Here is a 110,961-nt window from a genome sequence, read left to right as displayed (position 1 = left end):
AGCGGGAATCAAACCGTTGCGGCGAAGTTCACGGGAGGACCCCTTACCTACCCGTTCGCGCGCCTCGGCCTTGAGCTCGTATGATGCGTGGCTCATGGCATATCCTTTCGAGGTTGTCTGGAGAGTTTTTCCCGGCGAGGTCGCCGCGTCAAACCGAAGGGCATCGTCCGATGCGCTTCATCCGCGTTGCCTCCAAGGGTGTCTGCGCGGACGGGCGGGCTATAATACAAAGGCGCCGGAAGCGCAAGTATTGCGGTCGCTTAACAATACCGAGCTTGACTTCTCTTCTACCTTATCCAAATTCACGCCTCGGTCAACGAGGGAAGGGGCCTCAGGAAATGCGTCGGATATGGATTGCAGCGAGCGTAGCGGCAGTGTCTTTTGTGCAGCCGCTTGCAGCAGCAGAAATCAACGATCAGGGTGCTCGCAAACTTCGCGACGACCTCAGCCATTATTTGCCCGAGGAGGTGCGGAACGGCGGGTTTCTGACAGTTATCCCTTCCGGAGAGCGCTACGAAATCAAATACGATTTCGCCAAGCTTCTCGGCGATATCGGGAGTGGAGACTTTTCCATATCCGGCCTGACACCTTTCTCCGTTTTTGCGGCGCCGGTGAACGGCGGGCTGTGGAAGCTCAACAGCGACAGCGACCTGAACGTCTCCATTCAGGGCAAGATGCCGGACGGCAAGTCCACCGATCTCACCTATTCGGTGACCGATGCGGTCTTTTCGGGCATTTTCGATCCCGCGATCAGCTATCTTCGTTCGGGCGAGATGACATCCGGGCCGATCCGTATCGTATCCAAGACCGGAGCCGAAGAGCTTGAGGCGAGCTTTGCCGCCATGAATTATTCCCTCACGTCGACCGGGGCTGCGATAGCTGGCGCCACCGATTTCCGGGGCAAGGGGGCATTTTCGAGATTCTACGAGCGGGTTACCACCGCCGAGAACCCGCCAATACAGATCCGTGCCGAGAGCCTCGACTTCGACGTTGGTGTCGAGGGCGTCGTGCCGGAAAAGATCCGAAATCTCGTTTCGTTCGGGCTTGAACTCGTCAAGAATGAAAAACCCTCGCAGGCCGAGCTCGCTGAGCTGAAGAAACTGATCCGTGGCGCGATGCCCTTCTTCAGTTCGCTGTCGGAAAAAATCACCTTCAACCGTTTCGTGGTGGCCAGCCAGATCGGCGATTTCGAACTGGGTAAACTGGATTATACGCTTGCCATGACGGAACCTTCCGAGGCGACGCGAATCGGCTTCGGCATTGGGGTGGAGAACATTTCCGCTCCGCCCGGCCTCATCCCAGAGCTTTATGCGCAGTTGGTGCCTGAAATTGCCGAGATACAGATGGGAATCACCGATCTCAACTTCACCCGCTTTGTCGACACCCTTATGGAAATCGACCTCTCGACCTCCGGCCCCTTGCCCGAGGCGCAAAGCGCACGTCTTGGCGAAGCCTTCCTTCCGGACGGCCAGATCAAGATCGACTTTCCGAAGGTCGTTGCGAAATCCCCACTCTATGACGTCGAGGCTTCCGGAGCGATGAGCGGTTACCCGGACCAGAAGGATCGCTACACGCTCGAGACTTCGATTTTTGCCCGGGACGTGGATAAGCTCATCCAGTACTTCCAACAGGCCGCCAAGGCTGACCCGCAATTCAACCAGGTCTCTTTCGCGGTGATGATGGCAAAGGGAATGGCAAAGACCGAGGCCGACGGTCGCCTGCGCTGGGACATCAAATTCGAAGATGGCAAAAGCCTCACCGTCAACGGGCAGGTACTCCAGTAGGCGGGCTTGGTAGCGCTTGCTAACCTGAGGCTGCGGGTCAGCGGCGAGGCTCGCCGCCTGGTGCATAGATCGTTTTCTGCTCGAAGCGGAACTTGTGTCCGCACTGGCCGCAACGCAGCATGTATTTGCGAGGGTCGGTCGACGGGAATTCGGTGAAGAAGCCGCGCGGTAGTTCGTCGATCCGGAAGTCGCGATTGTTCTGCCGCTTGTCGTCGGTCTCGGATACCTCGGCAAAGCCGGTATTCCCACATTGGGAACATTCGAGTTTTCGGGAATAGCGGTCGCGTGCTGCCATGCGGAATCTCCTGCGTCTGGTCCTTACCTAGTCAAAGCAGCCCGGCAAAGCAAAACACCAGGACGGTTGCCCTGGTGTTTTGCAAGGAAACCTCGTCGTGCCCGCCGGCTCAGCGACGGCATTCTCCCGGCGTGACCGATCGGAAGCCGGCATTCGAGGCCTCGCAGGCATTAGGGAAGGTTTGCCGGGTTGGGCCAAGCTGCCCGCAGACGGGCCGGTATTCCCGGGTGCAGGCGCCGCCTTGATCGGGGCGCTCGGGCCTATCCCAATCCGGACGAGACGGCCTGTCCCAATCGGGCCTGCCGGGACGATCGTCCCAGTCGGGCCGGTCCGGGCGACGCGAGCACTCGCCGGTGCCGACGATCCGAAAGCCGCGCTCGCGCGCCTGGCAGGCATTGCCGAAGGTTTCCAGTCGCCCGCCGCGCTCGCCGCAGACCGGCCGATATTCCATCGTGCACATCTGCGGCCGCGGTTCGGGCCAGGGGCGTGGAGGCGGATTATAACCGCCCGGACCAGGCCCGTCTTCGACACAGCTCGAAAGCACGGGAAGAAGAAGGGCAAGAGCCCATGTCTTCGATCGTCCGGAAAAGCCGTTCATCGCGAATCTCTCCTCGTTGTTGGTACGAGGACCTTATCGAAATACCTGCAGTTGAAAAGCTCAGTCGAACAGGCTGGAGACCGATGATTCCATCGCCGTGCGGTTGATGGCCTCGCCAAGCAGATTGGCGGTGGTGATCACCCGGATATTGGGGGCCGACTGCACGGCCGTGGTCGGCTGGATGGAATCGGTGATGACAAGTTCGCGCAGCTTGGATGTCGCGATGCGCGTGACGGCGCCGCCGGAGAGGACGCCGTGGGTGATGTAGGCGGTGACGCTTGTCGCCCCGTTCTTCAGCAGCGCTTCCGCCGCGTTGCAGAGCGTTCCGCCGGAATCGACGATGTCGTCGATGAGAAGGCAATCCTTGCCATGGACATCGCCGATGACGTTCATGACTTCGGATTCGCCCGCTCGTTCGCGGCGCTTGTCGACGATGGCGAGCTGACAGTCGATACGTTTGGCAAGCGACCTGGCGCGGACGACGCCGCCGACATCAGGCGAAACGACCATCACATTGTTGAGGTCGTAATGCTCCTTGACGTCGCGGGCGAGGATCGGCACCGCATAAAGATTGTCGGTCGGAATATCGAAAAAGCCCTGGATCTGGCCGGCATGCAGATCAAGCGTCAATACGCGGTCTGCCCCGGCTTCGGTGATCAGGTTGGCGACGAGCTTTGCCGAAATTGGAGTTCGAGGACCCGCCTTGCGATCCTGGCGCGCATAACCGAAATAGGGAAGCACTGCGGTGATGCGCCGGGCGGAGGAGCGCCGGAACGCATCGATCATGATCAGCAGTTCCATCAGGTTGTCGTTGGTCGGAAAGGACGTCGACTGGATGACGAACACGTCTTCCCCGCGCACATTTTCCTGAATTTCAACGAAGATTTCCTGGTCTGCAAATCGCCTTACGCTGGCTTTTCCGACTGGTACATTAAGATAGCTGCAGATCGCGTCGGCGAGATGCCGGTTCGAATTGCCTGCGAAAACCTTCATTGCGGTCCGCCTGTTTTGAAGCTGGATGCGGGCCTTTTACCGCCGCCGCCTTCGAATGCAATAGCGTTTTGCGCCTCATCATGGATTTTTGTGAAGAAACCATGACCAGTGTCTTTTTGGGCGCTGCCGTTATCCGCTTCGCGACCGGCGCCAGCTCAGATAGTCCTGAATGGTTTTTGCGGCGATTGCCTCCATCGTGGAGGCGGGGACTGCGGCCCACGGGTCCGAACCTTTGGCCGGAATGTTCTCCTGTCCCTGCATGCGGTGCAGGCGCGCACCGGAACCATCGAGAATGTCCCACACATAGATGATCGTCACCTTGCCGCTGTCGGCGAAAGCGGAGAAATAGCCTTTCAGGATGTGTTCCGTGCTCGTATCGCCGGACGGCCGTATCGTCAGCCCGCCCGCGCGGGCCTGCGCACCCAGCTGACGCGACAGCGGCGTGACCGCCTGCACCGGTGCGCCGATAATCGGCAGGAAGCGGATCGTCCCGGTTGAGGGACCGGATGACGGCAGCGATGCGCCCTGTTGAGGAGAAGGTTGTCCGGTCGCCGCGGATTGCTGGGTCTGCCGCGGTTGCGCTCCCTGGTCCTGCCATTGCGGAGGAGGGCCTGAGGACGCGGGTGACACGGCGTTTCCAGATTCCAATGCGCGCGCCTGCGCTTCCAGCGTGTTCTGAGGCCCGGATTGATAGACACCCCGCCCGCCGCCGCCGCTGAACGTCTCCGGCTGCGAAGATCGGGCCATGCGGTCGGTGTCGCCTTGCGTCACCGGCGTTGATGTCCGCGCATTTGCGCCCGCGACCTCCGCCTGCGGCGTCAACGCTTCCGTCGTGTTGCAGGATGAGAGGGCGAGCGCGACAAGCAAGGCGGAAAACAGTCCTCCGTAAAGCCGCATGCCCGCCCTCCTGCCAAAGATTCCCTAGGCCCGAAGCTTATGGTTCCTTCGGGAACTGTCAATCCGCAGATGAGAGACTGGAATCAGCGCAAAATAAGGTCGAGATCGTGGCGCGAAAGCGGCTGCGGATCTGATTCCGTCGTCAGATAGGTATGGCCGAGCGTCATTGCTGCGCCGCTGTCGGAATCCATGATGATCATATGAATGAAAAGCGTCATGCCGGGCAGAATTTCCTGCGGGTTGCCCACGTGGAACATCTGGTGCTCCATCCAGGAAGGGGAGAAGCGGGCGCCGAGCGAATAACCGCAGGCGTTCAGACGATGACGCGACAGGCCGCGTTCGTCCAGGATACGCGCGTGGGTATCGAAGACGTCGCCGAAAACGTGACCGGGCCGCAGCACACCTTCGATCGCCTGGATGGTCTCGTGACAAGCCTTGAAAAGTTCCTGGTGGCGCATGGAAGGTTCGCCGATCAGGACCGTACGCATCATTGCCGCATGGTAATGGGCTGCAGCGCCGGCCCATTCGAGCGTCAACTGGTCGGTGGCATCCAGACGGCGGCGTCCGGCCTTGTAGCGGCAGAGCAGGGCATCGGCGCCGGAGCCGATGATGAATTCGTTGGCCGGATAGTCCCCGCCGCCCAGGAAGACCGCGCCCTGCATGGCCGCCAGGATTTCCGCCTCGTCGCCGCCGGCCTTGATCAAGGGCAGCGCTGCATCGAGCGCGTCATCGGCCAGTTCGGCCGCGCGCTTCGCATAGGCTATTTCGGCAGCGCTCTTCACCAGACGCAAGCCGCTCACGAGGTAGGACGCGTCACTGATCTGTCCGAAAGTGGAGAGCTGATTGTCGAGCAGGCGCGCGACCCGCCCGGTCATGCCATGCGTGTCATATTCGACGCCGATCCGGGCGCCGAGGAGATCCATGTCGCTCAACAGGTTCTTGAGGTCGAGCGTGGGATCGGCATTGGCACGATCCACCCAGACGACGATGTTGTCGATCGTCGAGGTGTGACGCGCCTGGCGCAGGTCCGCCGAGCGCGTGAGCAGCGTCATGGTTCCGTCCGCCTTGACGATCAGCGTCTGAAAAAAGCAGTAGCCGAATGTGTCGTAGCCGGTCAGCCAGTACATGCTCTCCTGTGCGAAGAGCAGGAGAGCATCGAGCTTCTCGGTTTTCATCCTCTCCGTGAGCCGCGCGAGGCGATCGGCATATTCGCTCCTCTCGAAATGCAGGGCCATGTCAATTCTCCCGAATAGCAATTGCTGAAATCTGGCGGCCGTAATCCGGCTCCTGGGCGTGCGTGGTGCGGCGATAGGAGAAGAATCTCCCGGCATCCGGATAGGTATCCAGTCCGAGATTTTCGGCCTGGATGCCGGCCGCGGCCAGCCGCCTCATCGTCAGCGCCGGCAGGTCGAACATAAAATGTTCCGGTTTTGCCGACGGGGTGAAAAAGATCTCATAGGAAGGGTCGACGGCCAAAAACCGGTCGATGAATTCCGGACCGACCTCATAACTTTGCGGGCCGATCGACGGTCCTAATACGGCGGCAATCTTTTCGCGGGCTGCACCGAGCGAAACCATGGCTTCGACCGTGTTTTCGAGAACGCCTCCGAGTGCCCCTTTCCAGCCGGCATGTGCCGCCCCGACCACGCCGTTTTCGGCATCTGCAAAGAGTATCGGGCCGCAGTCGGCGGAAAGGACACCCAGCACCACGCCGGAAACGCTGGTCACCATGGCGTCGGCTTGGGGGCGCTCGCCCGAATAGGTTGCGTCGACGACAAACACGTCCGGAGAATGCACCTGGTGAACGGTCGCGAGCTTTTCGACCGGGAGGCCGAACCAGGAAGCCACGCGGGCCCGGTTCTCCATGACCTTCTGGCGATCGTCGCCAGACCCGATGCCGACGTTGAGACCGGCATACAATCCTTCCGAAACGCCGCCCTGGCGGGTGAAAAAACCATGTTGGATGGCGGCGCCGCCTCTTTCGTTCAGTGAAGGGCTTTCAATCGGCGTCGGCAAGGGTCTGTCCTGCATCGGCGTTGTTTATCCCATTGATTTTCAAGGAGTTTTACGCAAGCGTTTAAGATTGATCGCCGCTTCGATTTAGGGCGAGAGTGGCGTAAGGGAAGGGCGGATGTCAATCCACCGGACGGAAGGGCATCAAATTGAGAGCGGGGCTGGACACGGCAATCACCTTGAAGAGTTCGCCCATCTTGCCGGCACCTTCGCCGGCCAGCCGGTCGACGGCAGCGGCGATCAGACGCTGCTCGGGGGGCTCCTTGTCTTTGGCGAGCGCGGTTGCGCGTTCTGCCAGGCCAAGGCCGAACAGAAAGTCGCCCTGGCGGAGGCCGCCGTTGAGATGCACGCCCATCGAAACCGCGACCTTGGCGAGGTCCTCGAAATCCACATGGCTCGTCAGGTCGGCCTCGCCGGGATGAGCCAGCGGCGGGTCGAAGTCGTGGTTGCGGACCGCCTGAAGCGTATCGCCGAAGCCAGTGACCGTGTGGCCGTAGTCGATAACCAGCGCTGTTCCGCCGAAGGTTTTGAGCCGGTCGCACAGCGTCTGCATCACAGCCTGCCTGGCGGGCGCCACTTCGAAGACGGTGCCGTCCGGAATGGAGCCTGGTGGCGAGGGCAGCAGGCTCGGATCAAGCGTCGCCACGCCTGCAGCAAAGGTCAGTTCGTCATTCGCCCCGAGCCCCACGAGGCGCTCCCGGAAGCCCGTGGGCGTCTTCACGAACTGGCGGATCGGAATTGCGTCGAAGAGCTCGTTCGCCGCAATCAGGGTAAAACCTTCCGGCACTTCCTCGAAGGCATCATGCCAGGAGATCTTGGTGGAATAGGCCTCCAGCGTTACCCGCTGAACGCCGCGCAGCCTTTCGCTGGTCTCGACCAGATGGACATGCAGCCCCTCGAAGAGCGGCGGCGCAATGCGCTTTATGACCCGCAGCATGTCGGTCATCATCGTGCCTCGGCCAGGCCCGATCTCCACCAGCTGAACCGCACCGGGCGTGCCGTGACGTTGCCAGGCATGCACCATGAAGATGCCGATCATCTCGCCGAAGAGCTGGCTGATCTCGGGCGCTGTGATGAAATCGCCATGGCGGCCGAACGGTTCGCGCGTCCGGTAATAGCCGTAGTCGGGATCGGCAAGGCAGAGCGCGAAATAATCCGTCACGCTGATCGGGCCGTTGGTCCGGATCAGGTTCTTGATCTTGTCGGCGAGAGGGGTGCTCACGTGGCCGTGCCTCCGCTCAGGGCTGCGCCGATGCCGAAGCCGACGCCGCGGCACGGGCCCGAAGGATGGCCCAGAGACCCACGGCGATCATCGGCACGGAAAGAACCATACCCATGGTAAGCCAATCGGTGTCAAGCAGGTAGCCGAGCTGCGCGTCCGGTTCGCGGAAGAACTCCACGAAAATGCGGCATAGCGCGTAACCGACGACGAAGGTTCCGGCGATCACCCCCGGCGCTTTCAGCGCCTTGAACCGGAAGATCATCAGGACGAGGACGAGCAGCAGGACTACGCCCTCGAGGCCGGCCTCGTAAAGCTGGCTCGGATGCCGCGCGAAGGGTCCGCCGGTCGGGAAAACCACCGCCCAAGGCGCATTGCTCAGGCGGCCCCAAAGCTCACCGTTGATGAAGTTCGCGATACGGCCGAAGAACAGGCCGAACGGAACGACGGCGGCGACCGTATCGAACATGCTCCAGACCGGGATGTCGTTCCTGCGCGCGAAAAGGATCATCGCCAGTGTGGCTCCCAGGAAGCCGCCGTGGAACGACATTCCGCCGTTCCAGATCTCGACGGCCCGAAGCGGATTGGCCGCAACCATCGGGAAGTCGTAAAACAGAATATAGCCGATCCGCCCGCCAAGCACGATGCCGGCGGCGACCCAGACCAGAAAATCGTCGAGATGGGCGGCAGTGATCGGCGGCCGGTCGTTTTTCCAGAGGGAAGCGTTTGCGGCAAGCCGGCGGGCATAGAGCCAGCCGAGCAGGATGCCGGCAACATAGGCAAGCCCATACCAGTGAACGGCCAAAGGGCCGACGGAGAACGCCACCGGATCGATGTTCGGGAACGGCATAAGGGCGAAAAGATGAAGGCCGTCGTGCAATCTACAGGGTTCCCTACTAACCGTATCGCCGCGGAACATGGCGTTGCGGCCATCGGCGGTCAAGGCGAATCTCAGCTGGCGCCCATGCTAACAGTGGATGATGCTTGCAAGCCGGCCGTTCAGGCCCTACTTCAGATCAAGGACATTGCCGAGCGATCAGCCGGCCAGACGATATGGGAGTTCAGAACCATGGCAACCGGAACGAACCGCATTCTCGACGATTTTGCCCGGCTGATGACGGATGCCGCCGGCGCCGCGCAAGGCGTGCGCAAGGAGGTTGAAACTGCGTTTCACGCTCAGGCCGAGCGGTTTCTCAACAATATGGACGTGGTCAAGCGCGAGGAATTTGAAGCCGTCCGCGAGATGGCCGCGAGAGCCCGCGACGAGAACGAAGCGCTGAGGGCCCGCATTGAAGCGTTGGAAGCGAAGCTTTCAGGGCAGTAAGGAAATTGCTCCCGGCCTGCCGGTCGGGGATAATTCAACTGCGGTCAAAAAGATTCCTCCAGCTTCATCAACGCCGCTCCGACATTTTTTCCTCCTCGGATCCTCGTCCTCCGGAACCTGGGCCATAATCCCCGGGTCATCGGATGGGAACCGGGTTCGCGAGCCGGCTGCCTCCTCGGGTTCGCAAGAGCTTGGTTTCCGGTGACGGCCGCTGCCGGACGATCGAAAGGGGGCTGGGAAACCCCCTTAAGATCCAGGGCATGGTCGGGGCAGGCGGAAAGCCTGATGCCTAAAACCTGCTGATACCCTCCGTCTGCCCCATTCCCTTCCAACCGTGCCCGATGAACCGTCGGCGCTGCTATGGGTGTTCCTCTTCAAATGCGGCCTGTTTCCCGGATCGGTCCGGGACGGCTGGCGTCGCGATTGCCGCGCGGGGCCGATTGACGACACAGGCGGCAGAGCTGCTTCGCTCCAAAAAAATGGCGCCCTGTGGACACTGCCAAAAAAGCCAGCGTCCAGAGTCAGTTATGACTCCCTTCTGATCTCCGACACGAAGATGTTTCCACGGTTGATTGATCAAAATGGAGGGAAAGGGGCTGGCAGCCGGACTCCGTGTAGGTACACTGATTTTAAAGGATGATTCGAAACGGCTTGGTAAGCTCCAGACAGGGTGACTGCGTTATTCTGGCAGGCGTCGGGCGATCGTCCAAAATGTTGTTCCCGGTCATTGTTCGCGTGTTTTGGCGTATCTCGCACGAATCCGCATTCATTCCGGTCAAGAAGGTGCCGCATGAGCCTTATGGAAATGGAAATCGAACGCCAGTCGAATCCGGTCGACATGATCGAGTTCGTTGCAGCTTCGAACGATTGGACGTTCGAACGGTCCGGCGAGGACGAAATCGCCATGACCGTGGAGGGCCGCTGGACTGACTACCATGTTTCCTTCTCCTGGATGGAGGAGTTCGAAGCGCTGCACCTGGCCTGCGCCTTCGACATCAAGATCCCCGACATGCGGGTCAACGAGGTGATCCGCCTGCTCTCCCATGTCAACGGACAGGTGCTGATGGGGCATTTCGATCTGTGGCGTCAGGAGGATGTGATCATCTTCCGCCAGTCACTGCTGCTTGCCGGCGGCGCGGAGCCCAACAACCAGCAGGTCGAAGTTCTGCTTTCCAGCGCGCTCGAAGCCTGCGAGGCTTACTATCAGGCCTTCCAGTTCGTCGTCTGGTCCGGCATGGAAGCGAAGGCGGCCATGGATGCCGTTCTGTTCGAAACCGTGGGTGAAGCCTGATGGCCTTGGCGCAGATGGGTTCGATCGTCCTCATCGGCGCCGGCAATATGGGCGGTGCCATGCTTTCCGGCTGGCTGAAGAACGGCGTGCCGGGATCTTCCGTGACTGTCATCGACCCGTCGCCCTCGGAAGCGATGAAGCTTACGATTGCCGAGGCCGGCGCCCGTCATTTTGCGGCGCCTACAAATGAGCTTGCAGCCGATATTCTCTTTCTCGCGGTCAAGCCGCAGTTGATGGATGCGGTGCTGCCGCCGCTGAAGCCAATGGTCGGCGCCGGCACCGTCGTCGTGTCAGTCGCTGCCGGCAAGACGCTTTCCTATCTGCAAGGTTATCTCGGCGACGCCGCCATGGTGCGGGCGATGCCGAATACGCCCGCCATGATCGGCAGGGGGGTGACAGGCGCCTATGCCAATCCCAAGGTCACCGAGGCGCAACGGGAAGCAGTCCAGGCGCTTCTCAAGGTCAGCGGCCCGGTGGAATGGGTGGCGAGCGAAGCCGACATCGATGCCGTCACCGCCGTTTCCGGCAGCGGTCCGGCCTATGTGTTTTATCTCGTCGAGTGCATGGCGGAAGCGGGCCGGAAAGCCGGCCTGCCGGCGGACCTCGCCATGCGGCTTGCGCGGGAAACTGTCTCGGGGGCTGGTGAGCTCCTTCACCAGTCCCCCGATGACGCCTCGAAGCTTCGTCAGAACGTCACCTCTCCAGGTGGAACGACCGCGGCTGCGCTCTCCGTGCTGATGGCTGAGGACGGCATGCAGCCGCTGTTCGACAGGGCGATCGCCGCCGCTCGCAAGCGGGCCGAAGAGCTTGGAAGCTGAGCGACGCCGATGGCCGAACAGATCACCTATGGCGATTTCGAGAGAGTCGATATCCGCGTCGGCACGATTGTCGAGGTTGAACCGTTCCCGGAAGCGCGCAAACCGGCATTCAAGCTGAAGATTGACTTTGGCCCCGAAATCGGCATCAAGAAATCCTCGGCGCAGATCACGGTGCATTATACGCCGGAGACGCTTGTCGGCCGGCAGGTGCTGGGGGTCGTCAATTTCCCGCCGAGGCAGATCGGTCCTTTCCGCTCGGAGGTGCTCACCCTCGGCTTTGAGGACGAAAACGGCGCGATCGTGCTCGCCGCCGTGGAGCAGCCGGTGCCGAACGGCAAAAAGCTGATGTAGGCTTTCTCGGTATCAGTGGATATTGCGGCTCTTGACTTCGGTCAGGCTGAAGGATCGGAATTCCACCTCAAAACCTTGCCGCTGCGGTGAGCAGAACATCATGCCGACGGAAAGCTCGCTGAACTCCGGCGGGAAATAGGCGAGCCGCGCCATGCGCCAATCCGGCCGGGTATCGGGGCGATACTGGATGAAGAGGGCGTCGCCCATGCGGGTGACCCTCACGAACATCTCGCTGAAATCCTCTGTCAGGCGGAACGCCGACCAATCCGAGTGACCATTGGTGACGACGACGCTGAAATGGCGGGCTCCGTCGGTGAATTCGATGCCGCATTTCATCCAGTGCGTTTCGTCGTGGCGGATCATCAGCCCGGCCTGATCGTAAAGCGTTTCGTAATGGCCAACGAAGGACGTTTCGGCAGTGAAGTCGCCGGACCGGCGCTGGTGGAGAAAATGGCCATTGTCGCGATGAAAACCGTAATAGGTGCCCTGCCAGAAATCGGTATCCTTGCCGGAGCGGACGACCAGCCGGTCACGGTCGAGACGGCTTTCGGTCGGTGGGTTCAACCATTGCATTTCGGAAAGGTCGAAGGACATTTTTTCTCGCTTTAGGCCGGTATTCGGACGACGGCCCGCAGGCCGCCTCTGGGACTGTCGGCGAGCGTTACATTGCCGCCGTGGGCACGGGCGACGTCGCGGGCGATGGCGAGCCCGAGGCCTGTCCCGGACGCGTTCAGATTGCGAGCCTCGTCAAGCCGGTAGAACGGCTTGAACACATCCTCTCGCGCTTCGACGGGGATGCCGGGGCCGTCGTCGTCGAGCGTCAGCGTCAGCCATTTTGCGCTGTGCCGGGCATCGATATGCAGAGTGCTCGCATACCGCTCCGCGTTGGAAACAAGATTGCTGAGAAGCCGGGTAAAGGCGTTCGGACGGACGGCGATTTCGTCTTCACCGTCGATCTCGTAGGTCATCGTCTTGCCGCGAATGGAAAAATCGCAGCGCAATTTTTCAAGCAATTCACTAAGGCGTAGTTCGCCGAAATCCTCCTCCGCCTCACCCTTGGCAAAGGCGAGATAACCTTCCAGCATCGACTGCATGTCGTCGACATCCTGGCCCATGCCGGCAAGCTCCGGCTTGTCGCCGGCCAGCGCGAGTTGCAGCTTGAAGCGCGTCAATATGGTCCTGAGGTCGTGGCTGATGCCGGCGAGCATCGCAGTGCGCTGCTCCATCTGGCGCTCGATGCGTTCGCGCATCTGGATGAAGGCGAGGCCGGCGCGGCGAATTTCGTCGGCGCCGCGCGGCGAAAATCCCTCGGTCTTCTGTCCCTTGCCGAAGCTTTCGGCCGCCTGTGCGAGCGCCAGGATCGGCCGGATCTGGCCGCGCAGGAAGAGAATGGAAATGACCGCCAGCACGAAGGCCGTGCCGACCATCCAGACAAGAAAGATATGGGTGTTCGACGCATAGGTCGAGCCGCGGCGGGTGAATACTCTCAACACCCGGTCGTCGAACTTGATGCGGATCTCGACGAGCCGGCTGTCTCCCACCGTGTCGATCCAGAAGGGCATCTGGATCTGGCGGGTGATCTGTTCGGCCAGAATATCATCGAGGATCGAGAAGAAGGGGCGCGGGCGGGGCGGCGGCAGCTGGCCGTTTTCCTCGACGGCGACGGTGAGGTTCAATGCGTCGTCGGCGATGCGGGTGATCGCATCGTAATTTCCATCCTGCGGATAGCTCTTGATGACCTCGATGATGCCGGCGATGTCGCGGACCGTGCCCTCGGAAAGGCGCTCGGTAACCATGCGCCAGTGCCTCTCCATGAAGACGGCGGCAACGACCGTCTGCAAAAGCAGCATGGGCAGGATGACGATCAGCAGCGAACGGGTATAGAGGCCGGTCGGCAGGCGGCGGCGCAGCCATCGCGCGAACGGTCGCCAGCCGGGGATGACGAACCGGTCCATGTCGCGTTTGAGGGTGTCAAAAAAAGCCATCCGCCTTCCGCTGTGTCCGCTTTGTCGGACTAATCGATACTCAGTCGGTATCCGATGCCGCGCACCGTCTGAAGATAAACGGGGTTGGCCGGATCTTCCTCGATCTTACGCCGCAAACGGTTGATCTGCACGTCAATCGTGCGTTCGCCGACCTCCGCATCGTCGCCGATCAGCTCGTGGCGGGGAATGGTGTCGCCCGCCCGCAGCGCGAAAAGCAGCATGATTTCCTGTTCCCGGTCGGTCAGCCTGATGGTTTCCGCCGCCCTGCGCAACTCCTTGCGCGGGATCGAGAATGTGAACGGCCCGAACATGATCTGCTCGATCTTCGGCGTATCGGGCGAGGAACTGCGGCGCAGGATGTTGTTGATGCGCAGCACCAGTTCGCGCGGGTCGAAGGGCTTGGCCAGATAATCGTCGGCGCCCGCTTCGAGACCCTCGATGCGCGACTGGGCCTCGGCGCGCGCCGTCAGCAGGATCACCGGAATGGTCTTCTTCTGATAAAGCGACTGCGTGAGCGAAAGGCCGGATTCCCCGGGCATCATCACATCGAGGATGATCAGGTCGAAATGCAGGCCTTCCAGCTTGCGGCGTGCTTCGGCAGCATCGCCTGCGACAGTAACCCGAAAGCCCTGTTCCATGAGGTAGCGATTCAGCAGATCGCGGATACGGGTATCGTCATCGACCACGAGGAGATGGGGGGCGTCGTCAGAAGGGGGCGTTTTCGTCATTTGCTCAATCCAGGTCACTGTCGATCGGCTCGAGATTTTCATCGCGTCCGCGCATTTTACGCAGGAACTGCTTTACCGCAGCCCGCATTTCAGGCGTCAAATCCTCCATGGCGAGAGCGATACGGCGCGATTGCGGCTCCGAAAGGGCGAGCGCCAGCTCCCGGCCAGCCAATGTCGGGTAAAGCCTGCGCTGGCGGCGATCCTTGGCGCCTGCCATCTGACGGATATAGCCCAGCTCGATAAGCTGCTTCAGCACGCGCGCAAGGCTCTGTTTGGTGATTTGCAGCGTATCCAGAAGATCCGCCACCATCATGCCCGGCTGACGGCTTACGAAATAGACCACCCGGTGATGAGCCCGGCCCATGCCGATCTTGGCGAGGATTGCATCGGGGTCGGACACGAAGTCGCGGTAGGCGAAAAAAAGCAACTCAATCGTCTCAAAGTCGATCTGTGCTTCATCCACCGCCGGCATCGGCGGCATGGCCTTCTGGACGGCTCTTCCCGTCGATGTGCGCGCCACTCGCGTTCCCTTTCCTGACGGCTCCTTGCCAAAGGCTGAAGCTCTTTTTGCCGATTATCGATTGTAGCCTTCCGTCCGTCATAAAGCGCGAACGGTTTGAACAATCAACAGCATTTGTTGGAAGAGGCGGTCACGCTGTCGGGGACAGGCGAAAGGGCGCCGGGGAGGCGCCCTTTGAGGAATGTCATTCGTAGATGTGAACGATGCGCCGGGTGCCGGGATCGACGAGGACGCGCCGATCGTTGACCACGACATAGTTGTAATCATAGTCGGGCACTTCGCTGACGACGACGTCCGCAGGAAGCGTTGCGCCGACGACAACCTCGTTGCTGACCTGGATCGATTGCGCCGGATGCTCCTCGATATAGCTGATGACCGTCTCAGGCGGGTCAACCACTTCCACAGCGCCGACCGGACCAAGCAGGACATCGCCGGGGGCAGGGGATGGAGCGGCAGGGACGACACTGGCCGTGGTCTCATAGGTCACGGTCGGGACGTCGTACTGGGTGCGGTATTCCTGAACTACCACCGGCGATCCTTTATGCCGTATGGTCAGATATTCAGCGAACACCCAGCCTCGCATGCCGTTGACTTCGATACGGCACCAGTTGCTGCCTTCGACACAGCCGTCCATCATGGCGGGGCTGCCTCGGGTGGCAAGGCCGATCTCGGGATAGTTCTGACCGGGGCCGGAACGGACGACGATATCTGACGCGGTCGTGGTGGCCATCTGGGCCGCAGCAGGCAGAGCCAGCGCCGAAAAAACGGAGCCCAGGGCCAGGCATTTCAACCAAGTCGTCATGGACTTTCTCCTCATGTTGACTGGCGGGGAAACCCTTTCGCTCCTCGGTGGTTCCGTTCTGTCAGGGCAGATTCTTCAAGCTGTGTCGTGTCCGCAACAGCGCAAACGACGTGCGGAACTTTTGTGAGCGCCGGCCATTGATGTGGCCAAACAGGCTGGAGAAACGCCATGATCGCCCAGACATTTTCTGCCCTTCCTCCTATGAAGACGGACGCTGTTGCAGCGGAAAATCCGCTGAAGGGGGTTCTCGTCACCGTATTCACGCTAAAGATTATCGTATCGGCATTTCTGCTCGCGACGGTATCGCTCGCTCCTCCCGTCGCGGCCAACGAGAACTATAAGACGCTCGCCCTCATCGATTGATTTTTCCGCTGTCATGCCCGTCGTTTCCCGTTATACCCCGGCTGACCTATCAATTGAGCCGAGGCATCATGGGCAAGTTACAGGCGGGCATCATCCCGGTTACGCCATTTCAGCAGAACTGCACGATCCTCTTCGACGACGAGACCAAGGAAGGTGTCGTCATCGATCCGGGCGGCGATGTGCCGGCCATCCTTGAGGTCGTCAAGGAAAACGGCATTACGCTCAAGGAGATATGGCTGACGCACGGGCATATCGACCATGCCGGGGGCGCGGATGAGTTGCGCGAGGCGCTGGGCATTGAGGTGATCGGGCCGCACAAGGCAGATCTTCCGTTGCTGCAGAACCTGGAGACCCAGGCGGAAAAGTTCGGAGTGAAGATGACGGTACGGAATCTCACGCCGGATCGCTGGCTCAACGAGGGAGACCGGGTTTCATTCGGCGATCACGTTTTCGAAGTCTTTCATTGCCCCGGTCACGCACCGGGCCACGTGATCTACTACAATCGCGATCAGGGTTTCGCCCATCTCGGCGATGTGCTGTTCAACGGCTCGATCGGCCGGACCGACTTGCCTGGCGGCGATCACGAGACGCTTCTGGCATCGATCCGCGACAAGGTCCTGCCTCTTGGAGATGACGTCGGCTTTATCTGCGGTCACGGGCCGGGAAGCCGGATCGGCGACGAACGTAGATCCAATCCCTTCCTTCGCGGGCTCTGACAGAGGCCATGGGATGCATAGACAAAAAGAAAACCCGGCATATCTGCCGGGCCTCAACTCGAATAGAAGCCTTTAAGGCTTAACCAGCGATCTGCAGGTTGACGGCCTTGGGGCCCTTGCCGCGACGATCCGGTTCCGTGTCGAAGCTTACCTTCTGATTTTCTGAGAGACCGGACAGGCCGGAAGCCTGTACGGCAGAGATATGGACAAAGATGTCGGCGCCACCACTATCAGGCTTGATAAAGCCGAAGCCTTTGTCGGTATTGAAGAATTTTACAGTGCCAGTCTCGGCCATGCAGCAGGTCCTTTTCTTTCTGTCCGTGTTCAGCGGCGGACAGCATCATGGTATTGCCCCGAAGGGCGGCGGCAGGCAGCTTTAAGAAAGGGTCCCTGTGTTTACCGCGGCGACCGGCAGGAATAGCTTTGAAAATCTCTGCCCCCAGCCCCCGCCCGAAGTCTTGGCGCCTTCGGAGCGCGTCATTATAGGTCTTCCCATGCTCGTAAATTGCCCGAACTTGGACAGAGTGCTGTGTTTATGGAAAATTGGCAAGAAAAAGTTTTTCGAAACCTGACGCCGAGCTAAAATTTGAAATCGCTGAAACCCCTGGGAATGAGGGGGTTGCGTCCTTTCAGCCGCAGCCGGAGGGGCGATTCATCGCCGGCAATGTTTCCTTAACCCTCTTCCGTGCCATTTCGAAGCAAACGGCGGTAAGAGAAAGACTTCTGTCGGTGCTGGGCTACTTTCGGAAAGAACAGGACAAGCTCCGAGCCATCGGTCCGTCGCCCGCCAGGGTCATCAATCATTTGTCGATTGCCGCCGCCCGAAGGCCCGTGCTGGTCTTGCCGACGAATGCCTGACATTGTGGGGGTGCGAAGGGGCCGCATATGGGGTGGAGGTCAAGGGTTCAAATCGGGCTTCTCCCACGGTGTCCGGGAGGCTTTCGGGAAAGCTCTCATTGAAGGTGGTCGGCGCCAGTTCCGGTCGCGCAAGCGCAAATCCCTGCACCAGCGGAACACCGAGCTCCTTGCAAAGATCAACCTGCCAGACTTCCTCAAGCCCTTCAAATATGGGCTCGATCGCATCATCCAGCATCTGCCGGACGATGACGCGCAGAAGCGCAAAGCCGGCGGAATTGTCGAGAAAGTCGCGCACCCAGGAGGCGTCGAACTTGGCATAATGCGGCCGGATGCGCTTGAGGCGGGCAAGATCGGAATCCCCCGCACCATAGTCGTCGACCGCCACCTGGAAGCCGATCGCCCGCATCTGCTCGGTAAAAGCCACGACGATATCGTCCGAGGCACCGGATTTTTCCGAAATCTCGCAGACGATGCGCTCCGTTCCAAAGCCCGCCTCGTGTGCCGCGAGCTTGATGCGTTCGACTTCCTGGCGCATCTCGGAGGAGGTGCGGAAGAGACCGGGATGGAATTTTACGAAGATCCTGGCGCGGGCACGATTGAGCCGTCCGGTGTTGAGAATGTGGATCGTTCGCGAGATGCTGTCGACGTCGGCGATGTCGGCTGGCGAGACCAGCCGGAAAAATTCGGCCGGGGATACAGGCTCGTTGTCGCGCGAGACGCGCACAAGCCCTTCCAGCGCATCGATCTCCAGCTTGTTCTCAGATGTCAGGCGGAAGATCGGCTGCAGCGCCGACTGCAGCACAAAGGGACCATAGGCGGTGGAGAAGGCGCCGTCTTCGCTACGCACCAGATTGGCAAAGATGCTTCTCTGCGTCATGCCATCGGACTTTCCTTGCTTGTCCTTCTGGTTGTAGCAGGCAAGGGTTACGTGGTTGTAAAGAAGGTTTCGAAGGTTTTAATCAGCTTCTTTGATCGGTCGCATTCAAGCTTTCCGCTTGAAACCCCGTCATAGTTTAGACATAGAGCGTGGGGCGGTTTCGGCGCGCGATGCCGCCCTTGTTCAACAGCTCTTCAGGACGAAGATTATGGCCTTTCTTGCCGACGCTCTTTCCCGCGTAAAGCCCTCCGCCACCATCGCCGTTTCCCAGAAAGCCCGCGACCTCAAAGCGAAAGGCCGCGACGTGATCGGGCTCGGTGCGGGCGAGCCGGATTTCGATACGCCGGACAACATCAAGAAAGCTGCCATCGACGCGATCAATCGCGGCGAAACAAAATATCCGCCCGTCTCCGGCATTCCCCAGCTTCGCGAAGCGATCGCAAGGAAGTTCAAGCGCGAGAACAATCTCGACTACACGCCCGCCCAGACGATCGTCGGCACGGGTGGAAAGCAGATTCTTTTCAATGCTTTCATGGCAACCTTGAATCCGGGTGACGAGGTCGTCATTCCCGCGCCATACTGGGTGTCGTATCCTGAGATGGTGGCGATCTGCAGCGGCACGTCGGTCTTCATCGAAACCAAGCAGGCAAACAATTTCAAGGTAACCGCCGAAGATCTCGAAAAGTCGCTCACTCCCAAGACGAAGTGGTTCCTGTTCAATTCGCCGTCCAACCCTTCGGGTGCCGCTTATAGTCATGACGAACTCAAGGCGCTGACCGACGTTCTTTTGAAGCATGAGCATGTCTGGGTGCTGACCGACGACATGTACGAGCACCTTACCTATGGCGATTTCAAGTTCGTGACTCCGGTAGAAGTGGAGCCGAAGCTCTATAACCGCACGCTGACGATGAATGGCGTCTCCAAGGCCTATGCGATGACCGGGTGGCGTATCGGTTATGCGGCCGGTCCGGTTGAACTCATCAAGGCGATGGACATGATCCAGGGCCAGCAGACGTCGGGCGCCTGCACGATCGCCCAATGGGCGGCCGTCGAGGCACTCAACGGCCCGCAGGACTTCATCCCGGCGAACAAGAAAATCTTCGAAGGCCGTCGCGACCTCGTCGTGTCGATGCTGAATCAGGCCAAGGGCATCTCTTGCCCGTCGCCGGAAGGCGCCTTCTATGTCTATCCGTCCTGCGCCGGCCTGATCGGCAAGACCGCGCCGTCCGGCAAGGTCATCGAGACGGACGAGGATTTCGTGACCGAGCTTCTGGAAACGGAAGGCGTCGCGGTGGTTCACGGCTCCGCCTTCGGTCTTGGCCCGAACTTCCGTATCTCCTATGCGACCTCGGAGGATTTGCTCGAGGAAGCGTGCAAGCGTATCCAGCGCTTCTGCGCCAACTGCAAGTAAGCGTTTCGGGGTGATTTAACAAAAGGCCCGCTGGTGACGGCGGGCTTTTTGCTTTCGGCGCCTCAACCTTTCGTCAGTCGCAGAATGGTCGACTTCCCGCCACCGCGCTGTTCGGTGACGGCATAGACGGCGCCGTCGGGTCCGACCTTCACATCGCGGATACGTGCTTTCAGGGGCACGCGCTCCTCGTAAGCCACCTTGTCGCCGTCCATGTGGAGAACGACGATCCCTTGCGAGACAAGGCCGCCGACCAGGAATGAGCCTTTCCATTCCGGTATGGCGTCGGCATCGTAATAGGCCATGCCGGAGGGTGCGATGACCGGATCCCAGTAGTAGACGGGCTGTTCGGTCTCGGCGTTCTGCGTAATCCCTTTGCCGACCGGATCGCCGCTATATTCGATCCCGTAGGTCACTTCCGGCCAACCGTAGTTTTTGCCCGCTTCGGGCCGGTTCAGTTCATCACCGCCGCGGGGGCCGTGCTCCACGGTCCACAAACGACCCTGACCGTCGAGGGTCGCCGCCTGCAGGTTGCGGTGTCCGAGGCTCCAGATCTCCGGTTGGGCCCCTTGCCGATCGACAAAGGGGTTGTCGGGCAGCGCCTTCCCATTGGCGTCGATGCGGAAGATCTTTCCCAGGCCGCTGTTCAGATCCTGGGCCTGCACGCGGGGCTCGGGGTCGGAGCGTTCGCCGACGGTCACGTAGAGTTCGTTCCTGGGGCCGAACGTCAAACGGGAGCCGAAATGATTGTTGCCGTCATAGCTCGGCATCTGGCGGAAGATGACCTTGACGTTCTCCAGCTTTCCGCCGCCGCGGTCGTCCGGGACGAGCTTGGCGGAGGCGACGGAAGTGCCGTTGCCCTGGTCTCGCTGCTCGGAGAAGGAAAAGAAGATCAGGCTCGAGGTCGCGAAATCGGGGGCAAGAGCGACATCCAACAGTCCACCTTGCCCGCGGGCGAGGACATCGGGAACGCCCTCGATTTCAGGTCCCGCTTCACCTTCAGCAGAGACGATATGCATGGCGCCGGCCTTTGCCGTCACCAGCATGCGGCCATCGGGCAAGAATTCCATCGCCCAGAGGTGCGGCAAGTCTTCAGCGATGGCTTCGGCCTTGATCTCCGGCACCCTGTCCGGCTGAGGCGCGCGTGTCTGTCCGGCAAAGGCCGGCTTCTGACCGGGCGCATTCGGACGCTTGGTCTCTGCCGGGCGGCCTTGTGTCTGAGCGAGCAACGGGCTGGCCATCAAGGCAACGGAGAGCATGGACCCGGTCACAAGTAGGGCAAGGCGCTTCATTTCAGAACTCCTGGATGCGCGGCCTGAGAGCCGCGAAAGCTTCTCATCTCGGTGCTGCGTGCTACTCGCGGCATCGTCGTGATCGCTTCAATCTAGGGCGTTCGTTGCGAATGGCCTTACACGCGGCATTCAAGATTACTTTATCGACGCTGCAGAGCGTCCCAAGAGGCACCCGGGGCGCTCAACGCTTGCGGCTTTCACCTGCCGCGTCGCCTGTCGAACACTCAGTCCATCAGTTCAGCGGGAACCTTGCCGCCGTTTTCGCTCAGCCTCTTCATCAGTGCCTTGTGCAGCCACATGTTCATTTCGGCCGAGCCGTCTTTTTCACCGGTATAGCCGAGCTCGTCAGCCAGTTCCTTGCGGGCAGAAAGGCTCGAATCCAGATCGAGCGCCTTCATCAAGTCGACGATGGATTTGCGCCAGTCGAGCTTCTGGCCGCTCTTCTTGACGGCGGCGTCCAGGATCGGCGTGATGTCCACGGGACCGGCGGATGGGGCAGCGTTTGGTGCCGGGGTGGTTGTGGGCGAGGGGTTGGCCGAAGGCGTTGCCGCTGAGGGGGCGGAGGTTGCCGTTGGTGCCGCCGAGGCCTGGGTGGCCACGGCAGGTTTCGGGGTGGCGGCCTGAGCCTGTCCGCTACCGAAAATCGCGTTCTTGATCTTGTCGAAGATACCCATAGTCGTCTCCCTGCAAATGCGTTTGCCGGAAGGACATCGGGCGCGATCGGCAATTCTCAAGAGCGCGGCCGCAGGCAAAGCAAATTTCCTGCGGCCGGCGACTGGATCAGGCCGTGCCCCAGATAGCCTCTGCGGTCTTAACCACCAGTTCCAGCTTGCGCTTCTGGTCGTCTTCGGTGATCGAGTTGCCTTCTTCCGTGGAAGCGAAGCCGCATTGCGGCGCGATGCCGAGCTGGTCGATATCGGCATATTTCGCGGCTTCGTCGAAGTGGCGGCGCAGCGAATCCAGGCTTTCCAGTTCACCGGTCTTGGTGGTGATGAAGCCCGGATAAACGCGCTGCTTGCCCTTTTGAAGGAGGCTCAACGGTTGGAGCCCGCCGGCGCGTTCGGTATCGTATTCCATGAAGAACATGTCGACGCCGGTGTGGTTGAAGATCGCATTGGCTGCCGCATCATAGCCGCCTTCGGCAGCCCAGGTGGAGCGGAAGTTGCCGCGGCACATATGCATGCCGATTAGCATGTCCTTCGGGCGGTCCTTGATGGCCTCGTGCATCATCCAGGCGTATTTCCTGATCAGCCAATCCGGATCAAAACCTTCCTCGCGTTTCATGGCGCGCTGCTTTTCGTCGCCGAGATAGGCGAAATAGATGTCGTCCATCTGCAGGTAACGGCAGCCGGCCTCATAGAATTTCTGCACCGCCTTGGCGTAGGTCCTCGCGAGATCGGCAAACAGCGCCTCGACGTCCTGATATTCGGCCGGATAGATATCGGCCTTCGCCGTACGGTAATGCGCGACACTCGGGCCGGGAATGGAGATCTTCGGCGTCACATTGGTGACCGAAGCCAGGTATTTGAAGTGTTCGAGATGCGGATGATCGTCCGGGAAGTCGAGCCGACCGGTGATGGTCGGGAAGGTTGGGGGAAGTTTGACTCCGTGGAAGGTGACGCCCTTGTGGGCTTCGCGGGTGACGAATTCCATGCCATCCAGCTCACCCAGAAAATCGTAGTGCCAGAAGTGGCGGCGCGCTTCGCCGTCGGTCACGACCTTGAGGCCGACGTTCTCCTGCAGCTTGACCAGGTCCTTGATCGCCTCGTCCTCGACCGCCTGGAGTTCGGATGCCGGAATGCTTTTTTCCTCGTAGAACTTCTTGCGGGCTTCCTTGACGGAAGCGGGGCGCAACAGCGACCCGACGTGATCGGCTCTGTAGGGTGGTGTCGACATGAGGTTCCTCCACTGGAATAGAAGGAAGGCTCGAAGAATCCTTCCGAATGCCTTGACTTTATACTCGCCGCCCACCCTCCGAGGCAAATGGAGAAACGGGTTGAAGAGGTTTTCAATGTGATTCCGGACTGGGTGGCAAGTATTTGGCGGAAATGGCTTTTCTACAGGCCCAGAAGGGTCAGCATGATGAACGTGGCGAACAGAACGAAGTGGGTCATGCCTTCGATGGCATTGGTCTGGCCGTCGTTCAGGTTGATGGCTGCCACGACCAGCGTGATCACCACCATCACGGTCTGAACCGGCGTCATCGCCATAACGAAGGGCTGTCCTGTATACAATGCAATACCCTCCATGACCGGCACGGTCAGGATCACGGTGGACAGCGAAGCGCCCATGGCGATGTTGACGACCGATTGCATGCGGTTTTTCAGTGCCGCCCGCAAGGCAGTCAGGATTTCGGGGGCGGCCGAGATGACCGCCACGGTGACCGCCATCAGCGCCGGCGGCGCGCCACTGCCTTCTAGACCGGTATTGAGGAAGGCCGACATGAACTCGGCGAGGAAACCGATGATCAGGACGCCCGCGAGGATGACGGCGATCGAGAGCGCCGAGGATTCCTTTTCGGCTTCTTCGTGGGGCGTCGGTTTGCCAGATGGCTGGCCGGATCGGGGATAGCTGTAACTGAAGAAATAGCTGTGCGTGCCGACCTGCATGCGCAGGAAAAGGGTGTAGAGGGCGATCATCGCGCCGATGGTGAAGGCTGAGTAATAATGCCATTTGGCTGCCGGAATGAATTCCGGCACCATCATGGATATGCCCATGGCCGTCAGGATCATGACGCTGTAGGTGCGGCTGGAATCGTCGTTATAGGGCTGTTCTCCGTGCCGCAGCCCTCCAAGCAAAGCAGCGAGCCCCAAGATGCCGTTGATGTCGAGCATGACGGCCGAATAGATCGTGTCCCTGACCAGCGTGGGAGATGTGGTGCTCCTCATCATGATGGCGAGGATCAGAACCTCCACGGCGACTGCCGAAAGGGTCAGGATCATCGTGCCGTAGGGGTCGCCGACCTTACGGGCAAGGATTTCCGCGTGATGAGCGACACGTGTGGAGGCGAGTATGATGACGCAGATCAGTGCGGCCGCTGTAATCACGGACGCCGTCTCGCCAGCCTCCAGGATGGCGTGTTCGGTCAAAAAGCTTATCCCGACTGCCGCGAGAGCAATGACAAGAAATTTTTCCTGCTTCACGAGAGAGGGCAATGCCACTGGAGGCTCCTGCTGTTGGTTTTGGCGAACTTAATGCCGCCGGGAGCCGCATCAAGGGCGCCGTTCTCCATCCACGGTTTGCGGCAGGCGCGTTTTGATGACATAATTTCGTCGTGGCCTGGAACTTCGCGGCACCCTTTTCGCTTTCCCACCCCGATGCCGCGGCCGGACCTGGTTCCGGAAGGAACAATGCGGCCACGAGGAACACGGAGGGAGTATGACCAAGGTTGTCTACAAAGTCGTGCAGCACGATGGTGGCTGGGCCTACCGTCTGGGTGACGTCTATTCGGAAACTTTTCCTACTCATTCCGATGCCCTGCAGGCGGCGCGCATCGTCGCGGCCGAGCAGCAGATAGGAGGCGAGCCGGAAGAGATCAGCTGGCAGGACGAAAAAGGCGTCTGGCATACCGAATATAGCGATGGGGGCGACCGCCCCGAGGCGGAAGTGGTGGATGGCGACGAAGGCGCCGACGCCCGCTAGATCTCAGAGCCGCGGACGTATTCCAACAAGCCGCGGTCAAGCGCGTCGAATGCGACGCGCCAGCGCGGGGATTATTTCAAGTTCTCGTGCATCGCGACCCAGGTATCGAGCGCAGTACGCTCTTGAATGTCATGGCAGGAATTCGATGCGTTTCGTCAATCCCATCCCCTTCGTCCGCGACATCGATCGCTCCAGGGAATTCTACCGGAAGATACTGGGCCTGGAGATCCTGGAGGATTTCGGAAACTTTGTCCTGTTCGAGGCGGGCTTTGCCATCCACGAGGGGCGTTCGCTCGAGCAGACGATCTGGGGACAAGCATCCGTCACCAAGGAACCCTATGGCCGCGGGAATTTGCTGCTGTATTTCGAGCACGAGGATATTGAAGCGGCCTTCGAAAACGTCGCGCCGCACGTGGAGCTGATACATCCCATAGTGCGGCAGGCATGGGGACAGCGCGTCTTCCGTTTTTACGATCCGGACGGGCATGCGGTCGAGATCGGGGAGCCGCAGGAGCCCGGATCTCAAGGCAAGTCTTCCCACTCTTAAATTCGCACGCAGCAAAGAAAATCGGCCGTAGAGCTATGAAACTCTGCGACCGATTTCGGGGCGGGGAGGTGTTTAACGGCGGTCAGGGGTTGTGATGCTTATCAGCCCTTTCTCCCAATGTCAGGCGACTGCTTCGAGTGCCGGGTAGTCCGTGTAGCCCTTGGCGCCGCCGCCGTAGAAGGTGGACTTGTCGGCTTCGTTCAGCGGCGCATTGTCCTTGAAGCGCTGCACGAGATCGGGATTGGCGATGAAGAGCTTGCCGAAGGCCACCGCATCGGCATAACCGCTCTCGACAACCGTCTTGGCGCTTTCGCGATCATAGCCATTGTTGACCAGCCAGCCGCCGGTACCGCCGGCGTTGCGATAGGCGGCCTTCATCTCCTGATAGTCGAAGGGCTTGTCACCCTGGAAGAAATTCCGGTCTCCGCCGGTCGCACCTTCGATCACATGAATGAAGGAAAGGCCGCGGGAGCCCAGCTGCCTGGCCACATAGTTGAAGAGCGGCTGCGGGTCCGTTTCGACAATGCCGTTGGCGGGGGTGACCGGCGACAGGCGGATGCCGACGCGGCCGGCGCCGATTTCCTTGGCAACCGCGTCGACCACCTCAAGGAGGAAGCGGGCACGGTTTTCGATCGACCCGCCGTATTCGTCGGTGCGTCGATTGGCGCCGGACTTCAGGAATTGGTCGATCAGGTAGCCGTTGGCACCGTGGATTTCGACGCCGTCGAAGCCGGCGTCGATCGCGGCGCGTGCCCCTTTGCGGAAGTCTTCAACGATGCCGGGGATTTCGGACAGTTCGAGCGCCCGGGGATCGGACGTGTCGACGAATGCGCCGCTGCCGTCCGGATTGATGATATAGGTCTTGCTTCCGGCAGGGACGGCGGACGGGGCGACCGGAGCGCCGCCGTTTGGCTGAAGCGAGGTGTGCGAGACGCGGCCCACATGCCAGATCTGGGTAATGATCTTGCCGCCCTTGCGATGCACTGCATCGGTGACCTTCTTCCATCCATCGATCGCCTGCGACAGGTAAAGGCCGGGCACATCCGCGTAACCCTGACCCTGCTGACTTACCGGGGTGCCCTCGGTGATGATCAGACCCGCTGCGGCGCGTTGTTCGTAATAGGTAACATTGAGGTCGTTCGGAACCGCCTTGGGTGAACGGTTGCGGGTCAGGGGCGCCATCACGATGCGGTTGGCAAGTTGAATATCGCCGAAGGCGGTCGGATCAAAAAGCTTGGCCATCAGAAATTCCTTTGTCTGCAGTTGGGAGAAGTGAGCCGGGTCAGAGCGTCGACCGGAGCTCGTTGAGGAAGGCTGCAATGGTATCCTCATTGCGGTGATAGAACGCCCATTGGCCGACGCGATTGATCTTGAGCAATCCGGCCCTTTCGAGCGTCGAAAGATGCGCCGAGACCGTGGACTGGGAGAGGCCGCAGCGTTTTTCGAACTGGTTGGCGCAGATCCCCATACTCAGCGGGTGCGCCTGGTCGCAGAAATTAAGCTCCGGCTCCTTCATCCATTCCAGAAATTCGATCCGGGTCGGATGCGCGAGGGCTTTGAGGATTTCCGTCTTGTCCATTGTCGATCTCGTATCGGTCATTAACGATATATAGATCGTCAGACGACGATATAAAGGATGAGCGTTTCAAAGGAGTGGGATTTTTTAAAAAAAATGGGCCGCCGGATTTCTCCAGGGCCCGTCAGTTGTGAAGGTCAAAACCTCCAGAGGGGAACAGCTGGCGCGGACGACGGGGAGGTCGCCGATGGCGTCAGCTGTCAGCTATATGGGGAGGTGATATCGGCTCGACAAGATGCAATCTTCGGTTTTGGAGAGAAGTTTTTGTCGGTGGCGTCTTGCCGAGCTCACTGCGCTGCCGGGCAAAAAAAAGAGGGCCACCGGATCGCTCCAGGGCCCTATAAGTGTGAAGGTCAAAAACCTCCAGAGGGGAACAGCTGCTGCGGTGGAACTGGGAGGAAAAGCCACCATGTGCATCAGCTGTGTGCGATATGGTGGTTTTTTGTGCAGTGAACAATGCTCTTTTGTGCAGGTCAGCCATGCGTGATGCGCATCACTTACGGCGACATGGAGCAACCTCCACATATCTGGCTGCCGTATATACCTGAAATCCCTGGGGGATAAGCCGCTTTACCGCCTCGCACGGAAGTGCGACGAAATCAGAAATTCCAGTTTCGCGCCTTGCCTACGATGAAATCGCGGAAGACTTTGAGCTTCGCAGCGTTCTTCATTTCGTCGGGATAGCAGAAGTAGGTGTCGAAAGAGGGGATGTCGGCGTTGATCGCGAGTTGAATGAGGCCGGGATCGCGCCCGACGATGTAGTCGGGAAGGCAAGCTATACCGATGCCGAGCAGACAGGCGCGCTTGATCGAAGTCTGGCTGTTGATCTGAAGATGCGGCGTGCGGCTGTTGTCGGACGAGCGACCGGCATATTCCAGCCAGTTCACGTCGAGCAGGTAGCTCGGCGCCGGTTCGCCAAACGTGATGATCCGATGCGTGTCGAGGTCCTCAACCGACTGCGGTTCGCCATAGCGGTTGATATAGGAGGGGGCCGCGTAGACGTGCATATGGACTGTGAACAGCTTGCGCTGGATCAGGTCGGACTGTTGCGGCTGGCGCAGGCGAATGGCGCAGTCCGCGTGGCGCATGTTCACGTCCACTTCCTCGTTGTCGAGGATGAGCTGGATCGACATTTCGGGATAAAGCTGCAGAAACTCCTGCACCTTGTCGGTGAGCCAGCCCTGGCCAAGGCCGACCGTCGTCGTGACGCGCAGCTTGCCGGACGGTTTTTCCGTCGTCTCGGTCAGCTGCATCTTCACCGTTTCGAGCTTCAGGAGAACGTCATGGGCGGTGCGGTAGAGGAGTTCGCCCTGTTCGGTGAGGATCAGGCCGCGCGCATGCCGGTGAAACAGCTTGACACCGACATCCTGCTCAAGCGCGCTGACCTGGCGGCTGATGGCCGACTGGGAAAGGTGGAGTTTGTCCGCCGCATGGGTGAAGGAGCCTGCCTCCGCCGCCGCATGAAAAATTCGCAACTTGTCCCAGTCGAGCGGCACACCCATGTTTCAATGTCACTCCGCGGCCACGGCCACCGGCTGAATGCCGGCAAGGTAACGTTCGGCCTCGAGTGCGGCCATGCAGCCCATGCCCGCGGCGGTGATCGCCTGGCGGAAGGTGTCGTCGGTCACGTCGCCGGCGGCGAAGACCCCCGGCACGTCGGTTGCCGTCGAGTCCGGTGCGGTCCAAAGGTAGCCGTTCGGCTTCATCTTCAGCTTGCCCTTGAAAAGTTCGGTCGCGGGCGCATGGCCGATCGCCACGAAGACACCGTGGATCGGAAAGTCTGTGATGGCGCCGGTCAGGGTACTGCGCAGCTTCACCCCTTCGACAGACGGAGGCATCGGAGGCTTGGCCGGCTTGCCGGTGATCTCGGCGATTTCCGTGTTCCAGAGCACGCTGACATTCGGGCGCTGGAACAGGCGTTCCTGCAGGATCTTCTCCGAGCGGAACGAGTCGCGGCGATGAACCACGGTGACGGACTTGGCGATGTTGGAGAGATACAGTGCCTCTTCCACGGCGGAATTGCCGCCGCCGACCACGATCACGTCCCTGTTGCGATAGAAGAAGCCGTCGCAGGTGGCGCAGGCGGACACGCCGAAGCCCTGGAAATGCTGCTCGCTTTCGATGCCCAGCCATTTGGCTTTGGCACCAGTGGAAATGATGATCGTCTCCGCCGTCCAGACGGCACCGGAATCGGTGCGCACGGTGAAGGGGCGACGGTCGAGATCGACCTCGGTCACCAAATCGTTGACGATTTCGGCGCCCACATGGGTCGCCTGTTTCAGCATCTGCTCCATGAGCCAGGGCCCCTGGATCGGATCACCGAAACCGGGATAATTTTCCACATCGGTGGTGATCATCAACTGGCCACCCTGTTCCATGCCGGCGATCAGCACCGGCTTCAGCATGGCGCGGGCGGCGTAGATTGCGGCGGTGTAGCCGGCCGGGCCGGAACCGATGATCAGGACCTCGGTGTGACGGGCGGACATATGTGCTTCCTTTCAAAGACCGATCGACTCGTATTTTATTGCCCCTCATATAGGGGGTCGATTTCCGGTCTGCCGCTTTCAAAATGCCATGTAAGGTCGATCCATGCAGCAATGCAAGGGCAGCCTTGCGTTAATAACAGATCAGTTCGCATTGCGGCATGCTCCTTGCGTTAAATCCCGTTTCCGCTAAAAGCCTTGCCGACAAAAGGGGAAAGCCGTGTTCCGCGCCGATCTGGACGCCATCGACATCAAGATCCTCAGGGAGCTCCAGCGTGACGGGAGAATGACGAATGTCGATCTCGCCGAACGCGTCGGCATTTCGGCGCCGCCCTGTCTGCGACGTGTGCGCAAACTCGAGGAAGCGGGAATCATCGAGGGTTATCACGCGCTCCTCAACGGCCCGAAACTCGGCTTCGATCTGGTCGCCTTCTGCATGGTCGGCCTTAAGCGCCAGTCGGACGCGGATTTGAAGGGCTTTGCTTCCAAGGTGCAGCAATGGCCGCTGGTGCGTGAGGCCTGGATGGTCAACGGGGACAGCGATTTCCTGCTGCGTTGCGCGGCACAGAATCTGACCGTATTCCAGGATTTCGTCATCGAAGTCCTGACTGCCGACGAGCATGTGGACACGGTTCGGACCATGCTGACGATCCGGCAGGTGAAGCAGCTCGGCCTGGTGGAGATCTAGCGGGTGCTGGCCCTGGCTGTCCGGATCTATGAAAGAGAGTCGAATGCCTGAGACGGTCTATCCAGCGCCGGGCATGAAGGGCCCGCTTTGGCGGCGTTCCCCGCTCGAGCGGCTGTTGACGTGGAACGGGACGAGGAGGTCGCGAAAGCGCATCTTTGCCCTGAGCAAGGCCGGTTCTCTGGGTCTGGCGTCGCCGCAGCGGTTGAGAGCGCTGGCCGCGGACGACATGCCGCTGGTTTTCCTGTGCCGCAACGATCGCCGCCTGCTGCCGTCATTCTTCGCCCATTACCGCCGGCTCGGCGTCACGCGCTTCATATGTGTGGACGACCAATCCACCGACGGGACCGCCGAATATCTGGCCGCGCAGGCCGATACCGATCTCTGGGCTTCTCCGCTTCGCTACAAGGATGCCAGGCGCGGGAAAAGCTGGCGGGAGGAACTGTTTTCAATCTACGGCTTCGACCGCTGGTACCTGAACGTCGATTCGGACGAATTCCTGATCTACGACCGCTGTTTCGAGATGCCGCTGCCCAGGCTGATTGCACGCCTGGAAGAGCGCTCCATCCGGCGGCTCGCGGCGCCGATGATCGACATGTATCCCTCAAGCGACATTGCGGCCGCTGAATTTACCGGCGAGGAGGGGCAGATGCCATGGCAGGTCGCGGATTGCTACGACCGCGACGGATATACGGTCGTCAGGAACGCCCGTTTCCAGCGCATCCGCGGCGGGGCGCGAAAACGCCTGTTCGGTTCCAATGTGGACCTGATGAAATATCCGCTGATGTTCTGGGACAAGGAATGTTCGCTCGGGGAGAACATCCATCAGCCTTTGCCCTACCAGCGCAATTTTTCCCCTATCTTCGGTGTCCTGCTGCATTTCAAGTTTTTTTCCGACTATCAGGAGCGCGTGCAGGAGGCGATCTCGAGCGGGCAGCACTTCGGTGGCGCCCAGGAATACGTGAAGATCATGCAGAAGATTTCTGCCGATCGCGAAATCGAGTTCGGCTATCCGGGAAGCGCGCACTTCCGCGACCCCGGCCAATTTGTCGAGCAGGGGTTTGCGGCGTCTCCCTTCGACGGGTCCGGTGGCGGCGGTCATGTCTAAGCTTCCGATATCGGCTTTCATCATCTGCCAGGACGAGGAACGCTATCTCGGCAACTGCATCGAGAGCCTTGCCGACTTTTCCGACATCGTCATCGTCGATTCAGGGTCGTCCGACGGCACGATCCGTCTCGTCCAGTCCTATATCGACAGCGGGTGGCCGATCAGGCTCTTTCACGAGCGATGGCGCGGTTACGCGGCCCAGAAGCAGTTTGCCCTGGAGCTTTGCCGGGAGAAATGGTGCTTCAGCATCGATGCCGACGAGCGGCTCGATCAGCCATTGCGGAAATTGCTTCCCGAACTGATCGCGGCGGACGAGGAGATTGTCGGCTGGAGGATGGCGCGGCGCCCCTATCTGATCGGCTACGGTTATACGCCGGAGCGGGTGAGAGAACGCAAGATCCTGAGGTTGATCCGAAAGGGCAAGGGAGCGTTCGACCTGACGCAGGCGGTGCACGAAGGTATCGTTCCTGAGGGGCGGGTGGAGAAAACGAAGGCGGGCAGCCTGCTGCACTACCGGCCGATCGTCATCGACGAACAAATTCTCAAGGAAAACAAATATTCCACGCTCAAGGCGGACCAGAAGTTTGCAGCGGGCAAGAAACCGAAGCCGATCAAGCTGCTCGTCTCGCCGTTGCTTTACTTCTACCGGCTGTATCTGAGAAACGGGCTCTGGCGCTGCGGGGCGCCCGGGTTCATCGAGGCGATGACGGTCGCCGTCTATGCGTTTCTCACCGAAGCCAAACTATACCAGCGTCAGGCGCTCAAGGAGCGGCCGAACAGGGACGACGCGCCGACGCGTTGATGGAGAATTCTATGAAGGTCCTGCACATCCATTTCGGGAAAGAAGGCGGTGCGGAACGGTTCCTGGTCAATCTCGCCCATTCGCTTCACGGGCGCGGCGTCGAACAGCGGATGCTGATCCGACCCGACCGGACCTGGAAAGAAGAAATCGGCCGGTACGGACAGGTCTACGAGGGCATCTTCCGGCGGTATTCGCCGTCCCGTTTCCTCTTTGCTGCCCGGCTTAGGCTGATCCTCAGGGATTTCCAGCCGGATGTCATCCTGGCATGGCAGATGCGTGCGAGCCGTGCCTTGCCGAACTACAAGAAAGCCAGGCGGATATCCCGCCTCGGCGACTACCCGCACCATCTGAACTACTACCGCAACGCCGAGATCCTTGTCTGCAACACGCCGGACATTGCCCGTAAGGTCGGCGAACTCGGCTGGCAACGCGGGTTGGAGGTAATCACCAACTTCACCTATTCGCTTCCTGGCCCGGTGGTCTCCCGTGAGGCGCTCCAGACGCCAGACGACGCCTTTGTGGTGGTCGGCATGGGACGGTTTGTTCGCCGAAAAGGGTTTCACACGCTCGTTCAGGCCATGGCGAAGGTGGAAAACGCCTATCTCTGGCTCCTTGGCGAAGGCGTAGAGCGGGAGAACCTGGAACGTCAGGTGGATGAGCTCGGCATCAGGGATCGCGTCCGCTTCGCGGGCTGGCAGACGAATGTCTATTCCTTCCTGGCCGCCGCCGATGTGCTTGCCGTGCCGTCGACGCACGAGCCGCTGGGCAATGTGTGCCTGGAGGGCTGGTGTGCTGAGAAACCGATCGTCTCCACGCGGTCGGAAGGTCCTTCCTGGATGATGAGCGACGAAAAGGACGGCCTTTTGGTGGATTGCGAGGATTTCGAAGCGCTGGCAGCGGCGATCCGGCGCATCAGGGACGATCCTGCGCTCAGGCAGCGTCTGGTGGAAGGCGGGCGGCAGACCATGCGGGAGCGGTTTTCCGAAGAGGCGGTCACCGACGCTTATCTGCGCCTGTTTGAAACGGGCACCAGCAAGCCATGAGGATCCACCACTACCATTTCGGCAAGGAAGGCGGCCTCGAGCGTTTCTTCACGCACCTCGCCAACGCGCTGGCCCGCCGGGGCGTGGAGCAGCGGGCGATCATCCGGCCCGGGCGCAGCTGGCGCAAGGATATCGAAAACGTCGTCACGATCACGGAGAGCAATTTCCGCAACATCTCCCTCGACCGCTATCTGCTGCCCTTGAAGGCAAAGCGGCTTGCCGAGCGTGAGAAACCCGATGCGCTGATGGCCTGGGGCACCCGCGGCAGCGAACTCCTGCCGGCCTATCCCGGCTGCATCAAGATTTCGCGTCTTGGGGATTATCCGAAGAGGCTCAGCTATTTCCGCAATACGGATGTGATCGTCTGCCTGACGCCGGCAATGGCCGACCACGTGCGAGGCCTCGGCTGGACGCGTCGCATCGAGGTGATCGCCAACTTCACCAGTACCCAAGCCGTTGCCCCGATCGCGCGGTCCGCGGTGAATACGCCGGAAGGCGTTCCGCTTGTCATGGCCATGGGGCGTTTTGTGAAGCGGAAGGGTTTTCATACGCTGATCGAGGCGCTGGCGACCTTGCCGGATGTCTGGTTATGGCTAGCGGGCGAGGGCGAGGAAGGTGAGGCGCTCCAGGTGCTCGTGCGCGAGCGGGGAATGACCGAGCGGGTGCGTTTCCTCGGCTGGCAGACCGATACGCGGCCCTATGTCGCTGCGGCGGATGTCTTTGCAATGCCGTCCAGCCATGAACCGCTCGGCAATGTCATATTCGAGGTCTGGGCGCAGAGGCGGCCGATCGTTGCCACACGGGCGGAAGGACCGAGCTGGTGCATCCGCGACCGCGAAAGCGGTCTGCTGGTCGACATCGGCGACGCAGATGGCCTGGCTGGTGCCATTTCCCAGGTTCTCAGCGACGAGAAGCTTGCGGCCAGCCTGGTTGAGGGCGCCTCCAGGACGCTGGTTGAGCGCTTCAGCGAAGAAGCGATCACCAACACCTATATCGAGCTTTTCAAGCAGAAGCCGTGATCCGGTAGGTGTTGCCGAGGCGTTTTGCCTCGCCCTCGATGCTGAAATTTTCCAATGCATGAGCCCGCGAGCAGGCGGAGGCTGCATGTCTGCGGCTTTCGTCATCCATGAAGGAGACTGCGGCTTCGGTCATCGCATCGACACTGCCGCTTTCAACGATCACGCCGGTCTCCCGGTCTCCCGTCACCAGAAGCTCCGGAAAAGCGCCGACATCGGTGGCGATGACGGGCAGGGCGGTCGCCATGGCTTCGAGGGGCGTGAGCCCGAACCCTTCCCAGCGCTGCGGCGCGATGAAGAGGTCGAGCGCCCGGTACCATTCGTTGATGTTGGTATGTTCGCCAACGAAAAGGATGCGGTCGGCAAGGCCCGCTGCGGCCACTTTCGCCTTCAGGCCGCTTTCGAACTCCACATGAGGGCCGGTGGCGCGTCCTGCGACGATCGCCGCCCAGTCGGGCCGGTCCGGCAAGAGGCGGATCATCGAATCGACGAAAACATCCGTGCCCTTCTGGTGCCGCACACGTCCGAAGCAGCCGACGAATTTTTTGGTCGGGTCCAGTCCTCGGGCGCGTTTCGCCTCCGCCTTGTCGGCGGGCGGCGAGAAACGATCGGTATCGATGCCATGCAGGATCACCGTATTCGGTACGGCAAGATAGTCGGCCGTCTTGCTGCTGGTCGCGATCACGGCGTCCATCTTCGAGATCAGCCATTTGGTCCAGCCGGTATGGCGTCGCTGCGAGGCGGATGTGAAGACGATCTTCAGCGGCATGCGCAGCACATCCCGCATCAGGATGGCCGGCAGCATTTCGATATTGCGGCGCGCATGCCAGACGCGGCATCGCTTGCCGCGCGGGGGAATCCAGAACGCCCAGAGATCGCGGTAGCGGATATGCGGCAGATCGGCAGGCAATCCCGGACCGAGCGTTGCAACCTTCTGACCGAGCGATCTCTGTACGGGCACGAGCTGGATGATCGTCGAGGTGACGCCGGAGAGCCGCCGCTTGAAATTCGGCGCAACGACTTCGACGTCACGAATATCCACGATGGCGGGATCGCCATTTTTCCCCACGGACAATCAGCCCCAGGAGACGGACAGAATCTCGTAGGCCTTGGAACCGCCGGGCGCGACAACTTCGATCGACTCGCCGGCTTCCTTGCCGATCATCGCGCGGGCAATGGGGGAAGAGATGGAGATGCGCCCAGCCTTCACATCGGCTTCCTGGTCGCCGACGATCTGGTAGGTCTTTTCCTCGTCGGTATCTTCGTCGACGAGCTTGACGGTGGCGCCGAACTTGATCTTCGAGCCGGACATCTTGGTGAGGTCTATGATCTCGGCGCGCGCCGTCAGGTCCTCAAGCTCGGTGATCCGGCCTTCGTTGTGGCTTTGGGCCTCCTTGGCGGCGTGATATTCGGCATTTTCCGAGAGGTCGCCGTGGGCGCGGGCTTCCGCAATCGCCTCGATGATACGGGGACGCTCCTCCTGCTGGCGCCAGCGCAGTTCTTCCTGCAGCTTGGCAAAACCATTCGGCGTCATCGGTACCTTATCAACCATTTCACTGTCCTTCAGACTCATGTCCGCGGATGCCGCGGACACAAAAAGAAACAGGTTCCGGAGTAAAACTTCGGAACCATCGTAAGATCAAAATTTTGCTCACTATAACAGAACTTCGACAACCAAAGCTAGGATTTTCGAACCCTGTCGAGGCGAACGCAAGTCCGCTCATGAGATTCCAAGCTCATCGGTTTGTCAATGTCTTGACTTTCTAAAATAGAACAAATAGTGAACATAACGATGAAGAAGTCGCTCAAAGAACGGTTGGCAATACTTTCCGACGCCGCAAAATACGACGCTTCCTGCGCTTCGAGCGGAACGGTGAGGCGGGACTCCTCCTCTTCGGGAGGGCTTGGTTCTACGGAAGGTTCGGGGATCTGTCATGCCTATGCACCCGATGGCCGCTGCATTTCCCTTCTCAAGATCCTGCTTACGAATTTCTGCATCTATGACTGCGCCTATTGCGTCAATCGCTCCTCCAGCAATGTAGAAAGGGCTCGATTTACACCGCAGGAGGTGATCTGGCTGACGCTGGAGTTCTACCGGCGAAATTATATCGAAGGCCTGTTCCTGTCTTCGGGAATCATCCGCTCCTCCGATCACACGATGGAAGAGATGGTGCTGATCGCCCGAGAATTGCGAACCACGCACAATTTCAGGGGCTATATCCACCTGAAAACCATCCCGGAGGCGTCGGCACCTCTTATCGAGGAAGCCGGACTTTACGCCGACCGGTTGTCGATCAATATCGAGCTGCCCACCGACAATGGAATTGCCAAGTTCGCGCCGGAAAAGCGGCCGGATGGCATCCGGCAGTCGATGGGCAAGCTCCGTCTCAAGATCGAGGAAATGGCGGAGCCGACGCTGCAATCCAAACGACGGAAGAAATTTGCGCCGGCCGGACAGAGCACGCAGATGATCGTGGGCGCCGATGGCGCCAGCGATGCGACCATCCTTGGCACCAGCGCCAGGCTCTACGGAAGCTATGGTCTGAAGCGGGTCTATTATTCTGCATTCAGTCCCATTCCTGATTCGTCCAGGAACCTGCCGCTGATCAAGCCGCCGCTGATGCGCGAGCATCGACTCTATCAGGCGGACTGGCTTTACCGCTTCTACGGGTTCGAGATCGGCGAGATCACCGCAAGCCAGCCAGACGGCATGCTGGATCTTGATCTCGATCCCAAGCTTGCCTGGGCATTGGGACACCGGGAGCAGTTTCCCGTCGACGTGAACAGGGCAGACAAAGAGCGGCTGCTACGGGTGCCGGGTTTCGGCACCAAGACCGTCAAGGGCATTCTTTCGGCCCGCCGCTTCCGGCGGCTGAGGCTTGATGATCTCAAGCGGCTCGGCGTGTCGCTGAAGAAGGTCCAGCCGTTTATTACCTGCGAGGGCTGGACGCCGCATCGGCTTGTCGACCGGCCTGATCTTGCTGCCATGTTCCAGCCTAAACCGGAACAGCTCTCGCTTCTATGATGTACCGCTATTCGCTGAGAGGCAGGGGAGACCTTACCGAGTGGCGCGACGCGGCCCGAGCATATCTGATGGCGGGTATCGTCCCTGATGTCATCGAATGGCGGACCATGGACGATGCCGATGGTCTGTTCGGGTTTGACGACAACAACCTGCCGCCGCCTCATGAGGCGCATCCGCCGCTCTCCGTGCCGCCGTCCTTCATCCGGCTGGCGGGGGCAGTGATCTGTCATTCCGATCCGACACGTTTTGCTCTGCTCTACCGCTTGCTCTTTCGGTTGATGCATGGGCGGCATCTCCTGCAGATGGCATCCGATACCGACGTCGTCGCGGCGCAGCGCATGGCCAAGGCTGTCGGGCGGGACTACCACAAGATGACCGCTTTCGTTCGCTTCAAGGAGTTGCCGTTGCCGGCGGGGACTGCAGGACGCCGGCGATTCTTCTCCTGGTTCGAACCAGACCATTTCATCCTTGCGCGCGTAGCGCCTTTCTTCCAGCGCCGCTTCACGGACATGGATTGGCTGATTGCGACGCCGAAAGGCTCGGCCTCTTGGGACGGGGAGACTTTGAGGACCTGCGACGAGCCTGCGGAAAAACCTGATCTGAAGGATGAGACCGAGGATCTCTGGCGCACCTATTATGCATCCATCTTCAATCCGGCCCGGCTCAAGGTGAAGATGATGACAAAGGAGATGCCGAAGAAATACTGGAAGAACCTGCCGGAAGCTACGCTCATTCCGGATCTGATCGCGAATGCCGAAGCGAGCGTGATCGAGATGGGGAAAAGAGCGGCGAGTGAGCCGTTGCCCTTCCACCACCGCATCCAGGAGGCGGCAGCCAGGGCGCCGGTGCCGTCGGCCCCTGCTGCCGGCACTCTTTCGGCCCTCAAGCAGGAAGCACGGCACTGCACGCGCTGCGATATCCATTGTCTGGCAACCCAGACGGTTTTCGGGGATGGCCCAGCCGACGCCAGGGTGATGGTCGTTGGCGAACAACCCGGCGATCAGGAGGATCTTGCGGGCAAGCCGTTCGTGGGGCCGGCCGGAAAGCTCTTCAACGACACGCTTGCCGAAGCCGGCATCGACCGGCGTTCTCTCTATATTACCAACGCCGTTAAGCACTTCAAATACGTGCCGCGGGGCAAACGGCGGATCCATCAGAAGCCGAACATGGGCGAGATCAGGCAATGCCGCTGGTGGCTGATGCAGGAGCTTGAACTGGTGAAGCCGGAGGTCGTGGTGGCGATGGGCGCAACAGCCCTTTTTGCGTTGACCGATATGCGCCAGAAGCTCGAGGATGTGCGCGGAGAGCCCATGGCATTGGCTGATGGGCGCATACTCTTCGTGACCGTGCATCCAGCCTATCTTCTCCGGATTCCGGATGAGGCCCAGAGGATGAGAGAGCTGGACCGTTTCGGAAAAGATATGAATGCCGTCCAACGCCTTGTCAGAGCCCGTGCCCCTTATCGTTCCGGGCCGCCGAATGCCTCCTGAAAGGTTCGGCAAGTCGATCTTCCGGGCGATTATCCACCAGCCGAAATGGGCGTATTGTCATTTCCCGGATCACAAATGTATGCGACTGGCGCAGGCGCGGCGACACGGGCTCAGGTCTGGCTAAAAGCCATCAACCGCGATGATCGGCTGCCAGAGACATGGTGCCCACTTGTTCTTAAATGCCTTCAGCGTCGATCCTGGAGGGCTCGCCGATGACGAGGCGGCTGAGATATCTGATTGTCTCGATACTGATATCGCTTGTGATGTGGGCGACCATCGTCGCCATCGCGCTATTGGTGTGGCGACTGATCCGAGACTATTTTTGAAGCGAGATGCGGCGCCGACCGCGGGCGAACGCCGCGGCTTTTTAAGCAGCCCTTTGCCGGGCCCCCGAGCGGACGCCCCTTATGGAAGGGCGTCCATCGGAGATGGTGGAAACAGAGGCGTTCAGGCGAAATAGCTCTGCAGCGGGCGGACTTCGAGATTGCCTGCCTTCAACGCCCTGATGGCCATGGCTGCGGCTTCGGCGCCGGCCATGGTGGTGTAGTACGGTACCTTCTGCATCAGCGTGGCGCGGCGCAGCGATTTGGAATCCGAGATCGCCTTGTTGCCGTCCGTGGTGTTGATGACCAGCTGGACCTGACGGTTGCGGATCGCGTCTTCGATATGCGGCCGGCCTTCGAGAACCTTGTTGATCTTCGTGGCCTCGATGCCGTTTTCACCCAGGAAGCGCGCCGTGCCGCCGGTTGCCAGGACCTTGAAGCCGATTTCGGTCAGAATGCGGATCGCCGGCAGGACGCGGGCCTTGTCCTCATCGCGTACGGAGACGAAGACCGTGCCGGTGCGCGGCAGTTCCACGCCGGCGCCGAGCTGCGACTTGGCAAACGCAAGCGCAAAATCGGTGTCCAAGCCGATAACTTCCCCCGTCGAGCGCATTTCCGGCCCGAGCAGGGTATCCACGCCCGGGAATTTGGCGAACGGGAAGACAGCTTCCTTGACCGCGATGTGCTTCAGGTTGCGCGGGTCTGGCTTTTTGCCATAGGCGGCAAATGTCGGATCGAGCTTCTCGCCCGCCATGACGCGAGCGGCGAGCTTGGCGATCGGTGCACCGATGGTCTTGGCGACGAAGGGCACGGTGCGCGAGGCGCGCGGGTTGACTTCCAGCACGTAGACGGTGCCGTCCTTGATGGCGAACTGGACGTTCATCAGGCCAACAACGTTCAGAGCCTTGGCCATCGCTTTCGACTGGCGTTCCAGTTCATCGATGAGCTCCGGCGAGAGAGTGCGCGGCGGCAGCGAGCAGGCGCTATCGCCCGAATGGATGCCTGCTTCCTCGATATGCTCCATGATACCGGCGACATAGACGTCGGTGCCGTCGCAGAGGCAGTCGACGTCCACCTCGATCGCATGGGTGAGATAGCTGTCGAACAACAGCGGATTCTTGCCGAGCAGGGTGTTGATCTGGCCGGTCTTGTCATTCGGGTAACGCTGCTTGATGTCTTCCGGCACGAGGCCCGGAACGGTGTCGAGCAGGTAGGTCTGCAGCATCGATTCCGAATGGATGATCTGCATGGCGCGGCCGCCGAGGACGTAGGACGGGCGGACAACCAGAGGGAAGCCGATTTCGGCCGCGACCAGCCGGGCCTGCTCGACGGAGTAGGCGATACCGTTGTTCGGCTGGTTGAGATCGAGCTTCATCAGCAGCTTCTGGAAGCGGTCGCGGTCTTCGGCGAGGTCGATCATGTCGGGTGCCGTGCCGAGGATCGGGATGCCGTTCTTTTCGAGCGCCTCCGCAAGCTTCAGCGGCGTCTGGCCGCCGAACTGGACGATGACGCCGACCACTTCGCCTTTTTCCTGTTCAGCGCGCAGGATCTCGATGACGTCTTCCGCCGTCAGCGGCTCGAAATAGAGGCGGTCGGAGGTGTCGTAGTCGGTCGAGACGGTTTCCGGGTTGCAGTTGATCATGATCGCTTCATAACCCGCGTCCTTCAATGCGAAGGCGGCGTGGCAGCAGCAATAGTCGAACTCGATGCCCTGGCCGATGCGGTTCGGACCGCCGCCGAGGATAACGACCTTCTTTGCAGCGGAGACTTCCGCTTCGGAGCGGAGCGCACCGACGAAGGGCACTTCGTAGGTCGAATACATATAGGCGGTCGGGGAGGCGAATTCGGCAGCGCAGGTGTCGATCCGCTTGAAAACCGGGCGGACATTCAGCGAGTTGCGCAGTTCGGCCACTTCCTTGGGGCGCTTGCCGGTAAGGCTCGCAAGGCGGGCGTCGGAGAAGCCCATGGCCTTCAGCATGCGAAGGTTTTCGGCGTCCGTCGGCAGGCCATGTTCCCGGATGCGCTCTTCCATGTCGATGATCGCCTTGAGCTGGGCGATGAACCAGGGATCGATCTTGCAGGCTTCGTGCACTTCCGCTTCGGTCAGGCCGAGGCGGAGCGCCTGGGCCACCATGCGCAGGCGATCGGGGGTCGGCGTGCCGATCGCGGCGCGAATGGCGTTCTTGGAGTTTTCGCCGTCTTCGAGACCGGGAATCTCGATCTCGTCGAGACCGGTGAGCCCGGTTTCAAGGCCGCGCAAAGCCTTCTGCAGCGACTCCGCGAATGTGCGGCCGATCGCCATCACTTCGCCGACCGACTTCATCGCGGTGGTGAGCGTCGGCTCAGCGCCCGGGAACTTCTCGAAGGCGAAACGCGGGATCTTGGTGACCACATAGTCGATCGACGGTTCGAACGAGGCGGGCGTCGCACCGCCGGTGATGTCGTTTTCCAGTTCGTCCAGCGTGTAACCGACGGCGAGCTTTGCCGCGACCTTGGCAATCGGGAAGCCGGTCGCCTTGGAGGCGAGCGCGGAGGAGCGCGAGACGCGCGGGTTCATTTCGATGACGACGAGGCGGCCGTCGGCCGGGTTGACCGCGAACTGCACGTTGGAGCCGCCGGTCTCGACGCCGATCTCGCGCAGAACCGCAATCGAGGCGTTGCGCATCATCTGGTATTCCTTGTCGGTCAGCGTCAGCGCCGGCGCGACGGTAATGGAATCGCCCGTGTGGACGCCCATCGGATCGATGTTCTCGATCGAGCAGATGATGATGCAGTTGTCCGCCTTGTCGCGGATGACTTCCATCTCATACTCTTTCCAGCCGAGCACCGACTCTTCGATCAGCACCTCGGTGGTTGGCGAAGCATCGAGGCCGCCCGAGACGATCTCGAAAAATTCCGAGCGGTTGTAGGCAATGCCGCCGCCGGTGCCGCCGAGCGTGAAGGAGGGGCGGATGATCGCCGGCAGGCCGACATGATCGAGCGCCTGCGCGGCGATCGCCATGGCGTGGCTCATATAGCGCTGCTTGCGGTCGCTCTCGCCGAGATTCCAATGGTTTTCGAGGTCGTCGAGCGCCTTGTCCAGATCACCGCCCGAAAGGCGCTCGCGCAGCTTGGCGCGCTCGGCCTCATGGGTCTTGCGATCGGTGTCCTTGATGTCGGTGGCATTCGCCAGCATGGACTTCGGCGTCTCCAAACCGATCTTGGCCATGGCTTCGCGGAAGAGGGCGCGGTCCTCCGCCTTGTCGATGGCGGCTGGCTTGGCGCCGATCATTTCGACATTGTAGCGGTCCAGCACGCCCATGCGCTTGAGCGAGAGCGCGGTGTTCAGCGCCGTCTGGCCGCCCATGGTCGGCAGGAGCGCGTCAGGACGCTCCTTGGCGATGATCTTGGCGACGACTTCCGGGGTGATCGGCTCGACATAAGTCGCATCCGCGAGACCGGGATCGGTCATGATGGTCGCCGGGTTGGAGTTCACCAGGATGACCCGGTAACCTTCCTCCTTCAGCGCCTTGCAGGCCTGGGTGCCAGAATAGTCGAACTCGCATGCCTGACCGATGACGATCGGACCCGCGCCGATGATGAGGATCGATTTCAAATCTTGGCGCTTGGGCATGGGTATCTTTCCGCTTTTTCCTGCGCGAAAAACCGGCACGGTGTGGAATACCACCGGTCGGGTCGCGCGAGCATGTCTTTTCAGGCTAGACGCGGCTTATAGGCAAATGTTTTGGCGAACGGAACCCCATAAATCGCCAAATCGACAGAAAGCTCACCCGTGCCGGATGTCGGTTCCGTCCGTGCGGACCGCCGGAGCCTGGGACCTTCAATCGGCAATCATGCGCGGGAGGGGTTGCGGTCGATGCCGATAAACGAATCGAGCGACCACCGGCCGGGGCCTAAAGCCATGATGCCCAATGCCATCGCTGCCCATGTCAGATGGATGGGCCAGCCGTCGGGAACAGTCAACTGAATGACGAGCGTCATCAGGAGAACAGCGAGCGCGGCTCCACGCGTGACCAAACCAAGCACGAGAAGGAGCGGCAGCAGGATTTCAGCCGAGGCGGACATGAAGGCGACGGTACCGGGGAAGGGATACGGATATGGGCCTCCCGGCAGATGCAACTGGAACTCGGAGGAGAAGAGCAGGACGGCGACATCGTTCAGCTGCAGGAAGCCGTCCCATTTGTTTATTCCGGAACGCCAGAACGGTACCGCAAGGGCGACCCTCAGGGCGAACTGCGTCAAGGGCATGGGCACGAGCCTTGTGATGAATGCGTAGGCAGCACTTACCGAGGGCCGGAAGCCGGAGCCGGTTGTGAGGGCGGGGCTCTGTTTCGTCTTCATCTTCCCACTCCTATCCTGGAAACATCGGAAAAGGCGCCGACCTCGATAATGCCGGATATGGCGGACGCAAGGTCGAAATCGGGGCAGACGGCAAACGCGTCGCCCGCCGCCTCGGCGAGAGTGCCTCCCGCAATCAGCCGCGCGAGCATGAGTGCCGCGCCAGGCGAGAGCTTACGGACTTCCACGTCCAATGCGGGCCGGGTTATCAGCGTCCATTCGGGCTCCGTCGCCGTGATGGGCCCGACCGGATCATCACTTCGATTTGCCGAAAAGATGGTGAATGCGGGATATTGCGAGCGGAGAAGGCGGGTCGCCGGATGGGCGACGAAACGGAGATCGCCGATACTCGCCGGCGCCGGCAAAATCAGCGCTTCCGCGGCAAGCACGGCTTCATCGGCAGCGTGATAGGCGTCGAGCCAGGCGCGCTCGATGCGCGCGACATCCGCCAGCCACGGCATCGAGCGGGCGTATTCGTATTGCGCAATGAAATCAGGAAATTCTCGCCCGTACTCAAAAAGCAGCGGTGATGCGGGCGGAGTTTCGCGGATATGGAAGCGGGCCATTGCCCGGAAAAAGTCCGGACCGGTTATGCGCTGGGTCGCCGGGAAGACCGCGGCAAGCGCCTCGATCAAGCTGACCACGACATTGTTGCGGTAGATATTGAACCGCCGCTCCACATCTTTCCCTCCAGGCGCCTGAACGTCAGGCGGTGGCGATCGACGGGGGTCGAGCAGGCATGATGAAAATGCCTGCGAATAGGCGTCGGATCCGGCGATGCCGGCATCAGAAGGCTGCATGGCGGGCTTCCCTTCCATGGCTGGACGAATGCCGATCGAGGATCGCCTGCGCGGCGGCCGCTTCCTTTTCAAGCGTGATCCAGGCCGGAATTGCACTGTCCCATTCGACAAGGGTGGGGATCGGGCCGGTTCGGCATATGACGGTTTCGAACAATTGCCAGACGGCATCGCATACGGGCCCGTCATGGCTGTCGATCAGCAGCGTTCCGCCGTCCTCGTCGCTTTGCGCCTTGTGGCCTGCAAGATGGATTTCCTCGACGAGATCGAGCGGATAGTCCGCCAGATAGTCGAGCGGCGACGAGCTCAAGTTCGCCGCCGAAACGAAGACATTGTTGACGTCCAGAAGCAGGCCGCAGCCGGTCCGTTTCGTCAGAGCCCGGATGAATTCCGTTTCCGCCATCGTCGACTCCTTGAAGGAGAGATAGCTGGACGGGTTTTCCAGGAGGATCGGGCGGCCGATCGTCTGCTGGACTTCATCGATGTGGTCAGCCACATGCCGCAATGTCTGGTCGTTGTATGGCAACGGCAGGAGATCGTTGAAATAGGTGGTCTCGTGTGTCGACCAGGCCAGGTGTTCGGAAACCAGCGCGGGCTCGTAGCGATCAACCAGGGCCTTGAAGCGCGCCAGGTGCTCCCGGTCGAGCGGGCGGGGGCCGCCGATCGACATGCATACGCCGTGGACGGAAAGCGGATAGTCCTGGCGGATGCGGGACAGCGCCTGATGTGGCGGACCTCCCGATCCCATATAGTTCTCGGCATGGACTTCGAAGAAGCCGCGTTTCGGAAATTGCTCCAAAATCGCGGGAAGATGCTCTGGTTTGAAGCTTGTTCCTGCCTGCCCGTCGGCCCGGAAAGGCGGAAAGCGAAGGGCACCGTGCCCGATGTCATGCGCGTTCGGATTCATTGTATCCCTCCGCTTTCCGAAAATCAGCAATCAGGAAGGTCGGCAATCACGAAGGAATGTCGCGAGTGAGAGCCTGCTTCGATCCCATGCGGTTTCCCGGCAGTTGCATGGTCTCGCAGGTTCCCCCGTTGACGAATTTCCAGGCATTGCCCTGATAGTCGACCGTCGAGGTGCCCTGGCAGGTGGTTCCCGGGCCTGCGGCGCAATCGTTCTGCCCCTTCATTGCGACGCCGAAGCATTTCTCCTTGCCGGCATCCATCGCCGACTTGACTTCCGCCTGCGACAGGGGGGCGGCATAAGCGATCGATGACAGGGCCGATGCGACGGCCGCCGCGAGCATGGCCGTTGTTACTGATGTACCTGTTGACATATCGTCTCCTCCAGAGAGCGAGTGTGGGTGTGCGTCTCAGCGCACATCGGCTTATTCGTCAGGAGGAGAGTGAGGTTACACCCAGAAGGAACACGACTTCGTGATGACCTTACGGGGCGGGACGGATGCCCGTGCCGACAGCCGCTTTACCCCGGAAACCGCTTGAAGCGCTGGCGCACCGCTTCCAGATTGGGCCGGCTGACCGGGATCTCGGAACCGTCCGACATGATGACAAGCAGCTTGCCGTTGTCCCGCATCAGTTTTTCGACCTGCGCTTCCGCCACCCAATGCGAGCGGTGTACCTGCAGGCCCGGCGTGTCCCCGAGCTCTTTCAGCGCGTCGGCAAAGCGCAGGAGGATGAGTTCCCGGCCGCGGAGGGTGATCACCTCGGTATAATGATCCTCGACGGATAGGCGCACGAGCGGCCCGCGGTTCTGCGGTTTCAGCCGTCCAAGGATTTCCGGGCCGGACGGCTGTCTGGCAGCAGGAGGAGCGAGGGCGGCCGGCGGCTCTGACGAGGCGGGGTAGGTGGCCGCTGCGGCGATCTGACGATGCATGGCCGTATAGGTGAGCAGACAGAAGAGGGCGCAGAGCGGAAGGGCGACAAGGGCGCGGCGCAAACCGTTGCCGGTTTCCGCCCAATCCCCCGTGAACGCGAAGTCGATGAGGCCGAGCGCAAAGCCGATCGGCAAGGCTGCAACCAGCGAGCCGATCATCATGCGCAGCAGCGTATTGCCGAGCCGTTCGCGCAGGAGGACCTCGGCGGCCAGGGAAAAGGTAATCGCGATCGCCCAGGTAGCGGCATGTACGATCAACCAGTAGCCGAGCCGGACACCGAACGTCATGCGTTCGAACGTGCCGTACGGACCGCTGACGGCGAAGATGAGGACCACCAGCGCAAAGGTCGCCCAAAAGCGCCGGGACCGGATGAAAAGCTGCAATTCACGAAGCGTGGAGCTGAAAAACAGGTGACTCACGAAGTTGATCCGCCGTCTGCGCCATTCCGTTTGAGGACGGGTCAGTCATGGCGGAAACAGACGCCGAGTTCAATCGCCGGATAACTTGGAAAAGGTCGCCATGAATTTTCAACCGCTTCTCGACGCTCCGATTGCCGTGCAGATCCATGTCGCGGCGGTACTGCCGGCAGCCGTGCTTGGCGCTTACATCCTCCTCAACCGCAAGGGCACGCCGCGGCATCGGCTGCTCGGAAAGATCTGGATGATGCTGATGGTGATGACCTCGCTCTCCAGCTTCTTCATCCACGAGATCAATCTTTTCCACGGTTTCAGCCCGATCCATCTCCTGTCGATTTCCGTGCTCGTTGGGGCGTGGCGGGCCATCACTGCCGCGCGCGCCAAAAATATCCGGGCGCACAAGGCGGCGGTCATCGGCATGTATTTCGGCGGCATCGTGATCGCCGGCCTCTTCACGCTGCTGCCCGGCCGCATCATGAATGCCGTCGTTTTCTCGGGCGGACCGAACTGGGTCATGATGCTTACCTTTGCCGCTATCGCCGCGATGTTCATCTTGCATCGGCGGCTTGCATCCGGTGGCGCCTGATCGGACAAAATTTCGCGAACCGTACCGATATCAGCCTTGCTGTCATGGACAGCCGCGGCCTGCGGGCATAAACACCGGCCAATAAGGAAACTTGCCGCAACGGCCATCGATGAGGACCGCTTGCGCGGAGGAACCCAGATGGCCGATGCAACTTCGAAACCTGTCGCCGCTGCCGCAGCGGAGGTGACGGTACTGCCGATCATCCTGGCGGTCAGCTTCTGCCATATGCTGAACGACATCATGCAGTCGATGATTTCGGCAATCTATCCGATGCTGAAGGCCGACTTTGCGCTCGATTTCTGGCAGATCGGCATCCTGACGCTTGCGTTCCAATGCACCGCATCGCTGCTGCAGCCGGTGATCGGCATCGTCACCGACAAGAAGCCTTTTCCCTATTCGCTGCCGTTTGGCATGGGGTCGACCTTTATCGGCCTTTTCATCCTGGCCTGGTCGCAATCCTATCTGATGCTGGTGGTCGCCGCGTCGCTGATCGGCATCGGCTCGGCCGTCTTCCATCCGGAATCTTCCCGCGTCGCGCGGCTTGCCTCCGGGGGGCGTTACGGTTTTGCGCAGGCGACATTCCAGGTCGGCGGCAATTTCGGCCAGTCGATCGGTCCGCTGCTTGCCGCCTTCATCATCGTCCCGAACGGGCAGGGGAGTGTTGCCTGGTTCTCGGTCATTGCCATGCTGGGGATATTCATCCTGGCCTGGGTCGCGCGCTGGTACAAGGCGCATATGGCGGCGAACAAGGGCCGGAAAAGGATTTTGAACGCGCACAGCCTGTCGAAGCGGACGGTGGCGACGGCACTCGTGGTGCTGGCGTTGCTGACCTTTTCCAAGAACATCTATATGGCGAGCATCAGCAGCTATTACACGTTCTTCGTGATCGAGCGTTTCGGCGTTACGGTGCAGCAGTCGCAGATCATGCTCTTCATCTTCCTCGGTGCCGTGGCGCTCGGAACGGTCATCGGTGGCCCGATCGGCGACCGGTTCGGCACGAAGGTGGTGATCTGGTTCTCGATCCTCGGCGCGTTGCCCTTCACGCTCGCCATGCCGTTTGCGAACCTGCCCGTCACCATCGCACTTTCGGCGATTGTCGGCTTCATCATGGCCTCGTCCTTTCCGGCCATTGTCGTCATGGCGCAGGAACTGGTGCCCGGGCGCGTCGGCATGATCGCCGGCATCTTTTTCGGGCTCGCCTTCGGCATCGCTGGTATCGCGGCAGCTGTGCTCGGCGTTTTTGCCGACCTCTACGGGATCAGTTTCGTCTACACCCTCTGTGCGTTCCTTCCGGCGCTCGGCCTGCTGACGGTTTTCCTGCCCGGCAAGAGGGCCTTGAGGGTCGCTTGAGAGAGGAAAAATCTCCATTATAGGTAATGGGATGGATCGCCTTTGCGGTCATCCGCATTATATCGCGTAATGGCGCAGTGTCGCCGAACAGGAGAGCGCCAGATGGAATGGAGAGGCCGCCGTCAATCGGACAATGTCGAGGACCGACGCGGTGCCTCCGCGGGTGGTTCCCTGGGGCGAGGCGGATTCCGAATTCCGATCGGCGGCGGCGGGCGCCGCGGCGGCGGGATCGGGATCGGCGGCATCGTTCTCATCCTGATCATCAGCTGGATTCTCGGTATCAATCCCCTGACGCTGCTTTCCGGCGGCGACATTGGTCTCGATGGCTCCGGCACGCAGCAGCAGACAACCAGAGCGCCCGCAAACGACGATACAACCGCCTTTGTTCGGACGGTTCTTGCCGAAACCGAGGATACTTGGAACGGCATTTTCCAGGCAAACGGCCAGAACTACCAGGAACCCAGCCTGGTGCTGTTTTCCGGACAGGTGAATTCCGCCTGCGGCTTTGCCTCGTCCGCGACAGGCCCCTTCTACTGCCCCACCGATCGCAAGGTCTATCTGGACACGGAATTCTTCGGGGAGCTCGAGCAGCGGTTCGACGCGGCCGGTGACTTCGCGGAAGCCTATGTGGTGGCGCATGAGGTCGGACATCACGTGCAGAACCTTCTCGGCATCCTGCCGCGCTTCAATCAGGCCCGTCAGCGGATGAGCGAGACGGAGGCAAACCAGATGTCGGTCCGGGTCGAATTGCAGGCGGATTGCTTTGCCGGCGTCTGGGGCAAGTTCACGGAGCAAAGGGGCATTCTGGAACGCGGCGATCTGGAAGAGGCACTGAATGCCGCGCAGCAGATCGGCGACGACACGCTGCAGAAGCGCAGCCAGGGCTATGTGGTGCCGGAAAGCTTTAACCACGGAACCTCAGAACAGCGCATGCGCTGGTTCAAGCGCGGTTTCGATACCGGCGACATGAAGGCCTGCGACACGTTCTCCGGGGATGTGTGAAGACTAAGTTTCCGGTTTTGGTTTCAGCCCAGGATACACCTTGTGAGCCGGCGGTGCGGCATCTCCAACCCTCTCCTTGCGGGGAGGGATGGCCGGCAGGTCAGAGGAGGCGGCAGCCCGCATCGGCGGCGATCGGTGTAGAAAAATTCGAATCCGCTTAGCCAGATCAGTAACTTAACCCCTTTCTCATCCCCACCCCCCGCATCCATGCCTACAATTGCACCGCTTCCGTCGCCGGAGTGTTTCGCGAGACGTTCGCGGGCAGGCGGGAGCCGGCGCTTCCATCGGACCCGTAACGTGCGGGAAAGGTGGAAGAGGTGAAAGCCATGGAAGGAGACCGGGCAGCCGGACTTCCTCCTATCAAGCCTCCCCCTGGCCGCAGGGCCAGGTTCGGTATAGCCGTGCAAGTGGCAAGGTTTCCCGAAAGGAGACCGCGAATGAAGCCACGCAGCGAGGCGAGGTGATCACCTGTAGGGGCAGGACACCCCGAGAGAACGCCGAAGGCCACGCGAATGCGGAGCCATACTATACAATTCCAATGAGGTTCCGCATTCGTGTGGGCTCTCCGATCTTTGAAACCACGGGCGGGTTCGCCGCGTGCCCTTCTGGCATGTCCATCGACTCCCCCTCCACGAAGCCTACTTGTACATGCCCTCGCGCAGGTTGATGCCGTATTCCACATAGGCCTTCATCGCGCAGAGCATCTGAGACCAGCCCTGGCAATTGCCGTAGGATGCCGCCAGCCCGCCGGGTGTTTCCCTCCAGCCTTCTTCGGCGATGGTGACCAGCGTACGGTTGTCCTCGAGCGGTTCGAAAGTCATGGTCACCGTCGTGAAATAGTCCGAGGGCTTTACGTTTTCCGGACCCTCTTCCGCAGCGTTGCCTTCGTGAGCCGCCCATCGCAGCACGATTTCCCTGTTCTTTTCGACTTTGACGACTTGAACGGGGAAGGCGCCGGGAAAGTCGTGGAAATCCCATGTGACGGTTGCACCTGTTTCCAGCCGGCCCTGAGCGCCGCCGGTTGTGAAATACCCTGACAGTCTCTTCGGGTCGGCGACGGCCTCGAACACGTCCTCGACCGGCTTCGCAATCCGGCCCGATACCTTGAATTTCAGTTCCATCGCTCTTCTCCCTGGTTTTTGATGAAATAATGTTATAAAAAAATAACATGTCAAGCCACGAAAGAAGTAACGGACTTTCTGCTGGTTTGCGGGACGATTCAGGATGGATGGTGATTACAGCCTCGGCCGGGCGAGGCTGGATCCGCCGGATCAACGGATCAGGAACGCAGACCCATAGAGCCCGAGCGCGAAAACCGTGTGAGCGGCAAGATTGAGAAAGCGGACCTTGTTCGGCTTCGGCGTCTTCGATGCGGCCCAGCCGATCCCCATGCCGGGTTGCATGAGGAACCAGCCGGCGGCGACCGTGACGATGCCGAAAATCCATGCGGGCACGAAGGTCGGAGCAGAGAACCGGCCGGGCCCGACGATGAAGGCGAAAACCGCTCCATAGAGGATGCCGACCGCATAATGGCCGGCCCAGCCGAGCGCCAGTTCGTGGGCATAGGGTTCTGCTGCGGCGATGTTTTCATGAAACACGGTTCCGCGGGAGAGATGCCAGAACCAGCGTCCGCCCGGCGCCCAGTTGGCATTGGGCTGGCCGAAAAACCGGTGCAGCAGGATGGCCCAGAGGTCCATGAGGATGGTGGCGCCGATGCCGATCAAAATGCCGCGCCAGAGGAGTTCGAACATGGGAAAGCCGCCATAGAAGAGGAATTCCTCTCTATGGTCTCCGGCCGTAAATGTCGAGCCGGGTTCTGCGGACAGGGGATATCCGTGGTTGCCGTGGCGGGCGTCGCTCCGCCGTCGTCAAGCGACTTGACCGGAAACGGTGTGCCGCTCCCTTGCTTCAAGGCGGGACAGCGGCGGACGCCGTGATCCCTATTCAATCTGCTCATCCTCCCATCAAAAACTTTGAAATGTTCACGGATTGTTTCCCTTTCAGTTTGCCGGTATGTAGGCTGCCCGGCGACCCGGTCGTCTTTCCAGAAACCACAAGATCCTAGAGAGACATCCGATGCTCGATCCGAAATTCGTTCGCCGCGGTCTTTTTCTCGTCTTCATGATCCTGTTCCTGGACGTCATCGGGATCGCGATCATCATGCCCGTGTTGCCGACGTTCCTGCGGGAGTTGACGGGGGACGACATGAGCGCTGCCGCCGTCGACGGCGGCTGGCTTCTCCTGATCTATTCTGCCATGCAGTTCCTGTTCGCACCGCTCCTCGGAAACCTGAGCGACCGTTTCGGGCGGCGACCGATCCTCTTGGCCTCCGTCCTCACCTTCGCGCTCGACAATCTGATCTGCGCGGCTGCGACGAGCTTCTGGATGCTGTTCGTGGGGCGCGTGCTGGCCGGCATTTCCGGCGGAAGTTTCGCGACCTGCTCGGCCTATATCGCCGACATCAGCAATGATGAGAACCGCGCCAAGAATTTCGGCCTGATCGGCATCGCATTCGGGGTCGGCTTTACGGTCGGACCTGTCATCGGCGGCTTGCTGGGGGAACTGGGGCCACGCGTGCCATTTCTAGGCGCCGGTCTCCTGTCGCTTGCCAATTTCATCGCTGCCTGGTTTCTGCTGCCGGAGACGCTCGACAGGGCCAACCGCAGGACGTTTGAATGGCGGCGGGCAAATCCGCTCGGAGCATTGCGCCAGATGCGCCATTATCCGGGCATCGGCTGGGTCATGCTGGTGATGTTTCTCTACTGGCAGGCGCATGCTGTCTATCCTTCCGTCTGGTCGTTTGTCTCCGCCTATCGCTACGGCTGGAGCGAAGGCCAGATCGGTCTGTCGCTCGGCCTTTTCGGGATCTGCGCGGCGCTCGTCATGGCATTTGTCCTGCCGAAGCTCGTGCCGGTTCTCGGCGAGTGGAAGACGGCGGTTCTTGGCCTTGTCTTCTCGTGCCTTGGATTGACGGGATATGCCTTCGCCTGGGAAGGCTGGATGGTCTATGCGATCATCCTTGCGACCACGATCGAAAATATCGCCGACCCGCCGCTGAGAAGCATTGCAGCCGGCAAGGTTCCCCCGTCGGCGCAAGGCGAATTGCAGGGTGCGATGGCCAGCCTCACGAGCCTGACGACGATCCTCGGCCCCGCGATTTTTACGCAACTCTTCAGTGCCTTTACCGGTCCGAGGGCGGCGGTCGAGTTCGCGGGCGCACCCTATCTGATGGCAGCAATCTTCATGCTGGTGGCCGTTTTAGTGTTTTTGAGCAAGATTTCCAGGAAAACTCCGGTCGCTGTAGTCGATAATGAGCTCAGCCATCAGATTTCTTGAAGAGACGGCCAAAAATTTTGCTGAATCGCGGCAAAGTGTTGCCGCCTGACGAATGCTTCTTTATACGCGAAGCTTCCGCCGCTCGCCAGTTCCTGGAAGCGGCGTTTTTCGTCTGCGGAGGTGCCCATGTCGAGCTCGAGCCAAGCCATGACGTTCCATGCGGCCACGGACAACTCCTGGTCTTCGCATATGCGCGCGACCGTTGCCCTCGGCGTGCCGCTGGTGGGGGCGCAGCTTGCGCAGATGGCGATCCACACGACCGACGTCATCCTGGTCGGATGGCTCGGCACGACGGAACTCGCGTCCGTCGTGCTTGCAACGCAGATGTTCTTCATCGTCTTCATCTTCGGCACCGGTTTTACCAGCGCCGTCGTGCCGCTTGTCGCACAAGCTCTCGGGCATAGGGATGCGGTCCGTGTTCGCCGCTCCGTGCGTATGGGCTTCTGGATCGTTTTCGCCTACGGCGTTCTCACCGCGCCGCTCCTCTGGTTCTCAGAACCGATCCTGCTCAGGCTCGGCCAAGCGCCCGATGTCGCAGCTCTCGCGCAGAGCTATCTCAGGATCGCTCAATGGGGCATCTTTCCCGCGCTCGGATTGATGGCGCTTCGCAGCTTCGTCACGGGCCTCGAGAAAGGTAGCATCGTGCTTTATGTCACGATCGGCATGTTCCTGATGAACGCAGCGGTGGCCTATACGCTGATTTTCGGGCATTTCGGCGCGCCGGCGCTAGGGCTGCACGGGGCAGCGATCGCGGCGGTGAGCGCCAATCTCTGCGGCTTCCTGATTGCCGTCGTCTATGTGGAAAGCCAGCCGCGGATGCGAGCCTACGAGGTCTTCGTGCGGTTCTGGCGCCCCGACTGGGCCATGGTCCGCGAGATCGTAGCGCTTGGTTTGCCGATCAGCTTCACCATTCTGGCGGAAACCAGCCTGTTTTCTGCAGCCTCACTGCTGATGGGCATGATCGGCAAACTGGAGCTTGCCGCGCACGGTATCGCGCTGCAGCTTGCCTCGATCGCCTTCATGATCCCGCTCGGTCTTGCCCAGGTGGCGACGGTGCGGGTGGGGCTTGCCAATGGCCGGAACGATTCGGTGGGCATCAGGCGCGCGGCGGTCGCCGTGCTGGGCGTCGGTATCTTCTTCACCGCGATCGGCAGCGTGCTTTACGCGGCAGTGCCACGCGCTCTCGGCGCCCTGTTCCTCGATACCCGGCAGGCAGATGCGGAAACCGTGCTGGCCCTTGCCGTGCCGTTGATCGCAATTGCCGGCGCGTTCCAGCTCGTCGACGGCCTGCAGGCGGTGGGAGCCGGGCTGCTGCGCGGCGTCAAGGATACCAAGGTGCCGATGATTCTCGCTCTCATCGCCTATTGGCCGATCGGTTTTGCCTGCGCCTGGACTTTTGCCTTCCCGCTTGGTTTCGGGGGCGAGGGCGTCTGGTTCGGCTTCGTCCTCGGCCTCGCCGCAGCCGCCGTCTTTCTCTGCGGGCGGTTCTGGCTTCTCGTCCGCGCCCCGAAAACGGCTCGCTGAAGCGGCTGGCCATGACGCTTCAGGCTGGAAGAAGTTCGCGAAGCGTCACAGGCTGATAGAATCCCACATGAGCTTCGATGCCGAGTCGCCTGGTGAGGGCCTGGCGGTCGATGCCGGCCTCGGCATCCGATTTTGCGACTGCAGCAATAACCGGTTGAAGGACGTGTTCTCCTTCGAATTTTATGATGGTGAGGAGGTTGAACTCCCCCGGGCCAGAATGCTGCTCGAGGACCAGATCGTCGACAAAACCGGGCTGCGACCGGATGACCTCGTGCGTCCTCCTGATGAGGCGCATGAACTCGTCGCGGGCATCCTCCGGCACCGAGAACCTGTTGACGCGCACGACGCCTGCCTTGTGTATTTCGCTCATGGAAAAACCCCTGCTCGTGTTGAACAGGGGTCTTGTGCAGCCTCAAGTATGGTTGAGGTCAATAGGTCGTCAGCGACTTTTTTACAGCTTCAGGTCAGCGTTCGGCGAGAGCCGGTTCGCCCTTGCGCTCGCGAACGAGGTTGATAAAGCGGCGGAAGAGATAGTGGCTGTCCTGCGGTCCCGGCGAAGCTTCCGGATGATGCTGTACGGAAAAGACCGGCTTGCCGGAAAGACGCAGGCCGCAATTGGTGCCGTCGAAGAGCGAAATGTGAGTCTCTTCAACGCCTTCCGGCAGAGACTTCGAATCGACTGCGAAGCCGTGGTTCATCGAGACAATTTCCACCTTGCCGGTCGTGTGATCCTTGACCGGGTGATTGGCGCCGTGATGACCCTGGTGCATCTTTTCGGTCTTTGCCCCCAGCGCAAGGCCGAGGATCTGGTGGCCGAGGCAGATGCCGAAGGTCGGGATATCGGTCTTGATGACGTCCTGGATGACCGGCACCGCATACTGGCCGGTTGCAGCCGGATCGCCCGGGCCATTCGAGAGGAAGATGCCGTCCGGCTTCAGGGCCAGAATGTCTTCAGCCGAGGTCTGCGCCGGGACGACGGTGACCTTGCAATCAAGGCCGGCGAAGAGGCGCAGGATATTGCGCTTCACGCCGTAATCGACGCAAACAATATGGTACTTTGCGTCTTCCGGCTGGAGGTCGCTGTAGCTCTCGTTCCATACCCAAGGCGTTTGCGTCCACTGCGAGGACTGGCCGGAGGTGGCTTCCTTGGCGAGGTCAAGGCCTTCCAAGCCGCTCCATGCCTTGGCTTCGGCCTTCAGCGCCTCAATGTCGAAGACACCATTCTGATCGTGGGCGATCACCGCATTCGGCGCGCCGTTCTGGCGGATCCAGGCGGTCAGCGCGCGGGTATCTATGCCCGAAAGCCCAACGATGCCGCGGGCCCTCAACCAGGCGTCGAGATGCTTGGCGGCACGGTAGTTGGAGGGCTCGGTGATGTCGGCCTTGAAGATGACGCCGACCGCGCCGCGCCGGGCGGCGGGCGTCAGGTCCTCGATGTCTTCTTCATTGGTGCCGACATTGCCGATATGGGGGAAGGTGAAGGTGACGATCTGGCCGAGATAGGAAGGGTCGGTGAGGATTTCTTCGTAACCCGTCAGTGCCGTATTGAAGACCACTTCGGCGGGCACCTTGCCGGTCGCTCCGATTCCCGTTCCTTCGATCACCGTTCCGTCGGCAAGAACGAGTACGGCGGTGGGTTTTTTCGTGGTCCAAGGGGCGGTGGCTGGAGCGGTCGCAGTCATGTTCATCCTTCTGCCTCACCGGCCCCATCCCTTGAAGGGACAGGCTGTAAAGGCCATCTATGGTCGCAGGAACGGGCGCGCAGGATACCGGCGCTAGCCCTGACATTCTAAATCTCGTGCAGGTGCCGGAAAATAAACAAAGCGGGCGGGATGGTCAATCACGCGAACCGAAGAATCCCTGACGATTATCCTCGTCTGAATTCAAGGTCTTAAGTGAATTGAATTGATTGCCCTCGGCCCGTCGTCTATGACACCGGCTTGGATGACAAGGAAAAGCCACAATTCCCGAGGCCTGCGCTCGGCTTTTCCCAAGGAGAAAAATGATGATGCGCGACAAGCTTTCCGAAGCGCTCAAGAATGCGATGAAGGCCAAGGATACGCGCCGGCTTTCCACCGTGCGGCTGATTCAGACGGCCATCAAGGACCGTGACATTGCCAACCGCGGTGTGGGCAAGGATCCGGTCAGCGATGACGATATCCTGCAGATTCTGCAGAAGATGGTGAAGCAGCGGGAGGAATCCGCCAAGATTTACGAGGATGCCGGCCGCGCCGAACTTGCAACGCAGGAGCGCGAGGAAATCGGGGTCATCAAGGGCTTCATGCCGGAGCAGCTTTCAGATGAAAAGGTGCGCGGCCTCATTCAATCGGCGGTCACGGAAACTGGCGCACAGGGCCTGCGGGACATGGGCAAGGTCATGGCCGTCCTGAAGGAAAAATATCCGGGCCAGATGGATTTCGCCAAGGCTTCGGGCGTCGTGAAGGAACTTCTGAAGTAAGTTCACTGCACCAGTTGGAAAATCAGAAGGCGGGAACCCGATTTCGGATTCCCGCCTTCTTGCTTTTACTGATCGCTTGCAGCGACTGCGGATTTGCGCGTACCGCCCTGACCGCATGGCGGATAGTTGGAACCTGTGAATAGCGGGCACCATTTTTCTTCCTGGTGGCATTCGGTCGAGCCGGCGCTTATATGAAGTTTGGCTCAGAGGTGAAGATGCGCTTTTCCAACAGTTTTCTCGACGAAATCCGTGATCGCGTGCCGATATCGGCCGTGGTCGGCCGTCGGGTGACCTGGGATCGCAGGAAGACCAACGTCTCGCGCGGCGACTATTGGGCCTGCTGCCCGTTCCATGGGGAAAAGAGCCCGAGTTTCCACTGCGAGGACCGCAAGGGCCGGTACCACTGCTTTGGCTGCGGCGTGTCCGGCGATCATTTCCGGTTCCTGACCGACCTCGAAGGGTTGAGTTTTCCGGAGGCAGTGCAGCAGGTTGCCGACATGGCCGGCATCGCTCTGCCTCAGCCCGATCCGCAGGCCGAGAAGCGCGAAAAGGAGCGGACGTCGCTGCTCGACGTCATGGAGATGGCGGCCCGCTTCTTTCAAGATCAGCTCCAGAGCGCCGGTGGCGCAAAGGCGCGAGCCTATCTGCGCGACCGGGGGCTGACGAGCCGGACGATCGAGACGTTTCGGCTGGGTTATGCGCCGGAAAGCCGCAATGCGCTCAAGGAGTTTCTTGCGGGCAAGGGCGTGCCGAAGGAACAGATCGAGGCCTGCGGTTTGGTGCGGCATGGCGACGACATCCCGGTCTCCTATGATTATTTCCGCGACCGCATCATGTTCCCGATCCTTTCGTCGCGGGAGAAGGTGATCGCCTTCGGCGGCCGCGCCATGGCGCCGGATGCGCCGGCGAAATACATGAATTCGCCCGACACCGAACTCTTCCACAAGGGGCAGGTGCTCTACAATTTCGCCCGCGCCAGGCGGGCGGCACAGGCCACCGGCGGCAAGACCGAGGGCGCCACGATCATCGCGGTCGAAGGCTATATGGACGTGATCGCGCTGCATCAGGCCGGCGTGGAAAATGCGGTCGCGCCGCTTGGCACCGCCTTGACGGAAAACCAGCTCGATCTGCTCTGGAAGATTTCGCCGCTGCCAATCCTCTGCTTCGACGGCGACGGGGCGGGGCTGCGCGCCGCGAGCCGTGCCGCAGATCTCGCTTTGCCCTCCCTGAAGCCGGGGCGCTCGGTGCGTTTCGCGCTGCTGCCGGACGGCAAGGATCCGGACGATCTGGTCAAGCAGGAGGGCAGGGCGCCGTTCGACAAGGTGATTTCGGATGCGAGGCCGCTTGTCGGCATGATCTGGCAACGCGAAGCCGCTTCAGGCAACTTTGAAACGCCGGAACAGCGCGCGGAGCTTGAGGCGCGGCTGAAGCAGATTGTCTCGGTCATAGCAGATGAGAATGTCCGACGTCATTACCAGCAGGAAATCCGCGACCGCCTGAACAGTTTCTTTTCGCCGGTGCAACGTAGCGGCAACGGACGCCGCGAGGGGTTCCAGCGCGGTGGAACTCGGACAGGGCGCGGCGGCGCTGCGCCACAGGCAGGAGGGGGAGCCAGCCGCGGCGTCGGCATTTCCGATCGTCTTGCACGTTCCGGCCTGGTCCGCGGCCATCGAGACTTGCCGGCCCTTCGCGAGAGCGTACTGGCGCTGACCATCGTCAATCATCCGCAGCTTCTGCTCGAGGAATATGACGAGATAGCCGCCATCGATTTCGAGAACCGGGACTTGCAGCGTTTCTGGGCTGCCATGCTGCCGGCCGCGGCAACGGCGGGTGCGAACCTTTCACGCGAATATCTGACGCAGCGGCTTTCCGCTGAAGGGTTCGATGCCATCCTGAAATTGCTCGATCAGCAGATACGCAATGCGCGGCTGTGGACGGCAACGCAGCAGGCAGCGCCCGAGGATGCTCGCGAAGGTTATCGCCAGGCTCTGTCGCTTCACAAACGGACGAAGGCGCTTCGCGTCCAGAAGATCGAGCTGGAACGCGAAATTGCCGAGACGACCGAAGCGGGCGATGCGGCGGAAATCGAGCCGCTGCTCAGGGCGCTTTCGGAAGTCCAGCTCGAAATACTCCGCATGGAAAACCAGGAAGCCATTATCGACGGCTTCGGGGTCTTGTCAGGACGGGTGAAGGGGGCAGCCGTCAGCCATGGCTGATGCAATGCTCCGGCTTCACCCTTGCTCTTGCTGGACGAGATCTCGATCCTACCCTTTGCCCAGTGATTCTTATGTCTCGGGGAGATGGATGAGAATTTCGGGAAGCTGCCATTGCGGAAATATCGCCTTCGAGGCGGAAGGCGAATTCGACAAGGCGATGGAATGCAATTGTTCCTTCTGTCGCCGGAGGGGCGTATTGCTTGCCTTCGTACCGCGCGACAAGCTGGAACTGACGACGCCACGGGAGAACCTGTCGACCTATCACTTCAACAAAGAGGTGATCGCCCATCATTTCTGCGCCAGTTGCGGTATAGCTCCCTTCAGCGAAGCGGTTCTGCCAAACGGCGCCGAGATGGCAGCGATCAATCTCAGATGCATTCCGGAAATCGACCTTGCGGCCCTGACGGTAACCCAGTATGACGGGGCGTCTCGCTGAGGAATGCGGCGGAGCGACGCGCGGGCCTTTTCTGTCGACCCAAACCCTTGTCTTTCAGGGGGCACCGCCTACATAGCGGCTATATTTGGTGAGTATACCCACAAAAGACCCGTTTTGAGCGGGTTTTCCCAATTTTCCTGGGCATGACTTATGGAAAAGCTTGACGGAGCGTTAATTTGTGGGAATCACCATTTCAAGGCAGAATAGGCGGAGTGGGTCAATAGCACCGAACATGACCGGTGATCTCCTGGCAGGACGGTCCTGTGTCAAATGCGACCGCCATGGTAATCGGGAATTAAAGGTCATTCCGTTACGTGTTGAACAGTGATTCGCGGCAAGGCGAGCGGTCGTCTTAAGCCGGTGTCCACGAAGCGCGGCGAAAGTGGCGTTCAGGGAAAGTGACGAAATACATGGCAACAAAAGTCAAAGAAAACGAAGAAGCAGAAAACGAACGCGAAGGCACGCAGGATGGTCCGCTTCTCGATCTTTCTGACGACGCAGTCAAGAAGATGATCAAGGCCGCCAAGAAGCGCGGCTATGTCACGATGGACGAATTGAACTCGGTCCTGCCGTCGGAGGAAGTTACCTCTGAGCAGATCGAGGACACGATGGCGATGCTCTCCGACATGGGCATCAATGTCGTCGAGGACGAAGAGGCGGAAGACGCCGCCGGTGGCGATGACGACGGCGAGAGCGACAGCGATGGTGAGGAGAGCGAAGGCGGCGAACTTGCCCCGACCTCCGGCACTGCGCTCGCTACGGCGAAAAAGAAAGAGCCGACCGACCGGACCGACGACCCGGTTCGCATGTATCTGCGCGAAATGGGTTCCGTCGAGCTTCTGTCGCGCGAAGGCGAAATCGCCATCGCCAAGCGGATCGAAGCCGGCCGCGAAACGATGATCGCCGGGCTCTGTGAGAGCCCGCTCACGTTCCAGGCGCTGATCATCTGGCGCGACGAGCTGAACGAAGGCACGACGCTGCTCCGCGAGATCATCGATCTCGAGACGACCTATTCAGGCCCGGAAGCAAAGGCTGCGCCGCAGTTCCAGAGCCCGGAAAAGATCGAGGCCGATCGCAAGGCGGCTGAAGAGAAGGAAAAGACCCGCAAGGCGCGCATGACTGCCGCCAACGACGACGACATTACGTCGGTCGGCGGCGAAGGCATGATCCTCGAGGAAGAGGAGGAGGACGATGATGAGTCGAGCCTTTCTCTCGCCGCGATGGAAGCCGAGCTGCGTCCGCAGGTCATGGAAACCCTCGACACGATCGCCGACACGTACAAGAAGCTCAGGAAGCTGCAGGACCAGCAGGTCGAGCAGCGTCTTGCCGCGACCGGTACGCTCTCGTCCGCTCAGGAGCGCCGTTACAAGGAGCTCAAGGACGAGTTGATCACCGCGGTCAAATCGCTGTCGCTCAACCAGAACCGCGTCGACAGCCTGGTCGAGCAGCTTTACGACATTTCCAAGCGCCTGATGCAGAACGAGGGCCGCCTGTTGCGTCTCGCCGAATCCTACGGCGTCAAGCGTGACTCGTTCCTGGAACAGTACCAGGGTGCCGAGCTCGATCCGAACTGGATGAAATCGATCGCCAATCTGGCCGCCCGGGGCTGGAAGGAATTCGCGCGCGCCGAGAACACGACGATCCGCGATATCCGGCAGGAGATTCAGAATCTTGCGACCGAAACAGGCATTTCGATCGCCGAATTCCGACGTATCGTTTCGATGGTGCAGAAGGGCGAACGCGAAGCGCGTATCGCCAAGAAGGAAATGGTCGAAGCGAACCTTCGCCTCGTCATCTCGATCGCCAAGAAGTACACGAACCGCGGCCTGCAGTTCCTCGACCTCATCCAGGAAGGCAATATCGGCCTGATGAAGGCGGTCGACAAGTTCGAATACCGCCGCGGTTACAAGTTCTCGACCTATGCCACCTGGTGGATCCGGCAGGCGATCACCCGCTCGATCGCCGACCAAGCCCGCACGATCCGCATTCCGGTGCACATGATCGAGACGATCAACAAGATCGTCCGCACGTCGCGCCAGATGCTGCACGAGATTGGCCGCGAGCCGACGCCGGAAGAACTGGCCGAAAAGCTCGCCATGCCACTCGAAAAGGTCCGCAAGGTCCTGAAGATCGCCAAGGAGCCGATCTCGCTCGAAACCCCGGTGGGCGACGAAGAGGATTCGCATCTCGGCGACTTCATCGAGGACAAGAACGCGCTTCTGCCGATCGATGCAGCCATCCAGGCGAACCTGCGCGAAACGACGACCCGCGTTCTCGCATCACTCACGCCGCGTGAAGAGCGCGTATTGCGCATGCGCTTCGGCATCGGCATGAACACCGACCACACGCTCGAAGAAGTCGGCCAGCAGTTCTCGGTCACTCGCGAACGTATCCGTCAGATCGAGGCCAAGGCGCTGCGCAAGCTCAAGCACCCGAGCCGCAGCCGCAAGCTGCGCTCGTTCCTGGACAGCTAAGCAGCTTCGGAACTCACATCAGAAACCGGCCTGTGAAAACAGGCCGGTTTTTTAATGCGAAATCGAATTTGAAAAGACATTCACGACCACGACACCGGCGATAATCAAACCGAGGCCGATGATGGCGGCGGCATCAAGCGTCTGGCGAAACAGGATCAGGCCGACGGCGGAGATCAGCACGATGCCGAGGCCGCTCCAGATAGCATAGGCGATGCCGACCGGCAGCGTGCGCAGCGCGATCGACAAAAGGTAGAAGGCGGCCAGATAGCAAATCCCCATCAGGATGGTGGGCAGGACCCGCGTGAACTGGTGGCTCTGCTGCAGGAAGGTCGTGCCGATGACTTCGAGCACGATTGCGGCGGCGAGGGAGCCGTAGGTCAGGATTGCGGGGCTCATGGTAGTCGCTCTTATTTCGTAAGGTTTTTCAGTTGCTCGCGGAGTGCGTCAAGCTCCTTCGCCGACAGCCCGTTCGTCTCGGTCAGGTTTGCGAGCCAGATGCCGTCGGCGGCGTAACGGGCAATCTTCAGATCGGGATGGTCATCGGTTTCCGCATGACGCTTGAGCCGTTTTTGCATCCAATCCGACCAAAGCGTGCGCAGATGCGGATCGGTCATGCAGGAGATCGAGAGCGCGGCCCAAGGGCTTTCGCTACCCTCGAGAGTGACCTGGAAAAAGGCGTCGATATAAGCACGGGTGAAACCGCCTCTTTTGCTGTCGTCTTCGCTCATCAAGCGGTCGATCTGCGCGTCGAGTTTCTGGAGCAGGTCCCGGAAGACGGCGCCGATCAGCGCCTGCTTGCTTGGAAAGTGGTGCAGCAATCCGCCTTTCGTCACGGACGCCGCATCTGCCACCGCCTGAAGCGTCAGGCTGCCGAGCCCCTGATCCACAGCGCATCGCGCTGCCTGATCCAGGAGGGAGCGCCGCACCTGTTCCGGTTGTTTTTCACGTCGATGAGCTTCTGACATAGATAAAGATACCGTATGGTAGGTTTCTTTGCAAGGCGCGATTTTTCAATCGAAGTGCAGGAAGGACCGGGAGAACGGAAGGGCAAGATCTGCAATTTATTCTGTTTTGATCAGCCGGGACTCGATCCTGGCGGTTTTCCGTCTTACATCGACTGCCATGACGGATGAGATCGAGAAACGGCGCAACGATATGGGCTGGGGCATTCCTGCCTCGATCCTGCTGCATGTCATTTTCGCCGTCCTCCTTTTCTTTCATCTCCCTCTCGATCTTTCCGAGCCGCAGAAAGAGGAGAGCGTGAGCGTGGAGATCGTGCCGCCGCCGGAAGAGCCGGAAAAGAAGGCGGAGGAAAAGCCGAAAGCAGCGGAGGAACCGCAACCCGAAGAGGCCAAGAAGGAAGAGCCGCCTCCGCCGCCCGAACCACCAAAGCAGGAAGAGGCCAAGAAGGAGGAACCGCCTCCACCCCCGCCACAGGAGGAGGCAAAGCAGGAGCCGCCACCAGCAAGCGAACAGGCGAGGGGACAGCCGATTCCCCCTCTTCGGCCGGTGTTCGAGTTCGGAGAAAAGGATACCGGACCGCGAAAGGCGCAGGACGGCAACTCATCGCAGGAAGCGACCGTGTTGCCTCCCGAGACGAACCCGGATGTAGAGCCTGCGGAATTGCCGAAACAAATGCCCGCAGAGCCATCCGAAGCAGAAGCCGCGGAGGTGCCGAAGCCTCAGACTGAACAGCAGGACCTTCCCGAAACCCAACCTGCCAATCCGGTTCCTGACGATATCCAACTTCCGGAGGTGGGCGTGATTGGGACCAATTCGGAACAGAACGGCCCGAACTCACAGGTTGCGCCTGCCGATACGAAAACTGAGATCGTCGCCGCGCAGCCGGTGAAGCCGAAAGCAGAGCCGGCCCAGACGCCGCCGACCGAAAAGCCAGTGGAACTGACGGAAGCCAAAAGGCTTTTTTCTCAAAGTGAGACAGGTGACGCCAACGCCGTGACAGCGATGGGTAATGTGCCGAGAGCGGTGCGCGGGGGGCAACTCTGCATTACGGAATTGCGCGAACAGTTGCGGCACGTGTCGCCCTCCTACGTGCCCGAACTGCTGCCCGCCTATCGGCTTCCTAACGGCACCCTGCTGGAAGTCAGGCGTGGGGCCTTTCGCACGAGTTCCCAGTGGTACGATCTTAGCTTCCGTTGCGAAGTGAATGAGGAAGCTACCAAGATCCTGTCCTTTGCTTTTGATATCGGAGCGCCGGTGCCTCGGAGCGAGTGGCAGAAGCGGGGCTTTCCGCCGTTTTGACCGGGCATGAACCGATGGTGTCATGGTCGGTCGCTTCGGGCCGATTGGCCCCGCTTACAACACTCGCCGTCACCGTCCTACCTGTGCGATAGTGTGGCTCTTCCCACGAAAGCGATTCCATGGCCCGAACCCAGAGCAGCACCGATCCCCTGTTTGAAGGCAATGGTGCGAAAGATCCGCTTTCCATCTTGAAGCAGATCTATGGTTATTCCGCTTTTCGGGGCAAGCAGGCCGCCGTTGTCGACCGGCTCGTGTCGGGCGGCGATGCGGTGGTGCTGTTTCCGACGGGGGCGGGCAAATCGCTGTGCTTCCAGATACCCGCGCTCTGCCGGGATGGTGTCGGCATCGTCGTTTCGCCGCTGATCGCGCTGATGCGCGATCAGGTTGAGGCACTGAAGCAGCTCGGCGTGCGGGCCGCGGCACTCAATTCGTCGCTCTCTCGCGAAGAGTTCGCGGACGTGCGGCGGGCGATTGCTGCCGGCGATCTCGATCTTCTCTACGTCACACCCGAGCGCGTCGTCACCGCCGGCTTCAGGGAGTTGATCGGCAATGCACAGATCGCGCTTTTTGCGATCGACGAGGCGCATTGCGTTTCCCAGTGGGGACATGATTTTCGGCCGGAATATCGGGAACTCGGGCAGCTTGCCGAACAATATCCAGGCGTGCCGCGCATCGCGCTGACGGCGACGGCCGATCCGCATACCCGCGAAGACATTATCGACAAGCTCGCTCTGCACTCGGCTGAAGTTTTCACCACCTCGTTCGATCGTCCGAATATCGCCTATGAGATTGTCGAACGGGACCAGCCGCGCCAGCAACTCCTGCGCTTCCTGTCGCGCCACAAAGGCTCGAGCGGCATCGTCTATTGCCTGTCGCGCGCCAAGGTCGAAGACACGGCCGAATGGCTGAACGGGCAAGGTGTCCGCGCGCTTGCCTATCATGCCGGCATGGAGCGCAGCGTCCGCGACGCCAACCAGGATGCGTTTCTGAAGGAAGAAGATCTCTGCCTGGTCGCGACCGTCGCCTTCGGCATGGGGATCGACAAGCCGAATGTGCGGTATGTCGCACATCTTGACCTGCCTGGCTCCATGGAGGCCTATTACCAGGAAACCGGCCGCGCCGGCCGCGACGGCCTGCCATCCGATGTCTGGATGGCCTATGGCATGGCGGATGTCATCCAGCGCGGCCGGATGATCGATGAGGGCAATTCGGGCGACGATATCAAGCGGGTCGAACGGGCCAAGCTTAATGCGCTGCTCGGCATCTGCGAAACCCCCGGCTGCCGCCGGCAGGCGATCCTCGCGCATTTCGGGGAGGCGCATGCCGGGCAATGCGGCAATTGCGATACCTGCCTCAAGCCGGTGGAAACCTGGGACGGAACGGAGGCCGCCATAAAAGCGCTGGCGGCAGTCTACCGGACCGGCGAACGTTTTGGGACCGGCCACCTGATCGACGTGCTGCTCGGAACCGTGAACGAGAAAACCAGCCGCTTCGGTCACGTCGACATGCCGGTTTTCGGGGTCGGCAAGGACATTTCATCGAAAACCTGGCAATCGGTCTACCGCCAATTGCTGGCGGCCGGCCTCGTCAGCGTCGATCACAACGCCTTCGGTGCATTGAAGCTGGAGCCGGAGGCGCGCGCCGTGTTCAAGCGCGAACGCGAGGTGCGCTTCCGCAAGGACCGCCCCACCACCGGCAAGGCGTCACGAAATGCGTCGCCCGCTTCGGCAAGCGCCCGGTCCGCACTGGAAGGGGCCGATGCCGAGCTCTTCGAGGCGCTTCGCGTCGCTCGCCTCGCTATCGCCAAAGAGCTTTCGGTGCCACCCTATGTCGTCTTTCCGGACACGACGCTGGTCGCATTCGCGACCGAGCGGCCTACGAGCCGCAATGCATTGCTTGGCATTTCCGGTGTCGGACAGTCGAAGCTGGAGCGCTATGGCGATGCCTTCCTGACGGTCATCCGGGCGCACCACCGATAGGGGTGGACACGCGGTTGATTGACCGGGTGAGGCTTTTGACTATGCTGCCGCTACGTCATCGAAGGACCCTCCAATGAAAGCCATGTTTTACGAAGCCTTTGAAAAGGTGCCGGAAATTCGCAACCTACCTGATCCGGAGCCGACGTTTGGCGGCGTGGTGATCAAGATCGGCGCGACCGGGCTCTGCCGCAGCGATTGGCATGGCTGGATGGGGCACGATCCGGATATCCGTCTGCCGCATGTGCCGGGCCACGAACTGGCCGGAAAGATCGTGGCGAGCGGCAAGGGCGTGATGCGCTTCAAGATCGGCGACCGGGTGACGGTGCCGTTCGTTTCCGGCTGCGGACATTGCTCGGAATGCCATTCCGGCAACCAGCAGGTCTGTCCGAACCAGTTCCAGCCGGGCTTCACTCATTGGGGCTCGTTCGCGGAATATGTCGCGATCGATTACGCCGACACGAACCTCGTGCATCTGCCTGACGAAATCGACGACGCGACGGCCGCGAGCCTCGGCTGCCGGTTTGCGACCTCCTTCCGTGCCGTCGCCGATCAGGCCCGCACCGGACCTGGCGATTGGGTGGCGGTGCACGGCTGCGGCGGCGTTGGTTTGTCGGCGATCATGATCGCCACCGCGCTCGGCGCCAATGCCATCGGCATTGATCTTTCGGAGGAAAAACTTGCCCTTGCCCGCCAATGCGGCGCGGTCGCAACCATCAATGCCAGCACCGTGGCGGATGTCGTCGAGGCGGTTCGCGAGATCACCAAGGACGGTGCGCATGTCTCGATCGACGCGCTCGGCCATCCTGTCACCTGCTTCAACTCGATCAAGAATCTCCGCCGCCGGGGCCGGCATGTGCAGGTCGGACTGATGCTCGGCGAACATGCGACGGCCAGCATTCCGATGGCGCAGGTGATAGGCCATGAACTCGAAATCTACGGCAGCCACGGCATGCAGGCCTGGCGATACGATGCGATGCTGGCGATGCTGACGGCCGGCAAAATGAGGCCGCAGCAGCTGATATCCAAGAGGATCAGCCTGGAAGAGGCGGTGCCGGCTCTGATGGGCATGGATAAGTCGGAGACGCCGGGGATCAGCGTGATCACCACCTTTTAACGCCTGCGATTGTTCGCCCAAATGGGGCAAAGTATTCCGGCAGCCCCGCTTGGTAGCCGCGATCGGCGCTCTAGATTCCTTCCCATGTTTCGAAACCGGAAGGGCGAGCCATGAATGCCAGGGCGCAGAAAATTCCAGGTCCCGATCATCCGATCACCGTTGAGCATAATCCTTCGCGCGTGGTGGTGAGGCTCGGCGGAAAAGTCGTCGCCGACAGCGTCAATTCCCTGACGCTGCAGGAGGCTTCCTATCCGCCGGTCCACTATATCCCGCGCAGGGACGTCGATATGTCGCTTCTCGAAAAGAGCGACCACGAGAGCTACTGTCCCTACAAGGGCGAAGCGTCCTATTTCAGTATTCCGCAAGGCGGCGAGCGATCCCGCAACGCGGTCTGGTCCTACGAGAAGCCGTACGAGGCGGTTTCTGCCATCAGGGAATATCTTGCCTTCTATCCGGACCGCGTCGATTCGGTGGAAGAGTTTCCGTCTCCGGAGGCCGGGCAGTTCTGATGCCCGGCGAAATTTGGCGAGCCGTGTCGGCTGCGCTGCGGCTCGATCGTCCTTGGGTGGTTCGAACAATAACGGAGGACTGACCATGCCCTATGTCGACGGATTTATTCTCGCTGTGCCCACGGCCAATCTGGAGCGTTACAAGGCGATGGCACGCTTCGCCGGTGATGTCTGGAAGGAGCACGGGGCCTTGACCTATGTGGAATGCATAGGGGACGACGTGCCCTACGGAGAACTCACGTCATTTCCGCGAGCCGTGCAGGCAAGGGAAGACGAGACCGTCATCTTTGCCTGGATCACCTACGAGAGCCGTGCACAACGGGACGAGATCAACAAAAAGGTTATCGCCGACCCGCGATTTTCCGGAGACGAGTGGAAGGAGGTTTTCGACGGCAAGCGGATGATCTATGGCGGTTTCGAGAGCTTCCTGACGCTTTGAGCCACCAGCGACCTTCGAAAGGATATCCATGCCCCAGTCCGTGATCTCCGTTTCCACCCGAGGGCAGGGCCTCTACGAATTCACTGGGGCTGCGCAGGATTTCGTCAGCAGCCACCCTCGGGAGGAGGGGCTGCTGACGGTCTTCGTGCGCCATACCTCCTGTTCGCTGATCATCCAGGAAAATGCGGATCCGGATGTGCGGCGCGATCTGAAGACTTTTTTCTCCCGCCTGGTGCCCCCCGCCAACGACCCGGAGATGCGCTGGGTCACGCACACCACCGAAGGCCCGGACGATATGCCGGCGCATATCAAGTCGGCGCTGACTGCCGTCTCGCTGGGCATTCCGGTGAGAGACGGACGGCTGGCACTCGGCACCTGGCAGGGCATCTACCTATTCGAACATCGCGATCAGCCGCATGTCCGTCAGGTGATCCTGCATCTCTCCGTCTGAGCGGATATGAACGACAGCTTAATGACGGATTCGGAATGGGTTCAGGCGCGCCGGAATAGTGTTGCGCCAATCGCTTCGAAAAGGCGGGAGACAAGAACCTCGGGCATAGCCCGAATTTCCGGAGAAACACCCATGACCAGCATGCTCGTCAAAGCCGGTATCGCCGCTCTCGTCGCGTTCACCGGCATGTCCGCGACAGCGCCGATGGCAGCCGCAGGCGGACCCGAATTTGGTATCTATGTGCAGCACTACGACCGCGACTGGCGCCATGATCGGGGTTGGAGAGATGATCGCGGATGGCGCCCGGATCGCCGCCCGCGGGGTTGCGCCCCCTGGCTGGCCGAGGCCAAGGCCGACCGGATGGGCCTTCGCCGTACCCGCGTCGTGGACGTATCGCGCCGCACGGTCACAGTCGTCGGCTTCGATCGCGGCGGCCGCGATCGCGTCGTCTTCGCCAATGTCCGCGGCTGCCCGGTCATCCGCCGCTAGCTGCCGGCAAATTCTTCCGTCTCCATCGCCCGTTGACGGATGAACGCCCTCGCCAGACTCCGGTCCGGCGAGGGCTTTTGCTTTACCGTCAGTCGAGGGCAAAGGTGACGTTGACGTTGACGGTGTAGGTATTCTCGCCGGCCGCGACCGGTACTGCCTCGGCGGCCATATCCTTCGCCATCGACATGCGCATCATCGCCTGCGGCATGGGTCTCGCCGAATTTTCGCTGATTTCCAAGATGCGCCCAAGCTTGACACTGGCTGCATCCGTCAGGGTTCTGGCCTTTGCGATCGCCTCGGCGACGGCCTGCTTGCGGGCCTCCGTCAAGGCCTTTTCCGGATCGTCATTGGTAAAGCTGATCTGGCCGCCCTGATTGACGCCGAGCTTTACCGATTTGTCGATCAACCCGCCGAGCTTGGCAAGTTCACGAACCTTGAGCGTCAGCGCGTTGGCGACCTCGTAGCCGGTGATTTCCGGCGCCGGAGCGTTGCCATTCTTCGGCTCTGGATGGCGGTATTGCGGATAGATCGAGAAATTGCTCGTCTGGATGTCGCGGTCGGCGATGCCTTCGGCCTTCAACGCGGCAAGGACTTCCTTCATCGCCGCGCTGTTGGCCGAAAGGGCAGCTTCGGCAGTCTTGCCGTTGCGGACAACCGACAGCGTCAGGATCGCCATATCGGGCGCCACTGAGGCCTCTCCTTCACCGGAGACATTGATGACCGGTTCGCGAGGCCGGACATCCTGGGCAGCGACCTGCAGGGTCGTGGAGGCGAGAGCAACACCTGCAAGAAACGATGCCAGGACAAGACGTGACGGCGAAAGCGCAAAGCGCATGGATATCTCCTGATCTGTTGGCGCGGCTGCAGCGGGCTGCCGCAATGGCGGGCGGATATGGCGTCGCAGGCGGCGATTCTACTTTGACGCACATCCACGCATTACGTGACGATGGATTGTGAAGCTATTGCGGCAACGGCTTGTAGCTTTGGGGGAATTGCGCTAGACGGACCTCCGAGGCAAGGCGTGCCATTGCGCCTTGCCCGCGCTTAAACGGCGGGCCTGTAGCTCAATGGTTAGAGCCGGCGGCTCATAACCGCTTGGTTGGGGGTTCGAGTCCCTCCGGGCCCACCACAATTTTTCATCTCCAAGCTGTCTGCAGTCGGATGCTGCGCTTCCGGAACTTTGAGACTCAATCCGGGATTTCGGCGATCCAAGGCACTGCCGGATGGATGCGTATCCGTTATCCTGCGTTGTTTATCGGCCGAGACGATGGTCTGCTGGCAACGTAAAATAGCAGGGGCAGGCTGGCGTTGAACTCCAACATTTCTTCGACTGCCGAGAGCACTTTGGATTCCGCGGCAACGTCGATTACTTGTGCGAGGCCAATGAAGCCGATGTGCAGGAAGATCAGCATGTGATCGGCCAGCCACGAGCTCTTTTCCCCAACCCCGCGCCCCAGTTGGCTCAGTGCAAACATCATCATGCCGAGAGACGCGGCCAGCAGCAGGCCTGCCAAAATCCATGCGAGGGTCGGATGGATATCGCGCAGCACTCGATAAGCCAGAATCAGCAGGTCGTGAAAGCCGTCCAGTTCACCTCCGCCATAGAGCGCAGGAGGCTGAAAGCCGAAAAGGCGGGAACCGAAGCTGGTTTCGTCCATCAACTCGGCGAAACCGATCAAACCCGCCACCAGGAGCGGAAGGCGCGGGCCTCCCCATGTGACGGATACGACTACGGCCCCAAGCACGGCGGCGGCAAGGCAGGCTACGCTTGCCATTTCGATAATGCCGTCTTCCTGCAGCAGCAGGGGCCGCACACCCGGCGCGAAGACGGCAGCCAACGTTGCGGTGAGCGTGCAGATCCCTATGGAAGCCAGGGCGACAATCGCCCAACGGGTTTGGTTTCTCGATTGAAGGAAAAGCGGGGAAAAAGCTGCAGCGCCGATCCCGACCTCGACACTGTTTTCCTCTCGGATAACGGCCATGTGCGCTCCTTACACAAATCTGTCACGGAACTGTCACATATCGTCCATTTCCGGCCAAGAAAGGGCAAGGCGAGATCATCTGCACTCCCGGCTGCAGCGCCGCGATCGGCACCCCGTTGGTCCGCGGTGATCCGCTGGAACCGGATTGACGGCGACGGAAGCGCCACCATGTCAGGCAGCGCTCAAAGGCGTTTGATGAGCTGTCGCCAATTTTCGTTGGCGACGAACCGGTACCCACGCCCGGCTCCGTCCGTACGATTCTTGGGGCCGATGGATCGCGTTCGATCTGTTGACGCGAAAGCACCTCTCCTGAATTTGCAGCTGGAGTTTCGTTTTTTACTTGGACGGGATTGTCTTGATCAGCCGAGTTTGGCGCGCCTCACGGTCGCCAGCATCGGTCCGTATTCAAAAAGAAAGAGGCCGAAGGCGAGGAGCCATAATAATCCGGACACGGTATAGATGGTGCTCGAAAACTCCGGGAACAGGCTGGTACCAGGTCTGACCACCGCACAGAGCACGATCGCTCCGTAGGATATCGTCGTGATGCGGGAGGCCGTCAGGATCCTGCCGGTATGGCCGCGGCTTGCCCTGGTCATGACGGCCAGCATCATCGTCGTGACCGTGCCGACGCTCAGCATGTGAAGGGTGGCGGTCGTGTCGAACAGGTCGATAGCTGCAAGCGCGATCGCTAGGTAACCAAGCGGCACGAACAAATAAGCGATGTGAAGGACCGCCACCAGCATTTCCGCGGCCGTCGTCCAGCCGCGCCACCGATGGAGCCGGATCAGGTGCGCCAGTGCGGCAGTGCCTGCGGCGGTCGCTACAATCGGCCCTTCGTCCAATATGACCCAAGCGGCAAGAGCTGCAACTCCCAGGACAATCGCGGCTGTATCGAAGTGGTTGTAAGGCGTAGGGAAGTCGGTGCGGCCTGCCTTGTTGATCCAGTTGCGGGTGAAGCTCGGAATGATCCGGCCGCCGACGATCAGGATCATTCCGACATAGGCCGATATGGCAAGCTTGATCGCCGGCGCTGGATGCTGACCCCCGATAACCTGGAGGTGGTAGAGGATATTGGCGGCCGAAAGCGCGAGAAGGCCGGCTATGACCTTCAGATCCTTCCACTTCTTGCCGGCAACGACTTCCCGCACGCAGATCAGCAAGAGGACTGGAAGAAAGGCCGAATCGAGCAGGATAGCTGCTATGGTTCCAAGCCCGTCCGACAGGAGAAGCGCCAGCCTGCCGGAGGCCCAGACGAGGAATAGAAAGACGAGCGGCCATCCGGAGACTGGAAGCCGGCCCGTCCAGTTGGGGACAGCCGTCAGGAGAAAGCCGGCAAGCACGGCACTTGCGTAACCGAACAGCATCTCATGCGCGTGCCAATGGACCACGCCATAGTCTGCTGCAACTTCGATCACGCCCATAAGACTTGCGATCCACAGCAGCATGGCGACTGCAGCCCAGACCGCTGCGCCGAGAAAGAAGGGTCGGAAGCCATAGGAGAATATTATCGGAGCGGTCGGCGATAGGCCGCGGGGGATGCCGCCACGGCGGGTTGTTGGGGAGGAGAGATCAGTCATCAGAAAATTCCTTCGATCGATAACTTGATCTATATCCCGGCGTTATTTTTGATCTTTGCGAAGTCGCAAGCAAACAAGGGAAAGTTTGTTTCAGGTCAAAGAAGACATGGGGGACCGGTCGTAGCTTCTCCTTCGACAGGACGGCGATCCACTCCGCCCTTTGTTCCGAAGGACAAGATCATGACTGACAAATTTCAGATAAGCAGACGTTCGATCCTGGCGGGGGCAGCGATCGTCGGGGCGGTGGCGCCTATCGTCCAGGCGTCGTTCGCCCATGCCGAAGAAGCGCCTCCGGCCAAGATGAAGCCAACCGATCTTTCGGCTTTACGCCGCGTCAAGGTCGACCTCGTCAAGCCGCCCTTTGTCCATGCCCATACCCAGAAGGCGGACGGTCCTCCGAAGATCGTCGAATTCACCCTGACGATCCAGGAAAAGAAGCTGGTGATCGACAAGGAAGGTACGGAAATCAATGCCATGACCTTCGACGGCTCGGTTCCGGGCCCGATGATGGTCGTGCACCAGGGCGACTACGTCGAACTGACGCTGATCAATCCCGATACCAACGAACTGCAGCATAACATCGATTTCCATTCGGCCACCGGCGCGCTGGGCGGCGGCGCACTGACCATCGTCAACCCGGGCGAGAAAGCAGTCCTGCGCTTCAAGGCCACGAAAGCCGGCGTCTTCGTCTACCATTGCGCACCTCCCGGCATGGTTCCATGGCATGTCACCTCGGGCATGAACGGCGCGATCATGGTGCTGCCGCGCGAAGGCCTGACGGATGGCCACGGCAAGGAACTGGTCTACGACAAGGTCTACTATGTCGGCGAACAGGACTTCTACGTGCCGCGCGACGAGGCCGGTAACTTCAAGAAATACGCCAGTGTCGGCGATGCCTATGAAGACACGCTGAAGGTCATGCGGACGCTGACACCGAGCCACATCGTGTTCAACGGTGCGGTCGGCGCCCTGACCGGTGAAAACGCACTGACGGCCGCCGTCGGCGAGAAGGTGCTGATCGTCCACTCGCAGGCCAACCGCGACACTCGCCCCCACCTCATCGGCGGACATGGCGACTATGTCTGGCAGACCGGCAAGTTCAACAACGTTCCCGACCGCGATCAGGAAACCTGGTTCATCCCGGGCGGCACGGCCGGTGCAGCGTTCTACACCTTCGAGCAGCCGGGCATCTACGCCTATGTGAACCACAACCTCATCGAAGCCTTCGAGCTCGGTGCAGCCGCGCACTTCAAGGTTACCGGCGAATGGAACGACGATCTGATGACATCGATCGTCGCTCCGACCGGAAGCTGATGACGCGCGGCGGGGCAGGGTGATCCTTGCCCCGCCGGCTACTTCAACAGGCCCGCCTCACTCGAGGATGCGGTTTCGCCGGGAGGCGAACATGCCGTGGACAAAACCAAGTCTCTCCCTCTTTCACACCGCGCTTCCGATCACCCTGATCGCTGCCCTGTCGGCAGGCATCTTTCAGCAGGCCGGTTTTTTCGATGTGTCGGCACCGCAGAGCGCGGCCTACGAACCGAAAAGCGTCGTGGTGCCGCCGCGGACATATAAATACCGGAGCGACGGCGAGTTCGTGAAGGGCACGGCGGCAGTCGATCCGCCGATGAAGACGGTGATCGCTTCGGAAGGCCTCACCATTACGAAATACCAGATCACGGCATCCGAATATGCCGCCTGCGTCCTTGATGGCGCGTGCGCGGCGGCCGATGCGACACCTACCGGGAGCGCGAATGTGCCGGTCACCGGCGTCAGTTTCGATGATGCGACGGACTATGCCCGCTGGCTTTCGAGAAAGACCGGCGAATACTGGACGCTTCCGTCCGACCAGCAACTCGCGCAGGCCGCGGGCAAGCTTTTTCCCGACGATGCGCTGGGGCTTGATCCCGACAGCAAGAACCCGGCCCTTCGCTGGCTAGCGGATTACGAGCGCGAGGCACGCGAGCGGTCGAAGCGTGACCCGGTTCCCCGACCGATCGGAAGCTTCGGCGAAAACGAATACGGGCTTGCCGATTTCGGCGGGAACGTCTGGGAATGGACCTCGACCTGTCATCGGCGGGTGCATCTCTACGAGAACGGATCTGTCCGCAATGCGGAGCCTATATGCGGAGTCTATGTCACCGTGGCGGGTCATCGCTCTCCGGTCAGCGCCTTCATCCGCGATCCTAAAGGCGGCGGATGCTCGGTCGGAACTCCTCCCGACAATCTAGGCTTCCGCCTTGTGAAGTCCACAAAATGGTATGCGCCGTTCCTGGTGAAGTTCCGCGAAAAAGGCTGGATTGCGTAAATCCCCAGGTGCGGCATTCCCATGCCTTCGATCTGATCGCGAGCCGTGTTATGGTCGCGCTCAAATCATCGGAGCGCATTGCCTTGAAGATCGACAAAAGCCTCGTCCGGACTTTCCCGCTGTTCGAGAAAATGGATGACGCCGACACGGAAGCCCTTCTGGGGCATTCGACCTCGCGTCGAGTGCCGATCGGCGATGCTGTTTTCGAGCAGGGTGCGGCCGCGACGCATTTTTTCCTTCTTCTGCACGGCAGGCTGAAGGTCACGCAGGTGACGGAAGACGGTCAACAGATTATCGTCCGGGTCGTTCATCCCGGCGACCTCTTCGGCTTCGCCAAGGCGCTGATGCGCAGCGACTACCCCGGCACGGCAACGGCGGTCGCCGAAAGCATAGCGCTGTCATGGCCGACAGAACTCTGGCCTCAGTTCGTAGACAAGAATCCTCGCTTGGCTGTGACAGCCATGCAGACGATCGGGCAGCGCCTGGAGGAGGCTCACGCCCGCATCCGGGAAATGTCCACACAGGAAGTCGAGCGGCGTGTTGCGCATGCGGTGCTGCGGCTAGCCAAGCATGCCGGCAGGAAGGAAGGAGCTGCCGTACGCATCGACTTTCCGATTTCCCGCCAGGACATCGCCGAAATGACCGGCACGACACTTCACACGGTCTCCAGGATCATGAGCGCATGGGAGGCCAAGGGGCTTGTGGAGGGTGGCCGCCAGAAGCTGACGGTCAAGGATATCGATGGGCTTTCAGCGCTGGCCGAGACCGTAAAAGGATAGTCAGCCGCAAATCATCACATGTTTGCGATTTGTCAAAGAACGAGTCTGCCCCTGAGATAAGGTGCCTATCAACAGAGGCACGAGGTCTCTTGAACAGGAGTAGACGATGAAAAAGACTTTCGCATCCCTTATTGGCGCCGCCGTTCTTGCCGCAGCTTTCGGAACCGTTGCCGCGGCAGCGGACTTCGAAGTCCAGATGCTCAACAAGGGCAAGGACGGCGCGATGGTGTTCGAGCCGAGCTCGCTCAAGATCGCCAAGGGTGACACCGTGACCTTCGTTCCGACGGACAAGTCCCACAATGCCGAAACCATCGATGGGCTCATTCCGGATGGCGCCACTGCCTTCAAGGGCAAGATGAATGAAAGCGTGAAGATCACCTTCGACGTTGAAGGCGCTTATGCCGTGAAATGCGCGCCGCATGTGGGCATGGGGATGATCGGTCTCATCGTCGTCGGCGACGCTCCGAAGAATCTTGATGCGATCAAGGCAGCGAAGCTGCCGAAGAAGGCTCGTGAACGCCTCGACGCGGACATCGCTGCTGCCGGCGTCTAAGCCGACCGTTCCTATCGGCGGCCGCCGCTTACCCTCTCCCGGCTGCCGCCGATTTTTCCAAGATGCCCGGACCGATCAGCCGTGTCATGCTTTCAGAGCATGACACGGCTGATCGGTCCGGGCATTTTTCTTTAACGAATTCCCACTCAAATTCATTGCATGCTTCCGCCATCCGTCAGGCGATCCCTTTTGGGGCGCAATCTGCGGCTCGGGTCTATTCCCAGGTGACCGGCTCGCCCAATCGCTCGACTTCCGACAGAAGAAAAGCCGCGACTTCGCCGGCTGCTCCGATCGATAGAACCTCTGCGGCCGCTGCCCGCATATTGCGCTCGCGCCAATGACGATCCACATGGGATACCGGCTCTGCCTGCAACGGAGCCGGGCGCACTTCCCGGGTCGCGCGCGCGATGCTCATGCTTCCATCATCTCCGGGCGCCACATGGGTTCATAGGTGAGGGTGACATCGACATTGCGGACGCCAGGCACGCAAGCCAGACAGGCTTTCACTGCCTCGGTGAGGAAACCAGCCGCGGGGCAGCCCTTCGTCGTCGTGGTCATGATGATGCTGACGTTTCCTTCGAAATCGATTTCGACAAGATAGATCAGCCCCATTTCCACGATGCTGCGGCCGATCTCGGGGTCGATGATCGTGGACAGCTGTTGCCTTGCTTTCTCCGTGATGTCCTGCTGCTCAAGCGGATCAAGCATTGCTGCCCCCCGAGCCGACGCGGATCATGATCCGGTAGGCGGTGCCGGCCTGATCGTAGTTGCCGACCCACTGATGGCCCCGGCGGGTAAGCTCGGGAAAGAGGAAGAGCGGCTCGCGGGAAAGTACGGCGAATATTACCTTGCCGGGTTCAAGCCCTTCCGCCTCTGCAAGGATCTGCTGCATCGGTTCGGGGGGCGGCAGGTCGGAGAGATCCAGCTGCACCGAAGGCTCGGGCCAAAGTGCCGGCGAAATCGCGTTGTCGGAGACGGCCACCGTCTCTTCCATTCTGGGGGTGAAGCGCACCTCGAAGTGGCCGCCCTCCAGCTCGAACACCTCGTGGTCGAAGCCTTTGGAATCCATCACCCTAAAGAGCGGTTGCGGCCGGAAGGGTGCCAGGAGTCTAAGTCCCTGGCCTTCCTGCAGCGTGGCAACCGCTTTCATGATCTCTTCGAATGGTTCGCCGCCGTCCCGCAGGATCGGTCTGACGTCAAGTTCTTTGAATTCCGTGGTCATTGTGAACTTCCCTTGAAGCTGGGTAGGAACAGTCGCGGGTGTATGGCGCCTTTGGGCAGCCTGACCGCCTGTGGGACAATGGCAAGGCGACGAGCCTGGGCAAATTCGAAGGCCAGCGCGCAGACGGCCGCCAACTGGGCTAGAGCCAACCATCTGAACATGGCCGGTGTATCGGCGATCAGCGCAACTGTGGCCGCGACGGTGGCGCCGAAGTAGAGCAGGAACCATGTGGATGAGCGCCGTTCGTTGACCAGTTCCTGGACCCGCGGCACAGCGGCCCGACCGAGAACTGGTCCGTAGCATTCGAGCCAGGTCATGAAGGCAACGATCTTGTAGAGCTGTCCCAGCCCGAGGCCCGTCAGCCAGCCGAACACGAATAGATAGGCGGCCGGACGTGCCAGATCTATGGGAAGATCGCTCATGGTCGACGCTCCAAACAAGGCGAAACAGGCAATCAGCATCGCGACTGCTGCCAGGCTCGCAAGCACGTTCATCTCCGCGGATTTGCGTTTTCGTTCCCGGAAGATGAGATGGACATCTAGGCCATAAATCAGGACGGCAATCCCTCCGAAGGCGGTCGCGACGTAGATTGTTGCAGTCGGGCTTGTTCCGGCGCCCGCCAGGACGGTGCCAAAGGCGACCATCGCTAACCCGACGGCCATCAGCCATCCGACTGCTCGGCTCGTCATCCGAGGTCTTTCCGGTGAGAGCAGGAACATGGTGAGAAGTCTATAACTGACGCCGATCGCCGTAATCGTCATCCAGCCGACAAGCCCGAGATAAGCGTGCGACGGAGCCGCCTCGAGCAGAAGGCCGACCAAATACTGGTTGGCCGTGAGGCCGGAGAGGGGCAGGGTCAGGAGCAGTCCGCTGGCGGCCACCCCAACAAGCGCCGCGCAGCCAAGGGCGACAAATTTGGCGGGCAGAGGCATGGGACGGGCTGTGGCGAGCGTCCTTGTCACCATCCAGAGAAGTCCTGCAAATGCAAGCGCCAGAACGGCGCCTCCGAGCGGCAGCACCCAACTCCAGAGCGGCAGAATACCGGCAAGCCCCAGGAAACCTGCCAGCAAAAGTCCAAGGCCGGTGATCGTCAGAAGCAGAACCGGCAGGCTGAGGTGCGGCATTTCCAGTGGCCGCGAAACGAGCACCGGCACGAACTGGAGGAGCGAACCGGCAAACAGGAGGCCCAGCCAGCCGATGGCAAGAAGGTGGATAACCACCAGGGACTCCGGCGCCTCGATGGCGGTCGAGGGATAACCGAAGCCCGAGGCAGTCAGGATCAGCCCGGCGACCAGACAGGACAATGCGGCAGCGAAATACGACATTGTCCAACGGGATAAGGTGGCACCGGGCATGACCTTCTCTTTCAGTGACCGCAGCAGCAGTCGCAACCGGAACTCTCGGCGCGCTGGATCTCGACGCGCCAGACCGCCGGGCCCTGCTCGAGATACTGCCAGTCGAACTGTTCCGGGTAACGGCTCTCGATCTGATAATGCAGCGGCCGCGGATCGTGATCGCTGGTCACATGCATGATGCCGCCCGGAGCGAGCGAGGTGAGCACGCCGAAGATCTTCGGATGACGCTCGGCAGGCGCTAGAGTTCTGACATCGATGGAGGGTATCTGCGTATCCGGCATATTTGTCCTTGCCTTTCAGAATGACGAGGCGGCCTGGCGATCCCGGGCCACTTTCCATGCCTTAGCAGCGGCGTCGCCCGAGAAATTTGTGGCTGAGCAAACATTTCATCGAAACGGAAGGCAGTCCTTGATTTCGCACAAAGATGAAACGCGCCTTGGCGGTTAAAGCCTTTTCAAGACTGAATTGAACGAGGTATCCGATATGTCCGAAGCCATCATCGAAAAATATGGCGATGCGCGATTGCCGCGTTACACGAGCTACCCGACAGCGCCGAATTTTTCGAGCGACTTCGACCCTGCCGATTATCACGATTGGCTGAAGGCCTTGCCGGACGGGCGCGCCACGTCCCTTTATCTTCACATCCCCTTCTGTCGGTCCATGTGCTGGTATTGCGGCTGTCACACCACGATCACCGAGCGGGACAGGCCGATCCTGGACTATCTGGAGGTGCTCCACCGGGAGGTCGAGCTGCTGGCCGCGGTCAGGGGCGACAGCTTTCATGTGGGTGAAATCCATTTTGGCGGCGGCACGCCGACCATCATCAAGCCGGAAGAGTTCGTGCAGTTGATGGAGGCCCTCCGGGATCGTCTCGGTTTTGCCGCGGGCGTTAACACCGCCGTTGAGATCGATCCCCGGACGTTGACCGGCGAAATGGCGGATGCACTGGGCGCCTCGGGCGTCACCCGCGCAAGCCTCGGCGTCCAGAGCTTCGATCCCAAGGTGCAAAAGGCCATCAACCGGATACAGAGCGTCGAAACGACGATGACGGCGGTGGAGCGGCTTCGCGCAAACGGCATCCAGGCGATCAACTTCGACCTCATCTATGGCCTGCCATATCAGACGGTTCAATCCTGCGTCGAAACCGTCGAGGCAGCCATCCAGCTGCGTCCCGATCGTCTCGCGGTCTTCGGGTATGCCCATATTCCGACATTCAAGAAGCACCAGAGACTTATCGACGAGGCAACGCTTCCGGATGTCCGCGAACGCGCACTGCAGGCGGAAGCGATCGCTGCGACCTTGATCAGTGCCGGATATGAGCGGATCGGCCTCGATCACTTTGCCCTGCCGGCCGACGACCTGACGCTCGCGCAGCGGGAAGGCCGTCTTCACAGGAACTTCCAGGGGTATACCACCGACGCCTGCGAAGCGCTGATCGGCCTCGGTGCATCTTCGATCGGCAAGCTGCCGCAGGGCTATGTCCAGAACGAGGTGCCGCCAGGCGTCTATGCTTCCCGGGTAGCGGGCGGCGAGCTGCCTACCTCGAAGGGCTATCGGCTGACAGCGGAGGACCGCCTGCGGGCCGAAATCATCGAGCGCGTGATGTGCGACTTTTCCGTCGATGTCGCCGCACTTGCAGCAGCTCACGGATTTGACTCCGCCGCTCTGCTGACCGGCAACGAGCGGCTTGATGCGCTTCAGCGGGACAATCTCATCACGGTTGAAGGCGGCGCCATCAAGGTCTCGGACGAGCATCGGTTCATCGTCCGCGCCGTGGCATCCGCGTTCGACGCCTATCTCAACAAGACAGGCCGCACCTTCAGCAAAGCGGCCTGAGCAGCACAACGCTGTCGCCGGCGGCTTAAGTACTACAGATAGAAAGGAAAATGCGGCAGGGGACTGCCGCATTTTCTCTTCCTGGCTGCCCTCGTTATGCGGTCAGACCCCGATAGATGGCGGGCAGGGCGGCGGGGAGCCTGGCGATGTCTCCCACCATGGCGTATCCATTTCGACCGAACATGGTCGGGAGGTAGGATTTCGCTTCCTTGTCCACCGTTACCGCAAACACATTGACCCCCAGACGGCGCGCTTCCTGAACTGCCTTGCGGCTGTCTTCGAGCGCAAACCGGCCTTCGTAGTGGTCGATGTCGTTCGGCTTGCCGTCGGTCAGCACGAGCAGCAGGCGGGTCCGATTGGGACGTTTCGTTAGTTCTGAAGTGGCATGCCGAACGGCGGTGCCCAGACGGGTGTAATAACCGGGCTTGAGGGCGGCGATCCGGTCTTCGACGAGAGGCGATGTCCGCTCGTCGAATCCTTTCACCGTTTCCATTTTGACCCACGAGCGCCGCCGCGACGTGAATGTCACTATGGAGTGATCCGTGCCGCAGGCCGACAACCCCTGGGAAAGCACCATCAGCGCCTCCTTCTCGACGTCGAGCACCCGCCTGTTGTCGATCCATGCATCTGTGGAGAGCGAGACGTCCACCAGGATGCTGACGGCCAGATCCGGCGTCCGGGGCTGCGTGGTGAGATGGATCCGGTCCGTTCCCTGGCCGCCGGCCACAAGATCGGTCCGGCAGCGGACGACGGCGTCGAGATCGAGCTCGACACCGTCGAGCTGCGCCTTGAGGAGCTCGTGACGCGGCCGTAGCAGCTCGAACTGTTTGCGTACCTTCCTGATCAGCGCCTTGGTGTCCTGGCTGATCTCGGCATGCTCGCCCATAGCGGAGGCGGGAACGGCAAGTACACGGCAGTGGTTCTTGAGGTAGGTACCCTTGCGATAATCCCATTCGGGATAGCTCAGGTCCGACGCAATCTCCGCCAGATCGACCATTTCCGGAGGGAGGTCCAGATCGAAGCGGAAGCGCGAGGAGGGGCGTTCGCGGCGCCGGCCGAGGATCATTTCGTCAAGATCTTCGGCGGCTTTGCCGTTTTCCTCCGGCGAGTCGTCGGTCGGACGGTCGACATTGACCATTTCCGCTATCGAAAGGATTTTTTCGAAGCGATTCAGTATGAACGGGCTTCTCTCGGACCTTTTATCGTCGTCACGTTCGCGTTCGGCGGCAAAGCGTTTTTTCCCGCCGCCACCTTGCGGGTCATCGAGAGCCAGGTCGGAATCCGGTGCGGACGATCCGCTTTCCTGCTGCGGAAAGAATTCCGGCCAGAGGGGAACGTCCATCATCGGCTGATAGCCGGGCGGCGCATGGTGCGGGAAAATCGCCTTCGGCGTATCGTCCGGCAAGCCTGCACCAGTGCGGAGCATGCGGATGATCCTGCTTTCCAGAAGTTGTTCGACAGCGGGAAGCGATCCGCGCCGACGCTCCGCAAGCGTTGCTTCGCATAGCTTTCGATAAACAGGCCGGAGACCGGGGAAGGCGACCAGCGTTCTGTCCACATTGGCAGCCGAAAGATGCAACCTCTCCAGATCCTTGACGAGAGGATCGCCGGAGGTGGGAAGGGTATCGGGCAGCATGGCAATTGAGGCGGTGAGCCAGATGAACAGGTCCCGGTTCAGGCCGCTGTCCGGAAAGAAATCGATCGCCTCCGGCAGCATCGCTCGCGCGAAATCCCTGCCGGAGCGGGCGATCCGTTCTTCCCCGAGGCCAACCAGCTGGCGAAGCTTGAGGCGATGCTTGGAGGTGCGCTGATGGGCTGCGACGAGCTGGACGGCGTGATCGCCGCCAAAGCCGCGAAAGCAGGAGGCGAGGACCGTCTTGACCTCGTCCAGAGGAACCGCGTGCTCGGGATAGCGCGGCATGCTCCGTGTCCGGCCGACCAGCCGATGCCAGGCCTTGCCGACAGTTTCTTCCAGCTCGAGGAAGTCCAACATGGCCGATATCCTTTAAGCGACGACGGCTTTCGCCAGTTCGAATAGCGCGGCGCGGACATCCGCATCGTCGGTTAGCGGTTCGATCAAGGCGGCCCGGATCGCGTCACGCGGCGGCAGACCGCTTTCGATCAGAGAGGCGCAATAGATCAGCAGACGGGTAGAAACGCCTTCCTCGAGGTCGTGCCCCTTGAGGGCGCGCAGACGGTGGGCGAGTGCCACCAGCGGAGCGACGCGACGCTCTTCGAGGCCGCTTTCGGCGGCAACGATGGCAATCTCCTGTTCCTTCGGCAGGAAGTCGAATTCGATCGCGACGAAACGCTGTTTTGTCGACGGCTTCAAAGTCTTGAGGATGTTCTGGTAGCCGGGGTTGTAGGAGACGACCAGCATGAATTCGGCCGGGGCTTCCAGCACTTCGGCGGTCCTTTCGAGCGGCAGAATGCGCCGGTCGTCCGTCAGCGGATGGATGACGACGGCAACGTCCTTGCGGGCTTCGACGATCTCGTCGAGATAGCAGATGCCGCCTTCGCGGACCGCGCGTGTCAGAGGACCGTCGACCCAGACGGTATCGCCACCCTTGAGGAGGAACCGGCCGGTCAAATCGGCAGCCGCCAGGTCGTCATGGCAGGAGACGGTCGCAAGCGGCAGGCCAAGACGCTTTGCCATGTGGCTGACGAAGCGGGTCTTGCCACAGCCGGTCGGACCTTTCAGAAGCAACGGGAGCTGCCGCTTCCAGGCAGTTTCGAACAGTTCGCATTCGTTGCCGGCTGGGACATAAAGAGGCGCCGCTTCGGCACTTGCGGTCTTGATCTGGGGGATCGCGTTCATCGGAGTGTCCTTGATCTTTTAGGGGGATGAGCGGCTCCACCACGAGGATGGAGCCGCATCGCATCATTCGGCAGGCTGGATGGCTGCACGACCGGCAGGCTGGCGTTCCCGACCAGGAACGAAGAGCGCCCACAGGAACATCAGCGCGGAGAGGAGCACGAAGACACCCGAACCCAGGCGGATCCAGTAGAACATCGCCAGCTGGTCCTGCACGTCCATGTAGCCTTCACCCAGAACGCGCTGCAGATGAACTTGGAGGACACCCGCGAAGGTCAGTGCGAAGGTCATGACCGACATCGCCGTGCACATCATCCAGAAGCTGACCATCGAAAGCATCTGGTTATACGGGGCGCGGCCACGGATTTCCGGTATGGCATAGGCCATGACAGCGAGGTTCAGCATCACATAGGCGCCGAAGAAGGCGAGGTGGCCATGGGCCGCGGTGACCTGTGTTCCGTGCGTGTAGTAGTTGACGGAAGAGAGCGTGTGCAGGAAGCCCCAGACGCCGGCTCCGAAGAAGGCCATCACCGAGCAGCCGATCGACCACAGGAGGGCTGCGCGGTTCGGATGCTTGCGGCCAGCCTTCCAGGTCATCACGAAGGTGAAGATCACCATGGTGAAGAAGGGGGCGACTTCCAGCGTCGAGAAGAGCGAGCCGATCCACTGCCAGTAGCCCGGAGCGCCGATCCAGTAGAAGTGATGGCCGGTGCCGAGAATGCCAGAGAATAGGGCAAGGCCGACGATGACATAGAGCCACTTCTCGACGACTTCGCGGTCGATGCCGTTCAGCTTGATCATCAGGAAGGCAAGTACGGACGCCATGATGAGTTCCCAGACGCCTTCCACCCACAGGTGAACGACATACCACCAGTACATCTTGTCGAGTGCCAGGTTGGCGGGGTTGTAGAAGGCGAACAGGAAGAAGATCGCAACGCCCCACAGGCCGAAGATCAGGATGTTCGTGACGACGGTCTTGCGCCCCTTCAATACCGTCATGGTGATATTGAACAGGAACATCAGGCAGACGACGACGATGCCGACCTTGATGATGAAGGGCTGCTCCAGGAATTCGCGGCCCTCGTGGATCTTGAAGAGGTATCCAACGACGGCGACTGCCGCCGCGCCCAAGAAGATCCAGAACTGGGCGATGGCGAGTTTCGGGCTATAGAGCTCCGTCTCGGCCTCTTCCGGCAGGAGATAGAAGGTGGCGCCCATGAAGCCGATGAGCAGCCAGACGATCAGCGCATTGGTGTGCACCATGCGTACGACGTTGAACGGAAGAAGTTCGGAGAGCGTATTCGGCAGGACGTAGATGGTGCCTGCAAGTACGCCGAACAGAACCTGGGCGACGAAGAGGCCGAGCGCGCCGTAGAAATACAGCATCGCGACCTTCTGGGTTTGATATTTCATGATGATTTCCTTCCCCTGAGATCAACCGGCGTCATTCGGCGGCCAGTTCTGGGTCTTGATCTTGCTGGTCCATTCGAGGAAGTCCGCCAGATCGTCGAGTTCCTGTTCGGTCAGATTGAATTGCGGCATCTGTCGTCTGCCTTCGATTCCCGTCGGCTGGGCGGCCATCCAGGCCTTCAGCGTGGAGCGGGCGGTTTCCGGGTCGGTATCTCCGCCCCAGCGCTTCCAGACGTTGCCGACTTCCGGCGCGAAATAAGCGCCTTCGCCGAGCAGCGTGTGGCAGTTGATACAGGAGTTCCTCTCCCAGACGTGTTTGCCGCGCGCGACCCCATCGGTCAGCGTGGTCTCGTCGGTGGAAGTGGTGCGCATGTAGTAGTGGCTGTGGGCGGTAAGGCCCAGGAAGATTGCGAAGAAGAACGCGGAGCCGCCATAAAAGACGTTGCGTGCCCCGGTCTTTGTGAGGCGTTCTGACATCCTCATGTCCCCTATGTACGGAAGCCTTTCGGCAAATGCAGGGGCTGCGTCGCCAAGTGCGGACGTGGACCCCGTGCAGCTTCTATGCGGGGATTCCGGGAAGGGTTCTTTGCGTTTTACCAAACAAAAGACAGTCCCGCCGGATCGGGTATGGAAACAGGCCATGCGGGCGGGACCAAGGGGTCTGCGGCAGAATTGTCGGAAAATTGGAGCAGGGTAACGGTGCGTCCGAACCGGCTGGCGCGACGCATTGGCGACGGCAATCGGACCACTCCGCGCCGACCAGGGCTGTAACGGTGGCTAATTGGTAGGGACGGATTGATATCCCGGTCGTGGAGGGGAAGGGGCAGCAGCGCCCTTTGTGCGTCGGCCGTCAATGCCAGACGGCAGGAGCAAGAGCTTTTGCGAGCCCCGCGGCGGCAAAGAAGGTCGGCCAGATCACCAGCGCCCGGGCAAGATTGGGCCGGGTGCCGCGAAGGCTCATGAAATCGAGCACGATGAGGCGGACCTTGGCGATGGTGAAAACAAGGATGATTGTAAGCGCCACGATCGGAATCGCCTGATGTTTCCATTGCGCTGCAATCAACGCAGCGACGACACCCAGCATGATGATCCAGTTGGCGCTGCTGAAGAGTTTCGAGCTGTTCATTGCGGTGCTCCTAGGTCAGGTAGATCATGGGGAACATCACCAGCCAGACGATATCGATGACATGCCATATGGTGGTCAGGATGACGATCGTCGAACGTTCCAGCCGGATCGACGCGAACACGAAAAGGAGCGCCACGAAGGCCACATGGGCGAGGTGAAAGCCGGTGATGAGGAAATAGAGTTCGAAGAATGTCTGCAGATTCGGATCGCTCGCAGCGCCCCATTCGAAGCTGTACTCTACGCCCTTCAGCGCCACGAAGAGGATACCCAGAGCCGCGGCCAAAAGCAGGAATAAACGCTGCAGCTGGGGTTTGTCCTGATATCGGACTGCCAAAGCGGCCTGCCAGCTGCTTGCCAAAAGCACGATCGTATTGAACCCCGCGAGGCGGGGAGCGAGATGCAGCTTGGTGAGCCCAAAGCTTTCCGGATGCAATATCGACATCACCAGATAGCCAAGCAGCAGGAAGCCGAAAGCCGCCAGTTCGCCCCAGACCAGTACCCAAAGAAGAAGGTCGCCACCTTCATCCGACTCCTCGGTCGTCGGAATTGCCGCCATTCGCATGTCTCCGATGTTCTGCAGGCCGGAAAATGAAGGCAATTCCGCCGCCGTTCTTTGTCATTTCGCAAAGAAACGGCAGATCGACCGCCTAGAATGGGGTCAAAACCAAGGATCTGTCATGTCTGACGCACAGCTCGGCCTTCTGCTCGCCGCTCCCATCATCATCATATTCGCCATCGCCTTGAAGCGGATGGGCGTCCTCCAGGGCTATAGCTCATTCGCCGCCGTCGTGTTCTCCGTGGCGATAGCGGGCGTTCTGTTCTGGCAGCAATAGCCGTTCGGCATGGCGCAGCTCGCCGGCTTTGGCATTGCCCCAGCAGTCAGGCCCGGTTGCCGAGCTTCTCGTCCATAAGGGCCGGGTTCGACTTCCTCATCCGACCTCCTATATCGAGTCTCATCCAGACTGGGATGATGACACAGGAACGGAGGAAGATATGACAATGACTTCACAAGACGTCATCGCCGTACTTGGGCCCGTTGACCGGGCGCTGATTGCCGAGATTGTTGCAACCGGCGCCGAGGCTGGGGAGCTCGCCGAAGCATGGGCCTGGGTCAACAGCGACGAAGCGCTGATTGGCGAGGGTCGTCGTCTTCCGAAGGGAAGGGTTGCTGAACTCGTCGATCTTCTCTCGGCGGAAGACGAGGACTGGGAGGAATAGCTCCTGAAGCTGTTCGGAAAAGACTATCTTCCGGATCGTTAGGCAGACGTCAGTTGATGGTGAACTCTCCGTCGATCTGTTTCCATTCGTGCGGTCCGATCAGGCGTTTGTGGGTAAAGCGGATGGAATGCAGCGGACCGTCGAGATTGTCCTGCCAGAAATCCAGAAACCGGTGCATTTCCGGGAAATCGGGGGCGATGTCGTAGTCCTGCCAGACATAGGTCTGCAGCACGGATTCGAAATCCGGGATGCGATAGAGGATATGAGCAGTCGTCAGGCCGTAACCCTTGAGCTGATATTCCAAATCAGACGAAAAACGCATGCTTTGCTCCATTGCAATATTTGACGAGCCGCCTCGCGGGAAGCGGCTGATCATTGCAACGCGAGTGGGCGAATTGTTGTTCCTTTTTAGACCTTTAGCAGCCAGTGATCGAGAGTGCTAATTTTTTCGCAGACGGCCCTTGAAACTGCAATTTGCGCTAACCAAATCGATTTCGCCGATTGCTCGAAGAAGAGGATCGGCGCTCGTCCAGACCGGTCATCCGGTCCGGTGGGGAGCTTGATCATCATTGTTTGTCCAGGAGGAAAACATGGCGTTCCGACCGCTTCATGATCGCATTCTCGTTCGCCGCGTGGAGTCTGAAGAAAAGACCAAAGGCGGCATTATCATTCCCGACACCGCTAAGGAAAAGCCGCACGAAGGCGAAGTGATCGCCGTTGGTCCCGGCGCGCGCAACGACCAGGGGCAGCTTCAGCCACTCGACGTAAAGGTGGGTGACCGCATCCTGTTCGGCAAATGGTCCGGCACCGAGATCAAGATCAACGGCGAGGACCTTCTGATCATGAAGGAAAGCGATGTCATGGGCATCATCGAAGCCCAGGCCGAGCAGAGACAGGCTGCCTGAAGCGCTTTGTCCATCAGTCAATGTAGCTGCCTAATTGAGGAGTGAAAAAATGGCTGCAAAAGAAGTCAAATTCCATACCGATGCCCGTGAGCGGATGTTGCGCGGCGTCGATGTTCTCGCCAATGCGGTCAAGGTGACGCTCGGCCCGAAAGGGCGCAATGTCGTCATCGACAAGTCCTTCGGTGCGCCGCGCATTACCAAGGACGGCGTCTCCGTCGCCAAGGAAATTGAACTGGAGGACAAGTTCGAGAATATGGGTGCGCAGATGCTGCGCGAGGTGGCATCGAAGACCAACGACCTTGCCGGCGACGGCACCACGACCGCAACGGTTCTCGCCCAGGCCATCGTCAAAGAAGGTGCCAAGGCGGTTGCGTCCGGCATGAACCCGATGGATCTGAAGCGCGGCATCGACCTTGCTGTCGACGCTGTCGTGAAAGAATTGAAGGCCAACGCCCGCAAAATCTCCAACAATTCGGAAATCGCCCAGGTCGGCACTATTTCCGCCAACGGCGACACCGAAATCGGCCGCTATCTCGCAGAAGCGATGGATAAAGTCGGCAATGAGGGCGTGATCACGGTTGAAGAAGCCAAGACCGCCGAGACCGAACTCGAAGTGGTCGAAGGCATGCAGTTCGACCGAGGTTATCTCTCGCCCTATTTCGTGACCAACCAGGACAAGATGCGGGTCGAACTCGAAGACCCCTATATTCTGATCCACGAAAAGAAGCTCTCCAACCTGCAGTCGATGCTGCCGGTTCTCGAAGCCGTCGTGCAGTCCGGCAAGCCGCTTCTCATTATTGCCGAAGACGTGGAAGGTGAGGCGCTGGCAACGCTCGTTGTCAACAAGCTGCGCGGTGGCCTCAAGGTCGCGGCCGTCAAGGCCCCGGGCTTCGGCGACCGTCGCAAGGCCATGCTCGAAGACATCGCCATCCTCACGGGCGGCACTGTCATCTCTGAAGACCTCGGCATCAAGCTCGAGAATGTTACCCTCAACATGCTCGGCCGCTCCAAGAAGGTCTCGATCGAAAAGGAGAACACGACTATCATCGATGGTGCCGGCTCCAAGGCTGAAATCGACGGCCGGACGGCCCAGATCCGCGCGCAGATCGAGGAAACCACTTCGGATTACGACCGCGAGAAGCTCCAGGAGCGCCTCGCCAAGCTCGCCGGCGGCGTTGCGGTTATCCGCGTCGGCGGTTCGACCGAAGTCGAAGTGAAGGAAAAGAAGGACCGCGTTGACGACGCTCTGCATGCCACCCGGGCGGCCGTCGAGGAAGGTATCCTTCCGGGCGGTGGCGTCGCACTGCTGCGCGCTATCAAGACCTTGGACAATGTTCAGACCTCCAACGCAGATCAGCGCGTCGGGGTCGATATCGTCCGTCGTGCGATCGAGGCTCCGGTCCGCCAGATCGCCGAAAATGCCGGCGCCGAAGGGTCGATCATCGTCGGCAAGCTGCGGGAGAACTCCGAATTCTCCTACGGCTGGAACGCGCAGACGAACGAATTCGGCGATCTCTATTCCATGGGCGTGATCGATCCCGCCAAGGTCGTTCGAGCCGCCCTCCAGGATGCCGCGTCCGTTGCCGGTCTTCTGGTGACGACCGAAGCCATGATCGCCGAAAAGCCCAAAAAGGAAGCCGCTGCGCCAGCAATGCCGGCTGGTGGAATGGACTTCTAACCGCCGCGAAATCCGGCCCGCCTCTAACGCAGAGACGGGCCTTTTCTATGCCGCTTAGCTGGCGGCGATCCTCCGCTATAGTCCTTCCTCTCCGCCTCCATCAGGAACATCGCTCCGCCTGAAGGGTTGGAAGCGCATGGCGGCATAGGCCGCGATCAGGGATGGAGAGATTTCGATGGAGAACAAGCGCCCGAAAGCGAACACACCGGCGAACCCGGATGCTGTGCCTGAAGGCACGCCCAACGCAGCGGAAAACATCTGTCGGCGATGCTCCGGCACCGGTAGGATAGCAGCAGGGCAGTGCCCGGAATGCGGCGGAACAGGGAAAGTTCTTACTGCGGTCGGAGGCGCGGGTTGATCCCACCGCCGATCATGCATCGGGACCTGGCACTTCCTCAGGCGTCGTCAGAAGCCGCTTTTGCCTTTTTCGACCAGCTCGACCCCGTGTCGCCGGAGGCGCTTGTCGGGTTATGGCGCGGACAATCGCTTCCGACGGGGCACCGGCTGGATGGAGTTCTGGACAATCTGGGCTGGTATGGAAAGCGTTTCAACGCCGACTTGCGTGCCGACCCGTTGCTGTTTGCGAGTGGTCATCGAAGACTGGCGCCGCTCGACCCCGGAGCGCTTCCTATGAGGCTCGTTCTTCAACTCGCTGCGCATTTCGGCCGCACACGGATGGCCCGTAACGGGTTTACCCACCTGCAACGAGCACTGCGGGCGCGAGGCCCTGTCGCGTCTTTGAAGTCTCTGCATTACAGAGGCAAGACAAGTGCGGCAATGGTTTATGATCGACAGCCGATTGTTGATCATCTTCGCGGGATCGACGACGATCGACTGATGGGGGTGATGGAAATACAGGGCAATGGTGGCGGGTATTTCTTTCTTCTCACCCGCGCCTCCGCTTGGCTCGGTCCTCAAGATTCATAGCTGCAATGCCAAACCGCAGAAAATCAGGAGCTTCAACAACGGAGGAACTTGGGGGTTTAACATTAATAGTTAATATCAAGTGATATTGCGGGTTTTAATACCTATGATAGAAGTATTTCTGCCCGATTCTGGGTAGAGGGGATATTCATTTGACTAAGTTTATCTACGCCGCCGCGGGAGCTTTCGTGGCCATTTTCGTTTCGGCTGGTGCATCCAGCGCCGAGGATCTGATTTTCACGCTGACGAACAAGACGAAGGGTACACTGGAGCGCTTCTATACGTCGCCGGTTGGCGTCGGAGATTGGGAAGAGGATGTGTTCGGTGAGGACGTGCTCGGACCAGGCGAGAGCATAAAAGTGACCATCGGCGACGGCCGCGATGTCTGCAAGTATGACATGCGCTTCGAGTTCACCGAAGACTCCGGCTTCGAAGATCTTGAGGATACTCAGGACCTCTGCGCGATGGGCTCCTATACCATTCACCAATAAGTCTCTGTTGGTCTTCGTCGAGCCCCGTCAGGAATGGCGGGGTTTTTGCACGTCTTGGATATGGTGCTGCGCCCTTTGTCGTTATGCTTTTCGGCGAAGGACGGAAAAATTAGCGATCCGGCTGGATTCGGAACTCGTAGAGTGCAAAGCTCACCCTACATAGGGGAAGCTCTCACTTGTTTCGGCTCTAACTTTCGCGGGGATGCCCCGCTGTTCGGAGGAAATTCAGTCATGTCCCTGAAAAAGCAGTTGCTGGGTATCGCGTTCGCGCTGGGCGTTTCGGCTAGTATGGCGCATTCCCAGGTCGTGGTTTCCTCGAAGATCGACACCGAAGGCGGAGTGCTCGGCAATATTATCCTCGCCGTGTTGAAAACCAACAAAATCGAGGCCACCGATCGCATTCAGCTAGGTGCGACCCCGGTCGTCCGCAAGGCGATCGCCGCCGGCGAGATCGACATCTATCCGGAATATACCGGCAATGGTGCCTTCTTCTTCGAAAAGGCCGAGGATCCTGCCTGGAAGGACCCGAAAAAAGCTTATGAAACGGTCAAGAAGCTCGATTACGACGCCAACAAGATCGTCTGGCTTGCACCGTCGCCGGCAAACAACACATGGGCCATTGCAGTCCGCAAGGACGTGGCCGACGCAAACAAGCTGAAGACGCTCAGCGATTTCGGCAAGTACGTTGCCGGTGGCGGCAAGATCGTATTGGCGGCCTCTTCCGAATTCGTGAACTCGGCTGCGGCGCTGCCCTCGTTCCAGACGACTTACGGCTTCAAGCTGAAGTCCGACCAGCTCATTACCCTATCCGGTGGCGACACGGCCGCTACGATTGCGGCGGCGGCCAATCAGACGAGCGGCGCAAACGCGGCAATGGTCTACGGAACCGATGGCGGTATTGCGCCCTCCGGACTTGTGGTTCTCGAAGACGACAAGGGCGTGCAGCCCGTCTATCAGCCAGCACCTATCATCCGCGAGGAGGTGTTGAAGAAAAACCCGAACATCGAAGCGCTGCTGAAGCCGGTTTTCGAGAAGCTCGATCTCGTCACGCTGCAGGATCTCAATGGTCGCGTGCAGGTGGGCGGCGAGCCGGCCAAGGCGGTCGCCGAGGATTTCCTGAAGAAGAACGGCTTCTTGAAATAGTTTCGTCCACAGGTTTTCATGGGACATAAGCCGGACGCTTCCCGAGTGTCCGGCTTTTTCATCGGATCAGGGGCGGGGGCGGTTTGAGAATTCAGCTCGACAAACTCGGCATCGTCATTGCTCTTCTTGCGGCTTATGGGACGCTTGGGGCTTCCTTCGCCGTGTCGAAGCCGAACCGCATCGTGCAGGGGCAGGCGAAACCGATCCTGGATGCGCTTCCGGCCTGGGCGGCCTGGGTTCTGTTGGTGCTGTTGTTTGCCGCCGCGGTCGTGGCACTGCTGCGGACATCCGCCTGGGTCAAACTGGTCGCGGCGGCCGCAATGCTTCTAGCGCTTGCGCTTGCCATGGGTTTGACAGGGCACTTCCTCACACCAGCGGGCAACACCTACGCTCGCGTGTCTCCCGCCTCAGGTTTCTGGATCCTTCTTTTCGCCTTCGCGCTGCTGGCCGCCGATGCGATCACGCGGCTGAAGCCGCCGCCATGGATGCGGGTGCTGTTTCTGATATTGGCAGGTGCCGGTGTCGGAGGTCTCCTGTTTTCGGGAAGCTGGGACGGGCTTTCGATCATGAAGGAATACGCAGGCAGGGCCGATGTCTTTTGGGTCGAAGCAGGCAAACATGTGACTCTGGCGCTCGGGTCGCTTTTGGCGGCTGTGGCGGTCGGCCTGCCGCTGGGCATCCTCTGTCACCGGGTCGAGCCGCTGCGGTCAAGCGTTCTGAACGCGTTGAATATCATACAGACAATCCCATCCATTGCGCTTTTCGGCATTCTCATCGCGCCGCTTGGATGGGTCGCCGCGACGGTTCCGGGTGCTGCGGCGCTCGGCATCCGGGGCATCGGGGCAGCGCCCGCATTCGTTGCGCTCTTCCTCTATTCGTTGTTACCGGTTGTCGCCAACACGGTCATCGGACTTTCAGGCGTTCCGAAAGACGCGGTCGATGCGGCGCGCGGGATTGGGATGACGAACCGGCAACGGCTCTTCAAGATCGAGTTTCCGCTTGCGCTGCCGGTGATTCTCACCGGGATCCGCATCGTGCTCGTCCAGAATATCGGTCTTGCAACGATCGCGGCCTTGATCGGCGGCGGGGGTTTTGGCGTTTTCGTCTTTCAGGGCATCGGTCAGACGGCGATGGATCTCGTGTTGCTCGGTGCCGTGCCGACCGTGGCGCTCTCCTTTGCAGCCGCCGTAATACTGGATGCACTTATCGAGCTCAATTCGCGGGCCGTAAACGGAGCGAGGTCGGCATGATCGAAATCGACGCCATCACCAAACAATATGACGGCGTTGCCGTTGTCGACGACGTTTCCATGGTGATCGAACCGCGCACGATCACGGTCGTCGTCGGTACGTCCGGTTCGGGAAAAACGACGCTGCTGCGCATGATCAATCGGCTGGTGGAGCCGAGTTCGGGAGCGATCAGGCTGGATGGCGAAGACAACCGGTCCATCGCCGGTTACGAACTTCGCAGGCGGATCGGCTACGCCATCCAGGGGCATGGGCTGTTTCCCCATCGCACCGTAGCGCAGAACATTGCGACTGTGCCAATTCTGCTGGGTTGGGAAAGGCGGCGGATCGATCTGAAGGTCGCGGAACTGCTCACCCTCTTTCAGCTTGAACCGGAAATCTATGGGCCGCGTTACCCGCATGAACTTTCCGGCGGCCAACAGCAGCGGGTGGGAGTGGCGCGGGCCTTGGCGGCAGAACCCAATGTGCTCCTGATGGACGAACCATTCGGCGCCCTCGATCCGATCATCCGCGCCAAGGCGCAGGAGGATCTGCTGGCGATCCAGAAGCATTTTGGCACGACTATCGTGCTCGTGACCCATGACATGAACGAGGCCTTCCACCTCGCCGACAAGATCGCCGTGATGGATCAGGGAAAGGTCGTTCAATACGGACCGCCGGCCGAGCTTGTGCAGACACCGGCGACATCTTTCGTGGAAACCCTGATCGGCGAGACGGAGCGGCCATTCCGTCTGCTTTCGATATCAAGGGCCGGAATGGCCGTAGAGCCGGGTGAGGCGGCTGGCGAGCCAATTCGGGAAGACAGGACACAGCAGGAGGCGCTGGCCGACCTTCTCTGGAGCGGAAGAACGGCGTTGCCGGTGGTTTCTGTCACCGGCATGCCGATGGGACGGGTGACCCTGGACGCGCTTCTCAAGCGGGCAGCGAGGCCGCTATGAAGGCTTGGCTGCCGACCGCATTGCGGGCAATGCTGCTTCTCCTGCTGATCGCCTTTCTGCTCTTCCCGGAAAGCTTCGAGCCATTGTTCAAGTCTCTGGTGCAGCCGAATGCGCCGGCCATTTACAACCAGGGCAGCCTGCTCAACCTGACGCTCTTGCACCTGGAGATCGTATTTTTCGCCACGCTGATTGCCACGATCATCGCCGTGCTTTTGGCGATCCTTGTTACCCGGCCTTTCGGAAGCGAGTTTCTGCCTTTGTCCCGAAGCCTCGTGAATATCGGTCAGACGTTTCCGCCGGTTGCGGTGCTGGCGCTGGCCGTGCCGGCGGTGGGTTTCGGGGAAAAGCCGACCCTGATCGCACTTTTTCTGTATGGTCTCCTGCCGATTTTCGAGAACACGCTTACGGCGCTCACCAATCTGCCCCGGTCGGTAATGGAGGCGGCACGCGGCTCCGGCATGACGGGTTTCCAGCGGCTGCTGCAGATCGAATTGCCGCTGTCCTTGCCGGTGATTGTCGGCGGCATCCGCCTCTCGGTCGTCATCAGCCTGTCGACCGCGACGATCGGCTCGACGGTCGCGGCAAAAACACTCGGCGAGGTCATCATCGCCGGACTGCAGTCCAATAACCTGGCGTTCATATTGCAGGGGGGCCTGATCGTCGGAGCTTTGGCCGTCCTGATTTATGACGGTTTGTCGGCCGTGGAAGCCGTGCTGGCGCGCCGGGCCGGTGTTCGATGATGTCGAGATGCGGTTATCTGTAAAACCTAGCCATGGCTAGAATCCGTCGGAACGACCGCTTCGGTGTCCTGTTTGACGTTGCCGCGGTGAAAGATGAACAGGCCCGCAAAAACGATGATGCCGGCACCTATCCAGGTCTGGGTGTCCGGCAGGTCGCCGAAGAAGACCCAGCCGAGAATGACCGCCCATAGCAGGAGCGTATATTGCAGCGGCGCAAGGACGGACGCCGGGGCAAGCTTCAGCGAGCGGGTGATGAGCAGGTGCGCGATGCAGGCCACGATGCCCAGCAGGAGCAGCGCCAGCAGTTCGGCCAGGTTGAACGGGCTCCAGTTGCCGACGCTGAGAAAAATCCCGGCGATGAGGCCCGCCAGCGTTTGCCAGGTCACCAGTGTAGCATCGGAGGTGGCACGCAGCCTGCGGTTCAGCACCAGCGTCAGGGCGAACGAGAAGCTACCGATCAACCCGAAGATGGATGGCCATGCCAGCATTTCGGACGAAGGCCGCAGCGCGATCACCACGCCGGCAAAACCGATCAGGACCGCAAGCCAGCGCCGCCATCCGATCCGCTCTCCCAGCAGAAAATGAGAAAGTGCAGCAACGTATATCGGACCGGCCATATAAAAGGTCATCACGTCGGCGAGCGGCAGGTAGATGACGGCTGCGTAGAAAAGGGCGAGGTCTCCGGTGGCGAAAAGGACGCGCATGATCTGCAGCGCCGGCCGCTCGACCTTGTAGAGTGCTGAAATCGGCTGGCGGGCGATCATCGGGCCGAGGACGAAGAAGGCGCCGAGCGAGCGGATGACCAGAACCTGGCCGACGGAAAAACTCGCAACCAGCCATTTGCCCATGGCATCGTTCAGCGAGAACATGAAATCGCCGAGCAGCATGAGCAGGACGCCGAGAAGCACCGCATTGCCGGCAAGGGCCGAAGACACTCTTTTCTGCATGTTGTTCGAGTGCTCCCGACTCAGGATTGTATTCTATGCTTGGCTTACCCGGCCAGCCTGCCGCCCTGCAAGGGGCGGGGGGCGCCTGTCGTGGTCGGAAAGCTGATCGGAAGGCCGCGCAAAACGCGGACGGCGAGAAATGCAAAGCATTCGGCCTCGACCGCATCGCCACGCCAGCCGAACTGATCTGCGGATGCTGCAATGACGCCAGCTCTGTTCTCAATCATGCTCATGATCGTCGGATTGTGGCGGCCGCCGCCGCTCACGATCAGCCTTTTCGGCCGGCGGGGCAAAAGATCGAGAGCCTTGCCCACCGCGGACGCCGTAAACGCGGACAGGGTTGCAGCGCCATCGGCCGGATCGAGGCCATCGGCCATGGCCGCGGTAAAGTCGAACCGATCGAGAGACTTCGGATAGGGGGCTGTCAGGTAGGGATGTTGCAGGAGACGGGCAAGCCGCTCTTCGTCGACCTTGCCGGATGCACCCAGCGCACCGTCGCGATCCATTTCACCCAAGCCCTGCCCCTTGATGAAATCGTTGAGCGGGGCGTTTGCCGGGCCGGTGTCGAAGGCGATGACCGTGTCGCCGCCATCCCACCATGTGACGTTTGCGACCCCGCCAAGATTGAGTACGGCCGTATCCCCGCTCGTGTCTACGCTGCGCAGCAAGGCGGCATGATACGCGGCGGCAAGAGGCGCGCCCTGGCCGCCGGCGCGGACGTCGGCAGAGCGGAAGTCGTAAGCGACCCGGGTGCCGAGCATGGAAGCCATGAGCTCTCCATCGCCGAGCTGACGTGTATCGCCCAGCCGCGTGCTGGTCGGCGCGCGATGCAGCACCGTCTGTCCGTGAAAGCCGATGATGCCAATATCCGCCATGCCGAGGCCTTCGCTCTCGACGAGGTCTTTCACGGCTTTCGACTGGGCTCGCGTCAGGGCTTCCTCCGCCTCGCGGAAAATTGCCGGCTCCGGCCCCTCGAAGTTCCAGGCGCGCGCCTGACGGAGGGTATCTTCGAGCAGAGCGCGGATTTCCGGAGGGTAGGGGGCGAGCGTGTAGGCACCGAAGGTGTCGATCGTTTCGCCGTCCGTCTTTAGGAGCGCCACGTCGATATTGCCGTCCAGAACGGTTCCGGTCATCAGGCCGACGGCCCAGATAGGCTCCATGATCGAGATCCTCAGGGTTGGTTGATAAGGTCGCCCACCGTCTGCCGCAGCTGAACGATGCCGCTGTCGGCGTGGCGGGTCGGATGGACGCGATTGGTAAGCAATGTCCAGGCGCGGCCCCGGTGGAAATCGATCCAGAGCCCGGTACCGGTGAACCCCGTATGCCCGATAGTGCCGGGGCTGCAAGCGTGGCCGCCCGACCAGTTTTGATAGGGATGTTCCCAGCCGTGGGTCCGCTTGTCCGAGAGCGGCGTCCGCATCAACGCGATCGAGTGCTTCGAGGCGCCGGTGCCATCAAGCAAACCCTCGGCGAAATCGAGAACGGAATTGACCGTGCCGAACAGGCCCGCGTGGGCGGAGCCCTGGAGAGCGGCGCAATTTTCGTCATGCACTTCGCCGGAGAGTACACGCTGCCGCCAGGTGCAGTTTTCCGTCGCCGCCGATATGTCGGGCTTGGCAGAAAACGCAAAACCCTGACCTGGGTCGAGATCGCGGATGCGTTTGCCGGTCAGCCGCTCCAGTGCAAAGCCAAGCAGAATGAAGTTGACGTCGGAATAGACGGGCGGGCCGTGGCGCCATTCGCGCTGCAGGACGAAGGCGCGCAAGAGCTCCGGATCGCTGCCATAGGTATAGATCGGTTCCACCGCCGGGAAGGGTGTCTGGTGCCCTAGGCATTGACGGAACGTCACCTTCCGCTCCCAGGCGTCGACATTGTACTGGCGCAGGTCCGGAAGGGCCGTGGCCAGCGGCGCGTCGAGATTGATCATGCCTTGCTCGGCAAGCTCAAGAATGCGGGGCGTGGTGAATATGACCTTGGTCAGGGATGCCAGATCGAACCAGGTTTCGGGATCCATGGGGCGGGCTGCAGGAACGATCTGCGCCGAACCTATGGCACGTGTCGCCCGGCCACGCTTTAGGTCGACGATGCCGAGTACGCCACCCGGAATGCGACCATCCGCAACGGCATTTTCGAGCGGCACGAAGGCACGATCGAAGGTGTCCCGCAGTTCGGCATCGGCGCCTATTTGGTCGTCCATTGTTCCACCTCAAGCTTCCGCCCGTGCCCGGTGATCCGGCCCGAAGCTCCGCCATTGCGTCGCCGGTGGCTCGAAACCAGGCGGCCGGACAAGCGACGGCACCTGCCGTGTGTCGAGTTCGAAATGCTGGTTGCGGCGATCGATGCTCGGCACAGCGGAGATGAGTCGCTTTGTATAGGAGTGCTGCGGATTGGAAAGCACGGAAGCGGCATCACCGATCTCGACGATCTCCCCGGCATAGAGCACCGCAATGCGATGGGCGATCCGCTCGACCACCGCCATGTCGTGCGACACGAAGAGATAGGCTAGCCCGTATTCCCGCTGCAAATCCACGAGCAGTTCCAGTACCTTTGCCTGCACGGAAACATCGAGCGCGGAGACCGCCTCGTCAAGAACGACGATCGATGGATTGAGCATGAGTGCGCGCGCAATGCAGAGGCGCTGCCGCTGGCCGCCCGAGAACTGGTGCGGATAGCGTTCAAGACAGTTTTCCGGCAGGCCGACGCGCTTCAGCAACGCGGCCATCCGGGCGCGTGTCTCCCCGGTTACCCGTTCACCGGCGGCGATGACCGGTTCGGCGAGGATGCTGTCGATGCGAAGCCGGGGATTGAGCGAGGCGTAGGGGTTCTGGAATACCATCTGCACGCTCGGATCGGTCGCGTCGGCAATCCTGCCGGAATGTGTCGAGAAGCCGCCGTGGGTCGGGCGGACGAGGCCGAGGATGGCGCGTGCCGTGGTGGACTTGCCCGAACCGCTTTCGCCGACGATCGCCAGCGTTTCGCGGGGCATCAGATCGAAATCGACATTTTCCACGGCGTGGACGGCGCCGGGAGAGCGCCGGAACACGCTGCCGGCCACCTTGAAACGTACAGTCAAGCCATCGACCTTGAGGGCGGGCTTTGCTTCTTCGATCTGGCCTCGAACATAATCCGAGCGTGCAGCCCTGCCGGATTCAAAATGCGGCACCGCGCTGAGCAGGTGCCGGGTATAAGGATGCTGCGGCCGGTCGAGGACATCGCCCAGCACACCCTGTTCGACCGCTTCTCCGGCCTGCATCACCATAACCTTGTCCGCGATACCTGCAACGAGCCCGATATCGTGGGTGATGAAGATCATCGCCGTCCCGGTTTCGCGTTTCAACTCTCCAAGCAGCGCCATGATCTGCGCCTGAACGGTCACGTCGAGTGCGGTGGTCGGCTCATCGGCGATCAGCAGACGCGGATTGCAGGCAAGCGCCGTCGCGATCATCACCCGCTGAAGCATGCCGCCGGAGAGCTGGTTCGGCGTATATTTGAGCCGCCGTGCGGCATCGGGAATGCGCACGCGGTCGAGCGCGTCTTTTGCCGCTGCAGTTGCCTGCCTGCCGGTCAGGCCGCGATGGAGCCGGAAGGATTCCTCGATTTGGCGGCCGATCGTGAGCACCGGATTGAGCGAGGTCATCGGCTCCTGAAAAATCATGCCGATTTCCGACCCTCGGATTTTCTCGAGTACGGGTTCGGCCGCCTCGGCGAGGTCGAGGACGCTGTCGTCGGTTCGGGTAAGATTGACGGCGCCGCTGATGATCTTGCCGCCGCCGAAATCGACCAGGCGATTGATGGAGAGCGCAGTGACCGACTTTCCGGATCCGCTTTCGCCCACGACCGCCAGGGTCTCTCCGGCCTGAAGGTCGAAGCTCACGCCCCGCACGACCTCGTTTTCCAGAGGGTTCCGGCCAAAGCCGACGCGTAAGTTCGAGACGGAAAGAAGGGGTGTCATGCGGCGGACCTGCGTGTCCTGGGATCGAGAATGTCGCGCAACGCATCGCCGAGCAGGTTGAAGCCCAGGATGCTGATCATGATCGCCAGCGCTGGGAAGATCAGCAGCCATGGCGCAGTTTCCATCAGATTGCGGCTGTCAGCAAGCATGAGGCCGAGCGACGAGGCGGGCGGCTGGGTTCCGAGGCCGAGAAAGGACAGGCCCGCTTCCGTCAGCAGCGACCATGCGAGCGCCAGGGTGACCTGCACCGTCAGCGGCGCGATGAGATTAAGCAGCAGGTGGCGGGTCAGGATATAGCTGCGGCTGCTGCCGAAGGTACGGGCGGCGTCCACGAATTCTCGGCCCTTGATGGAAAGCGCCGGGCCGCGGACCACGCGAGTAAAAATTGGCGTATAGACGATCGCGATTGCCGCAATGCTTGTCCAGGTGCCCGGACCGGCAATCGCGATAATGAGCAGCGCAAGCAGGATAGCCGGGAAGGCGAGCAGCACATCCATGATCCGCATGACGAGGCCGTCCCAGGCCTTGCCGAACCAGGCGGCAGTCAAACCAAGAACCGTGCCGGCGAACGTCGCGAGCGTCACCGAACAGAACCCGACGAAGAAGGATTGGCCCACCCCCTTCATCAGGCGGCTCGCGACATCGCGCCCGAACAGATCGGTGCCCATCCAGTAGATCGTATTCGGGGCATGCAGCCGGTCGATGCGGTACTGCTGCAGCGGATTGTGCGGGGTGATGTCTAACATGCCGAGCAACGCGACGACGACATAGATCACGACGATCGTGCCGCCGATCCTGCCGCTCGGATGGGAAAAGATTGCACGCAACATCAGCCGCCTTCTCCAAGACGGATGCGTGGGTCGAGCGCGACATAAACGAGATCGACGATCAGGTTGACCACCATGAAGTTGAAGGCAATGAAGAGCACGCAACCCTGCACCAGCGCATAGTCGCGCTGCAGGATCGCATCGAGCACCAGCCGGCCGAGGCCGGGGAGGGCGTAGATCTGCTCCACCAGCACGGCGCCGCCGAGCAGGTAACCGAATTCGACACCGCTCAGCGTGACGACCGGGATCAAGGCGTTCGGCAGCGCATGCCGCCAGATGACGCTGCGTTTCGGAACACCCTTGCTGCGGGCGGTGCGGACATAGTCGTCGGAGAGCACGTCCAGCATGGCAGAGCGCGAGATACGGGTGACGGAGGCCGCAAAGGCAAAGCCGAGCGTCAGCGCCGGCAGGATCATCTGTCCGAGATTACGCAAGGGATCGGCCAGCAGCGGCGTGAATTCGCCCATGGTCGGCAGAATGCCGAAGCCGGCCGACAAGGTGTAGATGATCAGCAATCCGACGACGAAATTGGGCGTTGACTGCCCGATCATCGCAAAGATACGCACCCCGAGATCGGACATCCGTTCGTTGCGCGTGGCTGCAAAAACGCCGGCCGGCAAGCCGACGAGAAGTGCCACGCACATCGACATTAGGGCGAGTTGCAGGGTGAGCGGAAAACGTTCCAGAATGACGCCGAGCACCGGCTTTCCATAGGTAACCGAGATGCCGAGATCGCCGCGGAAAACGCCGAGCAGCCAGTGCCAGTACTGCACGGCAATCGGCTGGTCGATACCGAAATAGTTTGCCAGCGCCTCTCTCTGGGCCGGCGTCAGAAGGCCCGCTTCGGTGCCGAGCATTGCGGTGATCGCATCACCCGGCACCATGCGGATCGCCACGAAGACGAGAACGGAAACCCCGAGCATAACGAGCGGGAAGGTCGATAGCCGTCGCGTCAGGTAACTCATGAGCTAGCCAGCCTCCGTCCGTTCAGTTCAGCGTCATTGCTGAACCGTGACCTTGCTCAGGCCGAACAGGGAACCCTCCGGCGTCGGAATAAACCCTTGAACGTTCTTCTGCTGGGCGGTGTAGCTGTAAGACGTATAGAGCCAGACCCACGGCGACATTTCGACCAGATGTTTTTCGAAATCGGCAAAAATCGCCTTGCGTTTGGCGGGGTCGGTTTCTTCGCGCCCCTTCTGCATCTGACCGTCCAGGGTGTCGTCGATGTAGTTCGCGACCTTCTGCAGGTTGCCCGCTTTCGTCCAATACCTGTTGTACATGGAGTAAGGATCGGCGCGCCCGCCATTCAGTGCAACGGCCATGTCGAAGTCGCCCTTGAGCCAGGCATCGACATAGACGTTCAGCTCCATCATCTTGATGTCGAGCTTGACGCCGATTTCGGCGAGTTGCGACTGGATCACCTGCGCTTCGGAGGCAGCTGTGGCCGGTTCGCCGTTGGCGGCGATCACGGTTGCGGAAAAGCCGTCAGGATAGCCGGCGTCGGCCATCAGTTTCTTGGCCTTTTCCACATCGCGCTTATAGCAGAAGAGCTGGCTGGCATCGCTGGTATAGCCGGGCATGGTGAGCGGACCCGTCACCTTGCCTTCGCCGACCGAAGCGGTATCGAGGACGTCCTGCCGGTCTATCGCGCAGGAGATGGCCTGACGAACGCCGAGTTCGTTCATCGGCTTGCGTGAGGCGTTCAATTGCAGAACGTGGTAGGCCAGCACCGGCGTGCGGTTGAGCGTCAGGTTGGTTTCCTTCGGAACCAGCGTTGCCACCAGCGGGTCGTTCAGGAGCGCGAAGTCGATCTGCTTCGTCCGCAGCGATGCGAGGATCGCCGTTTCGTCGGGAAGCACGCTGATGTCGATCACGTCGACGCCGACCCTGCCGCCCGCCCAATCCTTGTTGGCGCTCAGCACCTCCTTCGAGTTAGGATCCCATTTCTCCAATTTGAATGGCCCGGAACCGAGCGCCTTCGTACCGACCGATCCAGCGGCGATCTCGCTTGCCGGAACGATCGCAGCGTTGATGCTTGCCATCGCCGTCAAAAGAGGCACGTCGGGTTGCGACAATTTAAAGACGACGGTCGTCTGGTCCGGGGTTTCGATCGACGCGATGGAACGGAAATTGGCCCGCGCCGCGGCGGCGGTCTTTTCGTCCAGGACGCGCTCGAAGGAAGCCTTCACATCCGCCGGTGTGACGGGCTTGCCGTCCTGGAACTTGGCGTTCGGATTGAGCTTGAATGTCAGTTGCTTGCCGCCGTCGGAGAATTCCCAGGAGGACGCGATTGCCGGAACGATCTTCAGGTCCTTGTCCAGGCGCACAAGCGGTTCGTAGATCAGTTCGAGCAGCCGGATCGACGAAAAGGCGGTCTGTTTGTGGGGATCGAGGCCGGTCGCGTCCTGGGACCATGCCATCCGGAGCGTCGCGGACGACGCGGGCGAGGCGACACCGAGCGTTGCAGCGATTGCGAGACCGGATATCAACCGCATTGAAAAATGTCTTCCCATTTCATTCTCCCTCTGAGATTTGGTTTGCCTTGCCGGCCCGACCGTAGCAAGCGGCAAAACCGTTCTTCCGCAGCTTCACGCTGTCTTTCCACTTATAGCCTTGCGAAGGAAGCCTCCGGCACCCTCAAGCGCCGCCCGTGCGCTACCGACATCCATTCCCGTGAGCTGGATGAGGATTGCGAGCTTCACGTCGTTCTCCGTCAGGTCGAGCACCTCTCTTGCCTCGTCCGGCGAACAGCCCGTCGCCTGCATGACGATGCGGGCGGCGCGCGCCACGAGCTTCTGGTTGCTGGCGTGCAGATCGACCATAAGGTTCTGATAGGTCTTGCCGATCCGGATCATGCTGGCGGTGGTCAGCATGTTGAGGATCAGTTTTTGCGCCGTGCCTGATTTCAGCCTCGTCGAGCCGGTCAGGATTTCAGGGCCGACGACCGGCGAAATGGCGATATCGGCAATGGCCGCAATTGCCGAATTGGGATTGCAGGATAGGGCGACGGTCCTGGCTCCAAGCGTCTTCGCATAGGTCAGCGCGCCGATCACATAAGGCGTGCGGCCGCTGACGGCGATGCCGACGACCACATCATCTGCCGTCAGCCCGATATCCGCGAGAGCCTGGCGGCCTTGGTCCGGATCATCCTCGGCCCCCTCGATCGCATGCATCAGCGCCTCGGTACCGCCGGCTATCAGTCCCACCACCATGCCATCCGGCACGCTGAAGGTCGGCGGGCATTCGGATGCGTCAAGTACGCCCAATCGGCCGCTGGTGCCGGCGCCGATATAGACAAGGCGGGCGCCCTTTCGGAAAGCCCTGACGATGTCGTCCACCGCCTCGGCGATTTGCGGGATGACCTTTTCGACAGCCGAGGGAACACCCTTGTCCTCCTCGTTGATGGACCGGAGAACCTCCACGGTCGGGAACAGATCGATCTCCATGGAGCGGGGATTGCGGTCTTCCGAGACCAGCCCTTCCAACTCGGATATCAGCTCAGCGTCCGTCATGTTGCTGCCTTCGACATCGGCGGATGACTTGTCTCTGTCCACCGTTAACCTTGGTTAAGGAGTAGGATTGTTCATTCTCTCTGTCAATCAAAAATGGAATATAATATTCCTAATTTGATCCCAATCTGCCTCTCCCGCCGGCCCTTGTTCAACCGCTGTGGGCGGCCCTGCGCGAGAGAATGATTGCGCCCGACACGGCATCGCCATCTGCCGGCTTCAGCCGACGGCGGACGTCCGGGGCAAGCCACGCCTCAAGCGGGCTCGACAGGCCACCAAGCAGCGTGACGCGCGGCGCGCCGAGTTCGAAAAGGGTGCGGACCAGCGTGTCGATCTGCTCTGCCGCCGCCTGGACTATTCGGCGGCCGGCTGAATCGCCCTGATCGGCATGGCGCATGACCATTGGCGCCAGTGCGGCATAGTCGGTGGCGGTTGCACGATCCATCCAGGCGACCGCCTCCATGGGGTCGCCCTTGAAGCGCTGCATGACTTCCCCGAGCAGGGCAGTTTTCTCAAGCCGCCCGTCATGGGCGCGCAATGCGAGCTGGATCGCCTTCAGCCCGAGGTCGGCACCGCTGCCCTCATCGGAGATGGGAAAGCCGTAGCCGCCGACGCGAAGGTTCCTTCCCTCCACGACACCCAACCCGATCGAGCCGGTGCCGGCAATGACGATTGCGCCGTCGCGGCCGGAATGTGCGCCGAGGCAGGCGCCCATGCCGTCGCTGGTAAATTCCAGGCTTGCAAACGGATGCGGGATTGCCTTCAGGGCCTCCAGCGCGCCCTTGCGGCCTATGCCGGCAAGGCCGATGCCGACATGGGTGCGGGCGACTTCATCCGGACCAAGTCCGGCCTCGTCGAACGCAGCATTGAAGGCGCGCGATATGGAGGCCCACGCCTCCTCGATGCCGAGGCGGGTGGTGGCGGGGCCTGAAAGCCCCTGTCCCAGCACCGCGCCGGATCCGTCCTCGATGCGCGCCCGGCAACCCGTGCCGCCGCCGTCGACGCCCAGGAAATAGTGTTCGCCAGATGCCGTCATTCGCTGAACCGTTCGATATCCGCGCCGCAAAGGCGCAGTTTCCGGTCGAGCTGCTCATAACCGCGATCGAGATGGTAGACCCGGTTGACGATGGTTTCGCCCGCCGACACAAGTCCTGCCAAGACGAGCGAAACCGATGCGCGAAGATCGGTCGCCATTACTTGGGCGCCCTTTAAGGGGGCGCCGCCCCGTACCAGTGCCGTGGTGCCCTGAAGCGAAATATTGGCTCCGAGCCGCATCAGTTCCGGAACGTGCATGAACCGGCTTTCAAAAACCGTTTCGCGGATCAGGGACGCGCCGTCGGCGCAGGCGGCAAGCGCCATGAATTGGGCCTGCAGGTCGGTCGGGAAACCGGGATAGGGCTCCGTGGTGATGTCAGCGGCTTCCAGCGGTCCGTCGCGCGACACGACAAGGCCACGGTCGCTCGGCCAGACACTGACGCCCATGGCCTCCAGTACCTGAACGACCGAAGCCATGTTTTCCAGCCTTGCATTGATCAGTTCCAGCGAACCGCCGGTAATGGCTGCTGCCACCGCATAAGTTCCCGCCTCGATGCGATCTGGAATGCCGTGATGTTTCGCCGGCAGCCAAGTCGTCGGCCCTTCGATGAGCACCCGATGGGTGCCTGCCCCTTCGATGCGTGCGCCCATCGCGCCGAGGCAGGCGGCAAGATCGGCAACCTCGGGCTCGCGAGCGGCATTGAGGATCTCCGTCTCGCCCTTTGCCGATGTTGCGGCCATCATCGCCGTCTCGGTCGCGCCGACGGACGGTGAAGGCAAAACGACGCGCCCGCCTTTGAGGCCATTGGGAGCGGAGGCGACGATAAGCCCACCTTCGATGCGGATCTCGGCGCCGAGTGCGGCCAGAACCTTGATATGCATATCGACGGGGCGAGCGCCGATGGCGCAGCCACCGGGCAGTGACACGCGCGCATGGCCGAAGCGGGCAAGGAGCGGCGCCAGCACGAGAACAGTAGCCCGCATCCTGCGAACGGTATCGTAGGAGGTTTCTTTCGAGACGATGGACTTGGCATCGATCACTGTGGAATGAGACGATCGCGTCACCTCGGCGCCATGCAAACCGATGACGCCCAGCATATTCTCCACGTCGCTGACCTGAGGCAGATTGGTGAGCTCGACCGGGTGGTGGCTCAACAGTGCTGCTGCGATCTGGGGAAGTGCGGCATTCTTGGCACCGGCAATGGTGACGGCGCCCTGAAGCTTATGGCCGCCGATAATTCGCAATCTGTCCATGATGAAACTGCCGAAGGAGTGCTAGGGACTCTTCCCTCCAATAAAAGTAAACGCCCTGTCCTCCGAGTCAACGCTCTGGAATTTTTTATTCCGACTTTTCTCTGGTAGTGTGATATGCGGGCACAGAGACGCGACGGAAAGGCCAATGTCAGTCCTACGAAAGATCAACGCACAGCTCGAGGATATGGCGCCAGCGGATCGCCAGATCGGACAATTCATTCTGGATAACCCGGACCAGATGCTGAAGCTGTCATCGGCGGCGCTGGCAGCGGAAACGGGCCGCAGCCAATCCAGCGTCGTCAAATTCAGCCAGAAACTTGGTTTTGCGGGCTATCAGGAGCTGAAACTTGCCGTCAGCAAGGCGAAGGCCCAAGAGTGGCATGCACCTCCCGGCATGATTCACGGTTCGATCGAGGTTGGAGACGGCTATCTCACGATCCTGCAGAAGCTGATCAGCAGCAAGATGCTCGCCATGCAGCAGACGCTCGCGGTCAATGGTGAGCAGGAGATCGAGAGGGCTTTGACGGCTTTAAACGACGCGCGCCGTATTCACATGGCTGGCGTTGGAGCCTCGTCGCTGGTTGCCCGCGACTTCTCCTATAAGCTGATGAAGCTCGGCCGCAACGTGTTGCATGACAGCGACAGCCACGTGCAGATGGCGAATGCCTCCACGCTGAACACCGCTGACGTCCTTTTCGCGCTTTCTTATTCCGGTGCGAGCATTGAGACACTGAGGATTGCCGAACTGGCGCGCGAGCGGGGCGCCACCGTCATTGCGGTCACCGGCCTTAACGGCGGGCCGCTAACGCAGGTCGCCAATATCCGGCTTTACACCGTCGCCGACGAGGAGAGAGTGCGTTCGTCGTCCATCACGGCCCGCGATGCCCAGCTGATGCTGACGGACCTTCTTTTCATTCTCCTCATGCAGCGCCAGCCGGATGCCAACGATTATGTCCACAACAGCGAGACCGCCGTTTCGGTCTTGAAGGCTAGGTAGAAATCTTCGTTCAGTCAGTCGTTCACGCGGTGCTTCAGCCGCATGACCTTGAAGAAACCGTTCGGAAAGGTGCGGCGGATATCCGCGACCTCGAAATTGCCTCGCCGTTCGGCCCATTCGGAGATCCGCGAAATCCGGAAAGCCGAACTCCAGCCGACCTTGTGAACGAGCGGCGCTACGGCCTCCTCTATTGCGCCCTGGATGCCGCGCCCATCGCCCAGCTTGCTGGCAATGATGATCTCACCGCCTGGCCTCAACACGCGAGCGCACTCATCCATCGCCCGCTCGGGATCTGGAATAAGGGTGACGACGAAGGGGAGGCAGACGGCGTCGAAGGAGCGATCGGCGAAGTCGAGCCGATGGGCATCCATCACATGCAGTGCGATCACATGCTCCAGCCGATCGTGAGCGACTTTCTCTCGGGCTTTGGCAATCATGTGTTCGGAAAGATCAACGCCTGTCACCCGACACTGCTTGGGGTAGTAGGGCAACATGAGGCCGGTGCCGACGCCGACTTCCAGAATATCGCGCCCCGCTTCGGCTGCCAGTTTCGCAACCGTCCGATGGCTGTCGCGCAGGAGCCCGCGATAGACGCGATCGTAAACCGGAGCCCAGCGTTCATAGACCTTTCGCTGGTGCTCCACATTGTTCTGAATCTCTGGCAAGAGCGCCCCCGTCGATAGCTCGTCACGTTCCGTGAACTCTCGATGGGGATGATAGTTCCCGCAGATCGCTGTTTTACGACGGCGCGACGCTCACGCTGCGCGCATGGCTTCGACAAACTTCCTCGCTCTTTCGCCGATGGTCGCGAGATCCATTCCGGGCTTGTAAAGAGAGGAGCCGATGCCGAAGCCAGCCGCACCGGCCTGGCTGTAAGCCGTCATGTTTTCACGCGTCACGCCCCCGACGGCAAGGACAGGAATTTCCTTGGGGAGGACAGCCTTCCAGGCCTTGATGACAAAGGGTGGTATCGCTTCGGCGGGAAAGGCTTTGACACCCGTTGCACCCGCCTCGATCGCTGCGAAGGCTTCGGTCGGAGTGGCAACACCCGGCAGGCTCACCATGTCCGCTGCGCGCGTCGCCCTGATGACTTCTGGATTGGCATTCGGCGAGATAATGACCCTGGATCCGGTAGCGGCCACATCGGCGACCTGGGAAGGCGTCAGCACCGTGCCTGCGCCGATGATTGCCTGATCTCCGAAACGTTTCACCAGTTTCTCTATGCTTTTCAACGGTTCCGGCGAGTTGAGCGGCACTTCGATGATACGCCAGCCTGCGGCGATCAACGTTTCGCCCACCGCCTCGACTTCCGCAGGCGTGATGCCGCGCAGGATGGCGACGAGGTTGCAGGCCTTGAGTGCTTCTTCAAATTTCATGTCGAAACTCCTTAAATGCTTTGGTGCTTTGCCGCTTCGGCAGCAATCAAGAGAATGCCGCGTTTGGCCGCGTTTTCCGGGCCGGGCTCGACAGTCAGATCAAAGAGCGGTGCGACACGGCCATAACGGTTGTTCAGGATATTGTTGCCAACGATGCCGATTGTATCGCCGGTTCGAAACCATCCGGTGGCCCGGGCCTGGCGGAACTCGGAGCCGATGACGAGGCCGGAAACGTAGTCGAGAATATCCTCCGGCTTCAGCTTTCCGTCGAGTATGCCGGTGCGGGCGCTGAAGATTACCGAGAGGAATGCGTCGGCACCGGCCGCGGCACTTGCGGCAAATTCGGCGCCTTTGTCGAAGGCGCTCCAATTGGTGTCGCTGCCGGGCTGCGGCTCAAGGGCCTTGGCGATGAACGAATGTTTCGTGAGAAGCGCAAAGATCTCGCCCGTTGCATAGGTCTGAAAGCTGGCGATCCGGCCGGACGCGATGCGCGCCCATTTGCTATGGGTGCCTGGCAGGACCAGCGTCCTGTCCTTCTCCAGGCCGAACCCGACAATCTGGGTTTCTTCACCGCGCATGACATCCGGGAAAGGCTGTGCGGCCGGGTTGCGCATGCCTGGCAGGAAGGTAATGACGGCGCCGTTTTCGAGCACCTTCTTGCGAGTTCCGGCCGCGAGTTCTGCGATGCCGGCCGGCGTATCGACATATGGCACTTCGATCCAGCCGTTGCGGCTGGTGATCATGCCGGTCGCAAGGACCGGGAGAGGTCCATGGGCGGAAAACCATTCACCGACGGTGCGCATGAGAGCCGCTTCGAAGGCACCGTCCTTGACGAACTGAATTCCGCCTTCGGAACTTTCACGGATATCAAGGGTCTCGCCGGCTTCCGAGACAAGCATGGCACGCAGCGAACTCGTGCCCCAGTCCAGGATGATCGAGGTCGGTTGGGGCATGGTTATGTCGTTCCTCCGGATGGATTTTCGGCCTTTTCGATAGCCCGCCGCCCGGCGTCCTGTCGAGGGGTGATCTGGAATTAGTATGATAATTGCAAGCCGTAGCCGAATGATCGATCCGTTGGCCATGTGCGGCAACGCATCATTGAATTTCTCGGCCGCATCGCCATTTTAGGTGCAAATCCAAACCGAAGGAGGAAAGCATGGCGACGACTACCGAACGGGCCGTCCTGGCAGGCGGTTGCTTCTGGGGCATGCAGGATCTCATCCGGCGTCTGCCGGGGGTAATCTCCACTCGTGTCGGCTATAGCGGCGGCGACGTGCCGAACGCGACCTACCGCAATCACGGCACCCATGCCGAAGCGATCGAGATCATCTTCGATCCGGCCAAGACCAGCTACCGCGATATCCTGGAATTCTTCTTCCAGATCCATGATCCGTCGACGAAGAACCGCCAGGGCAACGATATCGGCATGAGCTATCGCTCAGCCATCTACTACGAAAACGACGAACAGAAGCGTGTCGCCGAAGACACGATCGCCGATGTCAACGCATCGGGCTTGTGGCCGGGCAAGGTGGTGACGGAAGTGGAGCCGGTCGGTGATTTCTGGCAGGCTGAACCGGAGCATCAGGACTATCTGGAGCGCTATCCGAATGGCTATACCTGCCATTTCCCGCGTCCGAACTGGAAGCTCCCAAAGCGCGGCGAGAGCGCCAAGGTCGCTGCTGCCGAATAACCTGTCTCAATTCATGAATCGGAGGCGCTGCCATTTCAGAATGGCAGCGCCTTTTTTGTTGTGCGCCCAGCATGGGCGCATTCTTGTGGGTGCAAGTCCCACCGTGAGCTGGTCACAGCAAGCGAAGAGAAGCGCAACTGCGTGAGGGTGACCGAGCGTGGGGAGGAAGCGTGGATCGAAACTGCGGGTCGATGAACAAGAACCGGATATGAGGCGATGCCGACCAGGGCGAGCGGGCAACGAA

Annotated in this window: 117 protein-coding genes and 1 tRNA gene (1 of these 118 only partly in view); 51 read left to right on the top strand and 67 right to left on the bottom strand. The window is 60.6% G+C overall.

Translation table 11 applies throughout. The features are described 5' to 3' along the window. Window positions 1-96, bottom strand: partial view of a 50S ribosomal protein L25/general stress protein Ctc gene (locus EDE09_RS04040; protein WP_105370276.1) — the 5' end (the start) only. It extends 513 nt beyond the left edge of the window; the window shows 96 of its 609 coding nt (coding positions 1-96); its start codon is at window positions 94-96; its stop codon lies beyond the left edge, outside the window. Window positions 97-338: 242 nt separating this feature from the next. On the opposite strand from EDE09_RS04040, the gene EDE09_RS04035 reads away from it, so the two are divergent. Further along, window positions 339-1,784 (top strand): hypothetical protein, encoded by a 1,446-nt coding sequence (locus EDE09_RS04035; protein ID WP_132409043.1) that lies wholly within the window; start codon window positions 339-341, stop codon window positions 1,782-1,784. A gap of 37 nt (window positions 1,785-1,821) precedes the next feature. Here EDE09_RS04035 and EDE09_RS04030 read toward each other — a convergent pair whose 3' ends face one another. From EDE09_RS04030 to lgt, 8 genes are all read right to left on the bottom strand, one after another. Further along, window positions 1,822-2,079: a hypothetical protein gene (locus EDE09_RS04030; RefSeq protein WP_105370274.1), complete on the bottom strand. Its 258-nt coding sequence runs from the start codon at window positions 2,077-2,079 to the stop codon at window positions 1,822-1,824. A gap of 109 nt (window positions 2,080-2,188) precedes the next feature. Beyond that, a complete protein-coding gene (locus EDE09_RS04025; RefSeq protein WP_132409041.1) occupies window positions 2,189-2,677 on the bottom strand; it encodes a Kazal-type serine protease inhibitor domain-containing protein in 489 nt (162 codons plus the stop codon). A gap of 60 nt (window positions 2,678-2,737) precedes the next feature. Further along, a complete protein-coding gene (locus tag EDE09_RS04020; RefSeq protein WP_105370272.1) occupies window positions 2,738-3,670 on the bottom strand; it encodes a ribose-phosphate pyrophosphokinase in 933 nt (310 codons plus the stop codon). Window positions 3,671-3,799: 129 nt separating this feature from the next. Further along, entirely contained in the window at window positions 3,800-4,567 is a 768-nt protein-coding gene (locus EDE09_RS04015) for a hypothetical protein (RefSeq protein WP_132409039.1), read from the bottom strand. An 83-nt stretch (window positions 4,568-4,650) separates the two neighbouring features. Continuing rightward, entirely contained in the window at window positions 4,651-5,802 is a 1,152-nt protein-coding gene (locus EDE09_RS04010) for a Xaa-Pro peptidase family protein (protein WP_132409037.1), read from the bottom strand. Window position 5,803: 1 nt separating this feature from the next. Then, complete coding sequence (gene pgeF, locus EDE09_RS04005; RefSeq protein ID WP_105370269.1) at window positions 5,804-6,598, bottom strand: peptidoglycan editing factor PgeF; 795 nt, start codon at window positions 6,596-6,598, stop codon at window positions 5,804-5,806. Between the two features lie 103 nt (window positions 6,599-6,701). Next, window positions 6,702-7,802 carry a class I SAM-dependent methyltransferase gene (locus EDE09_RS04000; RefSeq protein WP_105370268.1) on the bottom strand — a complete coding sequence of 367 codons (1,101 nt, stop codon included), beginning with the start codon at window positions 7,800-7,802 and terminating at the stop codon, window positions 6,702-6,704. A 16-nt stretch (window positions 7,803-7,818) separates the two neighbouring features. Next, window positions 7,819-8,649, bottom strand: coding sequence for a prolipoprotein diacylglyceryl transferase (gene lgt, locus EDE09_RS03995; protein ID WP_132409317.1), 831 nt, complete (start codon window positions 8,647-8,649; stop codon window positions 7,819-7,821). A gap of 219 nt (window positions 8,650-8,868) precedes the next feature. Here lgt and EDE09_RS03990 point away from each other — a divergent pair, with 219 nt between their 5' ends. The 4 genes from EDE09_RS03990 to EDE09_RS03975 all read left to right on the top strand — a co-directional run bounded on the left by EDE09_RS03990 (window position 8,869) and on the right by EDE09_RS03975 (window position 11,583). After that, window positions 8,869-9,123 (top strand): accessory factor UbiK family protein, encoded by a 255-nt coding sequence (locus EDE09_RS03990; RefSeq protein WP_105370367.1) that lies wholly within the window; start codon window positions 8,869-8,871, stop codon window positions 9,121-9,123. 790 nt (window positions 9,124-9,913) lie between these two features. Then, entirely contained in the window at window positions 9,914-10,414 is a 501-nt protein-coding gene (locus tag EDE09_RS03985; protein WP_112800964.1) for a YbjN domain-containing protein, read from the top strand. Next, a complete protein-coding gene (gene proC / locus EDE09_RS03980; protein WP_132409035.1) occupies window positions 10,414-11,232 on the top strand; it encodes a pyrroline-5-carboxylate reductase in 819 nt (272 codons plus the stop codon). The genes EDE09_RS03985 and proC overlap by 1 nt, the downstream gene beginning before the upstream one ends. Window positions 11,233-11,241: 9 nt before the next feature. Further along, window positions 11,242-11,583 (top strand): tRNA-binding protein, encoded by a 342-nt coding sequence (locus EDE09_RS03975; protein ID WP_132409033.1) that lies wholly within the window; start codon window positions 11,242-11,244, stop codon window positions 11,581-11,583. A gap of 12 nt (window positions 11,584-11,595) precedes the next feature. Here EDE09_RS03975 and EDE09_RS03970 read toward each other — a convergent pair whose 3' ends face one another. The 5 genes from EDE09_RS03970 to EDE09_RS03950 all read right to left on the bottom strand — a co-directional run bounded on the left by EDE09_RS03970 (window position 11,596) and on the right by EDE09_RS03950 (window position 15,618). Next, a complete protein-coding gene (locus EDE09_RS03970) occupies window positions 11,596-12,177 on the bottom strand; it encodes a DUF1349 domain-containing protein (RefSeq protein ID WP_132409031.1) in 582 nt (193 codons plus the stop codon). An 11-nt stretch (window positions 12,178-12,188) separates the two neighbouring features. Beyond that, window positions 12,189-13,568, bottom strand: a complete 1,380-nt coding sequence (locus tag EDE09_RS03965) for an ATP-binding protein (RefSeq protein ID WP_132409029.1) — start codon at window positions 13,566-13,568, stop codon at window positions 12,189-12,191. Between the two features lie 29 nt (window positions 13,569-13,597). Next, window positions 13,598-14,296 (bottom strand): response regulator transcription factor, encoded by a 699-nt coding sequence (locus EDE09_RS03960; protein WP_112801295.1) that lies wholly within the window; start codon window positions 14,294-14,296, stop codon window positions 13,598-13,600. Window positions 14,297-14,300: 4 nt separating this feature from the next. Further along, window positions 14,301-14,777 carry a MarR family transcriptional regulator gene (locus EDE09_RS03955; protein ID WP_105370365.1) on the bottom strand — a complete coding sequence of 159 codons (477 nt, stop codon included), beginning with the start codon at window positions 14,775-14,777 and terminating at the stop codon, window positions 14,301-14,303. A gap of 223 nt (window positions 14,778-15,000) precedes the next feature. Beyond that, window positions 15,001-15,618 carry a DUF1236 domain-containing protein gene (locus tag EDE09_RS03950; protein WP_112800975.1) on the bottom strand — a complete coding sequence of 206 codons (618 nt, stop codon included), beginning with the start codon at window positions 15,616-15,618 and terminating at the stop codon, window positions 15,001-15,003. Window positions 15,619-15,786: 168 nt separating this feature from the next. Here EDE09_RS03950 and EDE09_RS03945 point away from each other — a divergent pair, with 168 nt between their 5' ends. Continuing rightward, window positions 15,787-15,981 (top strand): hypothetical protein, encoded by a 195-nt coding sequence (locus tag EDE09_RS03945; RefSeq protein ID WP_132409027.1) that lies wholly within the window; start codon window positions 15,787-15,789, stop codon window positions 15,979-15,981. A gap of 68 nt (window positions 15,982-16,049) precedes the next feature. Then, window positions 16,050-16,697, top strand: coding sequence for an MBL fold metallo-hydrolase (locus tag EDE09_RS03940; protein ID WP_132409025.1), 648 nt, complete (start codon window positions 16,050-16,052; stop codon window positions 16,695-16,697). A gap of 79 nt (window positions 16,698-16,776) precedes the next feature. Here the strand turns inward: EDE09_RS03940 and EDE09_RS03935 are convergent, their stop codons facing one another. Together EDE09_RS03935 and EDE09_RS03930 are read right to left on the bottom strand one after the other, a co-directional pair. Further along, window positions 16,777-16,992 carry a cold-shock protein gene (locus EDE09_RS03935; RefSeq protein ID WP_085424902.1) on the bottom strand — a complete coding sequence of 72 codons (216 nt, stop codon included), beginning with the start codon at window positions 16,990-16,992 and terminating at the stop codon, window positions 16,777-16,779. Window positions 16,993-17,493: 501 nt separating this feature from the next. Continuing rightward, entirely contained in the window at window positions 17,494-18,432 is a 939-nt protein-coding gene (locus tag EDE09_RS03930) for an EAL domain-containing protein (protein WP_132409023.1), read from the bottom strand. Between the two features lie 208 nt (window positions 18,433-18,640). Here EDE09_RS03930 and EDE09_RS03925 point away from each other — a divergent pair, with 208 nt between their 5' ends. Continuing rightward, a complete protein-coding gene (locus tag EDE09_RS03925) occupies window positions 18,641-19,843 on the top strand; it encodes a pyridoxal phosphate-dependent aminotransferase (RefSeq protein WP_132409021.1) in 1,203 nt (400 codons plus the stop codon). A gap of 62 nt (window positions 19,844-19,905) precedes the next feature. Here EDE09_RS03925 and EDE09_RS03920 read toward each other — a convergent pair whose 3' ends face one another. The 4 genes from EDE09_RS03920 to EDE09_RS03905 all read right to left on the bottom strand — a co-directional run bounded on the left by EDE09_RS03920 (window position 19,906) and on the right by EDE09_RS03905 (window position 24,293). Beyond that, window positions 19,906-21,132 (bottom strand): PQQ-dependent sugar dehydrogenase, encoded by a 1,227-nt coding sequence (locus EDE09_RS03920; protein WP_132409019.1) that lies wholly within the window; start codon window positions 21,130-21,132, stop codon window positions 19,906-19,908. Between the two features lie 224 nt (window positions 21,133-21,356). Then, a complete protein-coding gene (locus EDE09_RS03915; protein ID WP_105370255.1) occupies window positions 21,357-21,806 on the bottom strand; it encodes a DUF3597 domain-containing protein in 450 nt (149 codons plus the stop codon). A gap of 106 nt (window positions 21,807-21,912) precedes the next feature. After that, window positions 21,913-23,028, bottom strand: coding sequence for a 5-methyltetrahydropteroyltriglutamate--homocysteine S-methyltransferase (locus EDE09_RS03910; RefSeq protein ID WP_132409017.1), 1,116 nt, complete (start codon window positions 23,026-23,028; stop codon window positions 21,913-21,915). Between the two features lie 161 nt (window positions 23,029-23,189). Then, window positions 23,190-24,293 (bottom strand): calcium:proton antiporter, encoded by a 1,104-nt coding sequence (locus tag EDE09_RS03905; protein ID WP_132409015.1) that lies wholly within the window; start codon window positions 24,291-24,293, stop codon window positions 23,190-23,192. Window positions 24,294-24,510: 217 nt separating this feature from the next. Here EDE09_RS03905 and EDE09_RS03900 point away from each other — a divergent pair, with 217 nt between their 5' ends. Continuing rightward, complete coding sequence (locus EDE09_RS03900; protein ID WP_105370252.1) at window positions 24,511-24,774, top strand: DUF2188 domain-containing protein; 264 nt, start codon at window positions 24,511-24,513, stop codon at window positions 24,772-24,774. A gap of 145 nt (window positions 24,775-24,919) precedes the next feature. Further along, a complete protein-coding gene (locus tag EDE09_RS03895) occupies window positions 24,920-25,321 on the top strand; it encodes a VOC family protein (RefSeq protein WP_132409013.1) in 402 nt (133 codons plus the stop codon). A 120-nt stretch (window positions 25,322-25,441) separates the two neighbouring features. Here the strand turns inward: EDE09_RS03895 and EDE09_RS03890 are convergent, their stop codons facing one another. The 4 genes from EDE09_RS03890 to trxB all read right to left on the bottom strand — a co-directional run bounded on the left by EDE09_RS03890 (window position 25,442) and on the right by trxB (window position 29,383). Next, entirely contained in the window at window positions 25,442-26,563 is a 1,122-nt protein-coding gene (locus EDE09_RS03890; protein ID WP_132409011.1) for an alkene reductase, read from the bottom strand. Between the two features lie 40 nt (window positions 26,564-26,603). Beyond that, complete coding sequence (locus EDE09_RS03885; RefSeq protein WP_112800999.1) at window positions 26,604-26,900, bottom strand: metalloregulator ArsR/SmtB family transcription factor; 297 nt, start codon at window positions 26,898-26,900, stop codon at window positions 26,604-26,606. Window positions 26,901-27,496: 596 nt separating this feature from the next. Next, window positions 27,497-28,393, bottom strand: a complete 897-nt coding sequence (locus EDE09_RS03880; protein WP_162711247.1) for a LysR family transcriptional regulator VtlR — start codon at window positions 28,391-28,393, stop codon at window positions 27,497-27,499. Between the two features lie 15 nt (window positions 28,394-28,408). Continuing rightward, window positions 28,409-29,383, bottom strand: a complete 975-nt coding sequence (trxB, locus tag EDE09_RS03875) for a thioredoxin-disulfide reductase (RefSeq protein WP_132409009.1) — start codon at window positions 29,381-29,383, stop codon at window positions 28,409-28,411. Between the two features lie 217 nt (window positions 29,384-29,600). Here trxB and EDE09_RS03870 point away from each other — a divergent pair, with 217 nt between their 5' ends. From EDE09_RS03870 to EDE09_RS03850, 5 genes are read left to right on the top strand one after another with little or no spacing between them, the layout of a single operon-like run. After that, on the top strand, window positions 29,601-30,068 hold the full coding sequence (locus EDE09_RS03870) for an Lrp/AsnC family transcriptional regulator (protein WP_105370246.1): 468 nt from the start codon (window positions 29,601-29,603) through the stop codon (window positions 30,066-30,068). Between the two features lie 43 nt (window positions 30,069-30,111). Next, a complete protein-coding gene (locus EDE09_RS03865; RefSeq protein WP_132409007.1) occupies window positions 30,112-31,173 on the top strand; it encodes a glycosyltransferase family 2 protein in 1,062 nt (353 codons plus the stop codon). After that, entirely contained in the window at window positions 31,166-31,975 is an 810-nt protein-coding gene (locus EDE09_RS03860; RefSeq protein ID WP_132409005.1) for a glycosyltransferase family 2 protein, read from the top strand. Before EDE09_RS03865 ends, EDE09_RS03860 begins: the two co-directional genes overlap by 8 nt. Window positions 31,976-31,986: 11 nt before the next feature. After that, complete coding sequence (locus EDE09_RS03855) at window positions 31,987-33,018, top strand: glycosyltransferase (protein ID WP_132409003.1); 1,032 nt, start codon at window positions 31,987-31,989, stop codon at window positions 33,016-33,018. Beyond that, a complete protein-coding gene (locus EDE09_RS03850; protein WP_132409001.1) occupies window positions 33,015-34,037 on the top strand; it encodes a glycosyltransferase in 1,023 nt (340 codons plus the stop codon). The genes EDE09_RS03855 and EDE09_RS03850 overlap by 4 nt, the downstream gene beginning before the upstream one ends. Here the strand turns inward: EDE09_RS03850 and EDE09_RS03845 are convergent. Both EDE09_RS03845 and greA read right to left on the bottom strand, forming a co-directional pair. Further along, window positions 34,021-35,079: a glycosyltransferase family 4 protein gene (locus EDE09_RS03845; protein WP_132409315.1), complete on the bottom strand. Its 1,059-nt coding sequence runs from the start codon at window positions 35,077-35,079 to the stop codon at window positions 34,021-34,023. The two genes, EDE09_RS03850 and EDE09_RS03845, sit on opposite strands and share 17 nt — an antisense overlap. Before the next feature lie 30 nt (window positions 35,080-35,109). Continuing rightward, window positions 35,110-35,586, bottom strand: a complete 477-nt coding sequence (gene greA / locus EDE09_RS03840; protein WP_105370242.1) for a transcription elongation factor GreA — start codon at window positions 35,584-35,586, stop codon at window positions 35,110-35,112. 240 nt (window positions 35,587-35,826) lie between these two features. On the opposite strand from greA, the gene EDE09_RS03835 reads away from it, so the two are divergent. Together EDE09_RS03835 and EDE09_RS03830 are read left to right on the top strand one after the other, a co-directional pair. Beyond that, on the top strand, window positions 35,827-37,059 hold the full coding sequence (locus EDE09_RS03835; RefSeq protein WP_132408999.1) for a putative DNA modification/repair radical SAM protein: 1,233 nt from the start codon (window positions 35,827-35,829) through the stop codon (window positions 37,057-37,059). After that, window positions 37,059-38,549, top strand: a complete 1,491-nt coding sequence (locus tag EDE09_RS03830; protein ID WP_165924119.1) for a UdgX family uracil-DNA binding protein — start codon at window positions 37,059-37,061, stop codon at window positions 38,547-38,549. Before EDE09_RS03835 ends, EDE09_RS03830 begins: the two co-directional genes overlap by 1 nt. A gap of 447 nt (window positions 38,550-38,996) precedes the next feature. On the opposite strand, the gene carB is transcribed toward EDE09_RS03830, so the two are convergent. From carB to EDE09_RS03800, 6 genes are all read right to left on the bottom strand, one after another. Further along, entirely contained in the window at window positions 38,997-42,485 is a 3,489-nt protein-coding gene (gene carB, locus EDE09_RS03825) for a carbamoyl-phosphate synthase large subunit (RefSeq protein ID WP_112801013.1), read from the bottom strand. A 218-nt stretch (window positions 42,486-42,703) separates the two neighbouring features. Continuing rightward, window positions 42,704-43,120 carry a DoxX family protein gene (locus tag EDE09_RS03820; RefSeq protein ID WP_245422729.1) on the bottom strand — a complete coding sequence of 139 codons (417 nt, stop codon included), beginning with the start codon at window positions 43,118-43,120 and terminating at the stop codon, window positions 42,704-42,706. Window positions 43,121-43,209: 89 nt separating this feature from the next. Beyond that, the gene (locus EDE09_RS03815; protein WP_132408993.1) at window positions 43,210-44,010 is read right to left on the bottom strand and encodes a DNA-binding domain-containing protein; all 801 of its coding nucleotides are present in this window, start codon (window positions 44,008-44,010) and stop codon (window positions 43,210-43,212) included. After that, a complete protein-coding gene (locus EDE09_RS03810; RefSeq protein ID WP_132408991.1) occupies window positions 43,997-44,914 on the bottom strand; it encodes a DUF692 domain-containing protein in 918 nt (305 codons plus the stop codon). The genes EDE09_RS03815 and EDE09_RS03810 overlap by 14 nt, the downstream gene beginning before the upstream one ends. A gap of 46 nt (window positions 44,915-44,960) precedes the next feature. Continuing rightward, on the bottom strand, window positions 44,961-45,284 hold the full coding sequence (locus tag EDE09_RS03805; RefSeq protein ID WP_132408989.1) for a DUF2282 domain-containing protein: 324 nt from the start codon (window positions 45,282-45,284) through the stop codon (window positions 44,961-44,963). A gap of 146 nt (window positions 45,285-45,430) precedes the next feature. Continuing rightward, a complete protein-coding gene (locus EDE09_RS03800) occupies window positions 45,431-46,261 on the bottom strand; it encodes a LytTR family DNA-binding domain-containing protein (RefSeq protein WP_132408987.1) in 831 nt (276 codons plus the stop codon). Between the two features lie 100 nt (window positions 46,262-46,361). Between EDE09_RS03800 and EDE09_RS03795 the strand changes: the two genes are divergently transcribed. From EDE09_RS03795 to EDE09_RS03785, 3 genes are all read left to right on the top strand, one after another. Beyond that, window positions 46,362-46,844, top strand: a complete 483-nt coding sequence (locus tag EDE09_RS03795) for a DUF2306 domain-containing protein (protein ID WP_132408985.1) — start codon at window positions 46,362-46,364, stop codon at window positions 46,842-46,844. A 138-nt stretch (window positions 46,845-46,982) separates the two neighbouring features. Further along, window positions 46,983-48,194: an MFS transporter gene (locus tag EDE09_RS03790; protein WP_132408983.1), complete on the top strand. Its 1,212-nt coding sequence runs from the start codon at window positions 46,983-46,985 to the stop codon at window positions 48,192-48,194. A gap of 102 nt (window positions 48,195-48,296) precedes the next feature. After that, window positions 48,297-49,196 carry a neutral zinc metallopeptidase gene (locus EDE09_RS03785; RefSeq protein ID WP_112801023.1) on the top strand — a complete coding sequence of 300 codons (900 nt, stop codon included), beginning with the start codon at window positions 48,297-48,299 and terminating at the stop codon, window positions 49,194-49,196. Between the two features lie 638 nt (window positions 49,197-49,834). Here EDE09_RS03785 and EDE09_RS03780 read toward each other — a convergent pair. Both EDE09_RS03780 and EDE09_RS03775 read right to left on the bottom strand, forming a co-directional pair. Then, complete coding sequence (locus tag EDE09_RS03780) at window positions 49,835-50,317, bottom strand: SRPBCC family protein (RefSeq protein WP_105370230.1); 483 nt, start codon at window positions 50,315-50,317, stop codon at window positions 49,835-49,837. A 150-nt stretch (window positions 50,318-50,467) separates the two neighbouring features. Continuing rightward, the gene (locus EDE09_RS03775) at window positions 50,468-50,947 is read right to left on the bottom strand and encodes a DUF2938 domain-containing protein (RefSeq protein ID WP_132408981.1); all 480 of its coding nucleotides are present in this window, start codon (window positions 50,945-50,947) and stop codon (window positions 50,468-50,470) included. Window positions 50,948-51,272: 325 nt separating this feature from the next. Here EDE09_RS03775 and EDE09_RS03770 point away from each other — a divergent pair, with 325 nt between their 5' ends. Beyond that, window positions 51,273-52,532: a TCR/Tet family MFS transporter gene (locus EDE09_RS03770; RefSeq protein WP_132408979.1), complete on the top strand. Its 1,260-nt coding sequence runs from the start codon at window positions 51,273-51,275 to the stop codon at window positions 52,530-52,532. Here the strand turns inward: EDE09_RS03770 and EDE09_RS28060 are convergent. Further along, a complete protein-coding gene (locus tag EDE09_RS28060; RefSeq protein WP_157948974.1) occupies window positions 52,520-52,660 on the bottom strand; it encodes a hypothetical protein in 141 nt (46 codons plus the stop codon). The two genes, EDE09_RS03770 and EDE09_RS28060, sit on opposite strands and share 13 nt — an antisense overlap. Between EDE09_RS28060 and EDE09_RS03765 the strand changes: the two genes are divergently transcribed. Continuing rightward, window positions 52,659-54,056, top strand: coding sequence for an MATE family efflux transporter (locus tag EDE09_RS03765; protein ID WP_132408977.1), 1,398 nt, complete (start codon window positions 52,659-52,661; stop codon window positions 54,054-54,056). The genes EDE09_RS28060 and EDE09_RS03765 overlap by 2 nt on opposite strands. 19 nt (window positions 54,057-54,075) lie before the next feature. On the opposite strand, the gene EDE09_RS03760 is transcribed toward EDE09_RS03765, so the two are convergent. Then, the gene (locus EDE09_RS03760; RefSeq protein ID WP_132408975.1) at window positions 54,076-54,426 is read right to left on the bottom strand and encodes an antibiotic biosynthesis monooxygenase; all 351 of its coding nucleotides are present in this window, start codon (window positions 54,424-54,426) and stop codon (window positions 54,076-54,078) included. A 94-nt stretch (window positions 54,427-54,520) separates the two neighbouring features. After that, window positions 54,521-55,744, bottom strand: a complete 1,224-nt coding sequence (gene carA / locus EDE09_RS03755; RefSeq protein WP_132408973.1) for a glutamine-hydrolyzing carbamoyl-phosphate synthase small subunit — start codon at window positions 55,742-55,744, stop codon at window positions 54,521-54,523. Between the two features lie 320 nt (window positions 55,745-56,064). Here carA and EDE09_RS03750 point away from each other — a divergent pair, with 320 nt between their 5' ends. From EDE09_RS03750 to rpoD, 4 genes are all read left to right on the top strand, one after another. Then, window positions 56,065-56,514 carry a GatB/YqeY domain-containing protein gene (locus EDE09_RS03750; RefSeq protein WP_207914809.1) on the top strand — a complete coding sequence of 150 codons (450 nt, stop codon included), beginning with the start codon at window positions 56,065-56,067 and terminating at the stop codon, window positions 56,512-56,514. A gap of 215 nt (window positions 56,515-56,729) precedes the next feature. Beyond that, window positions 56,730-58,730: a DNA primase gene (dnaG, locus tag EDE09_RS03745; RefSeq protein ID WP_132408971.1), complete on the top strand. Its 2,001-nt coding sequence runs from the start codon at window positions 56,730-56,732 to the stop codon at window positions 58,728-58,730. A gap of 88 nt (window positions 58,731-58,818) precedes the next feature. Continuing rightward, window positions 58,819-59,166 (top strand): GFA family protein, encoded by a 348-nt coding sequence (locus EDE09_RS03740; protein ID WP_132408969.1) that lies wholly within the window; start codon window positions 58,819-58,821, stop codon window positions 59,164-59,166. Between the two features lie 410 nt (window positions 59,167-59,576). Further along, window positions 59,577-61,640, top strand: coding sequence for an RNA polymerase sigma factor RpoD (gene rpoD / locus EDE09_RS03735; RefSeq protein ID WP_105370223.1), 2,064 nt, complete (start codon window positions 59,577-59,579; stop codon window positions 61,638-61,640). Window positions 61,641-61,691: 51 nt separating this feature from the next. Here the strand turns inward: rpoD and EDE09_RS03730 are convergent, their stop codons facing one another. Both EDE09_RS03730 and EDE09_RS03725 read right to left on the bottom strand, forming a co-directional pair. After that, window positions 61,692-62,036 carry a multidrug efflux SMR transporter gene (locus tag EDE09_RS03730; protein ID WP_132408967.1) on the bottom strand — a complete coding sequence of 115 codons (345 nt, stop codon included), beginning with the start codon at window positions 62,034-62,036 and terminating at the stop codon, window positions 61,692-61,694. An 11-nt stretch (window positions 62,037-62,047) separates the two neighbouring features. Then, window positions 62,048-62,605 (bottom strand): TetR/AcrR family transcriptional regulator, encoded by a 558-nt coding sequence (locus EDE09_RS03725; RefSeq protein ID WP_132408965.1) that lies wholly within the window; start codon window positions 62,603-62,605, stop codon window positions 62,048-62,050. Between the two features lie 157 nt (window positions 62,606-62,762). Between EDE09_RS03725 and EDE09_RS03720 the strand changes: the two genes are divergently transcribed. The 7 genes from EDE09_RS03720 (at window position 62,763) to EDE09_RS03690 (ending at window position 68,883) form a co-directional block, all read left to right on the top strand. Beyond that, window positions 62,763-63,902: a DUF930 domain-containing protein gene (locus EDE09_RS03720; RefSeq protein WP_132408963.1), complete on the top strand. Its 1,140-nt coding sequence runs from the start codon at window positions 62,763-62,765 to the stop codon at window positions 63,900-63,902. A 119-nt stretch (window positions 63,903-64,021) separates the two neighbouring features. Then, window positions 64,022-65,881: a DNA helicase RecQ gene (gene recQ / locus EDE09_RS03715; RefSeq protein ID WP_132408961.1), complete on the top strand. Its 1,860-nt coding sequence runs from the start codon at window positions 64,022-64,024 to the stop codon at window positions 65,879-65,881. A gap of 73 nt (window positions 65,882-65,954) precedes the next feature. Then, window positions 65,955-66,995 (top strand): zinc-dependent alcohol dehydrogenase family protein, encoded by a 1,041-nt coding sequence (locus tag EDE09_RS03710; protein ID WP_132408959.1) that lies wholly within the window; start codon window positions 65,955-65,957, stop codon window positions 66,993-66,995. A 110-nt stretch (window positions 66,996-67,105) separates the two neighbouring features. After that, window positions 67,106-67,504, top strand: coding sequence for a DUF427 domain-containing protein (locus tag EDE09_RS03705; RefSeq protein ID WP_132408957.1), 399 nt, complete (start codon window positions 67,106-67,108; stop codon window positions 67,502-67,504). Window positions 67,505-67,589: 85 nt separating this feature from the next. Beyond that, on the top strand, window positions 67,590-67,943 hold the full coding sequence (locus tag EDE09_RS03700; protein WP_105370217.1) for a DUF1428 family protein: 354 nt from the start codon (window positions 67,590-67,592) through the stop codon (window positions 67,941-67,943). Between the two features lie 28 nt (window positions 67,944-67,971). Next, window positions 67,972-68,394 carry a secondary thiamine-phosphate synthase enzyme YjbQ gene (locus EDE09_RS03695; protein ID WP_132408955.1) on the top strand — a complete coding sequence of 141 codons (423 nt, stop codon included), beginning with the start codon at window positions 67,972-67,974 and terminating at the stop codon, window positions 68,392-68,394. Between the two features lie 132 nt (window positions 68,395-68,526). Continuing rightward, on the top strand, window positions 68,527-68,883 hold the full coding sequence (locus EDE09_RS03690) for a hypothetical protein (protein WP_105370215.1): 357 nt from the start codon (window positions 68,527-68,529) through the stop codon (window positions 68,881-68,883). Window positions 68,884-68,971: 88 nt separating this feature from the next. Here EDE09_RS03690 and EDE09_RS03685 read toward each other — a convergent pair whose 3' ends face one another. Next, on the bottom strand, window positions 68,972-69,718 hold the full coding sequence (locus EDE09_RS03685; protein WP_132408953.1) for an SIMPL domain-containing protein: 747 nt from the start codon (window positions 69,716-69,718) through the stop codon (window positions 68,972-68,974). 218 nt (window positions 69,719-69,936) lie between these two features. Between EDE09_RS03685 and EDE09_RS03680 the strand changes: the two genes are divergently transcribed. Continuing rightward, window positions 69,937-70,012 (top strand) — tRNA-Ile (locus tag EDE09_RS03680). A gap of 109 nt (window positions 70,013-70,121) precedes the next feature. Here the strand turns inward: EDE09_RS03680 and EDE09_RS03675 are convergent. Next, entirely contained in the window at window positions 70,122-70,865 is a 744-nt protein-coding gene (locus EDE09_RS03675; RefSeq protein ID WP_132408951.1) for a hypothetical protein, read from the bottom strand. A 359-nt stretch (window positions 70,866-71,224) separates the two neighbouring features. Further along, window positions 71,225-72,442, bottom strand: a complete 1,218-nt coding sequence (locus tag EDE09_RS03670; protein ID WP_132408949.1) for an NnrS family protein — start codon at window positions 72,440-72,442, stop codon at window positions 71,225-71,227. Window positions 72,443-72,622: 180 nt separating this feature from the next. On the opposite strand from EDE09_RS03670, the gene nirK reads away from it, so the two are divergent. From nirK to EDE09_RS03650, 4 genes are all read left to right on the top strand, one after another. Next, on the top strand, window positions 72,623-73,756 hold the full coding sequence (gene nirK, locus EDE09_RS03665; RefSeq protein WP_132408947.1) for a copper-containing nitrite reductase: 1,134 nt from the start codon (window positions 72,623-72,625) through the stop codon (window positions 73,754-73,756). Window positions 73,757-73,847: 91 nt separating this feature from the next. Next, entirely contained in the window at window positions 73,848-74,750 is a 903-nt protein-coding gene (locus tag EDE09_RS03660) for an SUMF1/EgtB/PvdO family nonheme iron enzyme (RefSeq protein WP_132408945.1), read from the top strand. An 83-nt stretch (window positions 74,751-74,833) separates the two neighbouring features. Continuing rightward, complete coding sequence (locus EDE09_RS03655) at window positions 74,834-75,529, top strand: Crp/Fnr family transcriptional regulator (RefSeq protein ID WP_105370359.1); 696 nt, start codon at window positions 74,834-74,836, stop codon at window positions 75,527-75,529. A 106-nt stretch (window positions 75,530-75,635) separates the two neighbouring features. Beyond that, on the top strand, window positions 75,636-76,082 hold the full coding sequence (locus EDE09_RS03650) for a pseudoazurin (protein WP_105370209.1): 447 nt from the start codon (window positions 75,636-75,638) through the stop codon (window positions 76,080-76,082). Between the two features lie 214 nt (window positions 76,083-76,296). Here the strand turns inward: EDE09_RS03650 and EDE09_RS03645 are convergent, their stop codons facing one another. From EDE09_RS03645 to EDE09_RS03625, 5 genes are read right to left on the bottom strand one after another with little or no spacing between them, the layout of a single operon-like run. Then, window positions 76,297-76,497: a hypothetical protein gene (locus EDE09_RS03645; RefSeq protein WP_112801167.1), complete on the bottom strand. Its 201-nt coding sequence runs from the start codon at window positions 76,495-76,497 to the stop codon at window positions 76,297-76,299. After that, window positions 76,494-76,790, bottom strand: coding sequence for a metal-sulfur cluster assembly factor (locus EDE09_RS03640; RefSeq protein WP_112801169.1), 297 nt, complete (start codon window positions 76,788-76,790; stop codon window positions 76,494-76,496). The genes EDE09_RS03645 and EDE09_RS03640 overlap by 4 nt, the downstream gene beginning before the upstream one ends. Beyond that, on the bottom strand, window positions 76,783-77,304 hold the full coding sequence (locus EDE09_RS03635) for a DUF2249 domain-containing protein (protein WP_105370206.1): 522 nt from the start codon (window positions 77,302-77,304) through the stop codon (window positions 76,783-76,785). The genes EDE09_RS03640 and EDE09_RS03635 overlap by 8 nt, the downstream gene beginning before the upstream one ends. Beyond that, window positions 77,301-78,659, bottom strand: coding sequence for a hypothetical protein (locus tag EDE09_RS03630; protein ID WP_112801171.1), 1,359 nt, complete (start codon window positions 78,657-78,659; stop codon window positions 77,301-77,303). The genes EDE09_RS03635 and EDE09_RS03630 overlap by 4 nt, the downstream gene beginning before the upstream one ends. A gap of 11 nt (window positions 78,660-78,670) precedes the next feature. Beyond that, window positions 78,671-78,940: a DUF2249 domain-containing protein gene (locus tag EDE09_RS03625; RefSeq protein ID WP_112801173.1), complete on the bottom strand. Its 270-nt coding sequence runs from the start codon at window positions 78,938-78,940 to the stop codon at window positions 78,671-78,673. 202 nt (window positions 78,941-79,142) lie between these two features. Here EDE09_RS03625 and hemN point away from each other — a divergent pair, with 202 nt between their 5' ends. Next, window positions 79,143-80,495: an oxygen-independent coproporphyrinogen III oxidase gene (hemN, locus tag EDE09_RS03620; RefSeq protein WP_112801306.1), complete on the top strand. Its 1,353-nt coding sequence runs from the start codon at window positions 79,143-79,145 to the stop codon at window positions 80,493-80,495. Window positions 80,496-80,589: 94 nt separating this feature from the next. Here the strand turns inward: hemN and EDE09_RS03615 are convergent, their stop codons facing one another. From EDE09_RS03615 to EDE09_RS03590, 6 genes are all read right to left on the bottom strand, one after another. Continuing rightward, a complete protein-coding gene (locus EDE09_RS03615; protein WP_112801175.1) occupies window positions 80,590-82,488 on the bottom strand; it encodes a VWA domain-containing protein in 1,899 nt (632 codons plus the stop codon). 12 nt (window positions 82,489-82,500) lie between these two features. Next, entirely contained in the window at window positions 82,501-83,313 is an 813-nt protein-coding gene (locus tag EDE09_RS03610) for a CbbQ/NirQ/NorQ/GpvN family protein (protein ID WP_112801177.1), read from the bottom strand. A gap of 63 nt (window positions 83,314-83,376) precedes the next feature. After that, a complete protein-coding gene (locus tag EDE09_RS03605; RefSeq protein WP_112801179.1) occupies window positions 83,377-84,723 on the bottom strand; it encodes a nitric-oxide reductase large subunit in 1,347 nt (448 codons plus the stop codon). 21 nt (window positions 84,724-84,744) lie between these two features. Continuing rightward, window positions 84,745-85,197 (bottom strand): cytochrome c, encoded by a 453-nt coding sequence (locus EDE09_RS03600; protein WP_105370199.1) that lies wholly within the window; start codon window positions 85,195-85,197, stop codon window positions 84,745-84,747. A gap of 373 nt (window positions 85,198-85,570) precedes the next feature. Next, the gene (locus tag EDE09_RS03595; protein ID WP_105370198.1) at window positions 85,571-85,846 is read right to left on the bottom strand and encodes a cytochrome C oxidase subunit IV family protein; all 276 of its coding nucleotides are present in this window, start codon (window positions 85,844-85,846) and stop codon (window positions 85,571-85,573) included. Window positions 85,847-85,856: 10 nt separating this feature from the next. Then, window positions 85,857-86,402, bottom strand: coding sequence for a cytochrome c oxidase subunit 3 (locus EDE09_RS03590; RefSeq protein WP_112801309.1), 546 nt, complete (start codon window positions 86,400-86,402; stop codon window positions 85,857-85,859). Between the two features lie 121 nt (window positions 86,403-86,523). On the opposite strand from EDE09_RS03590, the gene EDE09_RS28055 reads away from it, so the two are divergent. Further along, window positions 86,524-86,679 (top strand): hypothetical protein, encoded by a 156-nt coding sequence (locus EDE09_RS28055; RefSeq protein WP_165924109.1) that lies wholly within the window; start codon window positions 86,524-86,526, stop codon window positions 86,677-86,679. A 160-nt stretch (window positions 86,680-86,839) separates the two neighbouring features. Beyond that, a complete protein-coding gene (locus tag EDE09_RS03585; protein ID WP_105370195.1) occupies window positions 86,840-87,064 on the top strand; it encodes a hypothetical protein in 225 nt (74 codons plus the stop codon). A gap of 49 nt (window positions 87,065-87,113) precedes the next feature. Here EDE09_RS03585 and EDE09_RS03580 read toward each other — a convergent pair whose 3' ends face one another. Then, on the bottom strand, window positions 87,114-87,386 hold the full coding sequence (locus EDE09_RS03580; RefSeq protein WP_105370358.1) for an aspartate-semialdehyde dehydrogenase: 273 nt from the start codon (window positions 87,384-87,386) through the stop codon (window positions 87,114-87,116). Window positions 87,387-87,654: 268 nt separating this feature from the next. Here EDE09_RS03580 and groES point away from each other — a divergent pair, with 268 nt between their 5' ends. The 8 genes from groES to EDE09_RS03535 all read left to right on the top strand — a co-directional run bounded on the left by groES (window position 87,655) and on the right by EDE09_RS03535 (window position 95,130). Further along, complete coding sequence (groES, locus tag EDE09_RS03575) at window positions 87,655-87,969, top strand: co-chaperone GroES (protein WP_132408943.1); 315 nt, start codon at window positions 87,655-87,657, stop codon at window positions 87,967-87,969. Between the two features lie 49 nt (window positions 87,970-88,018). Then, entirely contained in the window at window positions 88,019-89,647 is a 1,629-nt protein-coding gene (gene groL, locus EDE09_RS03570) for a chaperonin GroEL (RefSeq protein WP_105370193.1), read from the top strand. A 354-nt stretch (window positions 89,648-90,001) separates the two neighbouring features. Then, a complete protein-coding gene (locus EDE09_RS03560) occupies window positions 90,002-90,574 on the top strand; it encodes a GXWXG domain-containing protein (RefSeq protein WP_245422720.1) in 573 nt (190 codons plus the stop codon). Window positions 90,575-90,723: 149 nt separating this feature from the next. After that, window positions 90,724-91,062 carry a hypothetical protein gene (locus EDE09_RS03555; protein WP_105370190.1) on the top strand — a complete coding sequence of 113 codons (339 nt, stop codon included), beginning with the start codon at window positions 90,724-90,726 and terminating at the stop codon, window positions 91,060-91,062. 231 nt (window positions 91,063-91,293) lie between these two features. Further along, window positions 91,294-92,205 carry an ABC transporter substrate-binding protein gene (locus tag EDE09_RS03550; protein WP_132408941.1) on the top strand — a complete coding sequence of 304 codons (912 nt, stop codon included), beginning with the start codon at window positions 91,294-91,296 and terminating at the stop codon, window positions 92,203-92,205. A gap of 83 nt (window positions 92,206-92,288) precedes the next feature. Then, window positions 92,289-93,455, top strand: a complete 1,167-nt coding sequence (locus EDE09_RS03545) for an ABC transporter permease (protein ID WP_112801185.1) — start codon at window positions 92,289-92,291, stop codon at window positions 93,453-93,455. Continuing rightward, window positions 93,452-94,390 carry an ABC transporter ATP-binding protein gene (locus EDE09_RS03540; protein WP_112801187.1) on the top strand — a complete coding sequence of 313 codons (939 nt, stop codon included), beginning with the start codon at window positions 93,452-93,454 and terminating at the stop codon, window positions 94,388-94,390. The genes EDE09_RS03545 and EDE09_RS03540 overlap by 4 nt, the downstream gene beginning before the upstream one ends. After that, window positions 94,387-95,130 carry an ABC transporter permease gene (locus tag EDE09_RS03535; protein ID WP_132408939.1) on the top strand — a complete coding sequence of 248 codons (744 nt, stop codon included), beginning with the start codon at window positions 94,387-94,389 and terminating at the stop codon, window positions 95,128-95,130. Before EDE09_RS03540 ends, EDE09_RS03535 begins: the two co-directional genes overlap by 4 nt. Window positions 95,131-95,156: 26 nt before the next feature. Here the strand turns inward: EDE09_RS03535 and EDE09_RS03530 are convergent, their stop codons facing one another. The 10 genes from EDE09_RS03530 to murA form a co-directional block, all read right to left on the bottom strand. After that, entirely contained in the window at window positions 95,157-96,077 is a 921-nt protein-coding gene (locus EDE09_RS03530; RefSeq protein WP_132408937.1) for a DMT family transporter, read from the bottom strand. 44 nt (window positions 96,078-96,121) lie between these two features. Continuing rightward, complete coding sequence (locus tag EDE09_RS03525) at window positions 96,122-97,237, bottom strand: anhydro-N-acetylmuramic acid kinase (protein WP_112801193.1); 1,116 nt, start codon at window positions 97,235-97,237, stop codon at window positions 96,122-96,124. Window positions 97,238-97,248: 11 nt separating this feature from the next. Further along, window positions 97,249-98,274 carry a serine hydrolase gene (locus EDE09_RS03520; protein ID WP_112801195.1) on the bottom strand — a complete coding sequence of 342 codons (1,026 nt, stop codon included), beginning with the start codon at window positions 98,272-98,274 and terminating at the stop codon, window positions 97,249-97,251. Between the two features lie 9 nt (window positions 98,275-98,283). Then, entirely contained in the window at window positions 98,284-100,029 is a 1,746-nt protein-coding gene (locus EDE09_RS03515) for an ABC transporter ATP-binding protein (RefSeq protein ID WP_112801198.1), read from the bottom strand. Further along, entirely contained in the window at window positions 100,026-100,859 is an 834-nt protein-coding gene (locus EDE09_RS03510; protein WP_112801200.1) for an ABC transporter permease, read from the bottom strand. Before EDE09_RS03510 ends, EDE09_RS03515 begins: the two co-directional genes overlap by 4 nt. Then, window positions 100,859-101,821, bottom strand: a complete 963-nt coding sequence (locus EDE09_RS03505) for an ABC transporter permease (RefSeq protein WP_112801202.1) — start codon at window positions 101,819-101,821, stop codon at window positions 100,859-100,861. Before EDE09_RS03505 ends, EDE09_RS03510 begins: the two co-directional genes overlap by 1 nt. Window positions 101,822-101,854: 33 nt before the next feature. Continuing rightward, complete coding sequence (locus EDE09_RS03500) at window positions 101,855-103,369, bottom strand: ABC transporter substrate-binding protein (RefSeq protein ID WP_112801204.1); 1,515 nt, start codon at window positions 103,367-103,369, stop codon at window positions 101,855-101,857. Window positions 103,370-103,444: 75 nt separating this feature from the next. After that, on the bottom strand, window positions 103,445-104,368 hold the full coding sequence (murQ, locus tag EDE09_RS03495) for an N-acetylmuramic acid 6-phosphate etherase (RefSeq protein WP_112801311.1): 924 nt from the start codon (window positions 104,366-104,368) through the stop codon (window positions 103,445-103,447). Between the two features lie 148 nt (window positions 104,369-104,516). Continuing rightward, window positions 104,517-105,401 (bottom strand): N-acetylglucosamine kinase, encoded by an 885-nt coding sequence (locus tag EDE09_RS03490; RefSeq protein WP_112801206.1) that lies wholly within the window; start codon window positions 105,399-105,401, stop codon window positions 104,517-104,519. Next, window positions 105,398-106,654, bottom strand: coding sequence for a UDP-N-acetylglucosamine 1-carboxyvinyltransferase (murA, locus tag EDE09_RS03485; protein WP_105370176.1), 1,257 nt, complete (start codon window positions 106,652-106,654; stop codon window positions 105,398-105,400). Before murA ends, EDE09_RS03490 begins: the two co-directional genes overlap by 4 nt. Before the next feature lie 145 nt (window positions 106,655-106,799). On the opposite strand from murA, the gene EDE09_RS03480 reads away from it, so the two are divergent. After that, window positions 106,800-107,651, top strand: a complete 852-nt coding sequence (locus EDE09_RS03480; RefSeq protein ID WP_112801208.1) for a MurR/RpiR family transcriptional regulator — start codon at window positions 106,800-106,802, stop codon at window positions 107,649-107,651. Window positions 107,652-107,665: 14 nt separating this feature from the next. Here EDE09_RS03480 and EDE09_RS03475 read toward each other — a convergent pair whose 3' ends face one another. From EDE09_RS03475 to EDE09_RS03465, 3 genes are all read right to left on the bottom strand, one after another. Then, window positions 107,666-108,316, bottom strand: a complete 651-nt coding sequence (locus tag EDE09_RS03475) for a class I SAM-dependent methyltransferase (protein ID WP_112801210.1) — start codon at window positions 108,314-108,316, stop codon at window positions 107,666-107,668. Window positions 108,317-108,406: 90 nt separating this feature from the next. Continuing rightward, complete coding sequence (locus EDE09_RS03470) at window positions 108,407-109,027, bottom strand: 2-dehydro-3-deoxy-6-phosphogalactonate aldolase (protein ID WP_132408935.1); 621 nt, start codon at window positions 109,025-109,027, stop codon at window positions 108,407-108,409. 11 nt (window positions 109,028-109,038) lie between these two features. Continuing rightward, a complete protein-coding gene (locus EDE09_RS03465) occupies window positions 109,039-109,980 on the bottom strand; it encodes a 2-dehydro-3-deoxygalactonokinase (protein WP_112801214.1) in 942 nt (313 codons plus the stop codon). A 203-nt stretch (window positions 109,981-110,183) separates the two neighbouring features. Between EDE09_RS03465 and msrA the strand changes: the two genes are divergently transcribed. Beyond that, on the top strand, window positions 110,184-110,717 hold the full coding sequence (msrA, locus tag EDE09_RS03460) for a peptide-methionine (S)-S-oxide reductase MsrA (protein ID WP_112801216.1): 534 nt from the start codon (window positions 110,184-110,186) through the stop codon (window positions 110,715-110,717). Window positions 110,718-110,961: the final 244 nt, after the last annotated feature.

The organism is Neorhizobium sp. S3-V5DH (assembly GCF_004343065.1).
GTDB lineage: Bacteria > Pseudomonadota > Alphaproteobacteria > Rhizobiales > Rhizobiaceae > Neorhizobium > Neorhizobium huautlense.
This window is presented reverse-complemented; position numbering and strand designations above follow the sequence as displayed.

Bases quoted from the DNA above. Each gene is read 5' to 3' on its own strand.
- EDE09_RS04035 (WP_132409043.1), top strand. From the start codon at position 339: ATGCGTCGGATATGGATTGCAGCGAGCGTAGCGGCAGTGTCTTTTGTG.
- EDE09_RS04030 (WP_105370274.1), bottom strand. From the start codon at position 2,079: ATGGCAGCACGCGACCGCTATTCCCGAAAACTCGAATGTTCCCAATGT.
- EDE09_RS04025 (WP_132409041.1), bottom strand. From the start codon at position 2,677: ATGAACGGCTTTTCCGGACGATCGAAGACATGGGCTCTTGCCCTTCTT.
- EDE09_RS04020 (WP_105370272.1), bottom strand. From the start codon at position 3,670: ATGAAGGTTTTCGCAGGCAATTCGAACCGGCATCTCGCCGACGCGATC.
- EDE09_RS04015 (WP_132409039.1), bottom strand. From the start codon at position 4,567: ATGCGGCTTTACGGAGGACTGTTTTCCGCCTTGCTTGTCGCGCTCGCC.
- EDE09_RS04010 (WP_132409037.1), bottom strand. From the start codon at position 5,802: ATGGCCCTGCATTTCGAGAGGAGCGAATATGCCGATCGCCTCGCGCGG.
- pgeF (WP_105370269.1), bottom strand. From the start codon at position 6,598: ATGCAGGACAGACCCTTGCCGACGCCGATTGAAAGCCCTTCACTGAAC.
- lgt (WP_132409317.1), bottom strand. From the start codon at position 8,649: ATGCCGTTCCCGAACATCGATCCGGTGGCGTTCTCCGTCGGCCCTTTG.
- EDE09_RS03990 (WP_105370367.1), top strand. From the start codon at position 8,869: ATGGCAACCGGAACGAACCGCATTCTCGACGATTTTGCCCGGCTGATG.
- EDE09_RS03985 (WP_112800964.1), top strand. From the start codon at position 9,914: ATGAGCCTTATGGAAATGGAAATCGAACGCCAGTCGAATCCGGTCGAC.
- proC (WP_132409035.1), top strand. From the start codon at position 10,414: ATGGCCTTGGCGCAGATGGGTTCGATCGTCCTCATCGGCGCCGGCAAT.
- EDE09_RS03975 (WP_132409033.1), top strand. From the start codon at position 11,242: ATGGCCGAACAGATCACCTATGGCGATTTCGAGAGAGTCGATATCCGC.
- EDE09_RS03970 (WP_132409031.1), bottom strand. From the start codon at position 12,177: ATGTCCTTCGACCTTTCCGAAATGCAATGGTTGAACCCACCGACCGAA.
- EDE09_RS03965 (WP_132409029.1), bottom strand. From the start codon at position 13,568: ATGGCTTTTTTTGACACCCTCAAACGCGACATGGACCGGTTCGTCATC.
- EDE09_RS03960 (WP_112801295.1), bottom strand. From the start codon at position 14,296: ATGACGAAAACGCCCCCTTCTGACGACGCCCCCCATCTCCTCGTGGTC.
- EDE09_RS03955 (WP_105370365.1), bottom strand. From the start codon at position 14,777: ATGCCGCCGATGCCGGCGGTGGATGAAGCACAGATCGACTTTGAGACG.
- EDE09_RS03950 (WP_112800975.1), bottom strand. From the start codon at position 15,618: ATGACGACTTGGTTGAAATGCCTGGCCCTGGGCTCCGTTTTTTCGGCG.
- EDE09_RS03945 (WP_132409027.1), top strand. From the start codon at position 15,787: ATGATCGCCCAGACATTTTCTGCCCTTCCTCCTATGAAGACGGACGCT.
- EDE09_RS03940 (WP_132409025.1), top strand. From the start codon at position 16,050: ATGGGCAAGTTACAGGCGGGCATCATCCCGGTTACGCCATTTCAGCAG.
- EDE09_RS03935 (WP_085424902.1), bottom strand. From the start codon at position 16,992: ATGGCCGAGACTGGCACTGTAAAATTCTTCAATACCGACAAAGGCTTC.
- EDE09_RS03930 (WP_132409023.1), bottom strand. From the start codon at position 18,432: ATGACGCAGAGAAGCATCTTTGCCAATCTGGTGCGTAGCGAAGACGGC.
- EDE09_RS03925 (WP_132409021.1), top strand. From the start codon at position 18,641: ATGGCCTTTCTTGCCGACGCTCTTTCCCGCGTAAAGCCCTCCGCCACC.
- EDE09_RS03920 (WP_132409019.1), bottom strand. From the start codon at position 21,132: ATGAAGCGCCTTGCCCTACTTGTGACCGGGTCCATGCTCTCCGTTGCC.
- EDE09_RS03915 (WP_105370255.1), bottom strand. From the start codon at position 21,806: ATGGGTATCTTCGACAAGATCAAGAACGCGATTTTCGGTAGCGGACAG.
- EDE09_RS03910 (WP_132409017.1), bottom strand. From the start codon at position 23,028: ATGTCGACACCACCCTACAGAGCCGATCACGTCGGGTCGCTGTTGCGC.
- EDE09_RS03900 (WP_105370252.1), top strand. From the start codon at position 24,511: ATGACCAAGGTTGTCTACAAAGTCGTGCAGCACGATGGTGGCTGGGCC.
- EDE09_RS03895 (WP_132409013.1), top strand. From the start codon at position 24,920: ATGCGTTTCGTCAATCCCATCCCCTTCGTCCGCGACATCGATCGCTCC.
- EDE09_RS03890 (WP_132409011.1), bottom strand. From the start codon at position 26,563: ATGGCCAAGCTTTTTGATCCGACCGCCTTCGGCGATATTCAACTTGCC.
- EDE09_RS03885 (WP_112800999.1), bottom strand. From the start codon at position 26,900: ATGGACAAGACGGAAATCCTCAAAGCCCTCGCGCATCCGACCCGGATC.
- trxB (WP_132409009.1), bottom strand. From the start codon at position 29,383: ATGTCCGCCCGTCACACCGAGGTCCTGATCATCGGTTCCGGCCCGGCC.
- EDE09_RS03865 (WP_132409007.1), top strand. From the start codon at position 30,112: ATGCCTGAGACGGTCTATCCAGCGCCGGGCATGAAGGGCCCGCTTTGG.
- EDE09_RS03860 (WP_132409005.1), top strand. From the start codon at position 31,166: ATGTCTAAGCTTCCGATATCGGCTTTCATCATCTGCCAGGACGAGGAA.
- EDE09_RS03855 (WP_132409003.1), top strand. From the start codon at position 31,987: ATGAAGGTCCTGCACATCCATTTCGGGAAAGAAGGCGGTGCGGAACGG.
- EDE09_RS03850 (WP_132409001.1), top strand. From the start codon at position 33,015: ATGAGGATCCACCACTACCATTTCGGCAAGGAAGGCGGCCTCGAGCGT.
- greA (WP_105370242.1), bottom strand. From the start codon at position 35,586: ATGGTTGATAAGGTACCGATGACGCCGAATGGTTTTGCCAAGCTGCAG.
- EDE09_RS03835 (WP_132408999.1), top strand. From the start codon at position 35,827: ATGAAGAAGTCGCTCAAAGAACGGTTGGCAATACTTTCCGACGCCGCA.
- EDE09_RS03830 (WP_165924119.1), top strand. From the start codon at position 37,059: ATGTACCGCTATTCGCTGAGAGGCAGGGGAGACCTTACCGAGTGGCGC.
- carB (WP_112801013.1), bottom strand. From the start codon at position 42,485: ATGCCCAAGCGCCAAGATTTGAAATCGATCCTCATCATCGGCGCGGGT.
- EDE09_RS03820 (WP_245422729.1), bottom strand. From the start codon at position 43,120: ATGCCCTTGACGCAGTTCGCCCTGAGGGTCGCCCTTGCGGTACCGTTC.
- EDE09_RS03815 (WP_132408993.1), bottom strand. From the start codon at position 44,010: ATGCAGCCTTCTGATGCCGGCATCGCCGGATCCGACGCCTATTCGCAG.
- EDE09_RS03810 (WP_132408991.1), bottom strand. From the start codon at position 44,914: ATGAATCCGAACGCGCATGACATCGGGCACGGTGCCCTTCGCTTTCCG.
- EDE09_RS03805 (WP_132408989.1), bottom strand. From the start codon at position 45,284: ATGTCAACAGGTACATCAGTAACAACGGCCATGCTCGCGGCGGCCGTC.
- EDE09_RS03795 (WP_132408985.1), top strand. From the start codon at position 46,362: ATGAATTTTCAACCGCTTCTCGACGCTCCGATTGCCGTGCAGATCCAT.
- EDE09_RS03790 (WP_132408983.1), top strand. From the start codon at position 46,983: ATGGCCGATGCAACTTCGAAACCTGTCGCCGCTGCCGCAGCGGAGGTG.
- EDE09_RS03785 (WP_112801023.1), top strand. From the start codon at position 48,297: ATGGAATGGAGAGGCCGCCGTCAATCGGACAATGTCGAGGACCGACGC.
- EDE09_RS03780 (WP_105370230.1), bottom strand. From the start codon at position 50,317: ATGGAACTGAAATTCAAGGTATCGGGCCGGATTGCGAAGCCGGTCGAG.
- EDE09_RS03775 (WP_132408981.1), bottom strand. From the start codon at position 50,947: ATGTTCGAACTCCTCTGGCGCGGCATTTTGATCGGCATCGGCGCCACC.
- EDE09_RS03770 (WP_132408979.1), top strand. From the start codon at position 51,273: ATGCTCGATCCGAAATTCGTTCGCCGCGGTCTTTTTCTCGTCTTCATG.
- EDE09_RS03765 (WP_132408977.1), top strand. From the start codon at position 52,659: ATGTCGAGCTCGAGCCAAGCCATGACGTTCCATGCGGCCACGGACAAC.
- EDE09_RS28060 (WP_157948974.1), bottom strand. From the start codon at position 52,660: ATGGGCACCTCCGCAGACGAAAAACGCCGCTTCCAGGAACTGGCGAGC.
- EDE09_RS03760 (WP_132408975.1), bottom strand. From the start codon at position 54,426: ATGAGCGAAATACACAAGGCAGGCGTCGTGCGCGTCAACAGGTTCTCG.
- carA (WP_132408973.1), bottom strand. From the start codon at position 55,744: ATGAACATGACTGCGACCGCTCCAGCCACCGCCCCTTGGACCACGAAA.
- EDE09_RS03750 (WP_207914809.1), top strand. From the start codon at position 56,065: ATGCGCGACAAGCTTTCCGAAGCGCTCAAGAATGCGATGAAGGCCAAG.
- dnaG (WP_132408971.1), top strand. From the start codon at position 56,730: ATGCGCTTTTCCAACAGTTTTCTCGACGAAATCCGTGATCGCGTGCCG.
- EDE09_RS03740 (WP_132408969.1), top strand. From the start codon at position 58,819: ATGAGAATTTCGGGAAGCTGCCATTGCGGAAATATCGCCTTCGAGGCG.
- rpoD (WP_105370223.1), top strand. From the start codon at position 59,577: ATGGCAACAAAAGTCAAAGAAAACGAAGAAGCAGAAAACGAACGCGAA.
- EDE09_RS03730 (WP_132408967.1), bottom strand. From the start codon at position 62,036: ATGAGCCCCGCAATCCTGACCTACGGCTCCCTCGCCGCCGCAATCGTG.
- EDE09_RS03725 (WP_132408965.1), bottom strand. From the start codon at position 62,605: ATGTCAGAAGCTCATCGACGTGAAAAACAACCGGAACAGGTGCGGCGC.
- EDE09_RS03720 (WP_132408963.1), top strand. From the start codon at position 62,763: ATGACGGATGAGATCGAGAAACGGCGCAACGATATGGGCTGGGGCATT.
- recQ (WP_132408961.1), top strand. From the start codon at position 64,022: ATGGCCCGAACCCAGAGCAGCACCGATCCCCTGTTTGAAGGCAATGGT.
- EDE09_RS03710 (WP_132408959.1), top strand. From the start codon at position 65,955: ATGAAAGCCATGTTTTACGAAGCCTTTGAAAAGGTGCCGGAAATTCGC.
- EDE09_RS03705 (WP_132408957.1), top strand. From the start codon at position 67,106: ATGAATGCCAGGGCGCAGAAAATTCCAGGTCCCGATCATCCGATCACC.
- EDE09_RS03700 (WP_105370217.1), top strand. From the start codon at position 67,590: ATGCCCTATGTCGACGGATTTATTCTCGCTGTGCCCACGGCCAATCTG.
- EDE09_RS03695 (WP_132408955.1), top strand. From the start codon at position 67,972: ATGCCCCAGTCCGTGATCTCCGTTTCCACCCGAGGGCAGGGCCTCTAC.
- EDE09_RS03690 (WP_105370215.1), top strand. From the start codon at position 68,527: ATGACCAGCATGCTCGTCAAAGCCGGTATCGCCGCTCTCGTCGCGTTC.
- EDE09_RS03685 (WP_132408953.1), bottom strand. From the start codon at position 69,718: ATGCGCTTTGCGCTTTCGCCGTCACGTCTTGTCCTGGCATCGTTTCTT.
- EDE09_RS03675 (WP_132408951.1), bottom strand. From the start codon at position 70,865: ATGGCCGTTATCCGAGAGGAAAACAGTGTCGAGGTCGGGATCGGCGCT.
- EDE09_RS03670 (WP_132408949.1), bottom strand. From the start codon at position 72,442: ATGACTGATCTCTCCTCCCCAACAACCCGCCGTGGCGGCATCCCCCGC.
- nirK (WP_132408947.1), top strand. From the start codon at position 72,623: ATGACTGACAAATTTCAGATAAGCAGACGTTCGATCCTGGCGGGGGCA.
- EDE09_RS03660 (WP_132408945.1), top strand. From the start codon at position 73,848: ATGCCGTGGACAAAACCAAGTCTCTCCCTCTTTCACACCGCGCTTCCG.
- EDE09_RS03650 (WP_105370209.1), top strand. From the start codon at position 75,636: ATGAAAAAGACTTTCGCATCCCTTATTGGCGCCGCCGTTCTTGCCGCA.
- EDE09_RS03645 (WP_112801167.1), bottom strand. From the start codon at position 76,497: ATGAGCATCGCGCGCGCGACCCGGGAAGTGCGCCCGGCTCCGTTGCAG.
- EDE09_RS03640 (WP_112801169.1), bottom strand. From the start codon at position 76,790: ATGCTTGATCCGCTTGAGCAGCAGGACATCACGGAGAAAGCAAGGCAA.
- EDE09_RS03635 (WP_105370206.1), bottom strand. From the start codon at position 77,304: ATGACCACGGAATTCAAAGAACTTGACGTCAGACCGATCCTGCGGGAC.
- EDE09_RS03630 (WP_112801171.1), bottom strand. From the start codon at position 78,659: ATGCCCGGTGCCACCTTATCCCGTTGGACAATGTCGTATTTCGCTGCC.
- EDE09_RS03625 (WP_112801173.1), bottom strand. From the start codon at position 78,940: ATGCCGGATACGCAGATACCCTCCATCGATGTCAGAACTCTAGCGCCT.
- hemN (WP_112801306.1), top strand. From the start codon at position 79,143: ATGTCCGAAGCCATCATCGAAAAATATGGCGATGCGCGATTGCCGCGT.
- EDE09_RS03615 (WP_112801175.1), bottom strand. From the start codon at position 82,488: ATGTTGGACTTCCTCGAGCTGGAAGAAACTGTCGGCAAGGCCTGGCAT.
- EDE09_RS03610 (WP_112801177.1), bottom strand. From the start codon at position 83,313: ATGAACGCGATCCCCCAGATCAAGACCGCAAGTGCCGAAGCGGCGCCT.
- EDE09_RS03605 (WP_112801179.1), bottom strand. From the start codon at position 84,723: ATGAAATATCAAACCCAGAAGGTCGCGATGCTGTATTTCTACGGCGCG.
- EDE09_RS03600 (WP_105370199.1), bottom strand. From the start codon at position 85,197: ATGTCAGAACGCCTCACAAAGACCGGGGCACGCAACGTCTTTTATGGC.
- EDE09_RS03595 (WP_105370198.1), bottom strand. From the start codon at position 85,846: ATGAACAGCTCGAAACTCTTCAGCAGCGCCAACTGGATCATCATGCTG.
- EDE09_RS03590 (WP_112801309.1), bottom strand. From the start codon at position 86,402: ATGGCGGCAATTCCGACGACCGAGGAGTCGGATGAAGGTGGCGACCTT.
- EDE09_RS28055 (WP_165924109.1), top strand. From the start codon at position 86,524: ATGTCTGACGCACAGCTCGGCCTTCTGCTCGCCGCTCCCATCATCATC.
- EDE09_RS03585 (WP_105370195.1), top strand. From the start codon at position 86,840: ATGACAATGACTTCACAAGACGTCATCGCCGTACTTGGGCCCGTTGAC.
- EDE09_RS03580 (WP_105370358.1), bottom strand. From the start codon at position 87,386: ATGCGTTTTTCGTCTGATTTGGAATATCAGCTCAAGGGTTACGGCCTG.
- groES (WP_132408943.1), top strand. From the start codon at position 87,655: ATGGCGTTCCGACCGCTTCATGATCGCATTCTCGTTCGCCGCGTGGAG.
- groL (WP_105370193.1), top strand. From the start codon at position 88,019: ATGGCTGCAAAAGAAGTCAAATTCCATACCGATGCCCGTGAGCGGATG.
- EDE09_RS03550 (WP_132408941.1), top strand. From the start codon at position 91,294: ATGTCCCTGAAAAAGCAGTTGCTGGGTATCGCGTTCGCGCTGGGCGTT.
- EDE09_RS03540 (WP_112801187.1), top strand. From the start codon at position 93,452: ATGATCGAAATCGACGCCATCACCAAACAATATGACGGCGTTGCCGTT.
- EDE09_RS03535 (WP_132408939.1), top strand. From the start codon at position 94,387: ATGAAGGCTTGGCTGCCGACCGCATTGCGGGCAATGCTGCTTCTCCTG.
- EDE09_RS03530 (WP_132408937.1), bottom strand. From the start codon at position 96,077: ATGCAGAAAAGAGTGTCTTCGGCCCTTGCCGGCAATGCGGTGCTTCTC.
- EDE09_RS03525 (WP_112801193.1), bottom strand. From the start codon at position 97,237: ATGGAGCCTATCTGGGCCGTCGGCCTGATGACCGGAACCGTTCTGGAC.
- EDE09_RS03520 (WP_112801195.1), bottom strand. From the start codon at position 98,274: ATGGACGACCAAATAGGCGCCGATGCCGAACTGCGGGACACCTTCGAT.
- EDE09_RS03515 (WP_112801198.1), bottom strand. From the start codon at position 100,029: ATGACACCCCTTCTTTCCGTCTCGAACTTACGCGTCGGCTTTGGCCGG.
- EDE09_RS03510 (WP_112801200.1), bottom strand. From the start codon at position 100,859: ATGTTGCGTGCAATCTTTTCCCATCCGAGCGGCAGGATCGGCGGCACG.
- EDE09_RS03505 (WP_112801202.1), bottom strand. From the start codon at position 101,821: ATGAGTTACCTGACGCGACGGCTATCGACCTTCCCGCTCGTTATGCTC.
- EDE09_RS03500 (WP_112801204.1), bottom strand. From the start codon at position 103,369: ATGGGAAGACATTTTTCAATGCGGTTGATATCCGGTCTCGCAATCGCT.
- murQ (WP_112801311.1), bottom strand. From the start codon at position 104,368: ATGACGGACGCTGAGCTGATATCCGAGTTGGAAGGGCTGGTCTCGGAA.
- EDE09_RS03490 (WP_112801206.1), bottom strand. From the start codon at position 105,401: ATGACGGCATCTGGCGAACACTATTTCCTGGGCGTCGACGGCGGCGGC.
- murA (WP_105370176.1), bottom strand. From the start codon at position 106,654: ATGGACAGATTGCGAATTATCGGCGGCCATAAGCTTCAGGGCGCCGTC.
- EDE09_RS03480 (WP_112801208.1), top strand. From the start codon at position 106,800: ATGTCAGTCCTACGAAAGATCAACGCACAGCTCGAGGATATGGCGCCA.
- EDE09_RS03470 (WP_132408935.1), bottom strand. From the start codon at position 109,027: ATGAAATTTGAAGAAGCACTCAAGGCCTGCAACCTCGTCGCCATCCTG.
- EDE09_RS03465 (WP_112801214.1), bottom strand. From the start codon at position 109,980: ATGCCCCAACCGACCTCGATCATCCTGGACTGGGGCACGAGTTCGCTG.
- msrA (WP_112801216.1), top strand. From the start codon at position 110,184: ATGGCGACGACTACCGAACGGGCCGTCCTGGCAGGCGGTTGCTTCTGG.